At 32.5% G+C, this 115,343-nt stretch carries 101 protein-coding genes and 1 tRNA gene (1 of these 102 running past the window's edge); 53 read left to right on the top strand and 49 right to left on the bottom strand.

Features of this window, described 5'->3' with window-relative positions; all coding sequences use genetic code 11:
• On the bottom strand, window positions 1–540 hold the start of the coding sequence (locus tag BT107_RS14940; protein ID WP_072304640.1) for an MFS transporter. The gene continues 858 nt to the left of window position 1, outside the view; only the first 540 of its 1,398 coding nucleotides appear in the window; its start codon is at window positions 538–540; its stop codon lies off the left edge, out of view.
• Window positions 541–830: 290 nt separating this feature from the next.
• Window positions 831–1,604: a uroporphyrinogen-III C-methyltransferase gene (gene cobA, locus BT107_RS14935; RefSeq protein ID WP_072304639.1), complete on the bottom strand. Its 774-nt coding sequence runs from the start codon at window positions 1,602–1,604 to the stop codon at window positions 831–833.
• Between the two features lie 127 nt (window positions 1,605–1,731).
• Here cobA and nirB point away from each other — a divergent pair, with 127 nt between their 5' ends.
• From nirB to BT107_RS14910, 5 genes are read left to right on the top strand one after another with little or no spacing between them, the layout of a single operon-like run.
• Window positions 1,732–4,245, top strand: coding sequence for a nitrite reductase large subunit NirB (gene nirB / locus BT107_RS14930; protein ID WP_072304638.1), 2,514 nt, complete (start codon window positions 1,732–1,734; stop codon window positions 4,243–4,245).
• A gap of 33 nt (window positions 4,246–4,278) precedes the next feature.
• Window positions 4,279–4,659, top strand: a complete 381-nt coding sequence (gene nirD, locus BT107_RS14925; protein WP_170854746.1) for a nitrite reductase small subunit NirD — start codon at window positions 4,279–4,281, stop codon at window positions 4,657–4,659.
• A 23-nt stretch (window positions 4,660–4,682) separates the two neighbouring features.
• Entirely contained in the window at window positions 4,683–5,270 is a 588-nt protein-coding gene (locus BT107_RS14920) for a DUF4202 domain-containing protein (protein WP_072304721.1), read from the top strand.
• A 33-nt stretch (window positions 5,271–5,303) separates the two neighbouring features.
• A complete protein-coding gene (locus tag BT107_RS14915) occupies window positions 5,304–7,130 on the top strand; it encodes a PAS domain-containing sensor histidine kinase (RefSeq protein WP_072304637.1) in 1,827 nt (608 codons plus the stop codon).
• Window positions 7,131–7,146: 16 nt separating this feature from the next.
• Window positions 7,147–7,509, top strand: coding sequence for a DUF7009 family protein (locus BT107_RS14910; protein ID WP_072304636.1), 363 nt, complete (start codon window positions 7,147–7,149; stop codon window positions 7,507–7,509).
• Window positions 7,510–7,573: 64 nt separating this feature from the next.
• On the opposite strand, the gene BT107_RS14905 is transcribed toward BT107_RS14910, so the two are convergent.
• Both BT107_RS14905 and BT107_RS14900 read right to left on the bottom strand, forming a co-directional pair.
• Window positions 7,574–8,389 (bottom strand): N-acetylmuramic acid 6-phosphate etherase, encoded by an 816-nt coding sequence (locus BT107_RS14905; RefSeq protein ID WP_072304635.1) that lies wholly within the window; start codon window positions 8,387–8,389, stop codon window positions 7,574–7,576.
• A 76-nt stretch (window positions 8,390–8,465) separates the two neighbouring features.
• On the bottom strand, window positions 8,466–9,215 hold the full coding sequence (locus BT107_RS14900; protein ID WP_072304634.1) for a DeoR/GlpR family DNA-binding transcription regulator: 750 nt from the start codon (window positions 9,213–9,215) through the stop codon (window positions 8,466–8,468).
• Between the two features lie 277 nt (window positions 9,216–9,492).
• Between BT107_RS14900 and BT107_RS14895 the strand changes: the two genes are divergently transcribed.
• From BT107_RS14895 to BT107_RS14875, 5 genes are all read left to right on the top strand, one after another.
• Window positions 9,493–12,717: a SusC/RagA family TonB-linked outer membrane protein gene (locus BT107_RS14895; protein WP_072304633.1), complete on the top strand. Its 3,225-nt coding sequence runs from the start codon at window positions 9,493–9,495 to the stop codon at window positions 12,715–12,717.
• A gap of 17 nt (window positions 12,718–12,734) precedes the next feature.
• The gene (locus BT107_RS14890; protein WP_072304632.1) at window positions 12,735–14,447 is read left to right on the top strand and encodes a RagB/SusD family nutrient uptake outer membrane protein; all 1,713 of its coding nucleotides are present in this window, start codon (window positions 12,735–12,737) and stop codon (window positions 14,445–14,447) included.
• Window positions 14,448–14,563: 116 nt separating this feature from the next.
• On the top strand, window positions 14,564–16,114 hold the full coding sequence (locus BT107_RS14885) for a glycoside hydrolase family 10-like protein (RefSeq protein WP_072304720.1): 1,551 nt from the start codon (window positions 14,564–14,566) through the stop codon (window positions 16,112–16,114).
• Between the two features lie 9 nt (window positions 16,115–16,123).
• The gene (locus BT107_RS14880; RefSeq protein ID WP_072304631.1) at window positions 16,124–17,590 is read left to right on the top strand and encodes a sodium:solute symporter; all 1,467 of its coding nucleotides are present in this window, start codon (window positions 16,124–16,126) and stop codon (window positions 17,588–17,590) included.
• Window positions 17,587–20,526 (top strand): serine hydrolase domain-containing protein, encoded by a 2,940-nt coding sequence (locus tag BT107_RS14875; RefSeq protein WP_072304630.1) that lies wholly within the window; start codon window positions 17,587–17,589, stop codon window positions 20,524–20,526. The genes BT107_RS14880 and BT107_RS14875 overlap by 4 nt, the downstream gene beginning before the upstream one ends.
• A gap of 68 nt (window positions 20,527–20,594) precedes the next feature.
• Here BT107_RS14875 and BT107_RS14870 read toward each other — a convergent pair whose 3' ends face one another.
• Window positions 20,595–21,479, bottom strand: a complete 885-nt coding sequence (locus BT107_RS14870; protein WP_072304629.1) for a leucine-rich repeat domain-containing protein — start codon at window positions 21,477–21,479, stop codon at window positions 20,595–20,597.
• Window positions 21,480–21,634: 155 nt separating this feature from the next.
• On the bottom strand, window positions 21,635–23,545 hold the full coding sequence (locus tag BT107_RS14865) for an ABC-F family ATP-binding cassette domain-containing protein (RefSeq protein ID WP_072304628.1): 1,911 nt from the start codon (window positions 23,543–23,545) through the stop codon (window positions 21,635–21,637).
• A 65-nt stretch (window positions 23,546–23,610) separates the two neighbouring features.
• Here BT107_RS14865 and BT107_RS14860 point away from each other — a divergent pair, with 65 nt between their 5' ends.
• On the top strand, window positions 23,611–24,009 hold the full coding sequence (locus BT107_RS14860) for a DUF983 domain-containing protein (protein WP_072304627.1): 399 nt from the start codon (window positions 23,611–23,613) through the stop codon (window positions 24,007–24,009).
• Here the strand turns inward: BT107_RS14860 and BT107_RS14855 are convergent.
• From BT107_RS14855 to BT107_RS14815, 9 genes are all read right to left on the bottom strand, one after another.
• Window positions 23,993–25,054: an NAD(P)/FAD-dependent oxidoreductase gene (locus tag BT107_RS14855; RefSeq protein ID WP_072304626.1), complete on the bottom strand. Its 1,062-nt coding sequence runs from the start codon at window positions 25,052–25,054 to the stop codon at window positions 23,993–23,995. The two genes, BT107_RS14860 and BT107_RS14855, sit on opposite strands and share 17 nt — an antisense overlap.
• 107 nt (window positions 25,055–25,161) lie before the next feature.
• Window positions 25,162–26,061: a type IX secretion system ring subunit PorN/GldN gene (porN, locus tag BT107_RS14850; RefSeq protein ID WP_072304625.1), complete on the bottom strand. Its 900-nt coding sequence runs from the start codon at window positions 26,059–26,061 to the stop codon at window positions 25,162–25,164.
• Window positions 26,062–26,139: 78 nt separating this feature from the next.
• A complete protein-coding gene (porM, locus tag BT107_RS14845; protein ID WP_072304624.1) occupies window positions 26,140–27,699 on the bottom strand; it encodes a type IX secretion system motor protein PorM/GldM in 1,560 nt (519 codons plus the stop codon).
• A 55-nt stretch (window positions 27,700–27,754) separates the two neighbouring features.
• Window positions 27,755–28,408, bottom strand: a complete 654-nt coding sequence (porL, locus tag BT107_RS14840) for a type IX secretion system motor protein PorL/GldL (RefSeq protein WP_072304623.1) — start codon at window positions 28,406–28,408, stop codon at window positions 27,755–27,757.
• A gap of 62 nt (window positions 28,409–28,470) precedes the next feature.
• On the bottom strand, window positions 28,471–29,829 hold the full coding sequence (porK, locus tag BT107_RS14835; RefSeq protein WP_072304622.1) for a T9SS ring complex lipoprotein PorK/GldK: 1,359 nt from the start codon (window positions 29,827–29,829) through the stop codon (window positions 28,471–28,473).
• A gap of 115 nt (window positions 29,830–29,944) precedes the next feature.
• Window positions 29,945–31,102: a formimidoylglutamase gene (locus BT107_RS14830; RefSeq protein ID WP_072304621.1), complete on the bottom strand. Its 1,158-nt coding sequence runs from the start codon at window positions 31,100–31,102 to the stop codon at window positions 29,945–29,947.
• A gap of 6 nt (window positions 31,103–31,108) precedes the next feature.
• Entirely contained in the window at window positions 31,109–33,631 is a 2,523-nt protein-coding gene (gene topA / locus BT107_RS14825; protein WP_072304620.1) for a type I DNA topoisomerase, read from the bottom strand.
• A gap of 118 nt (window positions 33,632–33,749) precedes the next feature.
• A complete protein-coding gene (locus tag BT107_RS14820) occupies window positions 33,750–34,982 on the bottom strand; it encodes an LVIVD repeat-containing protein (RefSeq protein ID WP_072304619.1) in 1,233 nt (410 codons plus the stop codon).
• Window positions 34,983–35,041: 59 nt separating this feature from the next.
• Window positions 35,042–35,806 carry a hypothetical protein gene (locus tag BT107_RS14815; protein WP_072304618.1) on the bottom strand — a complete coding sequence of 255 codons (765 nt, stop codon included), beginning with the start codon at window positions 35,804–35,806 and terminating at the stop codon, window positions 35,042–35,044.
• A gap of 138 nt (window positions 35,807–35,944) precedes the next feature.
• Between BT107_RS14815 and miaB the strand changes: the two genes are divergently transcribed.
• From miaB to groL, 7 genes are all read left to right on the top strand, one after another.
• The gene (miaB, locus tag BT107_RS14810) at window positions 35,945–37,384 is read left to right on the top strand and encodes a tRNA (N6-isopentenyl adenosine(37)-C2)-methylthiotransferase MiaB (protein WP_072304617.1); all 1,440 of its coding nucleotides are present in this window, start codon (window positions 35,945–35,947) and stop codon (window positions 37,382–37,384) included.
• Between the two features lie 5 nt (window positions 37,385–37,389).
• Window positions 37,390–38,670: a sigma-54 interaction domain-containing protein gene (locus tag BT107_RS14805; protein WP_072304616.1), complete on the top strand. Its 1,281-nt coding sequence runs from the start codon at window positions 37,390–37,392 to the stop codon at window positions 38,668–38,670.
• 3 nt (window positions 38,671–38,673) lie between these two features.
• Window positions 38,674–39,204: an LptE family protein gene (locus BT107_RS14800; protein ID WP_072304615.1), complete on the top strand. Its 531-nt coding sequence runs from the start codon at window positions 38,674–38,676 to the stop codon at window positions 39,202–39,204.
• 4 nt (window positions 39,205–39,208) lie between these two features.
• Complete coding sequence (locus tag BT107_RS14795) at window positions 39,209–40,153, top strand: hypothetical protein (RefSeq protein WP_072304614.1); 945 nt, start codon at window positions 39,209–39,211, stop codon at window positions 40,151–40,153.
• A 3-nt stretch (window positions 40,154–40,156) separates the two neighbouring features.
• The gene (gene secG / locus BT107_RS14790; RefSeq protein WP_072304613.1) at window positions 40,157–40,504 is read left to right on the top strand and encodes a preprotein translocase subunit SecG; all 348 of its coding nucleotides are present in this window, start codon (window positions 40,157–40,159) and stop codon (window positions 40,502–40,504) included.
• Between the two features lie 142 nt (window positions 40,505–40,646).
• On the top strand, window positions 40,647–40,925 hold the full coding sequence (locus tag BT107_RS14785; RefSeq protein WP_072304612.1) for a co-chaperone GroES: 279 nt from the start codon (window positions 40,647–40,649) through the stop codon (window positions 40,923–40,925).
• A gap of 106 nt (window positions 40,926–41,031) precedes the next feature.
• Window positions 41,032–42,663: a chaperonin GroEL gene (gene groL / locus BT107_RS14780; protein ID WP_072304611.1), complete on the top strand. Its 1,632-nt coding sequence runs from the start codon at window positions 41,032–41,034 to the stop codon at window positions 42,661–42,663.
• Window positions 42,664–42,741: 78 nt separating this feature from the next.
• On the opposite strand, the gene BT107_RS14775 is transcribed toward groL, so the two are convergent.
• The 3 genes from BT107_RS14775 to BT107_RS14765 form a co-directional block, all read right to left on the bottom strand.
• Window positions 42,742–43,095, bottom strand: a complete 354-nt coding sequence (locus tag BT107_RS14775; RefSeq protein ID WP_072304610.1) for a heavy-metal-associated domain-containing protein — start codon at window positions 43,093–43,095, stop codon at window positions 42,742–42,744.
• Window positions 43,096–43,106: 11 nt separating this feature from the next.
• The gene (locus tag BT107_RS14770) at window positions 43,107–45,356 is read right to left on the bottom strand and encodes a TonB-dependent receptor (protein WP_072304609.1); all 2,250 of its coding nucleotides are present in this window, start codon (window positions 45,354–45,356) and stop codon (window positions 43,107–43,109) included.
• Between the two features lie 114 nt (window positions 45,357–45,470).
• Window positions 45,471–45,881, bottom strand: a complete 411-nt coding sequence (locus BT107_RS14765) for an HYC_CC_PP family protein (protein WP_072304608.1) — start codon at window positions 45,879–45,881, stop codon at window positions 45,471–45,473.
• Window positions 45,882–46,053: 172 nt separating this feature from the next.
• Between BT107_RS14765 and BT107_RS14760 the strand changes: the two genes are divergently transcribed.
• The 7 genes from BT107_RS14760 (at window position 46,054) to rodA (ending at window position 53,799) form a co-directional block, all read left to right on the top strand.
• Entirely contained in the window at window positions 46,054–46,506 is a 453-nt protein-coding gene (locus tag BT107_RS14760) for a GAF domain-containing protein (protein ID WP_072304607.1), read from the top strand.
• A gap of 95 nt (window positions 46,507–46,601) precedes the next feature.
• Complete coding sequence (gene purH / locus BT107_RS14755; protein ID WP_072304606.1) at window positions 46,602–48,134, top strand: bifunctional phosphoribosylaminoimidazolecarboxamide formyltransferase/IMP cyclohydrolase; 1,533 nt, start codon at window positions 46,602–46,604, stop codon at window positions 48,132–48,134.
• A 56-nt stretch (window positions 48,135–48,190) separates the two neighbouring features.
• Window positions 48,191–49,219: a rod shape-determining protein gene (locus BT107_RS14750; protein WP_013620356.1), complete on the top strand. Its 1,029-nt coding sequence runs from the start codon at window positions 48,191–48,193 to the stop codon at window positions 49,217–49,219.
• A gap of 55 nt (window positions 49,220–49,274) precedes the next feature.
• Window positions 49,275–50,087 (top strand): rod shape-determining protein MreC, encoded by an 813-nt coding sequence (mreC, locus tag BT107_RS14745; protein ID WP_072304605.1) that lies wholly within the window; start codon window positions 49,275–49,277, stop codon window positions 50,085–50,087.
• Window positions 50,087–50,596 carry a rod shape-determining protein MreD gene (mreD, locus tag BT107_RS14740; RefSeq protein ID WP_072304604.1) on the top strand — a complete coding sequence of 170 codons (510 nt, stop codon included), beginning with the start codon at window positions 50,087–50,089 and terminating at the stop codon, window positions 50,594–50,596. Before mreC ends, mreD begins: the two co-directional genes overlap by 1 nt.
• Entirely contained in the window at window positions 50,593–52,473 is a 1,881-nt protein-coding gene (locus tag BT107_RS14735) for a peptidoglycan D,D-transpeptidase FtsI family protein (RefSeq protein ID WP_072304603.1), read from the top strand. The genes mreD and BT107_RS14735 overlap by 4 nt, the downstream gene beginning before the upstream one ends.
• A gap of 42 nt (window positions 52,474–52,515) precedes the next feature.
• Entirely contained in the window at window positions 52,516–53,799 is a 1,284-nt protein-coding gene (rodA, locus tag BT107_RS14730; protein ID WP_072304602.1) for a rod shape-determining protein RodA, read from the top strand.
• Here rodA and BT107_RS14725 read toward each other — a convergent pair.
• From BT107_RS14725 to BT107_RS14715, 3 genes are all read right to left on the bottom strand, one after another.
• The gene (locus tag BT107_RS14725; protein ID WP_072304601.1) at window positions 53,796–54,602 is read right to left on the bottom strand and encodes a DNA/RNA non-specific endonuclease; all 807 of its coding nucleotides are present in this window, start codon (window positions 54,600–54,602) and stop codon (window positions 53,796–53,798) included. The two genes, rodA and BT107_RS14725, sit on opposite strands and share 4 nt — an antisense overlap.
• 96 nt (window positions 54,603–54,698) lie before the next feature.
• A complete protein-coding gene (locus BT107_RS14720; protein WP_072304600.1) occupies window positions 54,699–55,058 on the bottom strand; it encodes a hypothetical protein in 360 nt (119 codons plus the stop codon).
• 115 nt (window positions 55,059–55,173) lie between these two features.
• The gene (locus BT107_RS14715; RefSeq protein WP_072304599.1) at window positions 55,174–57,300 is read right to left on the bottom strand and encodes a carboxy terminal-processing peptidase; all 2,127 of its coding nucleotides are present in this window, start codon (window positions 57,298–57,300) and stop codon (window positions 55,174–55,176) included.
• 217 nt (window positions 57,301–57,517) lie between these two features.
• On the opposite strand from BT107_RS14715, the gene surE reads away from it, so the two are divergent.
• The 5 genes from surE to BT107_RS14690 are packed head-to-tail and all read left to right on the top strand — an operon-like array spanning window position 57,518 to window position 62,339.
• Window positions 57,518–58,300, top strand: coding sequence for a 5'/3'-nucleotidase SurE (gene surE / locus BT107_RS14710; RefSeq protein ID WP_072304598.1), 783 nt, complete (start codon window positions 57,518–57,520; stop codon window positions 58,298–58,300).
• Window positions 58,290–58,574, top strand: a complete 285-nt coding sequence (locus tag BT107_RS14705) for a hypothetical protein (protein WP_072304597.1) — start codon at window positions 58,290–58,292, stop codon at window positions 58,572–58,574. Before surE ends, BT107_RS14705 begins: the two co-directional genes overlap by 11 nt.
• An 18-nt stretch (window positions 58,575–58,592) precedes the next feature.
• Window positions 58,593–59,717, top strand: coding sequence for a lipid-A-disaccharide synthase (gene lpxB, locus BT107_RS14700; protein ID WP_072304596.1), 1,125 nt, complete (start codon window positions 58,593–58,595; stop codon window positions 59,715–59,717).
• A gap of 57 nt (window positions 59,718–59,774) precedes the next feature.
• Complete coding sequence (locus BT107_RS14695; RefSeq protein WP_072304595.1) at window positions 59,775–60,332, top strand: C40 family peptidase; 558 nt, start codon at window positions 59,775–59,777, stop codon at window positions 60,330–60,332.
• Window positions 60,333–60,335: 3 nt separating this feature from the next.
• Window positions 60,336–62,339, top strand: coding sequence for a ComEC/Rec2 family competence protein (locus BT107_RS14690; protein WP_072304594.1), 2,004 nt, complete (start codon window positions 60,336–60,338; stop codon window positions 62,337–62,339).
• A gap of 11 nt (window positions 62,340–62,350) precedes the next feature.
• Here the strand turns inward: BT107_RS14690 and BT107_RS14685 are convergent, their stop codons facing one another.
• Entirely contained in the window at window positions 62,351–64,396 is a 2,046-nt protein-coding gene (locus BT107_RS14685; protein WP_072304593.1) for a peptide MFS transporter, read from the bottom strand.
• A 265-nt stretch (window positions 64,397–64,661) separates the two neighbouring features.
• Between BT107_RS14685 and BT107_RS14680 the strand changes: the two genes are divergently transcribed.
• Together BT107_RS14680 and BT107_RS14675 are read left to right on the top strand one after the other, a co-directional pair.
• On the top strand, window positions 64,662–65,981 hold the full coding sequence (locus BT107_RS14680; protein ID WP_072304592.1) for a hydroxymethylglutaryl-CoA reductase, degradative: 1,320 nt from the start codon (window positions 64,662–64,664) through the stop codon (window positions 65,979–65,981).
• Window positions 65,974–66,897: a GYDIA family GHMP kinase gene (locus BT107_RS14675; RefSeq protein ID WP_072304591.1), complete on the top strand. Its 924-nt coding sequence runs from the start codon at window positions 65,974–65,976 to the stop codon at window positions 66,895–66,897. The genes BT107_RS14680 and BT107_RS14675 overlap by 8 nt, the downstream gene beginning before the upstream one ends.
• A 49-nt stretch (window positions 66,898–66,946) precedes the next feature.
• Here the strand turns inward: BT107_RS14675 and BT107_RS14670 are convergent, their stop codons facing one another.
• The 7 genes from BT107_RS14670 to BT107_RS14640 form a co-directional block, all read right to left on the bottom strand.
• Window positions 66,947–69,049: a peptidylprolyl isomerase gene (locus BT107_RS14670; protein ID WP_072304590.1), complete on the bottom strand. Its 2,103-nt coding sequence runs from the start codon at window positions 69,047–69,049 to the stop codon at window positions 66,947–66,949.
• Window positions 69,050–69,139: 90 nt separating this feature from the next.
• Window positions 69,140–70,429 carry a hemolysin family protein gene (locus tag BT107_RS14665; RefSeq protein ID WP_072304589.1) on the bottom strand — a complete coding sequence of 430 codons (1,290 nt, stop codon included), beginning with the start codon at window positions 70,427–70,429 and terminating at the stop codon, window positions 69,140–69,142.
• A gap of 2 nt (window positions 70,430–70,431) precedes the next feature.
• Window positions 70,432–70,635, bottom strand: a complete 204-nt coding sequence (locus BT107_RS14660; protein WP_072304588.1) for a hypothetical protein — start codon at window positions 70,633–70,635, stop codon at window positions 70,432–70,434.
• Window positions 70,632–71,183: an LPS export ABC transporter periplasmic protein LptC gene (gene lptC, locus BT107_RS14655; RefSeq protein ID WP_084639246.1), complete on the bottom strand. Its 552-nt coding sequence runs from the start codon at window positions 71,181–71,183 to the stop codon at window positions 70,632–70,634. The genes BT107_RS14660 and lptC overlap by 4 nt, the downstream gene beginning before the upstream one ends.
• A gap of 55 nt (window positions 71,184–71,238) precedes the next feature.
• The gene (locus BT107_RS14650; protein ID WP_072304586.1) at window positions 71,239–72,627 is read right to left on the bottom strand and encodes a hypothetical protein; all 1,389 of its coding nucleotides are present in this window, start codon (window positions 72,625–72,627) and stop codon (window positions 71,239–71,241) included.
• A gap of 35 nt (window positions 72,628–72,662) precedes the next feature.
• Window positions 72,663–73,940, bottom strand: a complete 1,278-nt coding sequence (bamG, locus tag BT107_RS14645; protein WP_072304585.1) for a BamG family beta-barrel-assembly machinery protein — start codon at window positions 73,938–73,940, stop codon at window positions 72,663–72,665.
• Window positions 73,941–74,669: a type III pantothenate kinase gene (locus BT107_RS14640; protein WP_072304584.1), complete on the bottom strand. Its 729-nt coding sequence runs from the start codon at window positions 74,667–74,669 to the stop codon at window positions 73,941–73,943.
• A gap of 99 nt (window positions 74,670–74,768) precedes the next feature.
• Here BT107_RS14640 and BT107_RS14635 point away from each other — a divergent pair.
• From BT107_RS14635 to BT107_RS14610, 6 genes are all read left to right on the top strand, one after another.
• Window positions 74,769–74,841 (top strand) — tRNA-Phe (locus tag BT107_RS14635).
• Between the two features lie 242 nt (window positions 74,842–75,083).
• Window positions 75,084–75,581, top strand: a complete 498-nt coding sequence (locus BT107_RS14630; RefSeq protein ID WP_342039459.1) for a rhodanese-like domain-containing protein — start codon at window positions 75,084–75,086, stop codon at window positions 75,579–75,581.
• Between the two features lie 4 nt (window positions 75,582–75,585).
• The gene (locus tag BT107_RS14625) at window positions 75,586–76,215 is read left to right on the top strand and encodes a TIGR04282 family arsenosugar biosynthesis glycosyltransferase (RefSeq protein ID WP_072304583.1); all 630 of its coding nucleotides are present in this window, start codon (window positions 75,586–75,588) and stop codon (window positions 76,213–76,215) included.
• Complete coding sequence (locus BT107_RS14620; RefSeq protein WP_072304582.1) at window positions 76,208–77,023, top strand: purine-nucleoside phosphorylase; 816 nt, start codon at window positions 76,208–76,210, stop codon at window positions 77,021–77,023. The genes BT107_RS14625 and BT107_RS14620 overlap by 8 nt, the downstream gene beginning before the upstream one ends.
• 44 nt (window positions 77,024–77,067) lie before the next feature.
• On the top strand, window positions 77,068–77,814 hold the full coding sequence (locus tag BT107_RS14615; protein WP_072304581.1) for a DUF547 domain-containing protein: 747 nt from the start codon (window positions 77,068–77,070) through the stop codon (window positions 77,812–77,814).
• Window positions 77,801–78,499 carry a TIGR04283 family arsenosugar biosynthesis glycosyltransferase gene (locus BT107_RS14610; protein WP_072304580.1) on the top strand — a complete coding sequence of 233 codons (699 nt, stop codon included), beginning with the start codon at window positions 77,801–77,803 and terminating at the stop codon, window positions 78,497–78,499. The genes BT107_RS14615 and BT107_RS14610 overlap by 14 nt, the downstream gene beginning before the upstream one ends.
• On the opposite strand, the gene BT107_RS14605 is transcribed toward BT107_RS14610, so the two are convergent.
• From BT107_RS14605 to BT107_RS14580, 6 genes are read right to left on the bottom strand one after another with little or no spacing between them, the layout of a single operon-like run.
• Window positions 78,496–79,512, bottom strand: a complete 1,017-nt coding sequence (locus BT107_RS14605) for an N-acetylmuramoyl-L-alanine amidase family protein (protein WP_072304579.1) — start codon at window positions 79,510–79,512, stop codon at window positions 78,496–78,498. The two genes, BT107_RS14610 and BT107_RS14605, sit on opposite strands and share 4 nt — an antisense overlap.
• Window positions 79,513–79,537: 25 nt before the next feature.
• Complete coding sequence (locus BT107_RS14600; RefSeq protein ID WP_072304578.1) at window positions 79,538–80,800, bottom strand: BamA/TamA family outer membrane protein; 1,263 nt, start codon at window positions 80,798–80,800, stop codon at window positions 79,538–79,540.
• Between the two features lie 2 nt (window positions 80,801–80,802).
• The gene (locus BT107_RS14595) at window positions 80,803–81,537 is read right to left on the bottom strand and encodes a hypothetical protein (RefSeq protein ID WP_072304577.1); all 735 of its coding nucleotides are present in this window, start codon (window positions 81,535–81,537) and stop codon (window positions 80,803–80,805) included.
• The gene (locus tag BT107_RS14590) at window positions 81,524–82,525 is read right to left on the bottom strand and encodes a glycoside hydrolase family 113 (RefSeq protein WP_072304576.1); all 1,002 of its coding nucleotides are present in this window, start codon (window positions 82,523–82,525) and stop codon (window positions 81,524–81,526) included. The genes BT107_RS14595 and BT107_RS14590 overlap by 14 nt, the downstream gene beginning before the upstream one ends.
• A gap of 47 nt (window positions 82,526–82,572) precedes the next feature.
• Complete coding sequence (locus BT107_RS14585) at window positions 82,573–83,448, bottom strand: transporter family protein (protein ID WP_072304575.1); 876 nt, start codon at window positions 83,446–83,448, stop codon at window positions 82,573–82,575.
• A gap of 40 nt (window positions 83,449–83,488) precedes the next feature.
• A complete protein-coding gene (locus tag BT107_RS14580) occupies window positions 83,489–84,208 on the bottom strand; it encodes a DUF547 domain-containing protein (protein WP_072304574.1) in 720 nt (239 codons plus the stop codon).
• 215 nt (window positions 84,209–84,423) lie between these two features.
• On the opposite strand from BT107_RS14580, the gene BT107_RS14575 reads away from it, so the two are divergent.
• From BT107_RS14575 to argH, 15 genes are all read left to right on the top strand, one after another.
• Window positions 84,424–85,767, top strand: a complete 1,344-nt coding sequence (locus BT107_RS14575) for an NAD(P)/FAD-dependent oxidoreductase (RefSeq protein ID WP_072304573.1) — start codon at window positions 84,424–84,426, stop codon at window positions 85,765–85,767.
• A gap of 11 nt (window positions 85,768–85,778) precedes the next feature.
• Window positions 85,779–87,359: a 4Fe-4S binding protein gene (locus BT107_RS14570; RefSeq protein ID WP_072304572.1), complete on the top strand. Its 1,581-nt coding sequence runs from the start codon at window positions 85,779–85,781 to the stop codon at window positions 87,357–87,359.
• Between the two features lie 4 nt (window positions 87,360–87,363).
• On the top strand, window positions 87,364–87,843 hold the full coding sequence (locus BT107_RS14565; RefSeq protein WP_072304571.1) for a toxin-antitoxin system YwqK family antitoxin: 480 nt from the start codon (window positions 87,364–87,366) through the stop codon (window positions 87,841–87,843).
• Window positions 87,843–88,532 carry a glycosyltransferase family 2 protein gene (locus BT107_RS14560; protein ID WP_072304570.1) on the top strand — a complete coding sequence of 230 codons (690 nt, stop codon included), beginning with the start codon at window positions 87,843–87,845 and terminating at the stop codon, window positions 88,530–88,532. Before BT107_RS14565 ends, BT107_RS14560 begins: the two co-directional genes overlap by 1 nt.
• 2 nt (window positions 88,533–88,534) lie before the next feature.
• Window positions 88,535–90,019 (top strand): cellulose synthase family protein, encoded by a 1,485-nt coding sequence (locus BT107_RS14555; RefSeq protein WP_072304569.1) that lies wholly within the window; start codon window positions 88,535–88,537, stop codon window positions 90,017–90,019.
• Window positions 90,020–90,104: 85 nt separating this feature from the next.
• Window positions 90,105–91,478 (top strand): polyprenol phosphomannose-dependent alpha 1,6 mannosyltransferase MptB, encoded by a 1,374-nt coding sequence (mptB, locus tag BT107_RS14550; protein ID WP_072304568.1) that lies wholly within the window; start codon window positions 90,105–90,107, stop codon window positions 91,476–91,478.
• 209 nt (window positions 91,479–91,687) lie between these two features.
• On the top strand, window positions 91,688–92,314 hold the full coding sequence (locus tag BT107_RS14545) for a GNAT family N-acetyltransferase (RefSeq protein ID WP_072304567.1): 627 nt from the start codon (window positions 91,688–91,690) through the stop codon (window positions 92,312–92,314).
• A complete protein-coding gene (locus tag BT107_RS14540; RefSeq protein WP_072304566.1) occupies window positions 92,307–93,503 on the top strand; it encodes an argininosuccinate synthase in 1,197 nt (398 codons plus the stop codon). Before BT107_RS14545 ends, BT107_RS14540 begins: the two co-directional genes overlap by 8 nt.
• Complete coding sequence (gene argC, locus BT107_RS14535; RefSeq protein WP_072304565.1) at window positions 93,496–94,470, top strand: N-acetyl-gamma-glutamyl-phosphate reductase; 975 nt, start codon at window positions 93,496–93,498, stop codon at window positions 94,468–94,470. The genes BT107_RS14540 and argC overlap by 8 nt, the downstream gene beginning before the upstream one ends.
• Window positions 94,471–94,497: 27 nt before the next feature.
• On the top strand, window positions 94,498–95,295 hold the full coding sequence (gene proC, locus BT107_RS14530; RefSeq protein ID WP_072304564.1) for a pyrroline-5-carboxylate reductase: 798 nt from the start codon (window positions 94,498–94,500) through the stop codon (window positions 95,293–95,295).
• A 2-nt stretch (window positions 95,296–95,297) separates the two neighbouring features.
• Window positions 95,298–96,431 carry an aspartate aminotransferase family protein gene (locus BT107_RS14525; protein ID WP_072304563.1) on the top strand — a complete coding sequence of 378 codons (1,134 nt, stop codon included), beginning with the start codon at window positions 95,298–95,300 and terminating at the stop codon, window positions 96,429–96,431.
• Window positions 96,431–97,369, top strand: a complete 939-nt coding sequence (locus BT107_RS14520; RefSeq protein WP_072304562.1) for a Rossmann-fold NAD(P)-binding domain-containing protein — start codon at window positions 96,431–96,433, stop codon at window positions 97,367–97,369. The genes BT107_RS14525 and BT107_RS14520 overlap by 1 nt, the downstream gene beginning before the upstream one ends.
• A gap of 2 nt (window positions 97,370–97,371) precedes the next feature.
• The gene (gene argB, locus BT107_RS14515; RefSeq protein WP_072304561.1) at window positions 97,372–98,151 is read left to right on the top strand and encodes an acetylglutamate kinase; all 780 of its coding nucleotides are present in this window, start codon (window positions 97,372–97,374) and stop codon (window positions 98,149–98,151) included.
• Window position 98,152: 1 nt separating this feature from the next.
• Window positions 98,153–99,229 (top strand): M20 family metallo-hydrolase, encoded by a 1,077-nt coding sequence (locus BT107_RS14510; RefSeq protein WP_072304560.1) that lies wholly within the window; start codon window positions 98,153–98,155, stop codon window positions 99,227–99,229.
• Between the two features lie 15 nt (window positions 99,230–99,244).
• On the top strand, window positions 99,245–100,519 hold the full coding sequence (gene argH, locus BT107_RS14505) for an argininosuccinate lyase (RefSeq protein WP_072304559.1): 1,275 nt from the start codon (window positions 99,245–99,247) through the stop codon (window positions 100,517–100,519).
• 233 nt (window positions 100,520–100,752) lie between these two features.
• On the opposite strand, the gene BT107_RS14500 is transcribed toward argH, so the two are convergent.
• The 14 genes from BT107_RS14500 to BT107_RS17565 all read right to left on the bottom strand — a co-directional run.
• Window positions 100,753–101,589 carry a pseudouridine synthase gene (locus BT107_RS14500; RefSeq protein WP_072304558.1) on the bottom strand — a complete coding sequence of 279 codons (837 nt, stop codon included), beginning with the start codon at window positions 101,587–101,589 and terminating at the stop codon, window positions 100,753–100,755.
• 189 nt (window positions 101,590–101,778) lie between these two features.
• The gene (locus BT107_RS14495) at window positions 101,779–102,798 is read right to left on the bottom strand and encodes a PQQ-binding-like beta-propeller repeat protein (protein WP_072304557.1); all 1,020 of its coding nucleotides are present in this window, start codon (window positions 102,796–102,798) and stop codon (window positions 101,779–101,781) included.
• Window positions 102,799–103,028: 230 nt separating this feature from the next.
• On the bottom strand, window positions 103,029–103,493 hold the full coding sequence (locus BT107_RS14490) for a hypothetical protein (protein ID WP_072304556.1): 465 nt from the start codon (window positions 103,491–103,493) through the stop codon (window positions 103,029–103,031).
• Between the two features lie 172 nt (window positions 103,494–103,665).
• Window positions 103,666–104,616, bottom strand: a complete 951-nt coding sequence (locus BT107_RS14485) for a carbon-nitrogen hydrolase family protein (RefSeq protein WP_072304555.1) — start codon at window positions 104,614–104,616, stop codon at window positions 103,666–103,668.
• The gene (locus BT107_RS14480; RefSeq protein ID WP_072304554.1) at window positions 104,616–105,521 is read right to left on the bottom strand and encodes a geranylgeranylglycerol-phosphate geranylgeranyltransferase; all 906 of its coding nucleotides are present in this window, start codon (window positions 105,519–105,521) and stop codon (window positions 104,616–104,618) included. The genes BT107_RS14485 and BT107_RS14480 overlap by 1 nt, the downstream gene beginning before the upstream one ends.
• Before the next feature lie 17 nt (window positions 105,522–105,538).
• On the bottom strand, window positions 105,539–106,474 hold the full coding sequence (locus BT107_RS14475) for a mevalonate kinase family protein (RefSeq protein WP_072304553.1): 936 nt from the start codon (window positions 106,472–106,474) through the stop codon (window positions 105,539–105,541).
• A gap of 22 nt (window positions 106,475–106,496) precedes the next feature.
• Entirely contained in the window at window positions 106,497–107,579 is a 1,083-nt protein-coding gene (gene mvaD / locus BT107_RS14470; RefSeq protein WP_072304552.1) for a diphosphomevalonate decarboxylase, read from the bottom strand.
• Between the two features lie 84 nt (window positions 107,580–107,663).
• Complete coding sequence (locus tag BT107_RS14465) at window positions 107,664–108,200, bottom strand: DUF1697 domain-containing protein (protein WP_072304551.1); 537 nt, start codon at window positions 108,198–108,200, stop codon at window positions 107,664–107,666.
• On the bottom strand, window positions 108,197–109,477 hold the full coding sequence (locus BT107_RS14460) for a BaiN/RdsA family NAD(P)/FAD-dependent oxidoreductase (protein ID WP_072304550.1): 1,281 nt from the start codon (window positions 109,475–109,477) through the stop codon (window positions 108,197–108,199). The genes BT107_RS14465 and BT107_RS14460 overlap by 4 nt, the downstream gene beginning before the upstream one ends.
• Window positions 109,477–110,169, bottom strand: a complete 693-nt coding sequence (locus BT107_RS14455; RefSeq protein ID WP_072304549.1) for a glycerophosphodiester phosphodiesterase — start codon at window positions 110,167–110,169, stop codon at window positions 109,477–109,479. The genes BT107_RS14460 and BT107_RS14455 overlap by 1 nt, the downstream gene beginning before the upstream one ends.
• Window positions 110,170–110,275: 106 nt before the next feature.
• Window positions 110,276–111,301 carry a LacI family DNA-binding transcriptional regulator gene (locus BT107_RS14450; protein ID WP_072304548.1) on the bottom strand — a complete coding sequence of 342 codons (1,026 nt, stop codon included), beginning with the start codon at window positions 111,299–111,301 and terminating at the stop codon, window positions 110,276–110,278.
• Between the two features lie 125 nt (window positions 111,302–111,426).
• Complete coding sequence (locus BT107_RS14445) at window positions 111,427–112,584, bottom strand: tetratricopeptide repeat protein (RefSeq protein WP_072304547.1); 1,158 nt, start codon at window positions 112,582–112,584, stop codon at window positions 111,427–111,429.
• The gene (locus tag BT107_RS14440) at window positions 112,577–114,310 is read right to left on the bottom strand and encodes a M56 family metallopeptidase (protein WP_072304546.1); all 1,734 of its coding nucleotides are present in this window, start codon (window positions 114,308–114,310) and stop codon (window positions 112,577–112,579) included. Before BT107_RS14440 ends, BT107_RS14445 begins: the two co-directional genes overlap by 8 nt.
• Window positions 114,311–114,327: 17 nt before the next feature.
• Window positions 114,328–115,343 (bottom strand): M56 family metallopeptidase (locus BT107_RS17565; protein WP_072304545.1); only part of this gene is annotated, 1,016 nt, incomplete at its 5' end.

Raw genomic sequence — 115,343 nt, 5'->3', positions numbered from 1 at the left:
ATCTGCAACACCAAAACTGACAACCGCTGCTGCAATTAAAGGCATTCCTAAACGGTTTGCACCTCCTCCTAGATTACCCCAACCAGCCGAAGTAGCGTTAGCTGTACCCACAATGTTTGGTGCAAACATTATAGAGGTATGAAACTGTGTTATTACAAATGATGCCCCTATAAAACCTATAAACAATCTACACACTAAAAATTGCAAAGGTGTTTGCACAAATCCTAACAATATTACAGGAATTGCACCCAAGACCAATAAGTACGTATAACACAAACGAGGACCATACTTATCGCATAATTTACCAATTGCCAAACGGGCAAATACTGTTCCCGAAACTGCTAATATAATAGAGTTCCATTTTTGAGAAGGCGTTAAGCCTAAATCTTTAACTACATCTGGCATAAAAGGAACTATACCAAACCAAGCAAAAAAGCACAGAAAAAAAGCTAACGATGTTATCCAAAAAGTTCTCATTTGAATACTTTTAAAATCTCGTAAATTTAATTTTGTAGCCTTGTTAGATGTTTTACTTTTCATATCATATCAATTTAGAAGGTTAAATAATGAACTATTAACATTTCAAAAATAAGTATTAATACGTATAAGTACTTAGTTTAAAGTAAAAACAGAAGCTTAAATACGTATTTTTGTTAAAATGATAGAATTAAGCTTTGAAAAAAATCAAACTGAAAAAAAAGAAAAGTAGAAATATAGAATTTCATATTATTTGAAGAATACAAACAAAAATCAACAAGCTTAAAATAAGATAATTAGATACAAAAAAGTTCTATTCACTTCTACAATACGTAGACAAATAGGTAACCACCTTACAAACTTGAGTTAAGCACACGCTGCAATTCTTCCTCAAAAAAAGAAGGATGCTCTGCAACAACATCACCAATAACTATAATACCAGGAAGACTAGTATTTATTGTTTTCCGAACCGTTTTATAATTAGAAAGAGTACCAGTTACGCAGGTTTCCTTAGCTAAAGTTCCGTTTTGAATTACAGCAAAAGGAGTTAATTTATTCCTATATTTTGCAATTTCATTCGCAATCTCTTCAAACTTACGAACACCCATTAATAAAACTAACGTAGCTGATGATTTTGCTGCCAACATAAGGTCTTCAGAAAATGAACCATCTTTTTTTGTAGCTGTCATAACCCAAAAGCTACTACTAACTCCCCTGCGAGTAACGGGTATGCCTTGACTAGCTGGTACTGCAATAGCACTAGTAACACCTGGAATAACAGTAACCGGAATACCAAAAGATTCTACATACTCTATTTCTTCACTTGCTCTACCAAAAACAAAAGGATCTCCGCCTTTTAAACGTACTACGTGTCCATACTTATATGCACTTTCTACAATAAGTTTATTAATATCTTCTTGCACTAAAGAATGTTTGCCACAACGTTTACCTACGTATATTTTTGGTATCTCACTATCTATTTCATTTAATAATTCACTACTAACTAAAGCATCATACAAAATTACAGATGCATCTTGCAAAACTCTAAAACCTCTACGTGTTATAAGATCACTACTTCCAGGACCTGCACCAACTAAACTAACTTTTGGGGTACTTATTAATATCATAATACGTAATTATTAAAGTGATAAATTATTAATACGATAACAAAACTACGTATTTATTTCGATAAAAACAGATAAAATATACGTAATTATACTTAGTTTTGCCTTGTAACCTGATAAATACGTACGTATGAAAACCGTAATAGTAATAGGAAATGGAATGGTTGGGTATAAATTTTGTGAGAAATTTGTAGCTAAAGAAACAAATGAAGATTATAAACTTATTGTTTTTGGTGACGAACCAAGACCTGCCTACGACCGTGTTCATTTGAGTGAATTTTTCGAAAATCAAGATGCTAAAGCTCTAGAAATGGCTTCCGCAGAATGGTATGCAGAAAACGGTATAAAACTTATGATAAACGAACGTGTTACAGATATTAACCGTGAAGAAAAAACAATTACAACTGCAAATAATCAAAATTTCTCATATGATTACCTTGTTTTAGCAACAGGTTCTTCAGCTTTTGTACCTCCTATTAAAGGAGTAGAGAAAAAAGGAGTCTTTGTATATCGTACTATTGAAGACTTAGAAGGCATGCTCTCTTACGCAGCAGCCTTAAAAACAAAAAACCCTAATGCCAAAGCTGCCGTCTTAGGAGGCGGACTTTTAGGATTAGAAGCAGGGAAAGCGGTAATGGATATGGGTCTAGAGCCCCATATTGTAGAATTTGCACCTAAATTAATGCCAAGGCAGTTAGATTCTAGAAGTAGTCAAGTGTTACAACTAAAGTTAGAATCTATAGGTTTACACATTCATTTGAGTAAAGCAACCAATCAAATACTAGGAGACGATGCCATTGTAGGAATGGAATTTGGCGAGGATGATGTCTTGGATGTAGAAATGCTCGTAATTTCTGCTGGTATTCGTCCTAGAGATGAACTTGGGAAATCTAGTGGCTTAAAAATGGGAGTTCGTGGCGGCATTGTGGTAGATCATAAAATGCAAACTTCTGACCAAAGCATATATGCCATTGGAGAAATTGCCCTTTACAATCAAATGATATATGGTTTAGTAGCTCCTGGATATGAAATGGCAACAGTTGCTGTAGACCAAATTACGGGCAAAACTGATAATATCATGGCTGCAGAGATTGACATGTCTACCAAACTAAAATTAATAGGAGTTGATGTCGCTAGTTTTGGCGAGCCTTTTATGCCCGCAGCTAAAGGGCATTCTATAATTTTTGAAAATAAAACGCAGCACTTATACAAAAGAATAAATGTGAGCCTTGATGGCCAAAGATTATTAGGAGGTATTTTAGTTGGGGATGCTTCTGATTACAGCATGCTACATCAAATTTACCTGAATAGTATGCCTATTCCTTCAGATCCATCACAATTAATACTCCCTGCTGGTGATGGTGCTGCATCTTTTGGTAGCGCTATGGACTTACCAGATACTGCTGTTGTTTGTTCTTGTGAAGCGGTGACTAAAGGGCAAGTTTGCTGCTCTGTAAAAGATGATGGTAATGAAACCGTTAAAGCTATTGCTAAAGCTACCAAAGCAACTACTGGTTGTGGTGGTTGCAAACCCATGGTAACAGATCTTGTAAATGAAACTTTAAAATCTTTAGGTAAGGTTGTAAAAGAACGTATCTGTGAGCATTTTGATTATTCACGTCAAGAATTGTATGACATCGTAAAAATGAAAAATATTCAAGATTACGATGAATTATTAGACACCCATGGAAAAGGAAATGGTTGCGAAACCTGCAAACCTTTAGCAGCTTCACTATTTGCAAGTATATTTAATGAAACAGCAAATAAGCAAGATACTATACAAGATACCAATGATAGATATTTAGCGAACATTCAACGAAACGGCACCTACTCTGTAGTACCCCGTGTTGCGGGTGGTGAGATTTCTCCAAAGCAAATGATTGCTATGGGTAGAATTGCACAAAAATATGATTTGTATACCAAAATTACAGGCGGACAAAGAATAGATATGTTCGGCGCCAAACTGCATGAATTACCATTGATTTGGGAAGAGCTTATTGCAGAAGGTTTTGAAACCGGACAAGCCTATGGAAAATCGTTACGTACCGTAAAAAGTTGCGTAGGCTCTACTTGGTGTAGGTATGGTATGGATGAAAGCGTAAGTTTTGCTATAGAAATAGAAAACAGATATAAAGGTATTCGTTCTCCACATAAATTTAAAGGTGGTGTTTCTGGTTGTATCCGTGAATGTGCGGAAGCACGTGGTAAAGATTTTGGATTTATAGCTGTAGAAGGAGGCTGGAATATTTATATCGGTGGTAACGGTGGTGCAACTCCTAAACACGCATTGTTATTGGCAGAGAAAGTAGATAAAGAAACTGCCATAAAATATGTAGATCGTTTTTTAATGTATTACATACAAACTGCACAACCTTTAATGCGTACCGCCGCCTGGTTAGATAAACTAGAAGGAGGTATTGATTATGTAAAAGATGTTGTAATTAATGATTGCCTGGGTATTGTAAATCAGCTAGATACAGAAATGCAACATTTGGCAGATACCTATAAATGTGAGTGGAAAGAAGCGGTTGAAAATCCTGAAATTAGAGCAAAATACACACACTTTGTAAACTCTACTGAAGAAGATGAAAACATTGAATTTGTGTCATTAAGAGAACAAAAAATGCCAGCACCTTGGGCTTAGTAGAATAAATATTGAATTAAAAAATTAAAAAACATGATAGATTCTATTTTAAAAGAATACTCTGTAACAACACTTGAAGAAGTTACTATTTGGTATAAGGCTGCTGCAGTTACAAAATTTCCGAAAAATGGCGGTGCTTGTGTAAAGTATAATGAGAAACAAATAGCAGTTTTTAATTTTACTCGCGAAAACAAATGGTATGCTTGCCAAAATTTATGTCCGCATAAAATGGAAATGGTACTTTCTCGCGGAATGATTGGTGAAGATATGGGCACTCCAAAAGTAGCTTGTCCTCTGCATAAAAATACTTTTTCACTAGAAACAGGTGAAAATTTAAATGGCACATTAGACGCTATTGCAACATATCCTGTAAAAATTGAAGATGGTTTTGTGTATATTGGGTTTTCTAAATAGTTTTGGAACTAACCTTACCACATATGGCAATAGTAAATAAATTAGAGCAAGCTTTTATACTTTTTGATAAAGCAAATGAGCAAGATCCAAATAAAGAAATTTTTGAAGGTAAAGAATATGCTAAAGAAGTGCTCTACGCAATGCGTATGACAGAGAAATTAAACTCTTTTGCCCCTAATGCATCAGAAGTATTACAACTTACGGCACGATGCCAACATATTTGCCGTTGGGAAATTGCCCGTGATTCTTATGAAATGAACAGAACGGGCTACCTCACATGGCGTCAGGACCTAAAGAAGTTTCATGCTAAAAAAGCTGGCGAACTGCTAGAAAGCATTGGTTATGATCAGGAAACCATTCATAATGTTGCTTTTCTATTAGAAAAAAAGCAACTTAAAAAGAATGAAGAAACCCAAACTTTGGAAGATGTAATCTGCTTGGTGTTTCTTGAATATTACTTTGAACCTTTTGCCCAGAAATATTCAGAAGAGAAACTGATTGATATTTTACAAAAAACATGGCGTAAGATGTCTAAAGAAGGTCAAGAAGCCGCTTTAAAACTACCTTTATCTAAAACGTCTTTAGAGCTTGTTAGCAAAGCATTATCTTAATTTTATTTGCTTCTATAGAAAGATGCACTACTTATGAATAATAATAAATTTGAAAAATCTTTAGACAACACTACTTTTTTAAGAGTTAGAAAGTGGTACTTATTAGCTTTATTAGCTATTGCTTTTTCAATTGTATTTTCTCAAATTTTAATTCAGGTTCATTTAAACTCTCAGTTAAATGATTCTAGAGTCATTAATGTTGCGGGGAGGCAACGTGCTTACAGTCAGAAATTAGTAAAAGATATTTTACTATTAAATAGAATTAGCTCTAAAGAAGATAAAGAACAAATTTTACTTCATACTAAAAAAACGCTAGACGTCTGGAGCTTATCACATAAAGCGCTTCAGTTTGGTAATGACTCTATGGGCATACCCAAAGAGGATAATAAGGATATTTTAACGCTTTTAAAAAAAATTACACCGCATCACACAGCAATGGTAAATGCTGCTAACAATACAATTCAACTTAAATCAGAAGATACTGCTAACCAAGAAGAGAATATTGATGTTCTATTAAAAAATGAACCTATATTTTTAAATATGATGGATACTATTGTAAACAAATATGATAGTATTAGTAAAACACAACTTCAAAAACTAAAGCAAAAAGAGTATTTATTAGTTGCTTTTTCTTTGTTAATTCTTCTGTTAGAAATTCTATTTATTTTTAGACCATTATCTATACAGATACGAAACACTATAGCTAAGCTTTTAAAAAGCAAGATTGAGTCTGAAGAAAACATCTCTAAAATAGAGCAACTATATCAAGAAAAAGAACACTCGCTACAAGAACTACAAGAGCTAAATTTTGTTATAGATAATGCAGCATTGTTTGCTAGCATTAAGAATAATGAAAGTGTTGTTTTTATTAGTAAAAAATTTCAAGACCTTTTAGGGTGTAGTACTCAAGACTTGTCTAAACCGTTATCTGAAATACTTACCATTAACGATGGACAGCAACAGTATTTAAAAGAAGTATTAAGGAATAGCAGAAAAAATATTAGAACTGAAGAAATAAAAATTAGAACTAAAAAGGGGCAAGATATTTGGTTAGATATGTCTATAATTCCGCTTCATCAATCTTCTACAAAACAAAGTATTTTGATTTTATGTTCTGATATTACAGAACGCATAGAAAATCAGCAAAAATTAGAACAATTAACCAAGCAAAATTTTGAAGACAAAATACTTCAAAGAAAATTACAAGCGAGTCAGATTGTAGAAGGACAAGAAGAAGAACGCAAGCGTATTGCTAAAGATATACACGACGGAATAGGACAAATGCTTACTGCTCTTAAGTTTAACATAGAGTCTATAAATCTAGATAATAAAGATAAAACAGAAGAAAAAATAGCATACTTAAAAACGCTTTGCTCAGACCTTATAAAAGGAGTGCGCACAGCTACATTTAACCTTACACCTCCTGAACTTAAAGATCATGGTCTTTTTTCTGCTTTGCAAAAAATGACCGTAGAATTATCTAAACTAACAGGGAAAAATATTCTTTTTGAGAATAAGATAGATAAAAACATTCGTTTTAATTCTCTAGCCGAAACCAATATTTATAGAGTTGCTCAAGAAGCAATAAATAACGCAATAAAATATGCCAATTCTAATTACATTTTACTTAGCATAAACTATAACCAAGGTATACTAAGTGTTTTAATAGATGATGATGGCAAAGGGTTTGATGATACTATTTTACACAAAACACCTAAAAACAATAGCGAAGGTGGTATGGGTCTTTTTTATATGAAAGAACGCATAAATTACATTAACGGACGCTTATTTATAAACTCTACAAAGGATAAAGGAACTAGAGTTACCATAAATTACAAACCAGAAAACACTGCTAAATAACCATAAAACTATTGTTATGAAAATAAGAATTAGAGGAAATTCTATTAGATACAGACTTACCAAAAGCGAAGTAATATCATTTTGTAAAACGGGTTCTTTTGCAGAAAAAACCGAATTTAGTTCCACCCTGTTTTCTTATGAAATACAAACAAAAAAAGGCATTACCAACCTAGAGACCGATTATGACAATAATAAAATAATTATTTTTGTTCCTCAGAGCTACATAAAAGATTGGGCTACAAATACGATTGTTGGTTTTAACAATAACTTTTTAACCAAGGAAGGTAAAGAAATATTTATTTTAGTTGAAAAAGACTTTGTTTGCATGGATGAAACCGTAGAAGACCAGTCTGACAATTACCCAAATCCTAATGCTTAAACAAAATATTTTAAACAAAAAAAGAGTGCCTTACAGCACTCTTTTTTACTAACCAACTAGATACTTAAACCTTCTTAAACACCTCTATTGCTTTTTTTACAGATCCATATTTTTCTAGCATCTGTTTAGCATCATCATAATTAATATGCAACTCTTGCACTAAATAACGCGTACCTCTATCTACAAGTTTTACGTTACTTAATTGCATATTAACCATTTTATTGTCTTCTACTCTGCCAACTTTTATCATTAATGCTGTAGAAATCATATTTAATACAATTTTTTGCGAAGTCCCACTTTTCATCCTTGTACTACCAGTAACAAACTCTGGTCCAACATTTATTTCTAAAGGTATAGAAACCACTTTGGTTAATGGAGAACCTGGATTGTTGGTTACACAAGTTGTTAACAACCCTTTTTCTTTAGCCATAGTAACACCTCCAATGACATAAGGGGTTGTACCAGATGCTGCAATTCCGACAACAACATCGTTGGTTGTAATATTAAATTCTTCCAAGTCTTTCCAAGCTTGATCTAAATTATCTTCTGCATTTTCTACTGCATTTCTTATGGCTTTATCTCCGCCTGCAATAATACCTATTACCCTGTCTTGAATGCCAAAAGTTGGTGGAATTTCCGAGGCATCTAAAATACCCAACCTACCACTTGTACCTGCTCCTATATAAAATAATCTTCCTCCTTTTTTGTAACGATCTGTTATTTTATCTACAAGTTCTGTTATAGACGGAATAATAGCTTTTACAGCATCTGCTATTTTTTGATCTTCATTATTTATACCAACTAAAAGATCGTTGGTATTCATTTTTTCTAATCCGTTGTAATTAGATGGTTGCTCTGTAATTTTAATGTAATTTAACATAAATACCTCTTAATTAATTATGTGTTAATAAAGCTGTAGAATTACATTTATTGCATTACAAAAAACACATTAAAAACTACAACACTTCAATATTTTTACTTCTAAACTCTATTAGTTTATCATCATTAGCGTCTAATTCTGTAATAAGCATATCTATATGCTGAATATCACATATCCTATAACGCTGTTTGGTATTCAATTTTTCAGAAATAACAGGTGCAATTACTTTTCTTGAAGCTTGCATCATCGCTTTTTTCATTTGAACAATCTCCCAATCAAACTCCGTTAAGCCTTCATCTAAATCAATAGAATGTGTTCCTAAAAAACAGATATCAACCTTTATACTATTTAATATATTAACAGCCGCTGCTCCCATTGCTATTTGGGCATCCTTAGCTATTTTTCCTCCAACAAAAATAACCTCTACATTAGGTTTAGACATTAATTGGTTAGCTACAGGCAAACTTGGCGTAAAACAAGTTAAAGTCAAATTGGTAGGTAACATTCTCGCCAACTCCATATTAGTTGTACCACCTGTTAACAATAATACTTGTCCGTTGCGTAAAAGACTTATGCATTTAACTGCTATTTTAGATTTCTTTTCTAGAGAATATACCTCATTAAACTGAAAACTATAGTTATTAAAACCTAAAGAGATTGCACCTCCGTGAACCTTTTTAAGCTTTTTTTCTTTGTGTAATTCCTTTATATCTCTTCTAATAGTATCCATAGATACTTTTAAAAGATCTGCCATATCTGTTAAGAGCACCCTATTGTGCACCCTTACTTCGTTTAAAATAAACTGTTGTCTTTCTTCTTTTAACATATGCAGCAAATATATACAATTAAAAACATTGCTTAAAACTGCAATATAAAAACAATATAACTCACAAAACAGCATAAAATTGCAAAAAATATTGCACATAACGCAATTATTTGCATTTTTTTGCATAAGTTTGAAAAGATTAACAATGAGTTAACTTAATTGACAAGCGTATTAAACAAAGATTTTATATGGCTTTTAAAAGAGTTAAAACAGATTACATAACCCAGAATGCAACCTACTAACTAAAACCAAAAACAATTTAAAACAAACTCTAATTATGAAAAAAGGATTCAAAAAATCAATCTTATTTTTTCTGTTTTTATGTTCCATACAAATGTTTGGACAGACAAAAACAGTTACGGGTGAAGTAGTTGACCCTGATGGAGTACCTCTTCCTGGTGTAAGTATTTTTGTTAAAAACACCAGTAACGGAACTGAATCTGATTTTGATGGAAAATTTTCCATTCAAACTCCAGAAAATGAAAATGCAATTCTTGTTTTCTCTTATTTAGGATATGCAAAACAAGAAATATCTTTAGCTAACAAAAACTTTATTAAAATTACATTACAAGCAGATATTCAAGGTCTGGATGAGGTTGTTCTTGTTGGTTATGGTAATCAAAAGAAAAGAACCGTAACTGGTTCTGTTGCATCTATTAATACAGATGTATTGGCATCTAGACCAATTACAGATGTTGCTAGAGGTTTACAAGGTGTTACACCTGGTTTAACTATTACAACCCCTAGCGGACAAATAGGTACTAACCCAATTATTAAGTTAAGAGGTAATGTTGGCACTTTAGGCACTGGTGGTGGTGCACAACCTCTAATTCTTGTAGACAACGTAGAAATTCCCAGTTTACAATCTATAAACCCAGAAGATATAGATGAGATATCTGTTTTAAAAGATGCTGCTTCTACATCTATATATGGAGCTAGAGGTGCTTGGGGTGTAATATTAATTACAACTAAAAAAGGAAAAAGAAACAAGGCTCCGTCCATAAGTTATTCTAATAACTTTTCTTGGGCTACACCTACCAACACTCCTGAAGTTGCTGGTGCTGCAGATGGTGCAGAAATGGCATTTGCTGCTGTAAACAGAAGAATACCTTCTTTACAATCTTATGGTGTTGTTGGTATGCGTATAGACCAACTTGCTATTGAAAAAATGAGAGAATGGGAACAACTTTACGGAGGCCAAAATCTTGGAAACGAAATGGTAGAAGGTCGCGATTATGAAGTAAGAGATGGTAGTTTGTTCTTTTACAGATCTTGGGACCCAAGAGAGCAGTTTGTTGAAAAATGGGCACCACAACAAAAACACGATTTTTCTTTAACTGGTGGTAGCGAAAAAACAAACTATTACTTAGGGCTAGGATATTTAGATCAAGGCGGTGTTTACAAAACAAACCCAGATAAATACCAACGTTACAACCTAAACCTTAGTGTAAACTCTACAATTAATGACTGGGTAGATGTTAGAGCTAAAGTATTACATAGTAACTCTACAACAACTGAACCTTTTAAATATGGTTCTGCTACATATGATGCTTGGTTTTACACAAGTAGATGGCCTGCTTTTTACCCTTATGGCACAGTAGACGGCAAACCTTTTAGAAATCATATTTCTGAGGTAGAACAAGCTAATATGAACGAAACTAACTATTCTTTATCTAGAATTAACTTAGGTACAACTTTAAAGCCTATTAAAGATTTAGCTATTAATTTTGATTTTACACACGATAGAGTTGAAGAACACGAAAAACAAGTTGGCGGTACACTTTACGCATATAACTTTTGGGGACAAGGAGCAGATTTTTCTTATGTACCATACAGTAGCTCTGCTTATGACCGTGTACAATATAACTCTGATTGGAGCAGAAGAAACACTGCTAAAGCATACCTAAATTATGATAAAGAATTTAACGACCATAAGTTTAAATTCACTTTTGGTGGTGATATGGAAGATTATGAATATTGGTTTCATTACTCGCAAAGAAGAGAATTACTTAACCCGGACCAAGGTGAATTAGCTTTAGCTACAGGAGACCAATTTGTTGGTGGAGATAGAGACAAATGGACTACTTTAGGTTTCTTTGGACGTGTTAACTACTCTTATAAAGATAAACTACTCTTAGAAGTTAATGCTCGTTATGATGGCTCTTCTAGATTATCATCAGATAAAAAATGGGGCTACTTCCCTTCTGTTTCTGCTGGTTATGTTTTAACTGAAGAAGATTTTATGCAGAAATTAGATCCAACTTTATCATTCTTAAAGTTTAGAGGTTCTTATGGTTCTGTTGGTAACCAAAACACATATTTATCTAGTATTTACAGAATTATGTCTTCTACATCTTCTAGCTGGTTAATAGACGGGCAAAATCAGCTTACAGTAGGTACTCCCGGTGCTTTACCATCTTCATTAACATGGGAAACTATTACAACCTTAGATTTTGGTTTAGACGCAAAATTCTTCAACAATAAATTAGGATTAACTTTTGACTGGTACAAGAGAACGGTTAGCGATATGCATAGCTCTGGTGTAACATTACCAAGTACTTTTGGTACATCTTCACCAAGAAGAAATTTTGGAGAAATGCAAACTAACGGTTGGGAACTAGCATTAGATTACAACCATCAATTTGATAATGACTTACGTATAAACGCAACAGCAACCTTATCAGACTTTACAGAGAAAATAACAAAATACTCTAACACAACTAAAAGCATTTACTCTAACTACGAAGGAAAAGTTTTAGGTGAAATTTGGGGGTACGAAACGGATAGATTCTTTACTGAAGATGACTTTAATGCTGATGGATCTTATGTTGCTGGCGTACCTAATCAAGACATTTACGAAACAAACGGATGGTTTAAATACGGTCCTGGAGATATTAAATATAAAGATACTAATGGTGATGGTGTTATTGACTATGGTTCTAATACTGTAGGAGATTCGGGAGATATGAAGGTGATTGGTAACACCACTCCAAGGTATCAATACAGCATACAATTAGGAGCAGACTGGAAAGGGTTTGATTTAAATATGTTTATGCAAGGTGTTGGTAAAAGAGATTTTTGGGCAAACGGACCTGTGTTTATTCCTGGATATAGGTATGCAGAAGCTTGGTATGATCATCAGTTAGATTACTGGACACCAGAAAACACAAATGCATATTACCCTAGACCAAATGACCAACAACAGAGTAACTCGCAAATGAACTTTTTACCACAAACCAAGTACTTATTAAATATGTCTTATTTACGTATGAAGAACATAACACTTGGATACTCTTTTCCTGAATCTGTTATAAAAAAGATGAGATTAAACAGGCTAAGATTATATGTAAGTGGAGAAAACTTATTTGAAATTAGCGGAGTACAAATTCCTGTAGATCCTGAGGTAGATTATACTAATGCAGGAACTAATGATACATCTACTTTTGGTAGAGTATATCCTTTTAGAAGAAGCTATTCACTTGGACTTCAAATATCTCTATAAATTTTAAAACTAAAAAAATGAAAGTAACAAATAAATTAATACTGCTTTTTCTTTGCATTATTGCGTTTGTAGGGTGTGAAGATGATTTTCTAGATGTTCCGCCACAAGATTTACTTGTAGATGAAACATATTGGACTAGTGAAGGAAATGTAAAAGCTTTTGCTTTTGGATTTTACAATGGATACTTTAAAGGGTATGGCTCTAGCTATACTTGGGGTGACTATTTTTCTGGACAATCTTTAAATGATGATTTTGCTTCTACAAACCCTGCTCGTTTTACACAACAAGTACCAACTTCTGGTGGCGGCTGGGGATTTGGATGGGTACGTAAGGCAAATATTTTTATAGACAGAGTGCAAACAGTGCCTATGGAACAAGAAGCTATAAATCACTGGACAGGTATTGGTCGCTTTTTTAGAGCACTAGAATACCACGACTTAACTAGTCGTTTTGGAGATGTACAATACTACGATAAAGAAGTATCTGAAAATGATAACGAACAACTTTACAAGAAAAGAGACGAGCGTACATTTGTAATGGATAAAGTTCTTGAAGACTTACAATATGCTGCAGATAACGTTAGATCTTCTGTAGACGATAATGGCTTAGAAGTGAATAAGAATGTTGTTTTGGCTTTTATGTCGCGTATTATGTTGTATGAAGGTACTTGGCAAAAATACCACGAAAACAATGATGCTAAAGCTTTAGAATATTTAACAGCTTCAAAATGGGCTGCTAATGAAGTAATAAGCTCTGGCGCATATAGTTTAGGTAATTATAGAGAAGTTTTTAACTCTTTAAGTTTATCTGGCAATCCAGAGGTTATTCTTTATAAAGAATACCAAGAAGGCTTAATTACACACGCACTAAACAGCTATAATAATAAAGAACCACAAACAGGTGTTTCTAGAAATGCTATTAATACTTACTTAGCTAATGACGGATTACCAATAGGTATCTCTACTGTTTATGAAGGCGACCAAGGAATTGATAAGATTATGGCAAACAGAGATCCAAGAATTTATGAAACTTTTGTGTCTTCTGAACTACGTATAAACGGTATTGCATCTAACCATTCTTCTTCTGGTTTTGCTACACATAAATTTTTAAACGAAGCTATTAAAGATGATCCTATTGGGAGCTCTAACTTAAACCCAACAGATGCACCTATTATTCGCTATGGAGAAGTTTTAGTAAACTACGCAGAAGCTGCTGCAGAAATTGGTACTCTTGGTGGGGCTGCATTATCACAAGCAGATTTAGACAAGTCTATTAACGTATTAAGAGATCGTCCAGGAATTGCTATTCCACATTTAGAAGTAAATGGAGATTCTCCTGCGGTTGCTGGTGTTACTTACGATGATCCAAACAGAGATTCTAGCGTACCTTCTTTACTTTGGGAAATTAGAAGAGAAAGAAGAACGGAATTAATGATGGAAGGTTTTAGATTAGATGATCTAAAAAGATGGAAAAAATTAGAATATGTAGATATGGTTAACAATCCTGAAATTAATCAAGGTGCCTACATAGTAAAAGCAGATTACCCAGGTGCAGATCTAGCTGAAATTACACTAACAAACGGAGATGAAGGATACATTGTACCTGCTTCTGCTGCTGCATCTTTACGTGTTTTTGACGACCCTAAAGTTTATCTTAGTCCACTTCCTTTAGATCAAATAACTTTATACCAAGATCAAGGAGTAGAATTAGAGCAAAACCCAGGTTGGTAAATAAATAATTATAGTGTTTTTAGTTTTTCAAAAAAAGTTCTTCAGGTTTACTTCTGGAGGACTTTTTTAATACCCAATATATGTTTTACAAACAAACCAATAAACCTTCAAAAATTATGCATCATCTTTTACGTTGCTTTTTTATCTTATCAATTACATCATTTTTTATAAGTTGTAAATCAAACCAAAATTTAGCCATTTACAATAAAACACCATTAGGCAAAAACAATAAAGCTGTTAAATGGGATGCAAAAACACCTTATAATATTGAAGAGTTTAGAGCTGCTTGGGTTGCTACTGTAGCTAATATTAACTGGCCAAGCAAACCAGGTTTATCAATTTACGAACAACAAAAAGAAGCTTTAGCTCTTTTAGATTACCTAAAAGATCATAATTTTAATGCTGTAGTTTTCCAGGTAAGACCACAAGCAGACGCTCTTTACAAAAGTAATATAGAACCTTGGTCTTATTACCTTACAGGAGAACAAGGCAAAGCACCAGAGCCTTTTTACGATCCTCTGCAATTTTGGATTTACGCAGCTCACGAAAGAGGCTTAGAGTTGCACGCTTGGCTAAACCCATACAGAGCACACCATACACAAGGCGGAGATATTACAAAAACATCTGTAGTTAAAACAGATCCTAATTTAGTTGTGGAATTAGAGAATGGTATGTATTGGATGGATCCATCACTAAAAGAAACTCAAGACAGATCTTTAGCTGTTGTCATGGATATTGTAAATAGGTATGAAGTAGATGGAATACATTTTGATGATTATTTTTATCCGTACGATTCTTATAATAATGGCAAAGATTTTCCTGATTCTAAAAGCTGGAACATATACACCAAAAATGGCGGAAAACTATCTAAGTCTGATTGGAGAAGGCAAAGCGTAAATACCTTTATTAAAAATGTATATACGGGAATTAAAAAAAGTAAGCCGCACGTAAAATTTGGTTTAAGTCCGTTTGGTATTTGGAGACCTGGATACCCAGAGTCTGTCGTTGGTTATGATCAATATGAAAAACTGTATGCAGATGCTAAACTTTGGATTAATGAAGGATGGGTAGATTACTTTACACCTCAACTATACTGGACAACCAATAAAATAGGACAAAGTTTTCCTGAGTTGTTAGGTTGGTGGCAAACAGAGAATACCAAACAATTACATTTATGGCCTGGCATAAAAGTTGATTTGGGTGGCACTAAAGAAAATTTAGACGAAGTTTTTAATCAGATTATGATTACTAGGGGTATGCTACCAAAAAGCAAAGGCACAGTACACTGGAGCATTGGACCACTTATTAAATATGACACATTATCTAAAGGTCTCTTGGCCAATCCTTACAAAAACAAAACACTTGTTCCTGCATCTCCTTGGCTAGACAACACACCTCCCTTACAACCCATAGTTACAACTAAAAAACAGCAAAACTCATTAAATATTAGCTGGACACACAATAGCAATACAGACGTATTTAGATGGGTGCTATACTATAAAAGAAGTGGCAAAAAATGGGAGCATACTATCTTAAATAGAAGAGCTACAAATTACAAATTGCCTTTGTTTTTAAAAGACACTGAAAATCCTATTTCAAAAATTGGATTAACCGCTGTAGATAGAACCGGAAATCAAAGTGAATTTTTTGAAATTAATATTGATTAAAAAAAAGATATGACTCCTTTAATAGTTTTTAGCGTAATTACAGGGTATTTTGGATTGTTAATGCTTATTAGTTATTTAACTTCTAGGAAATCTGATAACGATACATTTTTTACAGGAAATAGACAGTCACCCTGGTACTTAGTTGCCTATGGTATGGTTGGCGCATCTTTATCTGGTGTAACATTTATTTCTGTTCCGGGAGAGGTTTCTAATCTTGGGTGGACATATCTTCAGTTTGTACTAGGTAATATTGTTGGCTATGTTGTAATTGCTTTTGTACTAATCCCTTTATTTTACAGGTTAAATCTTATTTCAATCTATGAATATTTAAAAGATCGTTTTGGTTTAAAGTCATACAGAACAGGAGCTTCATTTTTTTTAATATCACAAACAATAGGTGCTTCGTTTAGGTTATTTTTAGCAGCTATTGTTTTACAAATTGCTTTTTTTAACTCTTTCGGAATTCCTTTTTGGGTAACGGTCCTTGTAACAATTTCTCTAATATGGTTATATACATTTAGAGGAGGTATTAAAACAATTGTATGGACAGACACTATACAAACTACTTTTTTATTACTAGCAGTAACCATTAGCATTTTTGTTATCCTTAGTCAACTAGACTTAAGTATTAACGATACATTTAAACTAGTTAGTTCTAGTCCTAAATCTAATTTATTTGAATGGAATTGGCTATCTGACAGAAATTTCTTTAAAACCTTTACTGCTGGTGTTTTTATCACCATTGCTATGAACGGCTTAGACCAAAATGTAATGCAAAAAAACCTTACTTGTAAAAGTATAAAAGACGCACAAAAGAACATACTTTGGTTTTCTGTTACATTTTTACTTTCTACTATTTTGTTCTTAATTTTAGGTGTTTTATTGTATCAATATGCTACAGCAAATAATATAGCAATTCCAGAACGCACAGATGATCTTTACCCATTACTTGCTTTAAATTATTTTGGCTTATTAGCAGGCATTGTTTTTCTACTAGGTATTATAGCTGCTGCTTTCTCTAGTGCAGATTCTGCCCTTACCGCACTAACAACTTCTTTTTGCATAGATATATTAAGTCCTAAAAAAACCAAAACTGTAAAAAAGAGAACAAGACTATATGTACACATTGGTTTTACATTACTAATGTTTTTAGTTATTATTATTTTTAATGCGTTTAATGACACTAGTGTTGTTAGCGCTGTTTTTAAAGTTGCTGGCTTTACTTATGGTCCTATTTTAGGCCTATATGCTTTTGGCTTAATAACAAAGAAAAAAGTAAAAGACAAACTTGTACCTTTAGTATGTATTATTGCCCCAATACTATCTATAATATTAAACTATAATTCAGAAAAATGGTTTAACGGTTTTAAGTTTGGTTTTGAAATTTTACTCGTAAATGCATTCTTAACTATGCTAGGCTTATTCATTATTTCCAAAAAAACTATTCTGCCTTTACATATAATACACAAAAAATGAAAATAAAAATTATAACAACAGTATTGCTTTTACTAGGTCTAAGCACACTGGTAAGAGCTCAAGAAAAAACTACATCTCCAGAGTTTTTAAAATACACCAATAGTAAATGGGTAGACTCTGTAATGAAAAGTTTAACTCCTAAAGAAAAAATTGGACAGCTTATGTTTGTAGCTGCTTATTCTAATAAAGGAAAAGAACATGAGATAGAAATTTTAGACTTAATAAAAAAATGGAACATAGGTGGCTTAGTGTTTTTTCAGGGAGACCCTGTTACTCAAGTAAGACAAATGAATATGTACCAGAAGCAAGCAAAAACACCTCTTCTTGGAGCTATAGATGCAGAATGGGGTTTAGGTATGCGTTTAGATAGTACTATTAGCTATCCCTACCAAATGGCATTAGGTGCCATAGAAGATAATACGCTAATTTACAATCTAGGTGTTGAGGTTGCTAGGCAAATAAAGAGTACTGGTCTACACTTAAACTTTGCTCCTGTTGCAGATGTAAATAACAATCCTGAAAATCCTGTTATTAACTATCGTTCTTTTGGAGAAAACAAATACAAAGTTGCTCAAAAAAGTGTTGCTTATATGCAAGGTATGCAAGACGCTGGTCTATTAACAACAGCAAAGCATTTTCCTGGTCACGGGGATACTAACACAGATTCTCACTATAATTTACCTCAAATAAATCATTCTTTAGAACGATTAAATAACTTAGAATTATACCCGTTTAAGGAACTTATAAACGCAGGTATAAATGGTATTATGGTTGCACATTTAAATATTCCTGCTTTGGATGCTTCTGGAAAACCCTCTACATTATCTAAAGCTATTGTTACAGATTTACTACAAGACAGACTTGGCTTTAAGGGCTTAATTATTACCGACGCAATGCGTATGAAAGGGGTTACCAACAACAATAAGCCTGGTATTGTAGACAAGGAAGCTGTGTTAGCGGGTAACGATGTTTTAGAGTTAACACAGGATGTTGCTAAAGCTATATTAGAAATTGAAAATGCCGTAAAAAAGAAAGTAATTTCTCAGGTAGATATAGATAATAGGGTTCGAAAAATATTAGCAGCTAAACAATGGGCAAAACTTAACCACTACAGCTCTACTCCTAGCAAAGAATTAATTAAAGATTTAAATAGTCCAAAAGCAAACCTACTAAAAAGGCAGCTTGTAGAAGCTTCTTTAACAGTCATTAAAAATGATGATACTATTATCCCTCTAAAAAAATTAGACACCTTAAATATTATGTCTATCTCTATAGGTGATACAACAAAAACTGTTTTTCAAAAAAGTTTAAGCCTGTATACTAAAATAAACCATTTTAACTTAGGTAATAATGCTGATGCCGCAATAATTAGCACGCTAAAAAAAGAAATTGAAAAGCATAATTTATTAATAGTAGGCATACACGACTCTAGTGCTTTTCCAAAAAATAAAATAGAATTTTCTAAAGCATTAACTGAGTTTGTAGAAAATTTACCTTCTAGAAAAACAATAGTATCATATTTTAAAAATCCATATTCAATTTCTAAAATTAAAAACATTGAAGAGGTTAAAGGCATTGTTCTAACGTATCAAGACAATAACATTACACAAGATATTGCAGCACAGTTAATATTTGGTGGAGTTTCTGCAAATGGAAAATTACCAATTAGTATTGGCTCTAAATTTAAATCTGGAGACGGCATAACTACTTCTAAAAAAATAAGATTTAAATACACATTACCAGAAGATGCAGGTCTAAATTCTAAAATATTAAACTCTAGAATAGACTCTTTAGTACAACAGGCTATCGCTAACAAAGCAATTCCAGGCGCACAAGTACTTGTTGCAAAAAACGGTAAAGTTGTTTTACACAAGGCCTACGGAACTCACATATATAGTGACACTACAAAAGTAAACCTTTCTAATATTTATGATATAGCTTCAGTAACTAAGATCTCTTCTGCATTGCCAGCTCTTATGCAATTACAAGATCTAAATAAATTTGATGTAGAAAATACTATTGATGACTACTTACCTTATTTTAAAGGTTCTAACAAAGCGGATATTTCTCTAAAACAGATACTAACACACCAAGCTGGTTTTTCTCCTTGGATACCATATTGGCAAAAGACTTTGCGTAAAAACGGAAGCTACAAATGGAATACTATAAAAAAAGATTCCTCTGCACGTTTTCCTTTAAAAATTACCTACAATATGTGGTTGCACCATAACTACAAAAAGAAAATCTTTAAAGCGATAAAAAAATCACCTGTTAGTGATGTAAAAAAATACAAATATTCTGGATTGCTATTTTACCTACTTCCTACTATGGTTGAAAAAATAACCAATACAAATTTTGTAGATTATGTAAATGCTAATTTTTATAATAAACTAGGAGCTACAACGCTAACCTACACACCGTCCAAAAAGTTTAATAACAGTTCTATTATACCTACAGAGAACGACTATTTATTTAGACACAACCCTATACATGGAACAGTACATGACGAAGGCGCTGCTATGATGGGCGGCATATCTGCAAATGCAGGCCTATTTTCTAATGCTAATGACTTAGCCAAGTTAATGCAGATGTATTTAAATATGGGCACATATGGTAATGAAGAATACATTTCTTCAAAAACATTAAAACAATATACTAGCGTTCAGTTCCCTGAAAACAATAACCATAGAGGAATTGGTTTTGACAAGCCTTATTTGACTTATAAAGGAGAAAACAGCAATACTGCTAAAGATGCAAGTAAAGAAAGTTTTGGGCATACAGGGTTTACTGGTACAATGGTCTGGATGGATCCAATTAATGATGTTCTTTTTATTTTCTTATCAAATAGGGTAACACCAACTAGAGATAATAGAAAGTTATATACATTAAATACAAGAACCAATATACAGCAAGTTATTTATGACGCTATGCAATAAGTATTAAACAAAAAAAAGAGTGCCTTACAGCACTCTTTTTTACTAACCAACTAGATACTTAAAATTAACTAATTTTCTTTATCTTCTTCAAACTCTGTTTCTGCAACACCAGTTTTAGTAGTATTTATATCTCTAAACTTTAAGCTAGGTTTTTTGCCATCAAAATCAAAAACTAAGATTTCTTTAGATTGCATAAACTCTAAGCTATTAAAACTATTAAATTTATTATTTTGTAATTGTAATACTTGTAAGTTTACCAACTGTCCAAATTCCTGAGGAATATCTCCCATTAATTGGTTATTAGCAATAACAAGTTCTTTTAATTCTACTAGGTTGCCTAATTCTTTAGGTACAAAACCTACTAATGTATTTTCAAAAAGCCCCAGACTTTCTAACTTAGATAAACTTCCTAATTCATCTGGAATTATACCTGTTAATTTATTGCTAGACACATTAAGCGCTTTTAGCTTACTTAACTTACCTACACTTTTAGGAATTTCGCCATCTATAAGGTTATTAAAAAGAACCAAGGTTTCTAAGTTTTCTAAATCACCTAATTTCTCTGGCAATTTACCCGTTAACCTATTCATTTCTAAATGCAAGTTCTTTAACTGCTTTAGCTTTGTAATTGTAGAAGGTATTTCTCCGTTTATTTTGTTAAAAGCTAAATTTAAATCTTGTAAACTTTTAAGTTTATTTATAGTTTTAGGTAAGCTTCCTTCTAAATTATTTCTAAATAAGTTAATACCCACAATGTGGTTATCTTCAACTTTTACACCTTTCCATGTAGAAACTGGTTTATCTAGATCCCATTTAATTGTCCACTCATTACCATTAGTAGCGTTATACAAATCTACTAATACTTCTTTTTCCTTAGGTGCCACTTGTCCGGATACTGTCTGGACCGCAATGGCTATAAATGCTACAAATGTGTAAGTAAAATTCCTTTTCATGTCTATACTGGTTAGCTTATATTATGACACAAAGAGAAGCTAATTATAGACCATTGGCAAAATTATTAGATGAACTACAGACAGTTAACCGGTTTTTGTTGTGAAAGTCGCTTTTCTTGTGGTTTAGCTAATTCACTTACATACATTAATTTGTCTTACAAATCTTCTAAGTTTAAAGTTAAGTCTTCCCAAGAAGCCATTAGTTCTTTTAATTTCTTCTTTTTAGCTTCGTATTTGCTAAAGAAATCTGGCTGAGCAATGGTTGCTTCATACTCTAATAAAAGGCCTTGATCTATTTTTTTAATTTCACTTTCTAATGAAGAAATTTCACTCTCTACATTACTAAGTTTATTTTTTAAAGATTTTATTTTTTTCTGATCTTTATAATCAACCTTCTTATCTTCTTCTTTCTTAACTTCTTTTTTAACTTTTGTTTTTTTCTCTATTGCTCTAAAGTTTTCTGCCTTACGTTGGTTTAAGTAATAATCTATATCACCTAAATACTCTCTAATTTTTTGATCTTTAAACTCATATACCTTATTGGTTAAACCTTGTAAAAAGTCTCTATCATGAGATACAAGAATTAATGTACCTTCAAAATTTTGCAATGCTTGCTTTAAAACATTTTTAGATTTTATATCTAAGTGGTTGGTTGGCTCATCCATTACCAACACATTTAAAGGCTGTAATAACATTTTAGCTAACGCCAAACGGTTACGCTCACCACCAGATAATACTCTTACGTATTTATCTACATCGTCTCCTCTAAACAAAAAAGAGCCTAATATATCTCTAACCTTACTTCTGTTTGTTTCATTAGCAGCATCTATCATAGTATCTAAAATGGTTTTTGTACCATCTAAATACTCTGCTTGGTTTTGCGCAAAATATCCTATTTGTACATTATGCCCTAATTTAAGGTGACCTGTATATTCTATATCACCCACCATTATTTTGGCTAAGGTAGATTTACCTTGACCGTTTTGACCAACAAAAGCTGTTTTACTATCGCGCTCAATTAATAAATCTATATTATTTAAGACTTTTTTATCGCCGTAATTTTTAGATAAGCCTTCAATCTCAGCAATTATTTTACCTGGTGTTATAGAGATAGGAAAACGTAGATTCATAACACTATTGTCATCTTCATCTACTTCTATCCTGTCTATTTTATCTAGTTTTTTAATTAGAGATTGCGCCATAGTTGCTTTAGATGCTTTTGCTCTAAACTTTTCTATTAACTTCTCTGTTTGTTGTATTTGTTTTTCTTGGTTCTTCTGTGCGCTTAACTGCTGTGTTTTTAACTCGTTACGCTGCACCAAGTATTCTGAGTACGGTTTGTTGTAATCATAGATTCGACCTAAAGAAATTTCTATTGTTCTATTGGTTACATTATCTAAAAACATTTTATCATGCGATACTATAACAACAGCTCCGGTATAACCTTTTAAAAATTGCTCTAACCATATAATAGATTCTATATCTAAGTGGTTAGTAGGCTCATCTAACAATAATACATCGTTAGTTTGCAATAGAAGCTTAGCTAGTTCTATACGCATACGCCATCCTCCAGAGAAAGTCTCTGTCTTTTTATCAAAATCTTCTCTGCTAAAACCTAAACCTTGTAAAACCTTTTCTGTTTCACCTTGGTAATTGTAACCTCCTAAAATTTCGTAATGATGTGTTATATCATTTAAATCTATAATAAGCTGACTGTAACTTTCACTTTCGTAATCTGTACGTTCTGCTAATTGATGATTTATTTCGTCTAACTTTTGCTCCAACGCTTTAATTTCTTCAAACGCTTGGTAAGACTCTTCTAAAACAGACCTACCTTCTACAAAGTCTATATCTTGTTTTAAAAAACCAATCTTTACATCTTTATCTGCTGCAATTGTGCCGCTATCTATTGGCATTTCTTTAGATAGTAATTTTAATAGTGTAGATTTTCCTGCACCATTTTTTCCTATCAGTCCAACACGATTTCCTGGATTAAGTCTAAAAGAAATTTCTTCGAACAAAAATTCACCTCCAAAAGAGACAGATAGATTATGAATATTTAGCATATTTTATGACAATTGTTAGCTTATAAGATGTATCAAAATGATAACTTTACAAAAAGTTTTTGCAAATGTTAAAAAAAGGAAACAAACTCTACAGTATTTTAACAGGAAGTTGTCCAAAATGCCACTTAGAAAGCATGTATAAGGATAAAAACCCATACAGAATGGCGAATATCTTTGATATGCACGAGCGTTGTTCTCATTGCAACACTAAATATAAAATGGAACCTTCCTTTTTTTATGGCGCAATGTACGTTAGTTATGGCGTTGGAATAGCATTTGCCGTAGCTGCTTTTTTTATTTCCTTTATTTTTATAGAAACTAGCCTTTTAGTTACCTTTATTTGCATTGTTGTTACTTTAATTGGCTTTATGCCTGTAATAATGAGGCTATCTCGTAATATATGGATTAATATGTTTATGCATTATGATAAAGATGCTGCTACAAAATTTAAGAAACAGATTTAAGATACCTTTTTATAAAACGTTTACAATCTATTTCTGACCTCAGCGGTTCCTTATTTTCTATAAAATTATACAATTGTTGGGCTGCATATGGCCCAGCCATAACCCCTCTAGATCCAAAACCATTTAAAACATACAAGTTTTTATGTTTAGGATGTTCACCTACCAATGGTTTACGATCTGCAACTGTTGGCCTAACACCAGCCTTATGATCTACAACTTCATAACTACACTTTAAAAAAGTATTTAATTTGGTCAACAACTCTTCTTTAGCTGTTTCAGATACGTTGTTTGTTTTGTCGTCCCGGTTATAAGTAGCTCCTACCCTATATAAATGGTTACCCATTGGTATTATAAAGACTGATGATTTTACAACACTGTTCTCTTTTAAATCTGGTGCTTTTATAGTTAAAAGCTCACCCTTAGTACCATTTAATGGCAAATAATTAAAAAACGGATTACTTTTTAAACCAAAACCAGTAGCAAAAACTATTTTTTCCGCTTTAATGCCTTTGTATGTTACTCCATTTTTTTCAATTTGCAGAGCATCAAAATCAAACGTTTCTTGTAGTATAGCTTCTTTATTAATTAGGTAATTTTTATAGGCTAATAAAAGCTCCTTTGTATCTATTCTACCTGTATCTAAAACTTCTCCGTATCCAAAAGGTGCATCTATGTTAGCGTTATTATTTTGAAGAATTTTTTGAGACAAAAAATAATGAAGATTAGGTTTATCTAAAGCTTCAAACCACATATTTTGTTCTTCTACAGATGCAAACCTGCGCACTACAGGTATTTTATAATCTAATTGTACTTGCAGTTTTTCTTCTAACCTTTTGTAGAATGGCAAAGCTAGGTCTAATTGCTCTTTAGCGTTCCAAGCTAGTGTAAATCGTTTTAAAATAACAGGGTTATATAATCCGCCAGCAACTACAGAAGATGTCTGTGAGTTATCTGCAACCACCTTAAAACTCTTACTGTTCTGCTCTAGAGTTTCACAAAAAGAAATACCAGCCAAACCAAGACCTATAACTAAATAATTTACCATATGGCAAAAGTAGATAAAGTAGCTTAATTTATGACATAAAAAAACTCCCTAGGATAAAAATCCTAGGGAGTCTGCTTATATTATTGAATTGGAATTCTAAAGCATATTTAATAGCTCCACATATCTTGTTCTCTGTCTCTAATAACCTCTTTAATTCTTTTAGATTCTAGTAACTGAAACAATGCATTATCCGAGATGTAATCTTTAATTTTACGATCTCCGTGTACATTTTCTTCTTTATAAATTGTTGCCTGAAATCTTCTAGAATTCAACAACATATCAAAAGAAATTGGACTTGCAGAATTTCTTTGGTTAAAAACTTTTGCTGTGTGTAAAATTTCTCTAGCATCTGGATACCATACCCAGAAAAGAGGAATTTTGTTACCATCCATCTCTACAGAATCATCATCTATAAAGTTAACATCTGGTGCTACTGGAGCAATACCTAACAAACGGTATTTTAATTCACCTTGTCTTTTATCAAAATACCACATTCCTTTAATTAGGTATTCTTCTAAATCCGCAGCTACTAAATCTCTTTTGTTAATATACTCTTCTGATACTGTTTCACCAGCGTTGTATTGATCGTAACCGTAATCTGTAGTATCTATTTTTTGCATAGACGCTTTAAGATCACTTAACTTTCTTTTTTCTGTGAAATAAGAATCTGCATAAACTTCTAAATCACCACTCTTAATAGCTTTCATTAAAACATGGTATAAAGATCTTCTGTCTTTACCTATGTCTATAGTATCTATTGGGTAATATAAAGGAAAGTTTACACGTTCATCTAAATCTATAACTTCCCATATAGTAGTAGACCATAAAACATCTCTGTCGTCTACATAACCATATCTTAATGGTCCGTCATTGTCTTTTTTAATTTGTGCTTCGGTTTTTACTCCGATTTCATCAGGGTTTTTAGCATTCAATACATTTGATTGTGCCATAGCAGATAATGAAGACACTGCCATAAATCCTACTACTAAAATGTTTTTCCAATTCATCATTTAAATAATTTTATTTTGAAGCTATAAGTAAGTTGCCATTTTGCAACAGCAACTTACTGTTTAGTTTCATTTATCCTAGTTTGTAATTTCTACAAGTACACTAGAAACTTTCTTTAATCTGTAACTCTTGTTATTTGTAATATAAGCTTGGATATTAAATATCTGAACCATATCACCTCTTTTTGCTCTTTTTAATGCAGATTTAGCTCTTGCGTCTAATTTTCTACCATTAACTCTTATTGTTGGTTGCCCAGGAACTTTAAAGCTGAATCCGCTAACTCCAATGTTTAAATCGAAATCGAAATCATCTAATATTGCACCTATTGTAGACACTTCTAAGTTTGCACGTGGCATTTTAACGCTACCAGTTTCTCCTCTAATAGAACCTGTTGGACTTGGAATATCTTTAATTCTGAAGTCAGAAGAAGAACTAACTGGCTTACCATCAGGCAATGTACCAGAAGCTGTAATCTTAACTGTTCTACCAGAACCTGGCGTCATAACATACTTACTACCACTTACCGACTTTAAACCTGGAGCAGAAGCTCTTACTTTATTGTTTGGTATACCTGGTATAGATATTGTCATTGGGTTTGCAACACCACGATAAACAACGTTCATCTTATCTGCTGCAATTAAAGCTGCACTTGGCTTAGATATAGTTGCAAAAGAATTTTTAACCTCTACAGGAACTTCTTCACCATCTTGCTTAAAGAAAAGTGTACCTGCTATTTCATGATCTCCTGGATTACCAGCACCAATTAACATTTTTACACCTCCAGCTTCAAGCTCATAATCTGTACCTTCTTTTAATTTTCTACCATCTAATGTTAATTCTGCTCTTTCTGGAGTAGAAGAATCATCAGTTTTGCTGATAATAATTTTACCATCGTACTTTTCACCTGCATAGAATGCTGATTTAGATCCAAAAAGTGATGTTTTAAATTTCTTTAAAGAAACTTGATCTGTTAAATTACCTTCTAACATTGCTTTTAAAGCATCTTCTTCAGTAGACTTAATATCAGACTGTAAAGCAGTAATTTTAGTTAAAGAAGCTATTAAAGGAAAACCTTCATAATGGTAGTTAATCCAATCTTGCTTAGTTTTATCTTTTTTCTCTACTTTACCATTAGCATCACCAGTTTCAAACCTAGCAACAACTGCTCCTTTTAATCTTTCTGGTACTAATTTAGATATCTGAGAACGGTAATCATTAATTCTTTTCATGAATTCTTTACCACCTTCTGCTAAGTTTTCACCACTAAAGAATTTTTGATCTAAATAATCTGACTTATCCATTACCTGGTAGTCTGTAGGATCTTCAACTCCTTTAGTCATCTCTGCTTTAAGACCTTCTAAATAGTCATAATACTCTTGAGATATTTTTTGTACCTGTTGTGCTTTTTTGTAATCTTCAGCATACTTTGCTGCATTCTCTTCTGCCTTTGTTCCAAGACCTTCTAAGAAAGCTACATTGTTTTCTGTTGATTTTTTGTTAGAAGCTTCCATCTTTACATTCATTAAGCCGAATGCAGCTAGAACTTCTTTACTCATATTTAACGCCAGCATACAAATGAACACTAAGTACATTAAGTTTACCATTTTCTGACGTGGTGACTGTTTTCCTCCTGCCATGTTTTCTACTAAATTTTAGTTAATAATTAGATTTGGGGTTATTAGTATTAACTAATTAGTTTTTGCTCATTGCAGATAACATACCTCCGTAAACTCCGTTTAACGAAGATAAATTTGTCGCTAAAGATTCCATTTGATCTTTTAATGCTGAAGAGTTTTGTACTACTTCTTCATTAATAGATGCCTGTCTACTAGCACTTTCTAATTGTACTTTGTATAAGCTATTTAAAGATTCCATTTGTGAAGCAGCTTGTACCATTTCATCAGAATACTTTCTTGTAGATTCCATTGCATCAACTGTTGGTGCAATTCCTTTTGCAGCTCCTTCAAAGTTCTTAATGCTACTACCTAAGCTTCCCATTAATTCTGCATCTACACCAGCTTCTTTTAACATAGAATCTAATTTCTTAGATAAAGATGCTTCTGCTTCTTTTACTTCTAAACTATCATTTTTCTTTTTAACTGATGTTTCACCACCTGCTAATTCTGGATATACTAGAGACCAGTCTAATTCGTCATCTAAAGGCTCAAATGCGCTAATTGCAAAAATAAGTGCCTCTGTAATAAGACCAATTGCAAGTAAAACACCACCGTTTAAAGGTCCAAGTTCCCAGTGAAGAATTTTGAATAACGCTCCAATAATAACGATTGACGCTCCTAGGCCATAGGCCATATTAAATAATTTCTTTGTTGATTTTGATTGTGCCATAATTTAAATTTTAATTTGGGTTTATTAATTATAAGTATTTAGGGTTAAATTTATTCGGTTAATTAATCGGTAGAATCTTCTTCTCCCATATAATCTTGTACAGTTCTAAAGCCAATATAACTACGAGCTGAATCTCTGTATTCATAATCTCTTGTAGATACTTGTAAGAAGTAAGCAACATCTTTCCAAGAACCACCACGTATTACTCTTCTTGCATTACCACTATCTCCTCCGTTAGGATTCATTGTAGAAACAAAATCGTAAGTACTTGGATCGTAGCTAGAGCTTGTCCATTCAGACACGTTACCAGCCATATTATACAAGTTAAAGTCGTTAGGCTCATAAGATTTAGCCTCTACTGTATATAATGCTGCATCTGCAGCGTAATCTCCTCTTTGTGGTTTAAAGTTTGCCATATAGCAACCTGTATCACTAATTACATAAGGACCACCCCAAGGATACATACCACTTTCGATACCACCTCTTGCAGCATACTCCCATTCTGCTTCTGTTGGTAATCTAAATTTGTTTACTGGTTGTTTTCCTCTACTCTTTTGGTCATCGTTCTTTAATTTTGTTCTCCAGTTACAGAAAGCTGTTGCTTGGTCCCAAGTTACACCTACTACAGGGTACTCGCTATAAGCATCATGCCAAAAATAATCGTTGTGCATTGGCTCGTTGTAAGAGTATTCAAAATCTTTAATCCAAACAGTAGTATCTGGATATATAGGCAATTCTGTTTGCTTAATAAAGTCTTTTCTACTTCCTGTCTTAGATCTAGCAGCTGCGTCTATATCCATCCAGCTGTACTTATATTTAAGTTGCGTAACATCTATAGTACGTTGTCCATTGTATGCTTCCTCTTCAGGAATATATAATTTATCCATAACTTCTACATAGTACTCATCTGGATATTCAGAAGTGTCCCAAATAAGATCTTCATCTTTATTTAGAGCTCTACCTTCGTATCCTAATGGCCCACCACCTCCGTAGTTATCCATCATATATTTATCGTACTCAGACATTTTAGTTGTATCTGCATCTTTAAATGCATACTCACCAATACCACCATCTTCAGGGCTTAAACCTAACTCATCTGCTAATATTGCCAATTTGGTTCTTGTAATAGAATCTTTAACCCATTCTACAAACTGACGATACTCACTATTTGTTATTTCAGTATCATCCATATAAAAAGAAGTTACTGTAACTGTTTTAGTAGGCGCGTTTAAAACCTGCGCTTGGTCTTCTTCTGACTTACCCATGATAAAAGACCCTCTAGGGATCAATTCCATTCCGTAAGGTTTTTCCGGATACCATTTTTTTCCTTGGGCTCCTACCAATTCTCCTTTTGTTCCTGACTTACCGCAACTGCCAAGTAAAAGAACAAATCCCATGGACATTAACAATAGTTTCTTCATAATTATAGGTTAAATTTCGATTTAAGATATTTAGTTCTTAATCACATATATTCATTCATTAAAACTGCGTTTTAAATGAAATATTGTATTAAGACACGTTATTTACAGTAATTTTTTAATTAAGTCCTTTTTTAAAAGCTTTAAACCACCTTTCTGGTATGTTTTGGTTTGTAGCCTCTACATAATCCGCCTTGGTGCAGGGTAATAACGCAGGCATTTCGTTTTTATTATATGAATTTAAAATAGATGGTACTTCTACCCACCATCTTTCAGTTAAATTACTTTTATAAAAAACTAGTTCTTCTAAGTCTGAAGGAACTATATACTTTGTAAATGCTTCTTTATTTAAATAAGGTAATTCTTGTACTCTAAAGTTGTAGCCTTCTATAAAGTACCATATTATCTGGGCTAGCAGCTGAAAAGACTGGTTAGAGTTCTCACTTTCGAACACACCAAAAACAGCTAATTTCTCACTTATCCCAGCATACCTGGCAATAGCACAAATTTCTCTTCCAGTAAATCCGTTTGGCGAAAAATTATTTAACATCCCCATTTCACTAGCTCGTATGGCACGTGCATCTAAACTAACAATATGTGCATTTCGTAGAAGTGGCTCTACTAATGTAATGTCTGATGTTACTTCCCCTAACCTGTATGCATCAAAAAAAAGACGCTGCATTAAGTCTATTTCTTCTTGAGAGTTAAAATAGCTTTGATACCCAATGTTTGAAAAATTAAATAAGTTATTTGGTTGGTCTGTTATAATCTTACTCATATAAGAGTTAGATGATATAAGCTCTTCTTGGTCTCCAAAATCAAAACGATTATCTATGTTTACTAGATTAATCATATTTCTGAGTCCGTCAAAGGCTCTATAACAAGGATAAGTTAAATCTTGTGTTGGACCAATTACTATAGGTAGTATATCTTCTTCTATAAGTGAAGCAACAACTTCTTTTACTACAAAATAAGTATCACTAACGCTTTCTCCTGGCTCTACATCTCCTAAATCTAAAATGGTAGAGTTCCAATTACCTACCATTAACTTATAAAGCTCTAGTCTAACTCCAGAGATATCTAAAGCTTCTGCTTTTTTCTCGTAAGCATTTCTCGCTTCGTTAACACCGATAATAGCTATGGAAGCCATAGCTAATACCGGTAAACCATCTTTTTTTGTATGCTTGTGTATTTTTTTTCCTAATGATTGCGACGGTAGAAGCTCACAATGAGCTATTACTTTATCTGCCACTGGAACCAAAAAATCGAACGCCATATTTATTTACTTCTTTGTCTTTGGTTTTGCTTTCGTTTTCGCTTTTGCCTTAGGTTTGGCTTTTGCCTTTGCTTTTTTCTTTGGGGTTTTCTTCTCTATCATAGCTTGTGCTTCTTCTAGAGTAATTTTAGTAGCATCTACTGTTTTAGCTAATTCTACTTTTATTTTTCCTTTTAAGACATTGTGCCTTCCCCATCTAGCTTTTTCTATACGTATACCTTCTTCTGGCCACTCTTGTATAAGCTTATCTATTTCTTTTTGCTTTTTAGCTTCTATTAGTTCTACAATATCTTCAAAAGAAAGCGTATCAAAGTCGTACTTTTTATTTACGTTTATAAACATTCCGTTCCATTTAATAAATGGTCCAAAACGCCCAACACCTTTAGTTACTTCTAAATCTTCATAAGAAGCTACTGGCGCATCTGCTATTTGCTTTTCTTTTATTAACTCTATTGCTCTTTCTTTGGTTATATCTAAAGCGCTTTCGCCCTTTTCCATAGAAATAAACTTTTTACCAAACTTTACATAAGGTCCAAATCTACCTACGTTTGCAGATACTTCTTCTCCTTCGTATTCTCCTAAATCTCTTGGCAATTTAAAGAGTTCCATTGCCTCTTCAAAAGTTATAGTACCTAAAGAATGTTCTGGTAATAAACTTGCAAATTCTGGTTTTTCTTCCTCTTCTGCTGTTCCTATTTGTACCATTGGTCCAAACCTACCTAAACGCACAGAAACTTGTCTTCCAGATTTTGGATCTGTTCCTAATATACGTTCTCCACTTGCTCTGTCTGCATTTTGCTCTACGTCTTCTACCTTTGGGTGAAAATCTTTGTAGAAATCTTTCATTACTTTACTCCAATCCTCATCACCAGCAGCAATTTCATCAAAGTCTTCTTCTACTTTAGCAGTAAAATTATAATCTAATATGGTTTCAAAATGACTTACTAAAAAATCTGTCACAATCATCCCAATATCTGTAGGTACCATTTTACCTTTATCTGAACCAACTGTTTCTGTTAATCCTTTTTCTTGTACGCTACCAGCTTCTAAAACTAATTGAGTGTATTTTCTTTCTACTCCTTCTATAGTTCCTTTTTCTACATACCCTCTATTTTGTATTGTAGAAATTGTTGGCGCATAGGTAGACGGTCTTCCTATTCCTAATTCTTCTAATTTCTTAACTAAAGATGCTTCAGTAAATCTGTAAGGTGCTCTAGAAAAACGCTCTGTTGCTGTAATAAAGTTGTTGTTTAATGTTTCTCCAACTTTCATTGCAGGCAACATACCTTCTTGCTCCTCTGTATCTTCATCATCATGCCCTTCTAAATAAACCTTTAAAAAACCATCAAACTTAATAACCTCACCATTTGCAGTAAACTCTTCTTTATGTTTATCTGCTTGTATTTTTACATTGGTACGTTCTAATTGCGCATCACTCATTTGCGATGCCAATGTACGTTTCCAAATAAGCTCGTATAACCTAGCTTGGTCTCTCTCTAAAGAAGGAGACTGCTTTTTCATCTCTGTAGGTCTAATTGCTTCGTGAGCTTCTTGAGCTCCTTTTGTTTTTCCCACAAAACTACGAACCTCACTATATTCTTTTCCGTAATTTTCTACAATAGCTTCTTTTGCTGCATCTAATGCTTCTTTAGACAAGTTTACACTATCTGTTCTCATATAGGTAATTAAACCTGCCTCGTACAAACGTTGTGCAACTTGCATTGTTCTACCAACAGAAAAGTACAATTTACGTGCTGCTTCTTGTTGTAAGGTAGATGTTGTAAAAGGTGCTGCTGGAGATTTCTTTGCTGGCTTTTTATCTAAGTTAGCAATAGAAAAATTAGCTCCTATATTTTTGTTTAAAAAATCTTCTGCTGTTTTTTTGCTAGAAAATGTTTTATTAATTTTTGCTGAAAAACTACTACCTGAGGCAGTTTTAAATTCTGCAACTACTCTAAATGATGCTTCTGGCGTAAAAGCTTCTATAGATCTTTCTCTCTCTACAATTAACCTTACCGCTACAGATTGTACACGACCTGCAGATAAGCCTGGCTTTATCTTTTTCCAAAGAACTGGCGATAACTCGTAACCAACCAACCTATCTAAAACTCTACGTGCCTGCTGTGCATTTACTAAGTTGTAATTAATTTCTCTTGGATTCTCTATTGCCTTTTGTATAGCAGATTTTGTAATAGAGTTAAAAACAATTCTTCTTGTTTTAGATTTATCTAATTTTAATTCTTCAGCCAAATGCCAAGAAATAGCCTCACCCTCGCGATCCTCATCACTTGCAAGCCATATAATCTCTGCTTTATCTGCTAAATCTTTAAGTTTTTTTACAAGTTTTTTCTTTTCGCTATCTACTATATATTTAGGTGTAAAGTTGTTTTCTACATCTACCCCTAATTCTTTAGATGGCAAATCTGCTATGTGTCCAAAGCTCGATTCTACCTTGTAATCTTTTCCTAAAAACTTCTCTATTGTTTTTGCTTTTGCAGGTGACTCTACAATTACTAAATTCTTCGCCATTTTATGGTTTTTGGTTGTACAAAAGTATAGCAATTTTTTTATTTAATACGTTATAAGGTAGAAACCAACAAAAAAAGACCGCTTTTTAGAGCGATCTTTAGTACATTTTGGCAACAAATTAATCTAGATTTAAGCTACTTAACAAGCTTATATTATTTTCTAAATATTTATATTGATACAATACATTATCGCCAACCATTAGTAAATTTTCTTCTAGTGGTATTACATCAAAAGTTACTATATCTTTAAAATGATTAATTTCTTTTAAATTATTTACATCTGTTTTATCGTAGACTTTTAAACCAGAATTACCATCGCATACAAAAAGCGTATTATCCTTTATTCCAAGCCCATAAGGACCATCTAAAGCGTATTGTTTTACTAAAATAGGATTCGTAATTGTACTAATATCTATAATAAACAATCCACTTTCTGTTGCCCCACAAGTATTACCTCCTCGTAAAGTTACGTAAGCATAGTCGCCATCTACAACAACAGGATCACAAGCTGTACCGTGCTGAAATTCTGAAACAAATGTTGGTGTTTGTGGTGTAGAAATGTCATAAATATACATTCCGCTTTTACTTCCTAAAAATAAATAATTGTCTTTATTAAAAATAGTCTCTATATCAAACCCAGCATATACATCTTCTAAATCTTTAGGATTTTCTAAATCTTCTATATTAAATACATTAATTGAGTGGTTATCTACCGCGTATAAGTAATCTTCTACAATTTTAAAACGAGCTAAAGATCCTCCTTGACCAACATTACCACCATCTGCAGTATTATTTAAAGCCACATTTTCTAGCCAAATGTTTGTTTCTTCTTTTAATCTACGCTCGGTAACTACCTCCCAACCTACTAAAACCTCGTCTTGTGTAGTTGCGTTTTCCCATTCATAAATATCGGCCATTGGCCAAACAATATTATCTTGCAATACATTTTTTAGCCTATTTACAAGTTTAATATTATCCTTATTAGCAATATTAAAAACCAATAGGTCTTTTAAACTATCTGCATACAGGTAATTATCTTTAACAGAAATATCTACATTTCCGGCAATTTTAATAAAAGCTATTTTTACTGGGTTTTCTGGGTTTTTATTATCAATTACGTGTATCCCTTTATATTTATCGTTTATAAAAACATAGTTATTATATGCATATATCTTACCTGATTCTTCAATAGGTTTTGGCGCAATAACTTCGCCTCCACTCTCAAACTCAGACAAACTAATTTTAAGTGGTTTTGCCACTAAATAATCTGCATACTTACTATCATCCACATCATCTGTACAGCCAACAAGTGTTGCCACAAATGCAAATATTAAAAGAAATTGCTTTTTCATTCTTATTATAGTTTAGTTGTTATAAACTAGATACACAATAAAAACAAAGGTTGCGTAGGTTATTCAAAATCAGACATAAGAGATTTTAGCCTATCTTCTGTTTTATCCGTAAAGCCAACTCCATCTTTATAAGCATAATAAATTGAAACTCTAGAAAGCATTGCTGTAAAAAAGATCCCTACAAAACAAAGCAGCACTCCTAGTTGTGCTATAAAACCCAAAACAAGCAACAAACCAAATAATACCAACCAATTTTTGTTTCCTAAAGCAAAACTTGCCTTTACTATTTCTATCGCAGATAATTCTTCATCAAAAGCCAAAAACACGGGGAATAACGCTAGAGGAACTCCTAAATAAATTAAACCAAAACCACAAGTTAACATACCTGCAATGACTAACCCAATTGTTATTAATGACAATATAAAAGCCTTACGTATGTATTCTTTTTTAAAATAAAAAAAATGTCCTTCTGCTGCTGTTAACTTCTCATCTTTAATTTTACATACTCTATAAAAACCAGCCATAAGCAATAAAGAAACAGCGCTAATACACAAAAATATTATAGGCATTAACAACATCACAAACAAAGGATACATAGTAGGCGGGTCCTGACTCTCAAATGCTACAGGATCTATTAAACCAAGCGCTATTAGAGGGATATACAAAATAACCAAAAGCACTAACGCTGATAACGCATTAAATAACAATGTTATAAAGCCTTGCATCCAAACTAGCTTAAACAACTCTATTGTTTTACTAAAAAGATTCCCGAAATCTAAAGGTGCTCTTAATTTTATTTTCTCTTCTACGCCGTGAAAATCCATTTCTGTTTATTTTGAAGCACAAAAATAAACTTAAGCTTGATTATATTACTAAAAAACTATTAAAATTAACTGTCATATTGTCACTTCTTTATATTTAGTACTATCTTTGCCCTTTATTAGTTAGCAGTAGATTTAGATATGGCAGAAGAGAAAGTTATAGACGAAGCAGTACAAGGAAATTCTTTAGCACTAGAGAACAAGAAAGATAACACACGTAAGCTTTATATAGAAAGTTATGGGTGTGCTATGAATTTTTCTGATAGTGAAATTGTAGCTTCTATTTTAGCTAAAGAAGGTTTTAACACCACACAAGTGCTAGAAGACGCAGACCTTGTATTGGTTAACACTTGCTCTATTAGAGAAAAAGCAGAACTTACTATTCGTAAACGTTTAGAAAAATTTAATGCAGTAAAAAGAACTAGACCACACTTAAAAGTTGGTGTTCTAGGCTGTATGGCAGAACGTTTAAAAAGTCAGTTTTTAGAAGAAGAAAAAATTGTAGATATGGTTGTAGGTCCAGATGCCTACAAAGATTTGCCAAACCTTATAAAAGAAATAGATGAAGGCCGTAACGCTATAAACGTTATCTTATCTAAAGAAGAAACTTACGGAGATGTTTCTCCTGTACGTTTAAACACAAATGGTATATCTGCATACGTATCTATTACTCGTGGTTGCGATAATATGTGTACATTTTGTGTAGTACCATTTACTCGTGGTAGAGAACGTAGTAGAGAACCACAATCTATATTGGAAGAGGTTAACGATCTTTGGAACAGAGGTTACAAAGAAATTACCCTTTTAGGACAAAATGTAGATAGTTATTTATGGTATGGTGGCGGCTTAAAAAAGGATTTTGTTGATGCTACCGAAATGCAAAAAGCAACTGCTGTTAACTTTGCTGCTCTATTAGAAATGACAGCTATTGCACAGCCTAAAATGAGAATTCGTTTTTCTACTTCTAATCCACAAGATTTAACTTTAGACGTAGTTAAAACTATGGCCAAGTACAATAATATTTGCAACCATATACATTTACCCGTACAAAGTGGAAGCAATAGAATTTTAAAAGCGATGAACCGCTTACACACTAGAGAAGAATACTTTACATTAATAGATAATATTAGAAAAATTATTCCAGATTGTGCAATTTCTCAGGATATGATTGCTGGTTTTCCAACAGAGACCGAAGAAGACCACAAAGACACCTTATCTTTATTAGAATACGTAAAATACGATTTTGGTTATATGTATTCTTACTCCGAAAGACCAGGAACAATGGCTGCTCGTAAATTAGAAGACGATGTACCTGAAGCCGACAAAAAAAGAAGACTTGCAGAAATAATAGCTGCTCAAAGAGAACATTCTGGCTATAGATTACAACAACGTTTAGGTAAAATTGATGAAGTTTTAATTGAAGGAGAATCTAAAAGATCTGCAGAACACTGGAGAGGTAGAAATTCGCAAAATGCCGTAATTGTTTTTCCAAAAGAAGACAGCCAAATAGGCCAATTTGTACAAGTAAAAGTTGAAGACTGTACCACAGGAACCCTTTTAGGTAGTATTGTAAAAAATTAAACAAAATGGAATCTATACAAGCAATTAAGCAACGATTTGAGATTATCGGTAACGATACACAACTTAATAGAGCCATAGAAAAAGCAATACAAGTTGCCCCTACAGACATATCTGTGTTGGTAACTGGTGAAAGTGGTGTTGGTAAAGAAGCTATACCTAAAATTATACACTCTTTATCTCACCGAAAGCACGCAAAATACATTGCTGTTAACTGTGGGGCAATACCAGAAGGCACAATAGACAGTGAGCTTTTTGGCCACGAAAAAGGAGCCTTTACAGGAGCCACAACTACAAGAAAAGGTTATTTTGAAGTTGCAGATGGTGGTACTATTTTTTTAGATGAAGTTGGCGAACTGCCACTTACAACACAAGTACGCTTATTACGCGTATTAGAAAATGGAGAATTTTTAAAAGTAGGATCTTCACAACCACAAAAAACCAATGTACGTATAGTTGCTGCAACTAACGTACATATGTTTGAGGCTATTCAAAAAAACAGATTTAGAGAGGATTTGTATTACAGATTAAGTACTGTAGAAATAAATCTTCCGCCTTTACGCGAACGCTTAGATGATATTCATTTATTATTCAGAAAATTTGCATCAGACTTTAGTCAAAAATATAAAATGCCAACTATACGCTTGTCTGAAGAAGCTGTGCAATTACTACAAAAATATCGTTGGGCAGGTAATATAAGACAATTGCGTAACGTAGCAGAACAAATATCTGTACTAGAATCTGAACGCAATATATCTGCAACAACACTACACTCCTACTTACCAAATGGCGGTAACAAAAACTTACCAGCTGTTGTAAATAAAGAAAAGAAAGAGGGCGATTTTAGTAACGAAAGAGAAATTTTATACAAAGTTCTTTTTGATATGAAAGGAGACCTTAACGACCTTAAAAAGTTGACACTAGAATTAATGAAAAATAATGATAGTGAAAAGGTCCAGGAAGAAAATGAGCATCTAATTCAAAAAATATATGGAGACGATGACGACGAAGATTTTGAAGAAGCAGAAAGTGCTGCTTCAGAAATTCTGCATTTACCAAACCCTAACAGAGAACGAGAAGAAATTATTTCTACAACTGCGCCACTAGATGATAAATATCATTTTGCAGAAGAAATAGAAGAGGAAGAAACCCTATCTTTACAAGACAAGGAAATAGAACTTATAAAAAAATCTCTAGAAAGAAACAGAGGAAAAAGAAAGGCTGCAGCTGCAGAATTAGGAATTTCTGAACGTACTTTATATAGAAAAATAAAACAGTTTGACTTATAGCAGATGAATAATATTAAAAGGATAACGGTACTATTTATTACTATTTTATCTGTGCAAGCGTGCGGATTAAAAAGTGTTGGATACAACTTTACAGGCGGTAGCACAGGAGATGCAAAATCTTTTCAGGTAAACTTTTTTCAGAACTATGCCTCGCAAAGTGCAGGTTCTACAGTAGAGCCAGGTTTAGACAGAGATTTTACAAATGCACTGCAAGACTTACTTGGTAGCCAGACTAGCCTTAGTTTAACAACATCTAACGGCGATTTAGTATACGAAGGCGAAATTGTAGAATACAGAATTTCCCCTATGACAGCAACTGCCGCACAGACTGCTGCACAGAACAGATTAACTATGGCTGTTAATGTTAGATTTTATAACAAAACAAAAGAGGACTCGGATTTTGAACAGCGTTTTTCATTTTTTTATGATTACCCAGCAAACTCTTTATTGGCTTCTGTAAAATCTGAAGCTCACGCAGAGCTTTTTGAGCGTATTACACAAGATATTTTTAGCAAATCTTTAGCAGACTGGTAGATTTATGAAAGTAACAGATTTTACATATTTATTACAAAAACCAGAAAGCATTAGCTCTGTAGCACAAATAAATCAGTTAGAAGAGATTATTACAGACTACCCATATTTTCAGGCTGCACACGCCGTTCACTTAAAAGGTTTAAAAAACACAAATAGCTTTAAATACAATAATGCTTTAAAAGTTACTGCTGCACATACTGCAAACAGAGATGTTTTATTTGATTTTATAACCTCTCCAGAATTTCTAGACAACTCTAATAAAGTTACTGCAATAACAGAACTTGCTAAGCTTAAAGAGATGAATGTAACGTCTGAAGAAGTAGCATCTCCGCCAAATATGTTAGAAGAAAGTATAGACAAACCTTTACCGCAAAATTTAGATGACGCTGAAAAGATTTTAAATGATGACCTCTTTGAAACAAAAGAACCTGTTATTTTAGAAAAGGCAGAAGATAACGAAGATGAAATTGAGGAAGAAGATGAAGAAGAAAAACCGGCTGAAGATAAAACTGAAAGCGAGAAACTAAATATTGGTGAACCTTTACATTTTACAAAAAAAGAAAAACACTCTTTTGCGCAATGGCTAGAGCTTGCAACCCCTAAACCAGAGGAAGAACCTGAAGAATTTAAAAAAGAAGAGCCTAAAAAAATCGAAGAAAAAAAGCCTAAAAAAAATACAAAGTTCGACCTTATAGATAAGTTTATAAAAAACAATCCTAAGATTTCGCCAGCTAAAAATATAGAAAAGAAAGTAGACATTTCTAACTCTGTAAAGCTAAACAAAGACGAACTAATGACCGAAACGCTTGCTAAGGTTTATTTAGAACAAAAAAAATATAAAAAAGCAATACAAGCTTATAGGATTTTAAGTTTGAAATATCCAGAAAAAAGTAGTTTCTTTGCAGACCGAATAAAATCGGTACAAAAAATTCAAAAAGAAAACATATAACAGATGAGTACGTTTACAATATTTTTAGTTCTTATTATTATAGTATCACTTTTACTAATGTTAGTAATTATGGTACAGAACCCTAAAGGTGGTGGATTATCTTCTTCTTTTGGTGGCGGTGGTAGCCAAGTAGTTGGTGGTGTTAAAAAGACTGGAGATTTCCTAGACAAGAGTACTTGGACGTTAGCAGCCTTATTAGTAATACTAATTTTAATGTCTAACATAGCTTTACCAGGAAAATCTGGAAACGGAGACTCTAAATTATTACAAGAAACAAATACTGAAGCTCCTGTTACAACAAACACAGAAGCTCCTGCTGCAGACACTAACTTAATGGATAGCATTAAGTAGTAGAAACACACACAACATACAGATTAAAAATGCCAGCTTATGACAAGCTGGCATTTTTTGTTTTACAAATTGTCAGTTTTGTGCTGTGGCACAATTTCTGCCTATATAACACCAGAAAATTAATATTAAAAAATAATAAAATATGGCTAAAGTTAACATTAAACCATTGGCAGACAGAGTGCTAATTGAACCGATGGCAGCAGAAACTAAAACAGCTTCTGGATTAATAATTCCAGACACTGCTAAAGAAAAACCTCAACAAGGTAAAGTAGTTGCTGTTGGCCCAGGAACTAAGGACGAAAAAATAACTGTTTCTATTGGTGATACTGTACTTTACGGAAAGTACGCAGGTACCGAGTTAAAGTTAGAAGGTTCTGACTATTTAATGATGAGAGAGAGTGACATTTTAGCAATTATCTAAAAAAGTTATTTGCTATTAGTCCTTTGACTTTTAGATCTAAAAAATAATCAAACTTACGCCCTTAGTTTATAAACTAAAGGCAAAACTTAAAAAACACATATTAAAGATGGCAAAAGATATTAAATTTGACATTGAAGCAAGAGACGGCCTTAAAAGAGGTGTAGATGCTTTAGCAAACGCAGTAAAAGTAACATTAGGCCCAAAAGGTAGAAACGTAATTATTAGTAGATCTTTTGGTGCGCCAACAGTAACTAAAGATGGTGTTTCTGTTGCTAAAGAAATAGAACTTGCAGATCCTCTAGAAAATATGGGGGCGCAAATGGTTAAAGAAGTTGCTTCTAAAACTAATGATTTAGCTGGTGATGGTACTACAACTGCTACTGTTTTAGCACAAGCAATAGTAAAAGAAGGACTTAAAAACGTTGCAGCTGGCGCTAACCCAATGGACTTAAAAAGAGGTATAGACAAAGCTGTTGAAGCAATTGTTGAAGATCTTGCTAAGCAAACTAAAAAAGTTGGTGATTCTTCTGATGAAATTAAACAAGTTGCATCTATCTCTGCTAACAACGACGAAACTATTGGCGAGTTAATAGCACAAGCTTTTGGTAAAGTTGGCAAAGAAGGTGTTATTACTGTAGAAGAAGCTAAAGGTACAGATACATACGTAGACGTTGTAGAAGGTATGCAATTTGATAGAGGCTACCTATCTCCTTACTTTGTAACAGACTCTGAAAAGATGGTTGCAGAATTAGAAAACCCATACATTTTATTGTTTGATAAAAAGATATCTGCAATGAAAGATCTTTTACCTGTATTAGAGCCAGTAGCTCAATCTGGTAAGCCTTTATTAATTATCTCTGAAGATGTAGATGGTGAAGCGTTAGCTACTTTAGTAGTTAATAAATTACGTGGTTCTTTAAAAATTGCTGCTGTTAAAGCTCCAGGTTTTGGAGACAGACGTAAAGCAATGTTAGAGGATATTGCAATCTTAACTGGTGGTACAGTTATTTCTGAAGAAAGAGGTTTCTCTCTAGAAAGCGCAACTTTAGATATGCTAGGTACTTGTGAAAAAGTTTCTATAGATAAAGACAACACAACTATTGTTAATGGATCTGGAGATGCTAAAATTATTAGCACAAGAGTTAATCAGATTAAATCTCAAATAGAGACTACTACTTCTGATTATGACAAAGAAAAACTTCAAGAACGTTTAGCTAAATTAGCTGGTGGTGTTGCTGTACTTTATGTAGGTGCTGCTTCTGAAGTAGAAATGAAAGAGAAAAAAGATAGAGTTGATGATGCATTACACGCTACAAGAGCTGCAGTAGAAGAAGGTATTGTTGCTGGTGGTGGTGTTGCTTTAGTTAGAGCTAAATCTGTTTTAGCTAACGTTAAAGTAGAGAACGCAGATGAAGAAACTGGTTTACAAATTGTTGCAAGAGCTATTGAAGCTCCATTACGCACAATTGTAGAAAATGCTGGTGGAGAAGGTTCTGTTGTTGTTGCTAAAGTTATAGAAGGCAAAGGTCATTTTGGTTACGATGCTAAATCTGAAACTTACACAGATATGCTTAAAGCAGGTATTATAGATCCTAAGAAAGTAACTAGAGTAGCTTTAGAAAACGCTGCTTCTGTTGCAGGTATGATCTTAACTACAGAATGTGCTTTAATAGACATTAGAGAAGACGCTCCTGCTGCTGGCCCACAAATGGGTGGCGGTATGCCAGGTATGATGTAATCTTTAAACTTAAGAATACTAAAAAAGCGCTTCAGAAAATATTTTCTGAAGCGCTTTTGTTTTTAATAGTTTTTACAACTACTCTTTATGATCTTCTTGTACTTCTGTATCTCTGTACAAACAACAAGTATGCAAGCTATTATAAGCTTCATCTTTAGCCTTTAAAGTTTTAGTATCATGACCTACCGCAACCACACTATTCTGAATGCTATCTAAATTAGTTTTACGCTCGTCATAAATAACTTTAAGCTCGTGTGTTTTTACATTCCAAATAGCACTCTTAACACCTTTTGTTTTTATACACGCTTTTTCAATTCGTTCTTTACACATTAAGCAAACTCCATCTACCTCTATAGATGCTTTTGCATTTTTATTTTGCCCAAAAGACACATAAGCAAACAACATCACAATAATAACTACTAATTTTTTCATCGTTTTATATTTTAATTTTTAAACTTATTTATTTTAAATCGCAATCCTGCATAATACATACTTCCAAAAATTGGGCCGTACACAAAAGTAGTATCAAAATTAGAACCAAAAGGGTTATCTGCACCAATTATAGGCATATTTTGCCTCACATTAGTTATATTTTCACCTCCAAAATAAACCTCGAACTTAGAAGAGAACACTTTAGTTACTTGCGCATTTAAAGTTGCAACTTCTGGTGTATACTCAGATAACCTATACTGCTCCGGACTAGCTGCGGTAGACGAGAAACGTTGAGTTCCCAACCAATTAAATGTAGCATCAAATTTCCACTTTTTAATAAATCCGTGTCCTTTAGTTTGATAAAAAGCATTTGCAAAAAATCGATGTTTAGGAGTTAAAGGACGTTCTAACTTACTAGATTTATACTGTGTTTTAATATCGTATAATTTATACGCCAAACGCAAATCGAAATTAGTAAACACATTATAACTTAGTTCTGCCTGAAAACTATTAGCGTAACTATCTCCTTCTAAATTATAAAAACTTATTTCTTGCGGATTCTCCCAGTCTACTACAATCTGATTTTTAAAATCGGTCTTATAAAAATCTACCGCTACATCTCCTTTTTTACCCAATAAATTAAACCCTTGTAAAAACGAAACACCATAATTCCAAGCAATTTCTGGGTCTAAACCATAAACATTACCACCATCATCATTAATTTTAATGGTTCTAGCAGTTGCAAACATTCCCTGGTTTTCTGCAAAAATATTAGCACTACGTTTTCCGCGACCAAAAGAACCTCTTAATGCAGATTTTTCCCAAGGAGAATATCTTATATGAAATCTTGGAGTTACAAAAAAGCCTAATCTATTGTGGTTATCTACACGTACACCAGCTGTTAAATTTAGTTTTTCTAAGTTATCATAAGCATATTCAAAAAAAGCACCAACAGAATTATCTATACGCGCATAAGAATTTGCTAATACAAGTTCATCATACTTATCATATGTAAAGTTAACTCCAGTTTTTACCTTGTTTCTAGAATCGCCTATTATAGAACTGTAATTTACATTAGAGTATACACTACTGTGTTCAATATCGTAAATATTTAACCCAAAATAAGAATCTTGCTTATGGTTACTAACAGCAAATTGTGCCCCTAGATTTTGCCAAGGTAACTCTGGGTTAACATATCCAAATTTTGCAGAAAAATCAAAACGCTCTGTATTAATTTCACTACCCCAAGCATTTCTTGTTAACTTGTCTGTATCTGGATCAAAATTTAACTCACCCGTCTGTTTTTTATCATTTAAATATCTAAAATTAAAAAAAGTAGCAAAGCCTTTTTCCATATCTAGATATTGCCACCTGTTCATAATATTAATTTGATTATACAGTGGCATATCCATAAAACCATCATTATTAACATCGTGTTTTTTATTATGCCTGTTACCATGCACATACAAACCTGTGCTCCACCTATCACTTACCTTAGTATTAAAATGGGTGTTCACCTCTAAACGCTCGCTACTTGCTCCATATAAATTAACAAATAGGGCATCATCCGTAATTGGTTTTTTAAGTTCTGCATTTATTTGCCCCGCAATACTCTCGTATCCATTAACAACACTCCCCATACCTTTGGTAATCTGTATGCTCTCTACCCAAGTACCAGGTATAAAACTTAAACCGTAAGCTTGTGACGCTCCCCGTACAGAAGGTATGTTTTCTGTAGCAATTAAAATATATGGACTTGTTAAGCCTAACATTTTAATTTGTCTAGTTCCAGAAACAGCATCTGCAAAATTTACATCTATAGACGGGTTTGTCTCAAAGCTTTCGGATAAGTTACAGCAAGCTGCCTTTAACAGCTCATCACTACTAACCACCATTGTATTTTCTGCCTTTAAGTACAATTTTGTTGTAGCTTGTTTATTTGCTGTTATTGTAACCTCGTCCAAAGTGCTTGTAGACTCTAATTTATGTGTGATTTTTCTTGGTCCAGTTATGGTTAACGTATCTGTTTTATAACCAACATAACTAATTACTAATTTAGAATACTCGCTTTTATAAGGAATAGTAAAGACTCCATTATTATCTGTAATTACACCTACGCTTGTATTTAACCAATAAACATTAGCGCCAGCCAAAGGAACCGTTTTACCATTAGCTACCTCTTCTATTATTTTTCCCTCTACTCTACCTTGAGCAATTAAAAGCAACGGAAACATAAAAAGAATTAAACCTATTTTTTGCATTATTTTTTAGTTTGATTTTTTTTTCTTGAATACCTTTTTTATATCTGAAACATACAGACAACTGAGCAACACCTTAAATGAAGGCGAAGCACTATATGTGTTACTTAAAAAAAATCAAATTATATAAACCTGATGCTGTATTTGAGCATCTTGCACTAAGAGAGGCGGTACATATTTTTTAGTTATTGTATTTTTATATTGTTTTAAATATAAACTACCAGAAACAACATAAATATTAGAAACAACAAAATACTGTGTAACAACTTTAGCGTACTTTACAGTAGATGTTGTTATTTTATCTTGACCTTTTACAGCTTCTAAAATTCCCGTACAGCAACTATCTTGCGCAATATTTGTGACTGCCAAAACATCATTAGCCTCACAATTGTAGTCTTTAGGATAAACAGACATAGCTACCAACTCACCACAACAAAAGTGTTTTTCTACAGCAAAAGAAACCGTAGAAATTAGCACTAAAAAAACAAGTGCTATGGCCGTTATTCTATATAGTATTTGTTTTATCACTTTATCAAAAGTATGTAAAATAAAATTATTTTTAATTGTGTTCTAAATTTAAACATCATTCTAAAAAAAATAGTACAAGTTAGCTTTGCCATTTTAACCCGACTTTATAAAACAATTACAATGTAAATCTAAAAATTAGATTTATTTTTGCGTAAAATTTTCAATTACAACTATGTTACAAGATCTTAGACCATTAGTTTTAAACATCATAGAAAAAAATAGCACAGATAAAGACAAGTGTCTTCTAGCTATTTGCGAGTTATTAGAAGAAAACGTACCCTATTATAATTGGGTTGGCTTTTATTTTAAAAACGGAGATAAAAACGAATTGAAACTAGGACCTTACGTTGGTGAACCTACAGACCACGTAATTATTCCTTTTGGAAAAGGTATTTGTGGGCAAGTTGCTGTATCTAATAAAAACTTTGTTGTGCCAGATGTACAAGCACAGGATAATTATATTGCTTGTAGTATATCTGTTAAAGCAGAAATAGTAATTCCTATTTTTGTAAACGGAGAAAATGTTGGCCAAATAGACATAGATTCTGGCACTCCAGATCCATTTTCTAAAGAAGATGAAGATTTTTTAGAGTTTATATGTGCAGAAGTAGCTAAAATTCTTTAAAACTTTGTGTTTTTGTTGATAAACCATTGCCGTTCTTAAAATCAAAAAAATTACTTTTGTGTCCTTATTCAATCTTTTAACAATAAGCACATAAAATGAGTACCACAAAAAAAGCTACATCGGCATTAATTTCTGTTTTTCACAAAGACGGTCTAGAACCTTTAGTAAAAAAGTTTAACGAACTAGGAATAACAATTTATTCTACTGGAGGCACAGAAAAATTTATCAAAGAATTAGGAATTAACGTTATACCTGTAGAGGATGTAACTAGCTACCCTTCTATTTTAGGTGGTCGTGTTAAAACACTTCACCCAAAGGTTTTTGGTGGTATATTAAACAGACAAGATAACGAGAATGACCAAGCACAGTTAGCTGAGTTTGAAATTCCTCAGTTAGATATTGTAATTGTAGATTTATATCCTTTTGAAAAAACAGTTGCAAGTGGTGCACTTGAACAAGATATTATTGAAAAAATTGACATAGGTGGAATTTCTTTAATTAGAGCTGCTGCTAAAAACTTTAAAGATGTTCTTTGTGTTTCTTCTATGGAAGATTACAACGAAGTTTTAGATATTATTACTACTGGTAACGGTACAACTACATTAGAAGATCGCAAGCGTTTTGCTGCTAAATCTTTTAATGTATCTTCTCATTACGACACAGCTATTTTTAACTACTTTAATAAAGAGCAGCAAGAAACTGTTTTTAAAATTAGCGAAACTAATGGTAAGGCTTTACGTTATGGAGAAAATCCACACCAAAAAGGATTCTTTTTTGGCGATTTTGAAGCAATGTTTAACAAACTACACGGTAAAGAACTAAGTTACAACAACTTACTAGATGTAGATGCTGCTGTTAATTTAATGAACGAGTTTAAGAATGATGAGCCAACGTTTGCCATTTTAAAACACAACAATGCTTGTGGTCTATCTTCTAGAGCAACATTACACCAAGCTTACGTAGATGCTTTAGCTGGTGATCCTGTTTCTGCTTTTGGAGGTGTTTTAATTAGCAATAAAGAAATAGACTTAGCTACTGCAGAAGAAATACATAAATTATTTTGCGAGGTAGTAATAGCTCCTAGTTATGCTACAGACGCCTTAGAAGTATTAAAAGGAAAGAAAAATAGAATTATTTTAGTACAGAATGATGTTGCATTACCAGAAACATCTGTAAGAACTTGTTTAAATGGTATTCTTGTACAAGATAAAGATCATAAAACAGATACAGTTGCAGACCTAACAAATGCAACAGAAACAAAACCTACTGCAGAAGAAATTGAAGATTTAATATTTGCTTCTAAATTATGTAAGCACACAAAATCTAACACAATTGTTCTTGCAAAAGGAAAACAATTATGCGCTAGCGGAACAGGACAAACCTCTAGAGTAGATGCTTTAAACCAAGCAATACATAAAGCTAAATCTTTTAATTTTGATTTAAATGGTGCCGTATTAGCAAGTGATGCTTTTTTCCCATTTCCAGATTGTGTAGAAATTGCAGGTAATAATGGTATTACAAGTGTAATACAGCCAGGAGGGTCTATAAAAGACCAATTAAGCGTAGATTATTGCAATGAAAACAAAATTTCTATGGTAATGACTGGCACACGTCATTTTAAACATTAATTTTGTTACATTCATCGATTAAACTTACATTTAGTCCAGAAACCAATTTATAATACATGGGATTTTTTGATTTTTTTACGGAAGAGATAGCTATAGATCTTGGAACAGCCAATACGCTAATAATACATTTAGACAAAGTTGTTGTAGATAGCCCTTCTATTGTTGCTAGAGATAGAATTAGCGGAAAAATAATTGCAGTTGGTAAAGATGCCAATATGATGCAAGGTAAAACCCATGAAAATATAAAAACAATTAGACCACTTAAAGATGGTGTAATTGCAGATTTTGATGCCTCTGAAAAGATGATAAATATGTTTATTAAAAACATACCTGCATTAAAAAAGAAATGGTTTCCACCTGCATTACGTATGGTTGTTTGTATCCCTTCTGGTATTACAGAAGTAGAAATGCGAGCAGTAAAAGAATCTTGTGAACGTGTAAACGGTAAAGAGGTTTATCTAATTCATGAACCAATGGCAGCTGCTATCGGTATTGGTTTAGACATTATGCAGCCTAAAGGTAACATGATTGTGGATATAGGTGGTGGTACAACAGAAATTGCTGTTATTGCTTTGGGTGGTATTGTTTGTGATAAATCTGTAAAAATTGCAGGTGATGTATTTACAAACGATATTATTTATTATATGCGTACACAACACAACCTATATGTAGGTGAAAGTACAGCAGAAAACATAAAAATAACAATAGGGTCTGCCACAGAAGACTTGCAAGAGCCGCCAGAAGAAATGTCTGTACAGGGTAGAGATTTATTAACTGGTAAACCTAAGCAAGTATCTATTTCTTATAGAGAAATTGCAAAGGCATTAGACAAATCTATCTTAAGAATAGAAGATGCGGTAATGGAAACGTTATCACAGACTCCGCCAGAATTAGCTGCAGATATCTACAACACAGGTATTTACCTGGCAGGTGGCGGTTCTATGCTAAGAGGATTAGACCGTAGGTTATCCCAAAAGACAGATTTACCCGTATATATAGCAGAAGATCCTCTACGCGCAGTTGTTAGAGGAACAGGTATTGCTCTTAAAAACTTAGAACGTTATAAAAATATCCTAATTAAATAATTAGGATATTTTATAACTTTTAGATTGAGTTTATACCGCCAAATATGTAAAATGAATGCAGCAAATTATCAACTTTTTAATAAGAAACAAAAACGGACTTTTATATGTTTTTTTATTACTAATTGCATTAGGTTTTACAGTACAATCAAACTCATACCATCAATCTAAATTCTTAAATTCTTCCAATTGGCTTACTGGTAATATTTACCAAACATCTACCAATGTGTCTACATATTTTTCTCTTCAAGATGAAAACAATGTATTATTAGAAGAAAATAAAAGGTTACGTAATTTACTTTTTAACAAGGGTATTGCTCGTCCAGATAGTGTTGCTATTGACACCACATCGCCTTATGATGTAATTACAGCTAACATTATAAAAAACAGCTATTCTTTAAATAAAAACTACCCAACCATAAACGCAGGAGAAAATCAGGGTATTAAAGAAGATATGGGTGTTATAACATCTAATGGCATATTAGGAATTATAGACCACACTTCTTCTAAATTTGCTATAGTACAAAGTATTTTAAATACAAAATCTACCATAAATGCTAAGCTAAAGAATTCTAATTATTTTGGATCTCTTGTTTGGGATACCAAAGACTTTAACACTGTACAATTAACAGACATCCCTAGATTGGTAAATATAAAAATAGGGGATACAGTTGTTACCGGTGCAATGTCTAGTATTTTCCCAGAAAACATTCCTATAGGTATTATTAAAGATTATAGTCTAAACAAGACAGAAAACTCGTATCACATTAATATAAGTCTATTTCAAGATATGTCTAATGTTAAAAATGTATACATTATAAAAAATAAAAATATAGTTGAGATTAAAGAATTAGAAAAGAAAGTAGAATAATGGTAAATAATAAATTAGTACTACATATCATTAGGTTCTTTTTTCTTGTCTTAGCACAAGTACTAGTTTTTAACAACCTAAATTTTTTAGGATATATAAACCCAATGGTTTATATCTTATTTTTTTATTGGTACCCAGTAAAAGAAAACAAAGCTATTTTACTTATTGCTAGTTTTTTTCTAGGACTAACCATAGATATGTTCTCTGATACAATGGCAATACATACAGCTGCCTGCGTAACAATAGCATATTTAAGATCCGGAATTATGCGTTTTTGTTTTGGAGTTAACTACGATTTTCAAAATTTTAAAATGTCTTCTACAACCACATTGCAGCAAGTAACTTTCTTAGCCCTACTAATTTTATTTCATCATTTAATTTTCTTTTCGCTAGAAATTTTCAGTTTCAGTAATTTGTTACTAATTTTAAAGAAAGTTTTAATTGTTGGCAGCGCAACTTTACTTCTTTGCTTGCTAATTAAGTCATTGTTTAGTACCCAGAAAAAATGAAAAAAGTACTATTATCATCCATCATTATCTTAATAGGGTTAACCTTTTTAGGACGATTATCTTATTTGCAAATTTTTAGTTTTTCTCCTAATCAAATTTTAGAAGATGCAGCTATAAAGGCTATTTATGATTATCCTGAACGTGGTTATATCTACGATCGAAATGGCAAGTTACTTGTAGCAAACCAAGCGGCTTATGATGTAATGGTTATACCTAGAGAAGTTAAACCTCTAGATACAATAGAATTCTGCAATTTAGTTGGGATTGACAAAAGTACTTTCATTAAAAATATTAAAACTGCTAAAATACGCTCACCAAGGTTGCCTTATGTAATGGTATCGCAATTATCTAAAGAAGATTATGCTAGGCTACAAGAAAAAATGCGTAAGTATGAAGGCTTTTATATTCAAAAACGCTCTCTACGTTATTACGATACTAAAAGTGCCGCAAACGCCTTAGGATACATTAGCCAGGTTACACCTGCAGATTTAAAAGCACACCCATACTATACGCAAGGAGAACTTAGAGGAAAAACTGGTATAGAAAAACAATATGAAGATATTTTACGTGGTCGAAAAGGTGTTAAATACATTCAAAAAGATAGATTTAACAGGGATATTGGTCCATATAAAAATGGAGCTTTGGATACCTTACCGGAACCTGGCAAAGAAATACAACTAACCATAGACAAGGACTTACAAGAATACGGAGAAAGGTTAATGGTTGGTAAGCACGGTGGTATTGTAGCCCTAGATCCTAGTTCAGGAGAAATTTTATCTCTAATCTCTGGTCCTACTTACGACCCCTCTCTATTAGTTGGTCGAAAGCGTTCTGCTAACTACAGTAAACTGTATTATGATAGTATTGCAAAGCCTACTTGGGACAGAAGCTTACTAGCTCAAGAATCTCCTGGCTCTCCCTTTAAAGTAATTAATGCACTTATTGCCTTGCAAGAAAACGTTATGACACCAGATGACAAAATACGTTGCTATAACGGTTTTTATGTTGGCAAAAATAGAACTAAAAGAGGATGTCATTGTGGTGGTGGCTTAAGAGATATGAATAGCGGTATATACAAATCATGTAACGCCTATTTCGCTGGTACTTTTAAACAAATTTTCGACAATTTTGACACCACTGACGAAGCAATGGATGTTTGGCAAAAACACGTTAAAAGCTTTGGTTTAGGCGAATATCTTGGAACAGATTTACCTACTGGAAGTCGAGGTAGAATTCCTGGAAAAGAATATTACGATAAAGTTTATGGAGATAACAGGTGGTCTTGGTCTTATATAGTTTCTCTTTCTTTTGGACAAGGAGAAGTTGCCGTAACACCTATACAGCTTGCAAATATGACTGCCGCTATAGGTAACAAAGGGTATTATTATACACCTCATATTCTTAAAAAAATAGAAGGTGAACCAATTACAGATCCTATGTATACACAAAGAAAGTATACAACAATAGATAAAGAAAATTTTGACCCTGTTATTAAAGGTATGGAAGCTGTGTACAAAACACCAGGCGGTACTGCACACTGGTTACAAGTACCAGGTATAGACATTGCAGGCAAAACAGGCACTGTAGAAAACTACACTAGAATAAACGGAGTAAGAACACAATTAACAGATCACTCTATATTTGTTGCTTTTGCCCCTGTACAAAATCCTAAAATTGCAATAGCCATTTTTATAGAACATGGTTATTTTGGAGGTAGATACGCAGGACATATTGCCTCTTTAATGATAGAAAAATATTTAAAAGGAGAAATTACCAGAAAAGATTTAGAGAAGAAAATGCTTGAAAAAACTTTAGAAAAAGAATATGCAAAACCTTATAGCGGCGAACCGTTTATTATAAACGAAAGAAGCTGGTAAGCTTTTGTAATTAAGCATTAAACACAAGAAGAAAACTCCTTTATGGCTGGAAAAAATTTTTTAAAAAGAATAGATTGGCTTTCTGTTTTTATATATTTTGCTCTAACAGCTATTGGCTGGCTAAGTATCTATTCTAGTACTTTTACAGAAAGTAACCCGTCTCTTTTTGATTTTAGTACATTTTACGGAAAACAGTTTTTCTTTATTTGTGTTAGCGTAATTGCTATTGTTTTTGTCTTTGCTACAGAAGCTAACTTATTTGAGCGCTTTTCCGGAATTATATATACTATTGGAATAGTACTCTTATTAGGCTTATTCCCTTTTGGAAAAACCATAGCTGGCGCCACTTCTTGGTACAACCTTGGCTTTTTTAACCTACAGCCATCTGAAATTGCCAAAGTAGCAACAACACTTGCAATGGCAAAGTATTTAAGTGATATACAAACAGATCTAAGACGACAAAAAGATAAATTATATGCTTTTGGAATATTAGTTATACCTGCAATACTTATTGTTTTACAACCAGATCCCGGTAGTGGCGTAGTATTCTTTGCCTTAACTTTTGTGCTATTTAGAGAAGGTTTGCCTCTTTATTATATGGCTATAGGACTTGTTGTATTATTAATATTTGTAGCTACACTTAAATTCGGTACCATTTGGGTTATTATTGGCGTAAGTATTTTAATTGCGCTATTTTACTTAACAAAAAGAGAAAGAGTCAAAATATCACCTCTTCCTATTATTTTGTTTTTTGTTGTTTCCGTTTCAATTTCCTTTTCAGTAAGGTTTGTGTTCGATTCTGTTTTTGAACAACACCACAGAGATCGTTTTAACTTATGGTTACGCTTAGAAAAAGACCCTAAAAAACTAGAACAAATACGCAAAACTATTGGCTACAATACATATCAATCTGAAAAAGCAATAGAGTCTGGTGGTTTTACTGGTAAAGGGTTTTTACAAGGAACAAGAACAAAAGGTGACTTTGTACCAGAACAACATTCAGATTACATTTTTACAACCATAGGAGAAGAATGGGGATTTGTTGGTACAGCTACCGTTGTATTATTATTTTCAATTTTACTGTTGCGACTAGTATACATTGCAGAACGGCAGAAAAATGCTTTTAGCAGAATATACGGTTACGGAGTAATATCTATTTTATTTGTGCACTACCTTATTAATATTGGTATGGTAATAGGCTTAGTGCCAACTATAGGTATTCCTTTACCATTTATGAGCTATGGTGGCTCTGGCTTACTAGGATTTACACTACTATTGTTTATCTTTTTAAAGCTAGATGCAAACAGATTAAAAGAGTGGGATTAAAAAACCCAACCAGATCTATTAATTCCTTTTTCTAGCTTATCCTCTATTTCGTTTGGTAAGGCTTCAAAAAAATTAATACCAGTTTCCTTTTCTATTTTATCTACTGACACCAGAAAAGAAGTTAATGGTTTTCTACTCTCTTTATGTGGTAACAAAAATGCAATTACTTTTAAGTTGTCTTTTTTTCCTTTTGCTATTATTTTATAAAAGTAATTAGGCACTGCAACATCTTCATCACCTATTACATCCATATCACCTTTTAAAACACCTCCTGTAACAACGTAAACCTCTTTATCCTTTTTTGCCCAGATACGCACCATTTTTTCTAAATCGCCCCAAATACCAGCATTAAAATCATTTTTTTGCGGCGTTATATTACTTGTATAAAAAGTTTCGTTGTGTGCGTATACAGAGAATTTACGATCACCTGCCGGACAAAGATGCCCCCTATCATACCCAGAACGTTTATAATTACGCCAATCTGCTGATTTTGTCTCTACTTTTGGGTCTTCAATAAAATAGGGCCTTTTTCTTTTGTCTTTAGTCAAGTCTTCTCTCTTTAGAGAGTAGGCAACCCATTCTGCTTGCTCATATTTTTCATTATAAGATAGCGTGTAATAATTATGCCTTACAATATCACCCGTAGTAGATAATGGCTGTAAATAATATAGGTCTTCAACCTCTACATCAGTAACACTAACATTTTTATCTGTGTACGTATCTGGAGTATAGAAGTTATTAAACAACCAAAAACCAACAGTACAAATAAACATCAAGACTACATATGTCGTTTTTTTATTCATACTAAATCAATTATAGTTTACTCAAATATTTGTTCAAAAATAAAGCTTCCAAGACTAATCTTAGAAGCTTTTCTTTATTTTATTAAAACACTGTTTTTACTCTTTAATAGCAACTGTATAGCCTTCAGAATCTTCTAAAGATTTTTTTCCAAGTATTTTACCAATAGTAAAAGACTCATTAGACTTAACTTCTGTATATTCTACAAAAAACTCATCTCCGTCTTGTGACCACAAAAAAGTAGTATCAAAATCTAAGTCTCCGTTATCAAACTCTTTATAAGTTCCCATTCCATCAGATGAAAATTTCCATTCATCTCTATATGTTTGCTCTGGTTGATTTTCAAAAGTAATAGAATAATCATTTGCCCAAGTACCAACAATAGAAGAAGAATCGTCATCTTTAGAACAACTTACTGCTAATGTAACAGCAAATAAAATAAGTAATAATTTTTTCAAAATAAATAAGTTAAGGTTAATTATAAAATCTAAACGAATTTAATTCTATAAAAGTATTTTAAATAAAAAATGCCCAACGTAAACATTGGGCATTCTAAAATATGATAATAAAAAACTAGCCTTTAATTGCTGCTAATTTTGTATTGTTTTTAATATTATTCATTTTTAAATCTTTAAGCACACTAATAGCTTCTTCTACATATACATCTCTAGAAAGATCGTTATGCCATCTTTCTCTTTTTTCTTTTAAAACAGTATCTTTTACAAAAAGGTCTTTCTCATATCTTAAAGATTCAAAAGTTAAATCTGTTTTATAATTGTAAATATCTTTAAAGTGTTTAGACTTTTCTAATACTACTTCTTTCTCTTTTTTATAATCGCTATAACTTAATGAAACAACATTTTCATCTTGCTGTTCTTTTAGCCACTTTGCATTTTCCTCAATTAACTTTAACTGAGAATTAGCCTCCATACGTTTAGTACTATTGGCAATTGTTTGCTTGTAATCTATATAACCATTCCAAGGCTTATAATCTGCTGGACTAATTTTATCCCAAGCTAAAGGATTTTGTTGATCTCTTTCTCCTAAATCTATGTAGCTATATTTGTCTGGCACAACTACATCACTCTTAACACCTTCTAACTGTGTAGAGCCACCGTTTATTCTGTAAAACTTCTGCGTTGTTACTTTTAAGGCTCCTAAATCACCGTGCTCGTTACTACGTACTATGTCTGATAGAGACCATACATTTTGCACAGTACCCTTACCAAAAGTCTGCTTACTACCAATTACAACAGCTCTTTTATAATCTTGCATTGCTGCTGCTAAAATTTCTGATGCAGAAGCAGATAATTCATTCACCAACAATACTAATGGTCCATCCCACTGTATACGTTCATCTTTATCTTCATGCACAACTTTTTCTTCTGTACCTGCAGAAGATTTTACTTGCACTACTGGTCCGTCTTTAATAAACAAACCTGCCATTTCTACAACAGTACGTAAAGATCCACCGCCATTATCTCTTAAATCTAAAACCAAACCTTCCATTCCGGCTTCTTTTAGTCTTTCTATTTCCTTAGCAACATCAGAAGCTGCATTACGGTTGTTATAATCTTTAAAGTCAATATAAAATTTTGGTAAATTTATAATTCCGTATTTATGATCTTCTTTTTCTACAGTAGCAGACTTGGCATAAGACTCTTCCATCTCTACTAAATCTCTAGTGATTTTTACAACCTGTACAGAACCATCTACTTTTTTAACTGTTAAGTACACATTAGTTCCTTTAGGACCTTTCATTAACTTAATAGCATCGTTTAATTGCATTCCTGTAACATCTACAGGTTCTTCATCTGGTTTTTGACCAACTTTTACAATTTCATCTCCAACTTCTATATTTTGATCTCTCCAAATTGGACCACCAGATATAACTTCTACTATTTTTATTTCGTCTTTCTTCTTTTGCAATCTAGCTCCAATTCCTTCAAACTTACCAGACATACTAACATCAAACTTGTCTTTATCTTCTGGAGCAAAGTAATATGTATGTGGATCAAAACCTTCTACAATGGTATTAATGTACTGCCCAAACCAGTCTTCACGATCGTACTCATTATTTACAAAATCAAAAAAATCATCTAACGTAGTTTTAGTTAATTCTCTTGCTGCTTTTTCTGCTTCCGTTTTAGACAATGGCTTATCCTTATCTGTTAATTTACTATCAAAAGTACTAATGGTAGCATATTTTAATTGCTTTCTCCATCTTTCTCTTAATTCTTTTTTACTAGCTACAAATGTTTGATCTTCATAATCTATATCTATAGTTTCTTTAGCATCAAAATTAAAAGGCTTGCTCAAAATATCTTTATATATATCTGATGCCTCGTCCATACGCTTCATTAGTCTTTTATGAACTAAATTAAAAAAGCTTATGTCTGTATTTTTTATTTGGTCATCTATCTGAAACTTATATTTTTCAAACTCTTTTATATCGCTCTCTATAAAATATCTTTTTGTAGGATCTAAAACATCTATAAATTCTTCAAAAACCGACACAGAGAAATCATCATTAATGTCTTTAGGCTCGTAATGACCTTTTTCTAACATATATGCAATTATCTCTATCAGTAATTTATCTTTATCACTGTCATTAACAGTATCTAAAGACTTATTTGTAAAACTGCAAGACGCTACAGCAAATAGCATTCCTAGCAACACAACAATTAAATTCTTTTTCATCTATTATTATTTTAACTTTTAGTAGAATTTGGATTCATTAAAAATCATATTATACTATATAATTCCTAATTATTTTACCAAGATACAGAAAAAACTATGCCAGTATAAAGTTTGTAACAGTTTTTTAACCAATTTATGAATTTTTAAGATAGATTTTTTAAAAGCATTCTTGTAAACATATTAAAAACGTATTTTTACGGTATAAATTATAATCTTGATGCAAAAACCTTTAATATTAGTTACTAATGATGACGGAATTACAGCTCCCGGACTAAGATCATTAATAAAATTTATGAAAGAAATAGGCGATGTTATCGTGGTTGCCCCAGATAGTCCGCAATCTGGAATGGGACATGCAATAACCATTAACAACACACTACATGCAAATCTTATTGTTGTAGATGATGTAGATGGCGCAGAACAAGAATACAGCTGTAGCGGAACACCTGCAGACTGTGTAAAAATGGGCCTTCAGGAACTTTTAGATCGCAAACCCGACTTGTGTGTTAGTGGTATTAATCACGGATCTAACTCCTCTATAAATGTAATTTACTCTGGTACTATGAGTGCAGCCATAGAAGCAGGCATAGAAGGCATACCTGCAATTGGTTTTTCTTTATGCAACTTTTCTTTAGATGCCAATTTTGAAGAAGCAAAACCATACATACAAAAAATTGTAAAACAAGCACTTGCAAACGGAATTCCTAAAGGAGTTGTCTTAAATGTAAATATTCCTGATGTTGAAAACGAACCTTTAAAAGGTATAAAAATTTGCAGACAAGCGCGTGCCAACTGGAAAGAAAAATTTGACAAACGTACAAATCCAATGGGAAAAGATTACTATTGGCTTACAGGTGAGTTTGAATTACTAGATAAAGGTGAAGACACTGATGAGTTTGCCTTAGCCAACAACTATATTTCTGTGGTACCAACACAGTTTGATTTAACCGCACACCACACCATACAACAATTAAATAACTGGAACTTAAATGAACACTAAAAAAGAAGTTATTATAGGGTTTCTTGTAGGCCTTCTTGCAAATACAGCAGGAACACTTTTATACATTGTTTTATTTTCTAAACTTAGTATTGAGGAAACATTTATTGCCGCTATAGAAAACGGACACATTGGTAGTATTTTAGCGTTAGGGGCTATTTTAAATTTAGCTGCTTTTTTTCTTTTCTTAAAAATGAAAAGAGACTACAGAGCTAGAGGTGTTTTAATTGCTACTCTATTAACTGCTCTTGCTATTTTATACTATAAGATTTTTTAAAAAATACAATAGATTTAAATGAAATATTACATTATTGCCGGTGAAGCTTCAGGCGATTTACACGGATCTAACCTAATAAAAGCTATAAAAGCTACAGATACTAAAGCCAATATTAGATGTTGGGGTGGCGATCTTATGCAGCAAGCTGGCGCAGAACTAGTAAAGCATTATAAAAGTATGGCTTTTATGGGCTTTATAGAGGTTTTAAGTAATATTACTACCATATCTAAAAACTTAAAATTTTGTAAGTCTGATATTGATGCTTTTAAACCAGATGCAATAATTTTTATAGATTATTCTGGATTTAACTTACGTATTGCTAAATGGGCAAAAGAAAATAACTACAGAACAAACTACTATATATCTCCTCAAATATGGGCCTCTAGAGAAGGTAGAATTTCTAAAATAAAACGAGATATAGATGCAATGCATGTTATTCTTCCGTTTGAAAAAGATTTTTACGAGAAAAAACACAATTACCCAGTACACTTTGTTGGCCACCCACTTTTAGATGCCATTAGTCAGCAAAAATTACCTAATGAAACTGATTTTAGAGCTACCAATAATTTAGACCCAAACAAACCCATTATAGCACTATTACCAGGCAGTAGAAAACAAGAAGTACAAAAAATGTTAGATGTTATGCTCTCCGTAACACCTTCTTTTCCAGAATACCAATTTGTTATTGCTGGGGCACCTAGCCTAGATCTTGATTTTTATGCTCCATTTTTAAAAAATCCTCAAGTTAATTTTGTTGCCAATCAAACCTATAATTTATTAGCATTATCAACAGCTGCATTGGTTACAAGTGGTACCGCTACATTAGAAACAGCTTTATTTAAAGTACCACAAGTAGTTTGCTATAAAGCACATTGGTTATCTTACTACATTGCTAAAAAAATTATTACTCTAAAATATATTTCTTTAGTGAATTTAATAATGGATAAAGAAGTTATTAAAGAGCTAATACAAGACGATTTAACCACAAAAAATCTTAGCTCTGAATTACATAAAATATTATCTAAAAACACAAGAGAAAAATTGTTTGAAGAGTACTATGCTTTAGAGAAAAAACTTGGAGGTACAGGCGCTAGTAAAAAAGCAGCTGAGTTAATTGTTGCCAGCACAAACCCTAATAAATAAAAAAACTCAATAAAATTTACTAAATTTGGTAACCAAGAGTCCTAAATTTTTCTTGGAATGATCCGTAAAGCAACTATTCTTCTTTTAATACTAGCGCTAAGCAGCTGTGTATCTAAAAAGAAAACCACCTACAGTAATGACCGCAAAGTTAGTGTTGCGCCATCTAAAGTTATTATAGAACGTAATTCTTCTCCTAGAGCAGAAAGAAAAGCAGAAGAAGCTTTAGTAGAACTAAAAGCCGATAAAATTATAAACTCCGCTTTAAATTTTTCTGGAACTCCCTACAAGTATGGGGGCACAACAAAAAGAGGTATGGATTGCTCCGGCCTTTTGTATGTTGCTTTCTCTGAACACGACATATCTTTACCACGCGTTTCTTACGTTATGGCAGATGAAGGCAAAGAAGTTCGTGTAAAAGATGTAGAAAAAGGCGATTTGCTATTTTTTAGAACTTCTAAAAAGAAAAAAAGAATTAACCACGTTGGTTTGGTTGTTGCCACAGACAATGACGAAATTAAATTTATACACGCAAGCACTTCTAGAGGTGTTATTGTTTCATCTTTACGAGAAGGCTATTGGAATTATGCCTTTGTAAAAGCTACAAGAGTGCTATAATCTATGAAACCGTTTCAGTTTATTTCGGTAAAATTAGCACTATGTCTAATTACTGGAATACTCTTGCAACAACTATTTAACACAAGTGTAACCGTCTCTTTTTGTATTCTATTATCACTTATTATAACACTAGGGTTTCTTTATCTTACATCTAAAAAAAAAGCTTTACGTTTTGGTATTATTGCAGCCTTAGCAACTATTGCATTGGGTATATTTACCAGCAGTACATCTAACCCTAAAAACAATAAATTACATTATACAAACAAAGAATACTCTTCTATTCCTTTATGGCATTTAAAGATTGATGAAACTTTAAAACCCAACCTTTATACTAAAAGATACATTGCAACCATTAAAAGTATAAACAATGAAAAATCGTATGGCAAAATTTTACTCAATATCCCTATAGACTCCACTTCTACTAGCTTCAACGTAGATAATGAATTAAACATTATTGGTGACGTAGCCAATATAAACAAACCACTAAATCCACATCAATTTAATTATGCTTCTTATTTAGAGGATTTAGGAATATATCATCAACTAGAAGTAAAACAAAATTACCAACTAACACATTCGCCCTCTAAAACACTTAAAGGATTAGCTGTTATAGCAAGAGAAAATATTATAGAAAAACTTAACGCAGCTAACTTTAGCAAACAAGAATTAAGCATAATTAAAGCGCTTCTTTTAGGCGAACGCAACAATATAGATCCAGATACATTAACTGCATATAAAAATGCAGGAGCAATACATATTTTAGCACTGTCTGGATTACATATAGGTATTCTTTTGTTGGTTCTTCAGTTTATATTATCACCTTTAGAATATTTACCAAAAGGAAAAATAATAAAGCTTATTACAATCGTTTTTCTCCTATGGGGTTTTGCCATACTTGCAGGTTTATCTAGCTCACTTATTAGAGCCGTAACTATGTTTACTTTTGTTGCATATGCGTTGTACTTAAATAGACCTACAAGTTCTTTTAACATTTTAGCTTTGTCACTTTTCTTTATATTATTAATACAGCCTAATTTATTGTTTTCTGTAGGCTTACAAATGAGCTATGCTGCCGTGTTTTCTATTGTTCTTTTTAATCCTATTTTTCAAAAAGTATGGGAACCTAAATATTGGTTAACTTCTAAAATATGGCAATTAACAACGGTTAGTTTTGCTGCTCAACTTGGTGTTTTACCTATCAGCTTATATTATTTTCATCAATTTCCAAGCTTATTTTTTATAACCAACTTAGCTATTATTCCTTTTTTAGGAATTATTCTAGGCTTAGGAATTGTTGTTATAGCATTAGCTTTATGTAATATGTTGCCTGCATTTTTAGTGCAGATTTACAATAACATTATTTTGGCAATGAATACTGCTGTAAAATGGGTTGCCACACAAGATGCTTTTTTAATTAAAGATATTTCTTTTAACAAACCACAAGTATTATTAAGCTATGCTACATTAGTGCTACTTTTAATGGTTATAGCTAAAAATAATTTTAAAAAAACAGCTTTATTACTTTCTAGCATTATCCTTTTTCAAGGGGTTATTATTTTTTATAACTACAAAGCTAATACCCAAGAACAGTTATACGTATTACACAAAAGCAGGCATACAATTTTAATGCATCAAACTGGGAAAACATTAAAAATAGTATCTTCTGACTCACTAAAAAACAATCAAACATTTAACGCTATACGTATTGCAGAACGCATAGACTCGACATCTAACTTAAAACTTAAAAACAGCTACAATTACAAGAGCCATACTGTTATTGTTGTTGATAGTTTAGGTGTTTACCCTATTACTAAAAACAATACTATTTTACTAACACAGTCTGCGAAGCTAAATTTAGATCGTTTAATTACAGAAGTAAATCCAAAACAAATAATAGCGGATGGCAGTAATTATAAAAGCACCGTTGAACTTTGGAGAAAAACTTGTCTAAAAAGAAAAATCCCTTTTCACTATACCGGTGAAAAGGGATTTTATATTTTTGATTAGCAATGGTATTTTTACTTTATACCATGCATCATTTTCTTTATTTTACCATTTAATAATAACATAATAACTCCGGCCCCTGCAGGAATTAAGGTGAATATTAAAAAGAAAGTAGATAAACCATATTCTTCAGAAATTGGATCAATAAAACTTCCGGTCCAACCACCAATTACACCTGCCAAGAAATTAGATATAAACCAAATTCCGAACATAATACCTACAAACTTTACTGGTGCTAACTTACTCACATAAGACAGACCTACTGGCGACACACATAATTCTCCTAATGTATGAAAAAGATACGCTAAGACTAGCCAGACCATACTTACAGATGCTGTTTTAGCTCCTTCTGGAATTCCAGAAGAACCATAAGCCAATGCCGCAAAACCAACACCAACCAATATTAAACCTAAAGCAAATTTAACAGGGCCAGATGGGTTGTATTTAGACTGCCAAATTTTAGAAAATAAAGAAGCAAACACAATAATAAACAATGAATTTAACACAGAGAACCAAGATGCCGAAACTTCTACTTGTGAACTTTTAACCTCAGTTACTTTTGCTGTAACAGTATCTTCTGTAGCCTCACTAACATAACCTAAATCCTGTGTAAGTTTTAATTGTACTGTAGTACCCGCAACAAAAGTAGTATCTTTAGACAAAGCTAATCTTTGTTGTAAAGCTTCATTTTTTTGGTTTTCAAAAACTAAAGAAGCGTATGTATTATCTTTCCAAAATAAACCTTTAGCTGGTTCTTCTTTTAAGTCTGTTATTTTAGCATTAAAAAAGTAACCAATAGCATGTTTATCTTCATTTAACAAGTTACCTTCTTTAACTGTATTACGTAAATTTAAACTATCAGCAGGGTTATAAAACTCGTATTTGTTATTCACTTTTACATTCACAACATCGCCTACAGCTAAAGGATCACTAGTTCTAACCTCTTTAATTTGTTCTACATTGTTCACATCTGTGTAAGCTACTGCGTAAGATGTAGTCTTATAATCGTTTTGTAACATCCAAAGTACCAAAACCCAAACAATAACAAAACTAGATGCTAGCACAATATTGGCAGTAGAAAATTTAGAGAATGTCTTTTTAAACAATAAGCTTAATACATATGTAATAATACCTAAAGGAATAATAACAATAATACTGTTTATTATTTTAAATGCGGTCGCCGAAGATCCCTCTAAAACTCTTTGTGTATAATCGCCTGCAAAAATGGTCATAGAACCACCTGCTTGCTCAAAAGCCCACCAAAAAAATGTTGTAAATATGGCAAAAATACCAATCACTATCATTCTATCAGATACTACTCTAGATTTAGAAACTCCACCTACAAGCTCTTCTACCGTTTCTTCTAATTTTTCAGCATCATCCTCAATTGTATCTTCTATACTCTTATTTGTATTTGGTTTTAGACCAATTTTTCCAAATATTTTCTGTGCCAAATAGAACTGTACCATTCCAATAAACATAAAAACACCAGCTAAACCAAAACCATAATGCCAACCTATTTTCTCTCCTAAATAACCACATAAAAGAATACCTAAAAAAGAACCTGCATTAATACCCATATAGAAAATGGTATAACCTGCATCTTTTTCCTCTCCTTGAGTTTTGTATAACTGACCAACGATTGAGGAAATATTTGGCTTAAACAAACCATTACCAATAATTAGTAATGTAAGTCCGGCATAAAAAAACCAGTGTGTAGCTCCTTCTAAAGCCATAGAAGCATGACCCAAGGTCATTATAAAAGCACCTAATATTACAGCATTTCTAAATCCTAAAAATTTATCTGCAATGTACCCGCCAATAATTGGCGTTAAATACACCAAACCTATATACCAACCATATAATATAGTTGCGTCTGCTCTCTCCCAACCCCATCCTTCATTTAATAAAGATGATGTTAAAAAAAGCACCAATAACGCACGCATTCCGTAATAACTAAAACGCTCCCACATTTCAGTAAAAAACAACACAAAAAGCCCCGATGGGTGCCCTAATACTGTCTTCTGATTAGTTTCAGATCCTCCGTATTTAAATTCCATATATAATTAGTTAGTTTATAAATTTGATTTCATCAAAAATAACAGATTTAAAGCATATTTTCATCAATCTTAAAACAAGAATAATTCGCCTTAAATTATTAAATTCATAAAATGCTTTTAAGAAAGACCAAGTTTACTAATAATTTTAATAAATAGTAAACTTTTTATCTTAAATATTGTAATTAGACAGGTAAAACTGACACATATATCTGCAAAAGAAAATTAATACATTATGTTTATCTTTGACACCTGAAAAAAACCAACTATGATTACCCCTATTCAAGGATTTTCTAAACTTACCAAAGAAGAAAAAATAAACTGGATTGCAGAAAATTACACTAAAAATTCTGAGCATACCAAAGAAGTTTTAAAAGTATACTGGAACTCTGACACTAAGTTGCAAAAACTACATGATGAGTTTATAGAAAATACCATTTCTAATTACTATTTACCTCTTGGTATTGCTCCAAACTTTTTAATTAACAACAAACTCTACGCTGTACCAATGGCTATAGAAGAGAGTTCTGTTGTTGCAGCAGCAAGTAAAGCAGCTAAATTTTGGCTTTCTCGTGGCGGATTTAAAACTACAATTTTAGGTACAGAAAAAGTAGGGCAAGTACATTTTATATTTAAGGGTGATGCTCAAAAATTAGAATCTTTTTTTAATAGCGTTAAACCGTTACTTATTAGTGACTCTAACAACCTTACTACCAGTATGAAAAAACGTGGTGGGGGAATTTCTAAAATTGAACTACGCAATAAAACAACAGATTTAGCTAATTACTACCAACTACACTGCACTTTTGAAACATTAGATGCAATGGGTGCTAATTTTATAAATTCTTGCTTAGAGCAATTTGCTACAACACTAAAAAGAGAAGCTTTACTTTATTCTAATTTTTCTGATACCGAAAAGAATATAGAAGTTGTAATGAGCATCTTATCTAACTACGTACCCAATTGCATAGTAAGAGCAGAAGTAAGTTGTAAGGTTGAAGAATTGAATGAAGATGCAAATATAAAATCGTCTCAACTTGCAGAAAAATTAGTACAAGCAGTAACCATAGCTAAAGTAGAACCATACAGAGCTGTTACCCACAACAAAGGTATTATGAACGGAATTGACTCTGTTATACTTGCCACAGGCAATGACTTTAGAGCCATTGAAGCCGGAATACACGCTTACGCAAGTAGAAATGGAACATACAGCAGCCTTACAGACGCAAGCATAGAAAACGGCATATTTAGATTTTGGATTGATATTCCACTTGCTTTAGGCACTGTCGGCGGGTTAACAAATTTACACCCATTGGTAAAAGTTGCTTTAGAGATTTTACAAAAACCAACCGCTAAAGAGTTAATGCAAATAGTTGCTGCAACTGGTTTAGCCCAGAATTTTGCAGCACTACGTTCTTTAGTAACTACCGGCATACAAGAGGGACATATGAAAATGCACTTATTAAATATCCTGAATCAGCTTGGTGCAACAGACAAAGAAAAACAACTACTTACAACTCATTTTAAAACTAATACTGTAACGCATAGCGCTGTAGTTACAGCATACAACAATTTAAAAAATGACTAAAGAGTTTTATAGTAATGGTAAATTATTACTTACGGGAGAATATGTTGTTTTAGACGGCGCACTTAGTTTAGCAGTACCAACTATTTACGGTCAAAACTTAGTAGTTACCAATACAGAAGAAAACCATATTAGTTGGAAAAGTTTTGATGTAAATAACATGATTTGGTTTAGCGCTAATTTTAGCAGTAGTGACTTAACTATTTTAAATACAGATAAAAAAGATGAGATTTGGAATAACACAGCCAAAACGCTTCAATCTATTTTAAAAGAAGCACAAATCTTAAATCCTAACTTTTTAAAAGACTGCAAAGGTTTAGCTGTTAAAACAAAATTAGATTTTCCTAGAGATTGGGGTTTAGGCTCTTCTTCTACTCTTATTAATAATATTGCAAGTTGGGCAAGCGTAAATGCTTTTGATTTATTAGAAAACACTATGGGTGGCAGCGGTTACGATATTGCTTGCGCACAGAACAATACTCCTATTTTTTATCAGAAAACAACAAATAAACCAACAACGACTTCTTTAAATTTTAACCCTTCTTTTATAGAACATATCTACTTTATACACCTTAATAAAAAACAAAACAGTAGAGATGCAATTTCTAAATACAAGGAAAGCACATTTAACAAAGAAGAATTAATTAAAAACATTAATCAAATAACTAAAGAGATAAGCTCTACAACATCATTAGCTATTTTTAATACACTTATAACCAAACACGAAGTATTACTTTCTAAAGCCTTAAAAACACCTACAGTGAAGGAATTATTGTTTGCTAATTATAATGGCGCAATAAAAAGCTTAGGCGCATGGGGAGGAGATTTTATACTTGCAACAGGAGATGAGGACACTCTTACTTATTTTAAGCAAAAGGGATATAATACTATTTTTAAATATACAGATTTAATAAAATAAAAAAGCCTCCAAATTTGGAGGCTTTTTTATGATTTTATGCGAAGTTCTACTAGTAGAACATTCCTCTATTATCTTCTATTGTTGCAGATTTCTTTAATGCATTGTACACAGCAGAATTTGCTCTCTGCATAGCTGTTGTCTGTACCATATTAGAATAAGTACTATAGTTATCTAACTTAGGAGCTTCTTCCTTTTTAGTTACAGTTACCATAAATACTCCTGTTTCACCTTGCAATAAACCAGATGTTTCACCTTGTTTAAGACCAAAAGCATTACCAACAACAAAAGGCTCTCTACCTGCACCAGGAATAGTTGGCGACTTCATAGTTAAAGCTGAAGCAGTAGAAGCAGATACATTATTATCTTTTGCAATAGCATCTAAGCTCTTACCCTTATTAGCTGCAATAATCTGTGCTGCTTTCTTCTCTTTTCTTAATTTAGGTAATACAATAAAAGATGCATCTTCTGCAGACATTAAGCCTTCTTCGTATGTACCTGTTAACTGAACAACAGCGTAACCATTGTTTACAGGAAAACGTTTAATATCACCTACTTCAGAATCTTCGTTAAAAGCCCATTGTACAATTGCTCTCTGTGCAGATAAACCTGGAAGATTTTCGTCCATAGCTTTTATCTTATTTACAGGTCTTGCAATATATTTTTTCTCTTTTGATAATTCTAAAAATGTTTTATCACTAGATTTAGCATCACTCTCGAACTGAGTAGCTGCAGTGAACAACTCATTAATTGTAGCTGTAGAAGCTTCTATATTTCTAGCTAAAGTTGCTACACGTACTAAATCTTGTTTATCATCTACCTTTACAATATGGTAACCAAATTCAGTTTCCACTATACCTACATGACCTACATTATTACCAAAAGCAAAGTCGTTAAACTTAGGTGTCATTCTACCTTCTTGAAAATAACCTAAATCTCCACCTCTAGAAGCAGAAGGACCATCTGAATTATCACGAGCCAAAACTGAAAACTCAACATCTCCCTTTTTTGCATCTTTTAATAAATCGTCTGCTCTTTTCTTAGCTTCTTCTTTTGTTCTTTTTACTTCTGGATTTGCTCTTTCTGCACCTTCCCAAGCAACAAGTATGTGACTAGCTTTAACGTTACCTTCTTTTTTCTTCTCTATCATTCTAGTAACCTTAAAAGAGTTACCATCACGATAAGGTCCGTATAGATCACCAACATTTAAAGCCATTAATGTATCTGCAAATTTTGGAGAAAGAACATTTTTAGTTTTAAATATAGTATCGTATTTTAAATCTGAATTACGATCTAAAAATTCTTCAACATTTTTAGTGTTTTTAAAACCTAAAATTGTGTCATTGTATTCAACTTTGTCATTAAGCAAAGTAAGAATTTCTTCTTTAACTGCTTTTTCATCTTCTAAAGATGGCTTCTCTTCAAAATAAACAAACTGAAAATCTCTTGCTTTTTCTTGTTTAAAATCATCTTTATGTTCTTTTATATAAGAAGATATTTCGGATTTGCTAACTGCTACAGAACTATCTGATATAGATGTATAAGGTACTCTTACATATTTTACATCTATTTTATCATTTGCTAATTTATAGTCTAACTCTCCTTCTTTTAAAGTAGCTCCTAAACCAGCTTTAACTAAGTTAAAATAAGTTTGTTCTTTTGCTGCTTGCATAATAGCTACCTCTTGTTGTAACCATAACTGGTATTGCGCAGGACTTTCTTCTTTTAACGTAGAAATAAATTCTTTAAAAATATACTCATCAAAAACACCATTCTCATCTTGATACTGTGGATTTTGAGTAAAACCAGGATTAGATGCAATAAAGTTTATAATTTGATCTTGTTCTATATCTATTCCTAAATCATCAAACTCATCGCTTAAAATAGCATTTCTTACTTCTTGATCCCAAACTGAGTTTACAACCTGCATAGAGGTTGCACCAGCTCCAAAACGATTAGAAGCAGACTCTACCTCTCTTCTAAATTTATCAATAGAAATATCTTTTCCATTAACTTCTGCTACAGTTGTTCCAGTTTTTTCACCAGACATACCATTAGCACTAAAAATACCAGAGATAACAAACGCAAATAAAGCCAAACCTATAATTAGGATTAATACCGTAGTTCTCTTTCTTATGTTCTCTAAAATCGCCATTTTATAAAATGTTTAAAATCAGTGCGCAAAAATACCATTTCTTTTTGGGTTTAAAAATTTAATTTTTATCAAATTTTTAACACAAAAACCCTACTCTTTTTCAAGTATATGAAGGGTTACCAAATCTATTTTGGTATTTGACACCTCTATTATTTTAAAATTGAAGTTTTCAACTTTTATTTCTGAGTCTTTTTCTGGTATCTCTCCAGTTTCATTTACTATTAAACCACCAAGTGTTTCGTACTCATCACTTTCTGGAAGTTCTAGTTTATAATTTTCATTTACATAGTCTACATCTAGCCTTGCAGAAAATTTATATGTTACTTCATCTATTTGTTCTTCTACTAAATCTGTAGAATCGTGCTCATCTTCTATCTCTCCAAAAAGTTCTTCTACAATATCTTCTACAGTCATTATCCCAGATGTACCACCATACTCATCTAACACCACTGCAACACTTTTTCTTTTCTTTGTTAACGAATCTAAAATATCACTAACCAACATTGTTTCTGGCACAAACTCTATTGGCAAAAGTATTGTCTTTATTGTTTTTGGTTTCTTAAACAACTCAAAAGAATGCACGTAACCTATAATATTATCTATAGTTTCTTTGTATACCATTATTTTAGAAAAACCGGTCTCTGTAAATAATTTAGTTAAGTTTTTAGGCGAATCGTGTAGTTCTACCGCAACTATTTCTGTTCGCGGAACCATTACTTCTCTTGCCTTAACTGCCGCAAATTCTAATGCATTCTGAAAAATTTGAATCTCAGAATCTACATCGTCTTCTATTGTAACTGTTTCTAACTGTTCTGTAATATAATCCCCTAATTCTACTTTACTAAAAGCAAGCTGACTATGGTCTCCGCCCGTCTTAAAAAAGACTCTTAAAATAAAGTCTGATACTTTTATGACAAAATTAGATATCCAAGAAAAAAATATGTAGAAAAAATAAGCAGGTATTGCTAATATTTTAAGCAGCAAATTAGCATAAATCTGAAAAAGCACTTTAGGCAAAAACTCTGCAGTAATTAAAATAACCAAAGTAGATATTATGGTTTGTGACAACAATCCAAAATCTATTAATACGGCATCAAAAAAACCGCTACCAGTAGGCAACATACTTACAAACCAAGCCATAAGCAAATCTCCCATATACATACCGTATACCACTAAAGAGATATTATTACCTATTAACATTGTTGCAATAAACTTAGAGGGTTTTGCTGTTAATTTAGATAAAACAGTAGACAAAAAACCATCTTGTTTTTTCTCTATTTCTAAATGTATTCTATTGGCAGATATAAAAGCAATCTCCATTCCTGAGAAAAATGCAGAAAGTAATAATGATACAACAATAATTAAAATTGAAGTTCCCAAGATTATGATTTAGTATTATCTTCTTTTCTTTTTTCGAATTTTTTACGATAATGTCTACGAAAAAAGAACATACCTAAAGAAACTACAGCAAAAAAAGCAAATAAATAAAACTCTTGACCTGCACTCCATAATGTATACACTTTATAAATGGATAGTAAAAAAACTCCCAAATACAGAACTTCTGTATACTTTAATATTTTCATCATATTTCCTCGTCTTTTATTATTTTTAAACCTGTTGTTTTGTGCGCATTTACTTGTTTTAAATCCTTATCAGAATCAAAACCTTGACCATACATTACAGATTCATCCTCAGGATTTATAAACTCAAATTTTTCTTGAGTAAAGATCCATTTATTAGTCTGGTCATAATACAATTGTGGTGTCTTAAACTGTTTTCCGTCGTGCGTATTAATAACCACATTACCTTGTAAACTTATTAATTTTGTAGTAGAATAACTAATACCGTAATCTGCTGTTATGGTACTTTTTTGATTTTTATCATCAAAAAACTCAACTTCTAACCCTTTTGGAAAAACTTCTCTAGGAAAGCTAAGATTATTAAAATCCTCTCTAACAGGAGCTGTAAGTACTGCCAAAACTTTTGACGTTACCTCTTTTTCGTTTTTTACCGGATCTGTAGTTTCTGTATAAGTAAAAACTAAATTATTAGCGACACCTTGTGGGTAGACTGCTTTTTTAGCCTCTACACCAACACGCTCGTAATTATCATTACACGAAAAAAGCATTGCCATAAAACAAATTATGGCAATGCTCTTAAAAAAATTATATGTATTTATTTTGATCATCTTATAGGTTAGGCACCTTTACACTACCACCAACCCAACAGTTAAAGGTAACAGTTTTACCCTGCATGTTGTTAGAAAAAATATCTGTTTTAGTAGGAGCTCTTTGAGAGTAACTACTAGCTGCAGATGCAGAAGCAGACTTTAAAGAAGGATCTACTCTACCTGCTTTTCTTGCTAATTCAGCAGCTTTCCAGTTTACAGCCAATTTCTCGAATCTTGTAGAACCACAATCGTTAGCACTACTAGAAACCAATCTAGCCATTAACAAGTAAGCTCTACCGTTAGATGGGTTTGCCTCTAAAGACTTACCTGCATATCTATAAGACGTAGACTTACTAATTCTACTGTAACTGTTAGCAATTTTATATAAAATATTTGCTTTCTTGTAAGGATCTGTTTCTAACTCACTAGCTTTTGTAAAATCTGCTAATGCACCTTTACTATCACCTGACTTTAATTTTAAAGATGCAGAGTATAAATAAGCGTTTGCAGATGGCTCCATAGCCAATTGTTTTTCAAACAACTTCTTAAACATTGGAGAATCTAAACATTCTTTAGAGTACATTCTACTTACTGCTCTTTTTACCCACGTAAGATCGTTTTGTTTTTCCTCAAAATTCTTCTCGTATAATGGAATTAAGTTTTCACAGTTTGCCAAGTCACCTAATTTAGAATCTACACTACTAGCAATTTTACCATAGTTTTCTGAGTTAGCACTTGAAACTCTTAAAAGTTGCTTTTCCTTTTTAGTTAAAGTACCAGCATCTTCTTTAGGCAATAACTTTGTAATAGTTGCAACCAACTCTTTATTCTCTTCTTCTATTTTCTCTGTTACGTCATCGTAAACATCAAAAACAGTTTGCAACTCTTCTTTACCAGCTTTGTGTAAATCTACCAAACTAGAAAAATAAAGATATAATGCCTTTGCATTTTTAAAATGTTCTTTGTCTTCTGTAAAAGCAATATGTAAAGCAGCATAGTCTTCTGCATCTGTAGACATTTTTTCATCATACTTTAACAATTGCTTGTCAATAAGAATTTCTGCCTTAGATGTTTTAGTTGGGAAATACTTTAGGTAGTTATCATAAACTCCTAATAACATATTTACAAACTCAGTTTTTTCTGCACCTGTAGCCTTATCTATTTTATGCTTTAATATACGTTCGCCGTATGCATAGTTTGCATAATGATAATCTGGACAAGCTTCATACACCTTTTTCCAAGGCCCATAAGCAGCGTCATAATTTTTAACTTTTGCATCTTGCGCATACAACTGAAAGTTATTTGCACATTCTGATTTGTCTACTGTTGCCGCAGCCGTTTCTTGAGCATAGCTTACACCCATAACGCTTATAAAAGCAATCGCTATAAAGTAAAGTTTCTTTTTCATCTTAAATTGGTTTTTATTAATGGTTATAAACTTTTTTAATTTATTGTTCTCTTATTAAACCACTTAGAGTTTAATGATATCCCTAGATTAATTTTAAAATAGTTTTCTTGTATTAAGTCCGCACTAGTTGTTCCTCTTTTACCTATTTCAAATCCTATATTGATATTAGAGAAAGGATCATTAATTGCGTCCAATGGTAATCCTACTCCAAAAGTTATGCCAAAGTCCGTAATATCTTCATTATTAACCACCATTCCAGAGTTAATATACTTAACCCCAGCTCTGTATGTTATTCTCTTGTAATAATCCGTAAAAGAAGTATAGTCTGGCGTATAAAAACCTCCAATAGCAAACCTTGAAGAATTTTCATAAGTTAAATTGTCTACTGTAAAAAATGGAGCTGTATAATCTTCTAGTTTCTGCGCACTGTATTCTGTACCAACAAACCATTTTCTATCTTGACCAAAACCTAAACCAATTGTTGTAGTTGTTGGTATTGTTATTCCTCTACTAGCAAGACCCAAACGATCTAAATCTACATCTATAGTTTCTATTTGCTGTCCTGTACTAGAAGAAAAAGAACCTATTGTTTTTGTATTATCAGATGATAAATTATTCTGAGTCTCGACGCCAAAATAAGTATTCATTCTAATCTTATCTGTAAGCATTGGTGTATAGTTTGCAGATATTTTAAAATTAGCACTATTTACTTTAGATTCCCTAAAATCGAATGTACCAAACTGCACGTTTTCTACATCTTGTACTCTATTAGTTTCTATAGAACCAAAATTAAAATTGGTAGTTACACCAACCGTCAAATCTTGCAAAATTCTTCCCCCTACAGAAAAGAACACTGTATTAACACCACCTTCTCCTGTGTATTTATTTGTTACAAGGCCTGCATCTGGATCTGTAAAACTTGACTCCACTTCATAACCAACAGAACTAAAAGGTTTAATACCAAAACCAATACCAACTTTGTTATCTATTATAGGAAACCCTATCGCCAAATAATCTAAACTTGTTACACTAGAGTTTTGTTTCGAATCTGCCCCTTTTAAAGTTGACTCTCTTCTAGATAATGAAGCCGTATAAGCAGTCTGCCTTAAATTAGCATAAGCCGCTGGGTTGTTTAGGTTTATGTGTATACTATCTGCATACATACTAATACCCCCCATCATTTGATTTTCTACAGAACCTATTGATCTTAAATCTCCTAATCCAAAGTAAGAATATGGAGAAACTGTACCGTTTTGAGCGTAAATAGTACCTGCCATACAGCATACTATTGCAATAATTATTTTTCTTATCATTTAGTTTTTGTTGTATTCCAGCAAATAATTAAGTCCGTCTAGGAGAAAATTGGAATGCGCAAATATGGTATTTTTTAATCGTTTTGACAAAAAATGAGCGTCGCCACCTGTTAAAATAACTGTTAAATCTGCAAATCTAATCTTATATTCGCTAATTACACCATCAATTTCTAAACAAATTCCATTAACAACTCCACTTTTCATACTTGCAGTTGTAGAATCTCCAATTAGCTTAATTTCACCATCTTTCTCTAGCAACGGCAAATTAGCAGTCTGGTTATGCATTGCCTTAAAACGCATAGCAACACCCGGAGAAATTGCCCCCCCAAGATACTCTCCATTACCATTTATAAAATCGTACGTAACACAACTTCCTGCATCTATAACCAATGTATTCTTATTCGTATATTGATAAAAAGCTGCTGTAGCCAAAGCAATACGATCTACACCTAAAGTTTTTGGAGTACCGTATAAATTTTTAAAAGGTATTTTGGTTGATGCACTTAACGTTTGCACATTACAATAGACGGCTAGCTTTGTTATTTCTTTAGATCCTAACGCCCCTACTGTAGATACAATGGCATTTTTAATATCTGGAAACTCCAGAAAAACCTGTTTTACTTCTTTTAAAAAAAATTGCAACTCAAAAGATTTAGAAGTCAAAAACTCTTTTCCCTTATAAACCGCCAATTTTACTGAGGTATTACCTGCATCTACAATTAAATTCATCTTGCAAATATTATAAAATTAAAAAAAATAAAATCTTTTTTTTGTTTTTTGTTTGGATATACGAAAATAGCAATTATATTTGCACCCGCTTAACGGCATGGTGCCTTAGCTCAGTTGGTAGAGCAATGGACTGAAAATCCATGTGTCCCTGGTTCGATTCCTGGAGGCACCACTTTAAAAACCCGATCAGAAATGTTCGGGTTTTCTCTTTTCTACACCCTAAGCAACAGTATTTTATCCATTTTCTTTCTAGTAAAAATATCAATAGATTTTAGTCTAAAAAAAATTACAACCTTAAAAATAGGTTAAAAAAGTACTTTCTATTTTAATTTTATCGGCATAAAACAATATTTTAATATTTCTAGTTTTAAAAGAATCTACAAAAACTTATCTTTACCTAAAACAAAAAATCTTGTGATTAAAAAACCTACACTTCTTTTTTACGTATTTCTTTTTCTATCGTTTCAAGGTTTTACGCAGTCTTCTATAAAAAAGCTATTAAAAAAACACAACACAGAGAGCATACCCTATATCTCTATAGACTCTTTATTAACCAAAACAAATGTTGTTTTATTAGACACAAGAGAAGAAGTAGAATTTAAGACAAGCCATATAAAAGGAGCTACATGTGTTGGGTACGATTTTTTTAATCTAGACACGGTAACTACCCAGATAAAAGATAAAAGCACAGAAATAATTGTCTACTGCTCTATTGGCATACGCTCAGAAGATATTGGAGAAAAACTAACAGCTGCTGGCTACACCAATGTAAAAAATTTATATGGAGGTATTTTTGAATGGAAAAACAAAAACAACCCTGTTTACACTACAGACAATATAGAAACAAATAATATACATACACACAGTAAGTATTGGTCTAAATTAGTGACCAAAGCCGTGAAAATTTATTAATTATATTTTGAAGAATTTAAACAAAAACTTACTGTTAATTTTTACACGAAACCCTGAATTAGGAAAATGTAAAACTCGTTTAGCAGCCAAAACAGGAGACCAAGTCGCTCTAGATATTTACAAATTTTTATTAGCACACACAGTTTCTATTACCCAGAACTTAAAGGCAGACAAACAAGTACATTACTCTGTTGCAATTAGGGATAATGACATTTGGGACGCTAACATCTACAATAAAAAACTACAAGACGGTGACGATCTTGGCATGCGTATGCTAAACGCCTTTAAACAAGGTTTTGCAGATGGCTACAAAAACATCATTATTATTGGTAGTGATATGTTTGATATTACAACAGCAGACTTAGATAACGCATTTAAGCAATTAGACCAACATAATTTTGTTATTGGTCCTGCCACAGATGGCGGATACTATTTGTTAGGAATGAAAAAAATAAATACAGCTATTTTTTCTAATAAAGAATGGGGAAAAGAAACTGTATTAAAAGATACTTTAGGTAATTTAAAAGACGAAAACATAAAGTTATTAGAAGCCAAAAATGATGTTGACTATTACGAAGACATCAAAGACATTGAAGCTTTTAAACCTTTTTTAAAACATATAAAAAATGATTAAACAAGAAATTGAAGATTCTATAGCATATTTAATAAACAAAGGTTTTGATTCTCCTGAAATAGGAATTGTATTAGGCACAGGATTAGGTAGCTTAGCTAATGAAATAGAAAATCCAATTGAGGCTCATTACAACAACATTCCATTTTTTCCACTAGCAACCGTAGAGTTTCATACTGGAAAATTAATTTACGGCACACTAGAAGGTAAAAAAGTAGTAGTAATGCAAGGTAGGTTTCATATGTACGAGGGCTATGATTTGCAAGACGTAACATACCCAATACGTATAATGCACAGGCTTGGCATTAAAAAACTTTTTATTTCTAATGCTGCTGGCGCAATAAACTTAGACTTTAAAAAAGGAGATATTATGTTACTAGAAGACCACATAAATCTTTTAGGAGGCTCTCCGCTTGCTTTTAAAGGTGTTTCTCAGTTTGGTGAGCGCTTTGTAGATATGGGCGAACCATATGATGTAGAAATGCGTAAAACACTACAAGGTATTGCAAAAAAAGAAAACATTACTATGCGCTCTGGCGTATACGCATCTGTATTGGGTCCACAATTAGAAACCAGAGCCGAATACCGAATGCTTAAAATTATTGGCGCAGATGCAGTTGGTATGAGTACTGTACCAGAGGTTATAGTTGCCAATCACTTAAAGCTACCTATCGTTGCCGTATCTGTATTAACAGACGAATGTGATCCTGACAATTTAGAACCTGCTAACATTAAAGAAATTATTAGAATAGCCGGAGAAACAGAACCACAAATGATAAAGCTTTTTAGAGGCCTGCTTAAGACAATGTAAGTTTTTCTGATTTAAAAAGACAAACTAAGAAAATACAATTGAAAATGGTTTATAAAATATCTGCACTAGTAATTGCCATAGCAACGCTTGGTTACTTTTACTTTAGCCCTTCTAAAACTATCGAAGAGACTTTATTTAATGAAGTACCTAGTCACGAAAAATGGAGTGCTTTACTTCAGAAAAACGTAAATGCTAATGGCGATGTAAACTACAAAGCTTTTCTACAAGACAAGGCTGCTTTAGAAGAGTACCTTACTCTTTTACAAAAAAACTCTCCTGCTAAAAATTGGTCTAAAAATCAGAAATTAGCATATTACATAAACCTTTACAACGCTGGCACTGTAAAATTAATAGTAGACAATTACCCAACAAAAAGTATAAAAGACATAAAATCTCCTTGGGATAAAGATGTTGTTGCTATTGGAGATAAAATGTATTCTTTAGGCTATATAGAACATAAGGTTTTACGTAAAATGAATGAGCCTCGAATACATTTTGCAATAAATTGCGCATCTTACTCTTGTCCTAAACTAGTAAACAAAGCTTTCTTAGCCAACACTATGGATGCACAATTAGAAACCGCCGCCAAAGATTTTATAGCTGATAAAAAAAGAAATAAAATAAGCGCTAATGATATTCAGTTATCTGAAATATTTAAGTGGTTTAAAAGCGATTTTACAGAGAGCACATCTTTAATAGGTTTTATAAACAAATATGCTACAGTAAAAATAGCAGAAGATGCTAGGGTAAAATATATAGATTATAACTGGAGCCTTAATGAAGCAAAATAAGTTAAGTATTATAATCCCTGTTTACAACGAAGAGGCCACTATTGCAAAACTAATTACCGCAATAAAACAGCGTAGCACTTTTAAACAAATAGCAGAAATAATTGTAGTCGATGGCGGTAGTATAGACAATACTATTGCCATTGCGTCTACTCTTAACGTTACCGTAATTTCTTCAGACAAAGGACGTGCCAAGCAAATGAATGCTGGTGCAAAGGCCGCTAAAGGAGATATTCTCTACTTTTTACACGCGGATACTATTCCTCCATATCAATTTGATTGTAAAATATTAAAAACTACCACAAAAGATAAAGCTGCTGGCAGTTTTAGAATGCAGTTTGACAGTAAAAGTTTTTTCTTAAAATTCTTTGCCTGGTTTACTCGTATAAATCATAAAGTATGCAGAGGTGGTGACCAATCGCTCTTTATTACCAAAGATTTATTCTTTAATCTGAACGGTTTTAACGAAGAATATATAATCTATGAAGACGGAGAACTTATAGAACGCTTATACAAATCTACCAAATTCGCCATTATTCAAGACAAAGTAACTACATCTGCTAGAAAATACCAGCAAAAAGGAATGATTACACTTCAGTATCATTTTGGTGTTATCCACTTAAAGAAAACATTAGGAAAAAGCCCCGAAGAACTTCACAATTACTACAAAAAAAATATTGCGAGTTAATTGTTCTTTTTATGATCTAGCAAAACACCTTCACTAATCCACTTTGCAAGAGCTTGTCTATTTTCTGGAACCAATATACGTTTTTGGTCTTTTTTATTCTTAATATTTCCTATTTCTATATACGCCATAGCGGGCATTGTATTTTTAACCAAATACAAACCACTTCTGTCTAAAAAAGTACCGGTATAATCTCTGTTTGGTTGATATTCTCTATACTTATCATCAAACGTTTTGTGTATACTTTCTGCTAAACGTTTACCATTACTACTCTTTTCATGATGGTAAAAGAAAACATCTATATTTTGCCCCACACTTCTGCTATCTATATGTGTAACTATTAATCTTTGATACTTACCCTTGTTTTGCATGTACAAATCGTTTACAGCGTCTACTCTTTGCTTTAAACGCTCTACTTGGTTTAATGGTATTACTTTATTTGGGTAACACACCTCATCATAATCTACCGTTAGCAATTTTTCATCACGTATTCCATCATTTTCATCTCTAATAATAATATAAACCAAAGCTCCGTGAGATATTAATTCTCTTCCTAAACGCAAGGTAATATCGTATGCATATTCGTCTTCAGAAATTAGCTTTTTCCCGTACTTTGTAACAGCTCCTGGATCTGGACCACCGTGACCAGAAATTAAATAATAAACAGCACCTTTAAGTTTTGTGCTTTTTTGTTCTACTGTTGCGTATTTTTTTCCAAAAATAGGATACCCATTAACTATTGCAGGTAATGCCTCTTTACCATCAACCTTAATAAGTCTATCTGGAATTATATATGTTCTACCCTCGTATAAATGTTTTCCGTTTCTAAGGTTGTCTTTGTTTAAAGCTATAAAATCTGAGTAATATTTAGACGGACTCATATCAAACTTACGAAGTAACGTATAAATACCTTCTCCTTTTTGAGCTACAACCGTTTTTTCTTTATCTTGAGAATAGAGATGAGTACACGATAAAAAAAACGCAACACTAACTATTACAAACTTCTTAATTATCATTTAGAGGACTTTTACGCAAATATTATCAAAAATACTGCCCAATTCCAAAAACTAATCCTTTTGATGCATTTTTTGTTACTCCATAGCCGTAATCTATCCTAAATATGGCATTAAAAATCTTCTTATGCATAAATCGAAATCCAACTCCCGGATAAACTCTAATATTATCAGGTTCTAAAAAATCTTGAAACTCTCCTCCTGGATTACGCCAAGTACCCGCATCTACAAATGTATTTCCCTGTAATACAAACCAACTTTTATCTACCAAGGTATATCTATACTCTGTATTTAAAACCAAAGCGCCAGTACCTCTATCTATAATATTACCAACCCCTCTTATATTTATATTGTTATCCACAGAAAAAGGCGCAAAAGGTGTTTCATCATTAGTAGCCAAACCAACTCGCAATCTATTAGCCCAGTTGCCACGCTCACCTACTCTTTTGTAGTAAACAAAGTCATTAAAGGCTACTACAAAATTATCTAGTTCTTTTGTAGAACTATGCACGTACTGAAAATTTAAAGAGCTCTTAAAGCCATCTAAATATTGGTAATGGTATTGTATGTTACTGTATTTATAAATTGCTTTATAAGAAAACTTATTTACATCCAATGCTTGCGGCACTGTTTCGTTAGTAGCACCACGTATGTAATTGTATTTTTCAGTGAAAAAATTAAGCCCTAAATCTATGCTGTGGTTTTGGTTAAATTGATACAAACCAAGAACCTCTATAGAAGAATTGTGATATTTATAATCTGCCGAAGATCCATCAAAAAAAATAGGCTCTTGTGTTTTTAAATTATTGTAACTAACCGCTAAACCCGCTTTTGCACTAAACAGATACGGAGCTCTAAGCAAAACACCATAAGAGTTAAATATGTCTTTCTGATAAAAACCACCTACTGTAATATTTCGACCAGTAAAATTAAACTCCTGTAAACCAACCCTAAAAGCAAAATCGTCGTTAGAAGATGTATACAAATTTGCAAACGGTATAATAGTAAAATTCTCTTCTACTGTAAAAACTAAGTTATAACTAGCATCTACAGTGTTTTGCTTCAATTGAAAAGTAGCATTTGCAATAGATGGTAATTTTTTAAGCTGATTTACAGCAATAAGTATAGCCGTAGAATCTGTTGCCATTCCTTTTTCTATTGTTACAATACTTTTTAAGAAAGATACTTTGGTTTTTTTAGCACCAACAAAACTAATGTCTGCTATTTTTAGTTCTTGCGAAAAACCCGTTACAGAAAAAAGAAATAGAAATAAGAGCAGTAGTTTTTTCATAATTATGGAGAAAAGTTGGTTTCTACAAGCAAGTTAACCCAATTGTCTTCGCTAACTGCCATTAATGTAAAACCGTAGTTTTTGGTTTGAATTAAGTTTGGTGGTGATTTTTTAGTAATATTTAAAACAACATTATCTAAATTATAATACTGAAACATTTTTTCAAAAGTATACGTTCCTGACAAAAAATTAGAATTAACATCTGTTATTACCTGAAAATATATAGCAGAATCTGTATATAGACCATCTTGCCAAGTAAAAATAGGCATAATGGGATTAGCAGAATCTATGTTTACCGTATTTAGCCTTTCTGTAGGCTTTGTAATATGTTTTAATTGTATTGGGTTAGATATATGTGTACTACCTGCTTCTGTAAAAGAAACAATTACCCATTTTTCTTTAGATGTCTCAACAGAAAATCGTTTTAACTTGCCATTAAAAACATCTAGTACATCTGGAGCTTTCTCTATGTAAGCTTCAAAATTATTTTTATCAACCTCTATATCTTCAGTTTCAAAACACCTAAAGTTTGTAGCTCCTTCTCTTGGGTAAAAAAATACATTTACAAAACCCTCTTTATCTGCACTAGCTGCGCAAGCAATTACATTGTCTTTAACTACAGTCTCGCCATTTAATACTACATCCAAAGAAGATAAAGCTGTAAAGCTATCTTCTGAGCAGCCGTAAACCATCAAAATAAAAAAAAGAGAATAGTATTTTAATTTACTTAAAGCCATAATATTGTTTTAAAACCAATTCCGCTGGTTTATTTTGCGGTGTAAATCTATTGTTTTCTGACCCTCCAACATTATCATGATCTATAAACCATTTCCAAACATAACCACCAGCAAACCAGTCTTCGGTCCAAAACATTTCTAAAATAGCTTTAGTTGCATTAGATTGCGCTTCTAAATTTACATTAGTTTGGTTACGATCTACCAGCCACGGTCTTTCTCCTGTAAAATCCATACTTCTATATCCGTATTCTGTAAACAAGATTGGCTTACTAATAGAGTCAGACATTTGTTTTAATGCTTTTTTATGTGGCTGCCAACCTGTTTTTAACTGCGCTACAGTTGGGTGTTGCTCTTTGGATAATGGAAAATAAGCATCTACACCTACGTAATCTATTTTCTCCCAAAAAGGCACCTTAGGATACTCGTCCCAATTTGCAGCATAGGTTAATTTACCTTTATATACTTTTTTAACTTCTAGTATTAGCTTGCTCCAGTAATCTGGTCGTTGCAATACAAATTTTTTCAACTCTGTACCAATACAAAAAACATCTACTTTTACTTCTTGCGCTAGAGTCGCATAACTCAAAATAAAATCTGAATACGATTTTTCAAGCGTTTGCCAATGCTCTTCAGAATTCATTTCTAAAGTACCAGTAAATTTGCCATCTCTTATCCATATCTGCGGTTTTAGCATTACACTAATTCCGTTTTTATGTAATATTTCTACATAATGCTTTATGCCATCACTTCTCTCCCCAAACCATTGCCTGTCCGAATTAAAAATTAACTCTGGTTCATTTATATCTCTAATAAAACCAAATGGCATAACAGATGCCGCATTTGCATTTATAGCTAAAATAGGAGCTATATTTTTCTGAGTAACTTTATCTCTTGAAGAAACAAAACTTACTCCGTTTATTTTTTTTTCAACTTGACTATTACAAGAGAATTGCAAGCAACATAATATAAGGAGACCTAACTTTTTCACAAACTATAATTTTAAGCCTCCTAAAATACGTTATTTAATAATAGCTACTAGAAAATTGCTCTAAGTCCTAAGTTAAATGTTTCTCCAAGTCCTGTATTATCTCCTCCAACAAAGTTAGTATACAACAATTCTAAGTTAAGTGCATTTGTAAGCTGGTACTTTGCACCACCACCTAAGGCTGTGTAATTCTGACTAAAATTGTTACCTAAATCTATACGTTGTGAGTGTTGTGCTAAAGCTAAAACTGTAAACTTATTTGCCGGAAAATAACTTAGAAAAACACCTGGCGTTAACCCTAAACTGTTATTCGCAAAACTTTTTTCTTTGTCGCCAAAATTAAGCTCTGTATTTAACTCTGTGAACAGCTGCCACTTATCTCCTGGAAAAGTATAATCATAGAAAAATCTGTTTTGCCAAATAAATCCGTTTTGATCTAGAAAAACACCATTCTCAGTTTCATTATCTACCAAAGGGATATATAAAGAACTCTGTATTGAAAAATTACCAACGGACTCAAAAGGCACAAACTTTACAGAGGGTGCAAAAGATGTTAAGCCTGCTCTAGAAATACCATCTTCGCTCTTAAATTTTAAAGCATCTAAAGTTTCAGTACCATTTATGGTATTAGAACGTATTTTAAGTATTACACCAACATTCCATCTATTGTTTTCTCCAACACCGGTATACCCTTCTAAAGTAGATGTAAAAAATGTTTGTCTTGGCTGCTCACCACTTGTAAATGTACTTCTTGTTTCTGTGTAAATATTATTAAACCATTTAATATCAAACTGTCCCTTCCCTATTAATTTGGATGGTGTGTACTGTTGTATATTACTCTTTTGATCATCATCTTCTTCCTGTGAATATCCTGAAAACGCAGTTAGCAAACCTAATACTAAGGCTATTGTTTTTATTTGTTTCATAATTGTATTGTTGTTGATTGTTATTTGTTTTTTAATGTAATTACTGCTTGTTTAATGTCCAATCGTATGGATAATAAGACACTTTTGCTTTAGCATCTATTTTTTCTTTTCTATATAGGTTTATAAAATCTACCAATGATTTACCGTCTTGTGTAAAATCTCCTTTGTACCACTCAAAAATCTGAGAAAGCTTTACCTTGTTCTTGTTTACCATTATAAAATTTGGATTATTAATCGCTATTTGGGTTTGTATCTGTAGTTGATCTTCTAACATATTAGGCATATAGGCCTCGTTAATAATAGGAGGGCAACCTAAGCCCGCACAAACCAGTACAAAATGAAAACGCGGCTCTTTAGGAAAAACAGCACGTAACATCTTATGTTCCATATCATTTAAAGTTAAATTCTTACCAGCTACTGTATGCTTTATTTTATCAAAAAAACCAGCTTTATCTAGCGGAGATTTTAGAGGATAGTTATCTACTACATTTTTAATTACCGATATATTGTAAGCATTAATCCAAAAGGCTTGGTATTCTGCCGACTTACTTTTTGTTACCTGTATAGATACAATTTCTGTAACCAGTTCGTTTAATAATGCTGGGTTTGTCTTTATATCCTTATATGCTACTTTACCATTAGCCACATAAGTATTAAAAAAAGTATTAGCTTTAGTGAAAAACTGATTTGTATCCTGAGAATGAATAGATGTAATACTTAAAAAGAAGAGTATTACCATTATTTTAATAGTATTTTTCATAATATGATTGATGTTATTTAATAAGTATGTCGATCTGTTTTAACAAAACATACATCATTATCTTTATTTTATCTGAAGCAAAGAAACTGGTTAAGTATCACATTTTCATAACAGAAAGAAATCAAGTTTATTCTTATTTAGAAAACATATAAATAACCTACTCTCAGTTAAGTTTAGCTATTTAAGCACGACAGAGACACTATTATTTTAAATCTATGGAACACATTGTTATTATTGGAAATGGTATTGCTGGCGTAACAGCTGCAAGACACATTCGTAAATTATCTGACAAAAAAATTACAATTATTTCTGCCGAATCCGAGTACTTCTTTTCTAGAACTGCGCTTATGTATGTTTATATGGGACATATGAAATTTGAGCATACGCAGCCTTATGAAAATTGGTTCTGGAAAAAAAACAGAATAGATCTTGTGAAAGGATATGTTAGCAATGTAGACCACGCAAATAAAAAAGTAGACTTAGAAAACTCTTCTATTTCTTATGATAAATTAATTATTGCAACTGGCTCAAAACCAAACAAATTTGGATGGCCTGGACAAGATTTAAAAGGCGTTCAAGGCCTATACTCTAAACAAGATTTAGAACAATTACAAGAAAATGCTCCTGACAACAAAACTTGTAAAAGAGCTGTAATAGTAGGTGGCGGATTAATTGGTATAGAAATGGCTGAAATGCTCCGCAGTCGCAAAATACCAGTTACTTTTTTAGTTAGAGAGAATAGTTTTTGGAATGGCGTTTTACCTAAGGGTGAATCTGAACTTATTAACGAGCACATTCTAGAACACCATATAGATTTACGCCTAAACACCAATTTAGTAGAAATTATTTCTGATGAAAACGGTAGGGTAAAAGCCATTACTACAGATAAAGGAGAAACTATAGAATGTAGCGTTGTTGGCCTTACAGCAGGTGTATCTCCAAACGTAGAGTTTTTAAAAGAATCTGGTATAGAATTAGGTAGAGGCGTAAAAGTAAACAGACTTTTAGAAACCAATATTAAAGACATTTATGCTATTGGAGATTGCGCAGAGCAACACCAAGGCATAGACAACAGAAGACCAATTGAAGCAGTTTGGTATACAGGAAGAATGATGGGAGAAACTCTTGCACAAACTATTTGTGGTAACCAAACAGAATACAAACCAGGACACTGGTTTAACTCAGCTAAATTTTTAGATGTAGAATACCAAACCTACGGATGGGTATTTAGTGAACGTAGCAAACAAGATCACGAAGCTCATTTTCACTGGAGACATTCTAAAGAAAAAATATGTATTACAATTGCTTACCATAAAGACACTAAAGAATTCTTAGGCATAAACACATTTGGTATTCGCATGAGGCACGAAGTTTTTAACAAGTGGCTTACCCAGAAAAAGGAAGTAGAATATGTGCTTCAATATTTAAAAGATGCCAATTTTGACCCAGAATTTTATAAGCAATACGAAACAGAAATTTTAGCAAAATACAATGCTGAATTTAACACTAGCTTATCAGTAAAAAAGAAAAGTTTAAAAAGAATATTCAACATCGCTTAATCAATAAAAAAATGAAGACAATTAAATATTTAGGCCTTGTTATATTCTTAGTAGGATTAGGCATTTTTGCAGCAACACCTTTTTTAGGGAATTTTAAAGTAGACCAAAAAGGTTTTGATGAAATTATTACGAGTCAAGGTATTAAAAGTGATATCTTAATTAAAGACCTTAGCTCTAAAATAATAAACAAAGATTTTTCTAGCTCAACGTTTTTAGCTCCTGTATTAGAAGACGCAATAGAAAGTGCCAATGCTATACACATAAAAAACAAAGAGTGGGGCAAAAAGGTTTACGCAAGCGGTGATAATATGGCTGCTGCAATTAGAAAATCTTCTAGTTATGGTTTTATTCCAGAAAACAAAGGCACTATGTGGTTTTTAACCTTTGGACTAGGTATAATTGGCGCACTACTTTTTATACTTCCCAACATTGTTTTACTTGGTAAAAAAGGAATAAAGAATGATGGTATTTACCTACAAAGTGCTACAAATCGCGGCTTAGTTGCCTGGCTTGTTTTTTTCTTTCTAGTAAGCTTTTATATTATACTTTATTTCTTTTCTGAATATGCTGTAAACTGGACATTTTTAGTAGACCCTATTAGTGAAGCCCTTAGTGGAAACCCTGCAGGTCATTGGTTTGTTTACGGATTTATGTACTGTGTTGTTATGGCTGTTATGGCTGTGCGTATGTACATTAAATACAGACACAATATGTACCAAATATTCCGTACAACATCTGTATTGTTTTTTCAGATTGTATTTGCATTCTTAATTCCTGAAATTATGGTGCGCTTACAAATGCCGTATTATGATTTTAAAAATGCGTTTCCGCTAGATTATGATTTCTTTTTTCAATGGAATTTAAAAGATCTTATAGCAAATGGCGGAATAGGAATATTTATTCTTGTTTGGGGTATAGTACTAACCCTTGTAATTGTACCTGTAATGGTTTATTTCTTTGGTAAAAGATGGTACTGTTCTTGGGTTTGTGGTTGTGGTGGTTTAGCCGAGACATTAGGAGATCCATACAGACAACACTCTAGCAAATCTTTATTTTCTTGGAAAGTAGAACGTTGGTTAATACACGCCGTACTTGTTTTTGCAGTTGGTATGACGCTTATGACACTTTACAGTTTCTTTGCAGAATCTAGTACCGTATTAGGCATAAAAACACAAACAGTACAAAACGTATACAGCCTTTTAATAGGTGCAATTTTCGCAGGTGTTATTGGTACAGGATTCTACCCAATTTTTGGAAACAGAGTATGGTGTAGATTTGGCTGTCCTTTAGCGGCTTATTTAGGTTTTGTACAGCGTTTTAAATCTAGATTTAGAATTACAACAAACGGTGGCCAATGTATTTCTTGTGGTAACTGTTCTACATATTGTGAGCAAGGTATAGATGTACGTGCTTATGCGCAAAAAGGAGAAAACATTGTACGTTCTAGTTGTGTTGGTTGTGGTGTATGTTCTGCTGTTTGCCCTCGTGGAGTTTTAAAATTAGAAAACGGACCAGAAGAGGGACGTATTAACCCTACAGAAGTTTTATTAGGTAACGATGTTGACTTAATGGATTTGGTAAATAAAAAATAGAAGTATGTTTTTCCGTTTAATCCTAGTTTCTGTATTATTAACAGTAGTTACAAGTACAGGTTCTAAAAAATACAACAAAGAGTTTTACCCATCTGGAGCAATAAAAGCTGAGGGATGGACACAAAATAATGTAAAAGAAGGTTTTTGGAAATTCTATTACGAAGACAAATCATTAGCCAAACAAGGACATTACAAAGACAACAGAAAAGAAAAGTATTGGTACTTTTACTCTCCAGAAGGAAAACTAGAAAAAGAAGGTCGTTTTAAAAATGACCAAAAAACAGGTTGGTGGCAGTTTTATACAAGCAATGGCAAAATAAATCATAAGTGCCAATTAGCATATGATGTTAAAAATGGATACTGCTTAAAGTATAAAAATGAAAAGTTATCCTCTGCAGAAAAATATGAAAATGGTAAAAAGATCAAAGAATGGTTTAGTTTTGCCGGTTTTAAAAAGGAAAATAACTTATCCGATTTAAGGTAATGACAAAAATAAACGTAATTATTCCGGCTTATAATGAAGCCGATTCTATTGGTAAAGTTATAAAAGAATTACCTTCCTCTGTTTCTGAAATTATTGTAGTTAATAATAATTCTACAGACGATACCGTTATAAATGCAGAAAAAGCAGGTGCTACCGTGCTTACAGAAACTAGAAAAGGTTACGGTTATGCCTGTTTAAAAGGTATGGATTATATAGCCAAAAAGTCTAACAAGCCAGATATCATCGTATTTATTGACGGAGACTATTCAGATTATCCTGAAGAATTAACAAAAATAGTAGAACCTATACTAAAAAATAATTTAGATTTTGTAGTAGGCGCACGCACCAGAAAATTAAGAGAAAAAGGAAGTATGACACCCCAGCAAGTTTTTGGAAATAAACTTGCCACAGTGTTAATGAAAATCTTCTTTAGGGCTAATTTTACTGACCTTGGACCATTTAGAGCTATTAAATACAATACCCTGTTAGCCTTAGATATGCAAGACAAAACTTATGGGTGGACGGTTGAAATGCAACTTAAAATTCTAAAGAAAAAGTTAAAATATATAGAGGTTCCTGTACGTTATAAAAAAAGAATTGGCGTATCAAAGGTCTCAGGCACAGTAAAAGGTACTATATTTGCCGGTGTAAAGATCCTTGGATGGATATTTAAATACAGCTTTAAATAAATATGGAAATTGCAATTACATACATAATTATTGGTATCTACAGTTTAGCTCTTTTGTTGATTTTTTTCTACAGCTTAGCACAACTTAATCTGCTAGTCAATTATTTAGGTTACAAAAGAAGAAATAAAGATGCCCCTAAATTTAACTTTTTAGATGCCAAAGAAATTCCTTTAGTGACTATACAACTTCCTATTTATAATGAAGAATATGTAGTTGAAAGACTATTAGAGAATATAGCAAAAATAGAATATCCAACTAGTAAATTAGAAATTCAGGTTTTAGACGACTCTACAGATGATTCTGTTATAGATACGGCTAAACAAATTGAAGAGCTTCAAAAAACTGGTTTAGATATACAACATATTAGAAGAACCAACAGACAAGGTTATAAGGCTGGCGCTCTAAAAGAAGGTTTAATTACTGCAAAAGGTGATTTTATTGCCATTTTTGATGCCGATTTCTTACCTGATTCTGACTGGCTAAAGAAAACTGTTATTTACTTTAAAGATGAAGAAATAGGAGTTGTACAAACTAGATGGGGACACATAAACAGAGATTATTCTGTTTTAACAAGAATACAAGCCTTTGCTTTAGATGCTCACTTTACATTAGAACAAGTTGGTAGAAACGCTAAAGGACACTTTATAAACTTTAATGGTACTGCTGGTATTTGGAGAAAGACCTGTATTATAGATGCTGGTAACTGGGAAGGCGATACCCTAACTGAAGATTTAGACTTAAGTTACCGTGCACAATTAAAAAACTGGAAATTTAAATATTTAGAAGACGTAGAAACACCTGCAGAATTACCTGTTGTTATTTCTGCTGCTCGTTCTCAACAATTTAGATGGAATAAAGGTGGTGCAGAAAACTTTAGAAAATCTGTAGTTAGCGTTGTTACTGCTAAAAACATATCTTTTAAAACTAAATTCCACGGTGTAATGCACTTATTAAACAGCTCAATGTTTTTATGTGTATTTCTAGTTGCTCTTTTAAGCATACCAATGCTTTACATAAAAAACAGAAACGAATCTTTAGGATGGGTTTTTGAAGTAACTAGCTTCTTTATTTTAAGTACTGTAATTTTATTTGTTTGCTACTGGTTTACATTTAAAAGTATACAAGGTAGTAGCTTTAGTAAATTTATAGATTACATAAGGCTTTTCTTTACATTCTTTTCTATTGCTCTAGGCTTTTCTTTGCACAATACACTTGCTGTCTTAGAAGGTCACAGAGGTAAAAGAAGTGAATTTGTACGTACTCCTAAATTTAATATTAATAACATATCTGATAGTTGGAAAGGCAACAAATACCTTGCTAAAAAATTATCTCCAAATATGATTTTAGAATTTGGTTTAATGTTATATTTCTTATTTGGCATGTACTCTGCAATTCCTCTTAACGATTTTGGATTGTTCCCATTCCACTTTATGTTGTTCTTAGGATTTGGTTACGTTTTCTTTAATTCACTTACAGCTAAAGCTTAATTTGCAGTTTATATTATCGTAAAAATAGCTACTGCTTTGCTTTGTTTTATTTTTCCGATATTCGGTGTAAATTATAATTTTAGTAATGCTAGTAAAAATTTTATCATACTATAGGCTACATAAAATACCTATACTGTTACTTGTTGCTAGTCTACTTTTTTATTACACTTTTGCTTATTACTTAGATCGTACAGACTTTCCAAAACTTATTACGCTTGCTGCAGCTCTATTTTTTCTTTGTTACAAGCTTATTCAGTTTGAAAAATGGAATTTTAAACTACTGCTAACTGCAGGTATACTGTTTAGATTTGTTTTTTTGTTTGTAACACCAATGCTCTCTCAAGATTTTCATAGATTTATCTGGGACGGAGAATTAGTTTTACAAGGCATAAACCCCTATTTACAGACCCCAAACACTATAATAGAAGAAGGCACTATTCTCATAGAAAATGCTGCACAGATGTATGCTAGCATGGGAGAAATTAGCGCAAAAAACTTTAGCAACTACCCTCCTTTAAATCAACTGTTATTTGCTTTAGCAGCTTTGTTTTCTGGCAAAAGTGCCATTGGCGGCATTGTTACAATGCGCTTAATTATTATTTTAGCAGATATTGGCATTGTATACTTTGGAAGAAAATTACTTTTAAAATTAAATTTATCATCACACTTAATATTTTGGTACTTTTTAAACCCATTAGTAATTATAGAACTTACAGGGAATCTTCATTTTGAAGGTGTAATGCTATTTTTCTTTATCTGGAGTATGTATCTCATCAGTCTAAAAAAATATATTTTAGCAGCTCCCATCCTAGCCTTTTCTATCGCTGTAAAGTTAGTGCCGCTTATATTTTTACCTCTATTTTTAAGACATTTAGGATTTAAAAAAGCTATTCAGTTTTATACAATAATAGGCATTACAATACTTGCTTTACTACTTCCTTTCTATTCATCAGAATTTATAAATAACTACGCCACTACAATAGGACTCTGGTTTAGTAATTTTGAGTTTAATGCCAGTATTTATAATATCATAAAAAAAATAGCCGAGTTTAATGGTAATAAAAACTGGGAAACCATAAGAGCATTTGGTAAAATATCGCCCTATATAACCATTACTGTTGTTTTACTTTTCTCCTTTTTAAAGAGCAACAAAACAGTAACTAGCTTATTCACTAGTATGCTTTGGGTACTTACCATTTATTACTTTATCTCTACAACAGTGCATCCTTGGTACATTATTTCTTTAGTAATACTTAGTCTATTTACTAGGTTTAGATATGCTATTTTATGGTCTGCTGCTGTATTTCTAAGCTATTGGGCATACTCTAATCCAGATTTTACAGAGCATTTAGGAATACTAACAATTGAGTATACCTTAATTTTAGGCTACATATTATACGAAATACTTAGGCTAAACAAACAAAAACTACTTTTTTCGAAAAATAAAACAGTAAATTAGGTCAGCTCAATATAATTTGTAAATTTGATCTTGTAATGAGCAAGAACACAAACATATTATTTACCAGCAGGGTTTCTACACCCCTAGCTATGCTTGTTCCTACACGTCGCCGCCCGTAAGGGTATATACTTCTTTTGGAATTAGGTGAGTCCAGTTCCGTTTTTTCAAGACATTAAATTTTAAAATATTAACATAAAAAGCAACAGTCAATGAGAATTGTAATTGCTAATGCATCGCATATTAAATATGCGCAGATAATTTCTGATACTATAACAGATTCTGCTAAGGTTCGCGGCACAGGTATTGCTAAGCGTACGCCAGAGTATATCCAAAAAAGATTGCAAAACGGTAATGCCGTTATTGCCTTAGACGGAGAGACATTTGCAGGTTTCTGCTACATAGAGGTTTGGGGACACAATAAGTTTGTTGCCAACTCTGGTCTTATTGTACACCCAGATTTCAGAAATTTAGGGCTAGCCAAGCAAATTAAAGAACACATTTTTAAACTCTCTAGAGAAAAATTTCCTGAAGCTAAAATATTCGGAATAACTACAGGTTTAGCGGTTATGAAAATGAATTACGAGCTTGGTTACAAACCTGTTACATTTTCTGAACTTACAGACGATCCTGAATTCTGGAAAGGATGTCAAACTTGTAAAAATTTTGACGTTCTAACCAGAACAGAACAAAAAATGTGTTTGTGTACAGGTATGTTATATGATCCTGCTGCAAAGGCAAAAGCTACCGATAAAAAAGAAGTAGACGGCAAAGTATTTAAAAGATTAAAAAGTATTAAAGAACATTTGTTCTTAAAAAAGAAAAATAAAGATGAGTAAATTAGTTTTAGCATATAGTGGTGGTTTAGATACGTCTTACTGCGCAAAATATTTATCAAAAGACAAAGGTTTTGAGGTACACGCTGTTAGTGTAAACACCGGCGGATTCTCTAAAGAAGAAATAGCCAACATAAAAAAGAAAGCGATAGAATTAGGTGCAACAAGCTATACTTCTATAGATGCTGTACAAACATTTTACAAAAAGGTTGTAAAATATCTAATTTTTGGGAATGTTTTAAAAAACAACACCTACCCATTATCTGTTAGTGCAGAACGTATTGTACAAGCTATAGAAATTGTAAACTACGCTAAAAAAGTAGGTGCAAAATATATTGCTCACGGCAGTACTGGTGCAGGTAACGATCAAGTAAGGTTTGATATGATCTTCCAAATCATTGCTCCAGAAATTGAAATTATTACTCCTATTAGAGATAATCAGTTGTCTAGAGAGGTAGAAATTGCATACTTAAAAGAAAATGGTGTAGATTATCCATGGGAAAAAGCAAAATACTCTATTAACAAAGGGCTTTGGGGAACTTCTGTTGGTGGCGAAGAAACGCTCACATCTCACTCTCCTTTGCCAGACACAGCATATCCTAGTCAGCTTGAAGAAAGAAACCCTATAGATGTAAAATTAACCTTTACAAAAGGAGAGTTAACGGCTATTAATGGTGAAGAAGACAAACCAATTAACAACATTACAAAATTAAATACAGTTGCTTCTTTGTTTGCTATTGGTAGAGACATACACGTTGGCGATACTATTATTGGTATTAAAGGTAGAGTTGGTTTTGAGGCTGCTGCATCTTTAATAATTATAAAAGCGCACCATTTATTAGAAAAACACACACTAACAAAGTGGCAACAATACCAAAAAGAGCAACAAGGTAATTTTTACGGCATGCTATTGCATGAAGGTAATTACCTAGATGAAGTTATGCGTAACATAGAAGTATTTTTAGCAGACACGCAAAAAAATGTTTCTGGTGATGTTTTTGTTACACTACAACCATACAGATTTGAGCTTAACGGAATAGCATCTAAACACGACCTTATGAATGCTTCTTTTGGTAGTTATGGTGAAATGAACAAAGGATGGACAGCAGATGACGCTAAAGGATTTATAAAAATATTAGCTAACGCTGGTAAAATATATAATCACGTAAATAAAAATCTAAAAGATGATTAATATTGGTATTATAGGTGGCTCTGGTTATACGGGAGGCGAGTTAATAAGGTTACTTTTAAATCACCCAGAAGCTAACATAGATTTTATTTACAGCACAACAAGAGCTGGAAAAAAAATAGCATCGGCTCATCAAGACTTATTAGGACAAACAAATTTAGAGTTTACAGGAAATGTAAATCTAAACGTAGATCTTGTTTTTCTATGTCTTGGGCACGGTAACTCGACTTCATTTTTAAAAGAAAATTTGTTTTCTAACAATACTAAAATAATAGATTTAAGTAACGATTTTAGATTACATACTGATGCTATTCTAGGCGGAAAAGAATTTATCTACGGTTTACCTGAAACAAATATTGAAAAAATAAAATCTGCAAATTTTATTGCAAACCCAGGATGTTTCGCTACAGCAATTCAGCTTGCATTATTGCCTTTAGCAAAAGCAAATATTTTGCATAATGATGTACATATAAATGCTGTAACAGGTAGTACTGGTGCAGGTGTAAAACCATCTGACTCTACCCATTTTAGCTGGCGTAACAATAATGTGTCTTGGTACAAACCATTTACACACCAGCATTTGGGTGAAATAGGAGAAAGTTTACATTCTTATAAAAATGAAATTGGCGAATTATTGTTTCTTCCGCAAAGAGGAAATTTTGCCAGGGGTATTTTTGCTACTGCATATACAAAATACAAAGGCAGCTTAGAAGATGCTTATGCATTATACAATAACTTTTATGCCAATGCAAAATTTACACACGTATCTGACACAGAAATACACTTAAAACAAGTTGTAAACACCAACCAATGTCACTTGCATTTACATATACACAATGGCAATTTATTAATTACATCTGCTATAGACAATTTACTAAAAGGTGCATCTGGACAAGCGGTACAGAATATGAATTTAATGTTTGGGTTTAAAGAAACTGAAGGGTTAAACTTAAAAGCTTCTGCATTTTAACATCAATCTAAAAAATAAAAAACCATTATGAAACTAGCTATTATAGGTGCAGGAAACTTAGGACTGTCTATTGCCAAAGGTATTTTAAACTCTAACGGTGCTACTACTATGTATTTAACAAAAAGAAATACAGATAGTATTAAAGAGTTTGAGAATTATGGAAATGTTACAGTTACAGCTAACAACAGAGAAGCTGTACAAAACTCTGATATTTTAATATTTGCTGTACAACCAGATCATTTTGAAGGTATTTTAAATGATGCAAAAGATTTGCTTACAGAAAAGCACATTGTTATATCTACCATAACTGGTTTTAGCATAAAAAAGATTGAAGCTGTAGTTGGCAAAGAAACTTATATTATTAGGAGTATGCCTAATACGGCTATTTCTGTTGGCCAATCTATGACTTGTATTTGCAGTAATACTATGGGTAAAAAACGTATAGATTTAGCCAAAGCTATTTTTAATAGAATGGGACATTCTTTAGAAATTCCAGAGAGTCAAATGCAAGCAGCAACTGTTATTTGCGCAAGCGGAATTGCCTTTTGGATGCGTTTAATACGCGCTACCACACAAGGAGCAATACAACTGGGCTTTGATGCTAAAGAAGCACAAGAATTAGCTATGTATACGTGTAATGGTGCTGCTAGTCTACTAATAGAATCTGGCAACCATCCAGAACAAGAAATAGATCGTGTTACCACACCAATGGGCTGTACAATTAAAGGCTTAAATGAGATGGAACACCAAGGACTTAGCTCTTCTTTAATTAGAGGAATTGTAGCGTCTTTTGATAAAATTAGTGAGTTTAAAGTAAAAAATTAAGGATGAATTTATTTGACGTATACCCTTTATACAATGTAACTCCTGTTTCTGCAAAAGGCAGCCAGGTTGTAGATGATAAAGGTCAAGAATATTTAGATTTTTATGGTGGCCATGCGGTTATTTCTATAGGACATTCTCATCCGCATTATGTACGCAGAATAAAAGAACAATTAGACCAAATTGCCTTTTATAGCAACGCTGTTCAAAATCCTTTACAGGGAGAATTAGCAGAGAAATTAGTGCAATTATCTAACTGTACAGATTATAATTTATTTTTATGTAATTCTGGTGCAGAGGCAAATGAAAATGCATTAAAACTAGCATCATTCTACACTAACAAGTCTAGAGTTATTGCTTTTAAAAACGGATTTCACGGTAGAACTTCTGCAGCTGTAGCCGCTACAGATAACGCTGCTATAAATGCACCTATTAACAAACAACAAAAGGTTACTTTTTTAGAGTTTGATGACATAAATGGATTTACATCAGAAATTGAAAAAGATGACGTTTGTGCTGTTATTTTAGAGGCCGTACAAGGTGTTGGCGGTTTAGACGAACCTACAACAGAATTTTATCAAAAAATTGAAGCTTTATGCAAAAAGCATAATGTTGTTTTAATTGCAGACGAGGTACAATCTGGTTATGGTAGAACGGGTAAATTCTTTGCTTTTCAGCACCACAACATACAACCAGATATTATTACAATAGCAAAAGGTATGGGTAATGGTTTTCCTGTTGGTGGCGTTCTAATTCAAGAAAAAATTAAAGCATCTCACGGTTTATTAGGAACTACTTTTGGTGGTAACCATTTAGCGTGTGCCGCTTCTTTAGCTGTATTAGAAGTTATTGAGCAAGAAGATTTAATACGTAATGCTACTAAAATGCACGCGTACTTTTTAGAAAAAGCTGCTGCAATACCACAAATTAAAAAAGTGAAAGGTCGCGGATTAATGCTAGGGCTTCAGTTTGATTTTGAAGTTGGTGATCTTAGAAAAAAACTAATATACAATCAGTTTGTATTTACTGGCGGAGCTAAAGACAAAACCTTATTACGTATTCTGCCTGCACTAAACATAACAACAGCTTTAATAGATGTATTTTTTGACGCTTTACAAGCCGAATTAAAAGAATTATAATGAAAAACTACCTATCTGTAACAGACATAGACTCACTTCCATCTTGGGTTGATGAGGCCATAGAACTAAAGAAACACCCTAAAGCACATAAAGGTTTAGGAGAAAACAAAACTATTGTTTTATTATTCTTTAATAACAGCTTAAGAACACGACTAAGCACACAAAAGGCTGCCCTAAACTTAGGTATGGAAGTTATTGTTATGAATTTTGGTTCTGAAGGATGGACACTAGAATTTACAGATGGTACTGTTATGGACCAAGGAAAATCTGAACACGTAAAAGAAGCTGCGCAAGTGGTTTCTCAGTACTGCGATGTTATTGGTATTAGAGCTTTTGCTAATTTACAAGACAAGGAAGCAGATGAAGCAGAATTGGTTATAAACGGATTTAAAAAACACGCTACTGTTCCTATTTTAAATATGGAAAGCTCTGTTGGACATCCGCTACAGGCTTTAGCAGATGCTATCACTTTAGCAGAAAACAATAATAAATCTAAGCCAAAAGTAGTGCTTTCTTGGGCGCCACATCCTAAAGCTTTACCACACGCAGTTGCCAATTCTTTTGTAGAGATGATGCATTTACAAGATGTAGATTTTGTAATTACTCACCCTAAAGGATACGAGTTAAATTCTAAAATTACAAAAGGAGCAACCATAGAACATGACCAAAATAAGGCCTTAGAAAATGCCGATTTTGTTTATGTTAAAAACTGGAGTAGCTATCAAATTTATGGACAAATTTTGCATCAAGATAAAAACTGGACAATGACTTTAGACAAATTAGGCACTGCTAAATTTATGCATTGTTTGCCTGTACGTAGAAATGTAATTGTTGCAGATGCTGTTTTAGATAGCAACCAGTCTCTGGTTATAGAACAAGCAAACAACAGAACTTTTGCAGCACAAATAGCTTTAAAAAAAATACTAGAAAACCTTTAACTATGGCACAAAAAGTATCTATTGTAAAAATTGGCGGTAACGTAATAGAAAACAAAGAAGAACTCTCTAAATTCTTAATTGCTTTTTCTAAAATTAATGGTCCAAAAATACTAGTACACGGTGGCGGAAAACTAGCTACAGAATTAGGAGAAAAAATAGGCATAACCTCAAAACTTGTAAACGGAAGACGTATTACAGATCATCAAAGTTTAGATTTAATTACAATGGTTTACGGAGGTTTAGTCAACAAACAAATTGTTGCAGCACTACAAGCCCTAAACTGTAATGCAATTGGTCTTAGCGGTGCAGATGCTAATATTATACAAGCTGTAAAGCGCCCTGTAAAAGATATAGATTATGGTTTTGCTGGCGATATTACTACCGTAAATGCCAACGCTATAGATGCAATGTTAAAAAACAATTGGACACCTGTTTTTTGTGCACTTACACACAATAAAGCCGGACAATTATTAAATACCAACGCAGATACTATAGCGTCTGAAATTGCCATTGCAATGAGCAGCCTATATGAAACTACATTGTATTATTGTTTTGAGAAAAAAGGGGTTTTACTAGATATTACAAATGAAAAATCTGTAGTTAAAAAATTAAACACAGAAACCTACAAAGAACTTTTAGACAGTAAAATTATTGCTGACGGTATGTTGCCAAAGCTTGAAAATTGTTTTAACGCGCTACATAAAAAAGTAACAACAGTATGCATAGGAGATGTTTCTATGTTGCAAGAAAACGAAACACTATACACTAGCATAACATTATAAAATGGAACAAAAGCAACTTACAGAAAAGGCATTAGACTTATTAAAAGAACTAATCTCCATACAATCGTTCTCTTCTGAAGAAGACAAAACAGCAGACGCAATAGAAAACTGGTTTACAAGTTTCAACATTCCGTTTACTAGAGACAATAACAATGTTTATGCAAAAAACAAACATTGGGACAGTAACAAACCAACATTACTTTTAAACTCGCATCATGACACCGTAAAACCAAACTCTGCTTACACTAAAGACCCTTTTAATCCACATATAGAAGATGGTAAATTATATGGTCTTGGAAGTAATGATGCTGGTGGTTGTTTGGTGTCTTTATTGGCTACATTTTCTCATTTTTACAATGCAGAAAACTTAAATCATAATATACTTATGGTTGCTTCTATGGAAGAAGAATCTGCCGGACCAAATAGCTTAAGAGGTTTATTACCTAAGTTGCCAAAAATAGATGTTGCCATTGTTGGCGAGCCTACTTTAATGCAATTGGCTATTGCAGAAAAAGGGCTTATTGTTTTTGATGCCGAGGTAAAAGGAACTCCGTCTCATGCAGCACACCCAAACAACGACAACTCAATTTACAATACTATAAAAGTTTTAGAATGGTTTAAAAACTATTCTTTCTCTAAGGTTTCTAATGTTTTAGGCGAAGTAAAACTTACAGTAACACAAATTAATGCAGGTAAACAACACAACGTTGTACCAGCAAAAGTAGACTTGGTTATAGATGTTAGGGTAAATGACAAATACACCAATAAAGAGGTTGCAGAGATGTTACAAAAAGAAGCTCCTTGTAAACTTACTCCTCGTGGTTTAAAGTTAAATTCTTCAGCAATAAACGAAAATCACCCATTAGTACAAGCTGGTATTGCTTTAGGAAGACAAACATACGGCTCTCCTACATTATCAGATCAAGCTGCATTAACTTGTCAATCTTTAAAATTAGGACCAGGAGACAGCACTAGATCGCATTCTGCAGACGAGTTTATTTATGTAAATGAGATTGAAGAAGGTATAGATTTATACATTAAAATATTAAACGGGTTTCTGCAAAAAGCAATCAACTAAAAAAACGAAAAGATTATGAAACTTTGGGATAAAGGATTCAGTACCGATAAAAAAATAGATCATTTTACTGTTGGTAACGACAGAGAATTAGATTTACTACTTGCTAAATATGATGTTGTTGCTTCTAAAGCACACGCAAAAATGCTAGGTAAAATAGGTCTTATTACAGCACAAGAAGCAGACAATCTAATTAAAGAGCTTGATGCTATTGCACAAACCATAGAAAAAGGAACTTTTGTCATTGAAGATTCTTTTGAGGATATGCACTCTAAAATAGAGTTTATATTAACCAAAAAATTAGGTGACACCGGAAAAAAAATACACACTGCTCGTTCTAGAAATGATCAGGTTTTAGTAGCAATGCACTTGTATTTAAAAGATGAATTGTCTGAAATTAAAAATGAAGTAAAAGTTTTATTTAATCTACTTTTAAATCTTGCTGATAAGCATAAAAATGTATTATTACCAGGTTATACACATTTGCAAATTGCTATGCCATCTTCCTTTGGTCTTTGGTTTTCTGCTTATGCAGAAAGCTTAATAGACGATTTGTATTTTGTTGATGCTGCCTACAAAATAGCAGATCAGAATCCGCTTGGTAGTGCTGCTGGCTACGGCAGTTCTTTTCCTATAGACAGAGATTTTACCACTAAAGAAATGGGCTTTGCTACACAAAAATACAATGTTGTTGCAGCACAAATGGGGCGTGGTAAAGTAGAAAAAGCTGCTGCCTTTGGCATTAGCAATGTAGCCGCTACCCTATCTAAAATGGCTATGGATATTTGTTTGTATATGAGTCAGAATTTTAATTTTATTTCTTTTCCGGACGAACTTACAACAGGCTCTAGCATTATGCCGCACAAGAAAAACCCAGATGTGTTTGAGCTTATACGTGGTAAATGCAATAAATTACAATCTATACCAAACCAGTTAATTTTAATAACAAACAATTTACCTAGTGGGTATCATAGAGATTTACAATTGGTAAAAGAGGTTATTATACCTGCTATACAAGATGTAAAAGCCTGTTTAGAGATTTTAACTTTTAGCTTAAAAGAAATACGCATAAATGAAACTATTTTAGAAGACCCTAAGTACGATTATTTGTTTAGCGTAGATACGTTAAACGAATTAGTTTTAGGCGGAATGCCATTTAGAGATGCTTATAAAAAAATGGGCAAAGAAATTAACGAAGGTACTTTTTCTCCTAAAAAGGATATTAAACATACACACCAAGGTAGCTTAGGTAATTTATGCTTACAAGAAATTAGAAATAAATTGATTGATTAAACTTTTAAATCTTTTTCCCTAAAACAAAATAAGCCCCCTGATATCAGGGGGTTTATTTTGGCTATAAATCAGCTAAAAAACATCTATTGCAATTTCTAATTTTACATTATCTTAAAAATGTAAAAAATGAAATCTATTCTAGTTTATATTATTCTTTTAATTGTTGCTGTTTTAAGTGTTACTACTTATTAAGTATAAAAAAAGCCGTGTTATAAAACACAGCTTTTAAATAATTAGTTAACCATTCCTAAATTAACAACTTCTTGTTTTGTTAGGTAACGCCAATGTCCTCTTGGCAAGTCTTTTTTGGTTAAACCACCATATATTACTCTGTCTAATTTAGAAACTTCGTAATCTAGGTGTTCAAATATTTTAGTAACAATATTACTTCTGCTGCTAAAAAGCTCTATACCTACTTGGTTTTTAGGAGCATTATCTACATAGCTAATATCGTGAACGTTTACTACTTTTTCATCTATAGCAATACCGTCTTGAATTCTTTTTAAATCTACAGAACGCAAAGGCTTATTAAGTTCTACGTGGTATATTTTACGCAAACCATTTTTAGGATTTACCAAACGTCTTGTTAATTCCATATCATTAGTAAATAACAATAAACCTGTAGAGGCTTTTGCCATTCTATCTACTGGTAAAAGAGTAGATTTAGAAGCACTAGAAATTAATCCAGCTACATTTCTTTTACCGTGTTCGTTTCTAACAGTTGTGCTAAAATCTTTTGGCTTATTTAATAAAACGTATTCTCTTTTTTCAGGATTTAAATGTCTACCATCAAACTTAACAACGTCGTCTAGTTTAACTTTATATCCCATTTCTGATATTACTTTACCATTTACAGTAACACTACCAGCCGCAATAAAAACATCTGCTTCTCTTCTAGAGCATACTCCAGAATTAGCAACGTATTTATTTAATCTTATAGAGTTAGGATCTAATGGCTTTGGAGGATTCTTTGCTTTTGGAGCACCTGAACCAGTAAAATTCCTCTTTCTTGCGCCTCCATTATCCTTTCCTGAAGATTTTCTGTCCTTATTATAGTCAGATTTACTCATTGTATTATATTTTTTGCAAAGGTAGCAAAGGAATTTGAATAACTATATAATAGTTTAACTAATTAATCTTTAAACGTAACAGTGCTTTGTCGTTCTCTATTTACTTGTAAATTAGTAACATCTGAGTTGGAATACAATTTTAGTTTACTCAATTTTACAACGCTCCTACTACACTTTAGTTAAGCTAATTTATTGACTAATTATTTCTTCTTTTTCAAAAATATAAAGAGTTCCTTCTCCATCTAACTGATAAACTTTATTTTGATGAACTTGCGGTATATTGTCTATAGGTATTTTTTCTTTTAGGTTTGGTAATTTAGCGTAATCTTCAACTATTGCGGTTTTATGGTTTATTACTAAAATTTCACCTGTTTTGGTAGCAGTGAGTGCTATATACGTATCATTAATAAAGCGTTTGGTAAAAAATGTATTTTCTTTAAGAACTGGGTGTGTAATTTCTACCTCACGTTCTAGTTTGCCAGTTGCTAAATCATATACTTGTAGCATATTTTTAACATCAACACCAGTAATAATATGATATAGTTTATCATTTAATTGTACTGGTCTAGATATGAATAAAAACAGTGGTTTTTGCCATAACACATCTCCTTTAGCGCTATCAACACCAATAATAGTATCATTACGCAATAGCGCTACTAATATAGCATTGTAAGTGTATAGTTCATGTACAATACCAACACGTAATTCTTCGTGTTCTGTACCTTTTAAATGTAGATACTCTCCTAATTTAGAAACATCTAACTTCCATAGTTCCTCTGCATTTTCTAACTGATGGCAACTTAGATTGTTTTCTTTTGTTGAAAGAAAAGTATTATTATCAAGTACATTGTTAATTAAGTTTAAGTCGAATTTATTATTTATAATTTCACTATTTTTTTTTATTACTCTTATTATATTCCATTTATTGTTTTCATTAGATAAGAAAATTCCATTCGTATCATTTAATAAAATTAAAACATAATCTAAATTTTCTATTTTATTGTTTATTGCATTAATCAAGATTGTTTTAAAGTTATTTTCATCTAGTAATGCAATTTTATTTTTAATTGAATAAGAAATGCTGTAATTCCCCTTTAAGAAGATTTCTCCATCAACACAAAAATTATTTTCATCGTCGATATAAAATATTTTATCTTCAATTAGTATTAATTGACTGGATATTTTTCTAATGTTTGCTTTATAAATCATCGAAATATTGAATTAAAATTGCTAGGTATATCTAAATTAAAAATTAAATCTTCGACAAGTTGTGCTTTTGTAGATGTTTGAATTTTAATATTATTGTAATTTAATAATTGTCCAAGTTTAGTTTTATCTAATTCTTCCAAAGCCTTTCTGCCTTCGTCAGATTTCAGCATTTTCATAAAGTTACCTTTTAAATAGGCTCTACCACCGCTAGCGTAAGCATATTGCTTGTGTTATTTAAAAAATCGTTTTTTATTTTTGATTAAACACACTAAAGAGGGGATCCAAAGTAACCATACAAATATTATTATTATAGCGTGAATAAATTGATAAAACTTTGGTGGTATATTATTTTTCCTTTTAAAAACACTAGTTGTTATTGGTGTAGTCCAAACTGGAAAGCTACCATCTAAAGTTATATACTTTTCTATTGTATTTTCATCTCCAAAAATTCTTGCTGATCCACCGCCTTTCTTTAATACTCCAAAATAATAATATAAATTTGTGCCTCCTCTACCTGCATTAGGTGTTTTTTTATGAATAATTAATTCATTCTTGATTATTTGATCTTTTGAAAATATAGAAATGTAAAGCCACTTCTGGCTATTAAAGTTATTAGCAATTCCATCTATTAAACTAGATATTCCTAATATAATAATTGCAATTAGTATTACTTTTTTTATTTTTTTATGCAACATATAGTTTTATAAAACATTCTCATCATATAATTACACCGGTAGCGTAAGCATATTGCTTGTGTTGCTACTGCTTATTTTTACTGTTAATTTATCTTTATACTGTTACGGCACGAGCACCCTGCTAGCGCAAGCATCTTGTTTGTGCCGTTAAATAAATATTTAAACTAAAAAATTAATCTTTAAACCTAACAGTGCTTTGTCGCTCTCTATTCACCTGTAAATTAGTAACATCTGGTCTTGAGTAATGCCCTACGGAATCAAAATTTTGTCGTTCTTCATACACCCTATTAAAGTCTATTTTTTGACATATTACTCCTTCTTTATGTAAAATAGGTGCTACTACCCACTCACCATCTGGACCAGCAATACAAGAGCCTCCATTTGCTAAAACATCTGGAGCATTTTCTAAAATTTTATTTAAGTGTGGTGTGTTACTAGGGAAGTCTTCTTTTTTCATTAAAGACGATACAGAAATAACAAAACTACGAGATTCACGTGCTATAAAACGTGTAATATCTTTTGTGTTGTGCTCGCTACCAGGCCAAACTGCTATATGCAAATTCTCTCCTAAACCGTACAATGCTGCTCTTGGTAAAGGCATCCAATTCTCCCAACAATTTAAACCGCCAACCGTAAATTCTTTTAAAGGGTGTACCTGTAAACCATTGCCGTCTCCTGGCGCCCAAGTTAAGCGCTCATCATACGTTGGTTGTAATTTTCTGTGTACAGATTTTATTTCGCCTTTTTCATTTATGTATACTAAAGAACAATATATGCTATGTCCGCCTCTGTCTTTAGCACGTTCCATAATACCCAAATAAATGGCCATTTTATAGGTCTTAGCTAATGCACATATGCTGTTTAACTCTCCTGCTTCTATTTGTATGGAGTTACGCACGTAGTGCGCGTGTATTTCTTTATTTACTTTTAAATCCCATGAAGCACCATTGGTGTGCGCCAACCAAAAAGGATAACCAGGTAACAATGCTTCTCCAAAAACTAAAAGCTCTGTGTTTTGTTCTGCAGCTGCAACAATTGTAGCTTCAATTTTCTTTATGGTTGCTTCTTTGTCTAGCCAAACCGGAGAAATTTGAGCCAAACCAACTTTTAAAATGTTGTTCATTATAAAATTCTGTTTAGGACGAGATTTATATCAATCAACAAAATACTAAAAACGCCGCTTATAATAACAAACTTTAAGATATTATGTAGCGTGTTGTATTGCTTTTTAGTTTGTGATTTCCATAATAGTGCTAAAAAAATAACCAACAACAAAACCACTAGTTTAAAGTAGTAGTGCATATGGCCAACATCAAAATTATAAATAAGTAACAAAGATGGCACAAGACTAGATGCAATTAAAATAGTAATTGCAATTTTAGAAGTTCGCGCCCCATAAATAACAGGAATTGTTTTGTAATTCTGTGCCAAATCGCCTGCTATGTTTTCTAAATCTTTAATCATTTCTCTTGCTAAAATGAGTAAAAACAAGAATATAGCGTGCACAAAAATTACTGTTTCAAAGTTTTTATAGTATACAAAAACAACAAAAAAAGGTGTTATTGCTAGTGTTGCAGATACAAAATTACCTAAAAGTGGTATCTTTTTTAATTTGTGTGAATAGTACCAGATTCCAAAAATATAAGAGGAGAAAAAAAGTACTGCTTTAAAAGATACATAGCTGGCTAAAAATACAGCCAAAAAGTTTAAAACAAAATACGTCGTTAGTTTGGTACGCTGACTTACCAAACGATCTAACATACTTTTTTTAGGTTTATTGATAAGGTCTTTTTCTGAATCGTAAAAATTATTAATGATATAGCCAGATGCTATTACCATAGCAGATACCAATACAATAATAAAAAGATTAAGATCTAGAACTACTTTACGCAACGGAAGATGTGGCGCTAAAATGTATATTGATGCCAAATACTGAGCCAGAGCAATTACTAATATATTGTAACCTCTTACTACTGAAAACAGACTTAAGAACTTTAAAACTATAAGTTTGTTCTTTCTGTTAAGCATAAAATAAAAATGAGAATTTAGAAATTATAAACTACCTCTAAGTTATAATCTTTTAGCTCCTTACGTGCGCCGTCTATATCTTCTGTAAAACCTAAGATATAACCACCACCACCAGAACCACAAAGTTTTAAATAGTACTTATTTGTATCTATACCGTGTTTCCAAATCTTATGAAACTGAGACGGAATCATTGGTTTAAAATGATCTAATACTACGTGAGATAATTGTTTAATATTACCAAAAAGCGATTTTACGTTACCGTTAATAAAATCTTCTACACAAGCATCTGTATGTTTTATAAACTGATCTTTTAGCATATGCCTAAAACCATCTTCTTTCATACGTTCCATAAATATTTGTACCATTGGCGCAGTTTCGCCAATTATACCACTATCTAATAAAAATACTGCTCCCGTACCTTGGTTGTTTTGAGACGGTATACTTGTAGACTCTATATTGTCTCTAGAATTTATTAAAATTGGCAAGCTTAAATAACTGTTTAAAGGATCTAAGCCAGAGGATTTACCGTGGAAAAAAGATTCCATTTTACTAAAAACTCCTTTTAGCGTAAGTAGTTTATCTTTAGTTAAGTTCTCTAAAACTGTAATTTTATTGTGTGCATATTTGTGGTAAATAGCTGCAACAAGTGCACCACTACTACCTACTCCATATCCTTGCGGTATAGAACTATCAAAATACATACCTTCTTCTACATCTTTTTTAAGTGCCTCTATATCAAAAGAAAAACTAGCGTCTTCTTTAGAAACCTTTTCTAAATATGTAGCAAACCTTTGTAAACTCTCGTTAGATTTTTTTGATTCATCAGATAATTCTTCAGAAGATTTTAATGCTCCTTTAAAGAAATTATAAGGTATAGAAAGCCCCTTAGAATCTTTTATGATTCCGTACTCTCCAAATAATAGAATTTTTGAGTAAAATAAAGGTCCTTTCATTTTTAAATATCTAATTACTAATTTACAATTGTTTAGCGCCTAAACCAATTCTATCACAAAGATACTGCTCGTTTTCACAATATGCAACAAGCTCATCTTTAATAAACTGGTATACTTGCTCTTTCTCGCTCTCTGGGTACAAAACGTGCACATTGGCGCCAGCATCTAAGGTAAAACAAATATTTGACTTATTTATTGCCCTAAATTCCCATATCTTATTGATTATCTGCAGTGTATTTGGCTTCATTAAAATAAAATACGGCATACTTGTCATCATCATTGCGTGCAGCGTTAACGCCTCACTCTCAACAATTTCTACAAAACGTTTTAAATTCCCCTCTTTAAAAACAGTTTGTAAATCGTCTAAATTTGTATGTGCTTGTGCAAAACGTTCTTTAGCAAATGGATGATCATGCATTAAATTATGACCAACTGTGCTACTTACTTGTTTTTGCCCTTTATCTACCAGTAAAATAGTATCGTGGTAGTTTTTAAAAACCGAATGTACATCGTTTGGGTATTTTATACCAAACAAATCTGTACTGCCTTCTGTATTTGCGTGGTTTCCCCATTGTACCAACGGGCCTTCTATACTACGACAAGCACTACCAGAGCCTAGACGTGCTAAAAAAGATGCCTTATCATTAAAAAACACTGTTGTTAAAGACGGATTTAGTTCTTTCTCCAAACTCATTAAACACAACGCCAAAGCAGACATACCACTAGCAGATGATGCTATACCACTACTATGCGGAAAAGAGTTTGAAGTTTCAATTTTAAAGTGATACTCCTTTAAAAACGGAAGATATTCTTCAATTCTAGCTAAAAAAGTTTCAATTTTTGGTTTAAAATCTTCTTTAGGTTTTCCTTCAAAAAATAAATCAAAAGAAAAGCTAGTTCCTTTTTTATCTAACTTTTTGTAGGTTACAGAGGTTGTTGTTGCACAGGCATCTAACGTAAAACTAATAGATGGATTTGCAGGAATCTGATTCTCTTTTTTACCCCAATACTTTACCAAAGCAATATTACTGGGCGATTTCCATTTTACAGTTCCTTCTAAAACAGTATTTGTATAGGCCTTAGGCACAAACTCCTCTTGGGTCATATTTTAAATTTTAGCAAATATAAAAAAGAAAAGTCCACCAGAATTGAGGTACAGCCAATAAAGAGTAATCTTAGCTATTTAAACCTATAAAGTTTCACTAATTTCTATAAGCTTTACCATTGTTTTGTAGTTTCTGGTTGTAGCTTGTACTTTTAATTTACGCTCAAAAAAATTATTGTTGCATTTTGCTTTACCTGCACCATTTAAGCAACGTAAATAGATACAGCTATTAGTTATTACAAATTTCTCTGTTGCATAAGTTCCTTTGTTTACTTCTGAAATAAGCACTGTATCTGGGGCTGATTTTAGCAACACAAAATAGGTTTCTTTTTCTTCTTCAGCTGTAAACGGATTATTCTTAAAAATTGTTTGCAAGGCTGATGCTGCTAATACCAATACAGGAACATCTAACCCAAATACTTTAAAAATTTCTTTCTTTATTTTTTCTGACAAAACAGGAACATCAACCTCATCAGTTGTAAAAACAACATTACCACTTTGTATGTATGTTGTTACGTTAGTTAGTTTTAATTTTAGTAGCATCTGTTTTAAATCTGCCATTAAAATTTTATTCTTACCACTAACATTTATACCTCTTAAAAGTGCTATGTATGTTATCATAATTTAGATATTGCTTGTGCTGCTATATAACCACCTGTCCACGCATTCTGAAAATTAAAACCTCCCGTAATTGCATCTACGTTTATAATTTCACCAGCAAAAAAAAGATTTTTTGCTACTTTACTCTCGTAAGTTTTAAAATTCACCTCTTTTAAATCTATACCACCAGCGGTTACAAACTCCTCTTTAAAGGTGCTTTTTCCGTTTACAGAAAACTCGCCCTCTGTTAACTGATCTACTAAATTTTGCAATTGTGTTTTTGTTGCTCCTGCCCATTTTACAGTTTCATCTATGTCTGATGCTTTTACCAAGTTTACCCACAAACGTCTAGGAATGTCTAGTATTTTGGTTCGTAAAATTGTTTTCTTAGGATCTGTTTCTTTTACCGAATACAAATAATCTAAAACAGCACCTGGAACCATATCTGGTAACCAATTAACCTGAATTGTAAACTGGTAATTTTTAGCGTGTAATAATGTAGCTCCCCAAGCAGATAATTTTAAAATTGCAGGACCACTCATTCCCCAATGTGTTATTAGCAAAGGACCCTCTGCCTCTAACAATGGTTTTTTACTAACGTTAGTAGATATTTTACTAGATAATTTAGTTGCATTATTTTTAGATGCAAAAACTGTAACTCTTGCTGTGGTACTTACTCCAGGAATAGCACTAATACGATCATCTTTTATATTAAACGTAAAAAGAGAAGGTACTGGCGGTACAATGGTATGTCCCAAACCTTCTAGCATATTCCATATTTTAGGATTACTACCTGTGGCTAATACTACGCTCTTAGCTTTAAATTCTTTTTTAGGAGTTTCTACTACAAAACCTATATCTGGATTGTCTTTATCTGCATAAGAAACATTAGAAACTGGGCAAAGTTTCATTACTTTAATGCCTAAGCGTTCTGTTTCACTAATAAAACAGTCTATAATACTTTGTGATGAGTCGCTCTCTGGAAAAATACGACCGTCTTCTTCTATTTTTAAAGGAACACCTCTTTCTTCAAAAAAAGCCATTGTATCTCCTGTACAGAATGTATGAAAAGGGCCTAAAAGTTCTTTTTCTCCACGCGGATAATTCAGCACTAAATCTGACGGATTAAACTCAGCGTGAGTTACATTACATCTTCCGCCACCAGATACTTTTACCTTAGCTAATACTGTTTTTCCTCTTTCTAAAATAGCAATTTTTAGGTCACTATTTTGTTCTGCAATTTGTATTGCTGTAAAAAAACCTGCGGCGCCACCGCCAATTATAATAACATCAAACATTAATAAATACGTTCTGGATAATTTGTAAATATACCATCTACAGGCATACCTTTTATTTTTATTATTTCTTGCGGATCATTTACGGTATACGTGTATATTTTAAATCCGGCTTTTTTAATAGCCATAACCACATTTAGATTTACATCTTTTACATCTGGATTAATACTTACAGCTTGTAACTCCTGGGCCATAGGTATTGCTTGCAACGGGTCTTCTTCTGTTAACACACCAATAGCAATTTTACCATTAACATTGCGCATAGCAGTTAACTCTTTCCAATTGAAACTAGAAATAAGAAACTGCTCTAATTTCCAATTTTTTATAGCTATATAATCTTTAATAATAGTATTTACATCTGTGGCTGTATTGCTCCCTTTTAATTCTATGTTTATAGGTACTTGTGCATTAATAGTATCTAAAACAGTTGTTAGTAGTGGTATTTTATGATTACCTACAAGTGTAAGCTCTTGCAATTGTTTCCACGTATAATCTTCAACCTTACCGGTACCATTTGTTAGTCTGTTTACTTCATCATCATGAAATACAATAATTTCTCCGCTCTTAATTTTAAAGACATCAATTTCTATCATATCTACATTAAAATCTATGGCTTTTTGTATAGATGCCAAAGTGTTTTCGGTCTCGTGCCCCATTGCTCCTCTGTGACCAATAACGAGTAACTTATTTTTCATACAAGTATAGCTTTGCAGTAAAAATACACAAAGTAAAATTGTAAAAAAACTGCACAAAAAAAGGACTAAAACTTAGCTTTAGTCCTTTGTAATCTATTTTAGATTTTTAATTTTTTGTAGACTCTCTTTCTACCAATGTAGATTGTAGCACCTCTGTAACATAAGTTTCCTCTTCTTCTTCTTTTTCGCTTTCTATTTTTTCTATTAGCATTTTAGAAGACATTTCTCCCATTTGCTCGCCATGTTGTGCAATTGCAGTAAGACTAGGATAAGCGTATTTAGACAAGTTACCATCTGTAAAGCCAATAAACTCTATATCTTCTGGCACTTTTAATCCTTTTTTAAGCGCAACACGCATACTATACATTGCAAATGTTTCGTGCACACACAAAACAGCATCTACCTCTTCTCTATCGTAAAAATCGCTTATTGCTTTTTCGTCCATTTTCATTTGAGGCATACTTAAAATTAAGTTTTCATTCACCTCTAAGCCGTGATCACGCAATGCATCACGATAGCCATCTGTACGTTGTTTACCAATACTTAGGTAATTATCTGTAGTTATTAATGCTATTTTTTTTCGTCCGTTTCCTATTAACTTTTTAACCGCCATATAAGCACCTTCTCTATCGTTAATAATAACTTTATCGCATTTAATTTCATCTGTAACCCTATCAAACATAACCAAAGGAATTCCTTGTTCTGTAATTTCTTTAAGGTGATTATAATCGTTTTTTAATTGTGTTCCTACAGACAAAGACATTATAAAACCGTCTATACTACCATTGGCTAGCATTTCCATATTTATAACTTCCTTATCAAAAGACTCATCAGACAAGCAAACAATAACGTTATACCCTTTAGAGTTAGCATAACTTTCTATACCACGAACAACCGTTGTAAAAAAATGATGCACAATATCTGGTATAATTACACCGATATTCTTTGTGCGTTTATTTTTTAAGCTAATCGCAATATTGTTAGGCCTATAATTGTAGAGTTTAGCGTAAGCTTGTATACGCTCTTTAGTATCTCTGCTAATTTCCTCGCTATTTTTAAGTGCTTTAGAAACAGTAGAAATAGATACTTCTAATTCTCTTGCAATATGTTTTAGGGTGATAACTTTTTTCAAAATGAGACTTTGTTTTTTGTAACTGATGAAAGTACACATAAAAAACAATATTTTAAAATATAACTAGCATATTGTATTTTAAAATTTGCTCTAGTTTGAGGAAATCTTTAATTATCTAGTAACATTTATCTGCCATTCGCAAAAATCTCACTCTTTAATTCGGAAATTCGTTTTTCTGCAAACTTCACAAAATACTGATTCTTAACCCCTTTGGATGCGGTTTTTTCTTTTAATTGCGTATAGTAATTAAGTTTTACTTTAGGGTCTTTATAAAACTTATCTGCATAAATACTAGCCTGGTATAAGTATGATGGATTCGTTGGGTCTTCATCAAAAGCCATATTATAATATTTAATAGCCGTTTTATAATCTTTCTTATCAACAGCAATACGTGCAGCAACTTGGTACTCTTCATCTAAAGAGTAAGAGTGTGCAGCTATGGCTTTGTGTATATAAACCGTTGCACTATCTAGCTCTTTGTCTTTTCTGTACACCTCACTAATTGTACGTAAGGTTTTTACATCTTCATCATCATAACTTAAAAGAAACTTATAGTTCTCTACAGATTTTTTATACTTCTCTAATTTATTGTATGCGTACCCTAACCTATTGTAAATCTGTTTTTCTATTTTCCCTAAGCTTAACAATTTCTCATACCACAGCGCAGATTCTTTAAAATTGTCTTTGTTAAATAACGCTAATGCCTTAACGTTTATAAGTACAGGATCGTTCTCAAAAATACGAAGTCCTTTATCTGCATATTTCACAACAGAATCGTTCTCATGCTCTGCTACATAATACACACTTAAACGCTGTAGCGCTCGTAAATGAGTACTATCTACCTCTAATGCTTTTTTATACCATAATACACTTGTAGTATCTTGTTTTATACCACTATAGGCTCTTGCTAAATTGTAACTAAATTCTGGATTAGCTTTAGAGATTTGTACAAGCTTACCAAACAATATGGTTGCTTGCTTATACTTGTTCGTTTTTAAATATAACTTGCCTAAGTTAAATCTAGCAACCAATAAACTTGTATCTTTTGTTACAACACTAGTGTATTGAGCAATAGCTTTGTCATAATTACCAATAGCATTATATGCTTTTGCAATTTGAAGATTTGCACTAGTATTATTTATTTTAGCATACTCGTTAATTGCAGCAGTATAACTACCCGTATTATACAAACTGTCTGCAATTTTAAAAGCCGAGGGTTGCGCCCCAGCTTTTAAAGTTAAAAACAGAACAATTAATTGTATTGCATAAAAAAATTTAGTCATTTTTTTTCTGCAGCTTAAATGTAATTGGCAATGAAAAAGGAACTTTTACGACTTTTCCTCTTTGCTTACCTGGTGTAACATTTGGTAATTTTTTTATAATATTCAACACAACTTCTTCTAACCTAACATCTGGTCCACGCATCTGAATTTTACCAATGCTACCGTCTTCCATCATTACAAAACGCACAGAAACTCTACCTTGTACTCCTTCTTTTTTTGCAGACTCTGGATAACTAAAATGTTTTCTAATATGTTCATTTATTTTATCATTAAAACAAGCTCTTTTATCTGTTGCATTTTCACAACCCGGAAAAACAGGAACTTCATCTATTACAGAAAAAGGAACTTCTTTTGCATCTTTATACAACCTGTCCTTTTCTTCTTGTTCTTTACGCAGCAATGCTGTTTTTACATCTTTAGTTAGTTTTTCTTTATCAGTCTCTGGCGTTAACCTAAATGTAATTGGTAATACAAAAGGAACTCTTACTGCTTTTCCCCTTTGCTTACCTGGTTTAAAATTTGGTAATAATTTTATAATACGTATTGCTTCTTCTTCGAGTATTACAGCTGGCCCACGAGTTTGCAACTCACCTATTTTGCCGTCTTCTTGTATAACAAAACGCGAAGAAACTCTACCTTCTATTCCTTTTTCTGCTGCTTCTTTTGGGTATGTAAAGTGTTTTCTTATGTGCTTGTTCATTTGCTCATTAAAACAAGCTCTTTTATCTGTTGCATCTTCACAACCTGGAAATACTGGTACATCTTCTATAACTGCAAAAGGCACATCTGCTATTACATCTTGTTTAACCGGAGCTTCTTTTACTTCTATAATGTCGTTTTCTTTATCTGTATCTTTTTCTTGACCTTTAGAGGATGTGTAAAAAAGGATACAAACTATGGTTGGTAACAATAACAAATACTTGCTTGCCCATATTTTTTCAGATTGATTTTTTTGTAACATTTTAATTCGTTTTTTAATTAATGATGATGAAAAAAAGTGATTTATAAATGAGATATTTTCTGTTTGAAAAACTTGAGACAACAATAACTCATACTGTTCTTTTCTATGAGTCTTAGCCACTTTTGCGTCTGCAATAAACTCGTGTACTTCTGATATTCTACTTTGATAAATATATACTAGTGGATTAAACCAAAAGGCAATACGCATTACTTCAAAAAACAATAAATCTAACGTATGCTTTTGTTTAATATGTACTAGCTCATGCGCAATAATATTAGGATACTCTTTAGTTTTTATTTTATCGCCCAGAAAAATGGTTTTAAAGAATGAAAAAGCGCTATTACTTTGTTTTAAAATAACCTCTGTAAAATCTGTATAAACTGTTTTTTCTCCTCTTTTACGTAGCTTGTAAAGCTGACGTATTTTAAATAAAAATAAAAAAAGTGCTACCACCACTCCAATACTAAAAAGAATACCATACCAAGGCATTGTTAATTGTTGTGCTACATTGGCATCATTTAAAAGAGCTGCATTTGTTTCTAAATCGTAATTAGAAAACATAAATGGTGTGTAAACGGCAACTGCATCTGGAACCTTACTTTTAAATATATCTAAAGCTATTAGTGGCAATAAAAACGATAGCACACACGTACCCAATAAATACAATCTGTTCCATTGAAAAAAGGTTTCTCTTCTCAAAAACACATCATAAATAATAAGGAATACTAACTGAAAGGCTAAGCATTCTAATACGTACTGCACCATCGTTTTTTATATTTTTATTACTGTAGTTTAAATGTAATTGGAACAACAAATGGAACTTTAACTGGCTTACCATTTTTCATACCAGGATTCATTTTAGGTAATTTACTAATAATTCTGACTGCCTCTGTTTTTAGAGACTCATCATCTCCAAAGGCTTCCAAATTTGTAATAGAACCATTTTCCTGTATCACAAACCCTACGTTTATTTTTCCTTGAACACTTCTTTTTTGTGCATCTTCTGGATACATGAAATACCTTCTTATGTGTTTATTTATAGCTTTATCAAAACTTTGTTTTCCATTTTCAGCATTTTCGTCTCCTGGAAAAGTAGGACTCACTTCTAAAGCCGAAAAAGCCACCAAATCCTTAGAGCTATATTTGCTATAATCAAACTTATCTTTTGAATCCTCTATAATCTCTTGTTCAGAAATTAAAGCTAATTTGTCAGGATCTGCAAGAGCAACTATTGTTGTTTCTTTTAATTCTTCAACTTTTACACTACTTTTTGCTTCTACGGCATCTATTTTTGCCTCATTTTCTGTTTCACAAGAGGTATAAAATAACATACCAGCAACTAATGGTACCAATGCTAAATATTTTAGCTTTAAAACTTTGCCCGATTTTGATTTTTGTAACATAACTATTCGTTTTTTAATTAATGATGATTTATAAAAATGGTTGATAAATGAGATATTTTTTGTCTCAAAAATTTGAGACAGCAGTAACTCATACTGTTCTTTTTTACTCGTTTTTTTCACTTTAGAGTCGGCTATAAACTCGTGTACTTCTGCTATTCTGTTTTGGTAGACATACACTAGTGGATTAAACCAAAGGGCAATGCGCATTACCTCAAAAAATAATAAATCTAAAGTGTGTTTTTGTTTCACATGTACTAACTCGTGCTCTAAAATTCCTTCTTCGTTTTCTTTTGTAACCGCATCGCCCATAAAAACAGTATTGTAAAATGAAAAGGCATTATTGCTTTTAGGGATTGTAACTTTTATATAGTCTGTGAATTTTTGCTTTTCTCCCG

Source organism: Cellulophaga fucicola, assembly GCF_900119145.1.
Taxonomy (GTDB): domain Bacteria; phylum Bacteroidota; class Bacteroidia; order Flavobacteriales; family Flavobacteriaceae; genus Cellulophaga; species Cellulophaga fucicola.
The sequence above is the reverse complement of the archived record's forward strand: the minus strand, read 5'-3'. Positions and strand labels throughout refer to the sequence as shown.

Excerpts from the sequence above, each read along its gene's own strand:
- groL (WP_072304611.1), top strand. The coding sequence starts at position 41,032 with ATGGCAAAAGATATTAAATTTGACATTGAAGCAAGAGACGGCCTTAAA.
- BT107_RS14670 (WP_072304590.1), bottom strand. The coding sequence starts at position 69,049 with ATGGCGATTTTAGAGAACATAAGAAAGAGAACTACGGTATTAATCCTA.
- BT107_RS14640 (WP_072304584.1), bottom strand. The coding sequence starts at position 74,669 with ATGAATTTAATTGTAGATGCAGGTAATACCTCAGTAAAATTGGCGGTT.
- BT107_RS14905 (WP_072304635.1), bottom strand. The coding sequence starts at position 8,389 with ATGTTAAATTACATTAAAATTACAGAGCAACCATCTAATTACAACGGA.
- BT107_RS14520 (WP_072304562.1), top strand. The coding sequence starts at position 96,431 with ATGAAAAACTACCTATCTGTAACAGACATAGACTCACTTCCATCTTGG.
- BT107_RS14545 (WP_072304567.1), top strand. The coding sequence starts at position 91,688 with ATGAGAATTGTAATTGCTAATGCATCGCATATTAAATATGCGCAGATA.
- BT107_RS14595 (WP_072304577.1), bottom strand. The coding sequence starts at position 81,537 with ATGGCTTTAAGTAAATTAAAATACTATTCTCTTTTTTTTATTTTGATG.
- BT107_RS14705 (WP_072304597.1), top strand. The coding sequence starts at position 58,290 with ATGAACACTAAAAAAGAAGTTATTATAGGGTTTCTTGTAGGCCTTCTT.
- BT107_RS14785 (WP_072304612.1), top strand. The coding sequence starts at position 40,647 with ATGGCTAAAGTTAACATTAAACCATTGGCAGACAGAGTGCTAATTGAA.
- BT107_RS14880 (WP_072304631.1), top strand. The coding sequence starts at position 16,124 with ATGACTCCTTTAATAGTTTTTAGCGTAATTACAGGGTATTTTGGATTG.
- surE (WP_072304598.1), top strand. The coding sequence starts at position 57,518 with ATGCAAAAACCTTTAATATTAGTTACTAATGATGACGGAATTACAGCT.
- BT107_RS14885 (WP_072304720.1), top strand. The coding sequence starts at position 14,564 with ATGCATCATCTTTTACGTTGCTTTTTTATCTTATCAATTACATCATTT.
- BT107_RS14815 (WP_072304618.1), bottom strand. The coding sequence starts at position 35,806 with ATGGATTTTCACGGCGTAGAAGAGAAAATAAAATTAAGAGCACCTTTA.
- BT107_RS14600 (WP_072304578.1), bottom strand. The coding sequence starts at position 80,800 with ATGAAAAAACTACTGCTCTTATTTCTATTTCTTTTTTCTGTAACGGGT.
- BT107_RS14830 (WP_072304621.1), bottom strand. The coding sequence starts at position 31,102 with ATGGCGTTCGATTTTTTGGTTCCAGTGGCAGATAAAGTAATAGCTCAT.
- BT107_RS14860 (WP_072304627.1), top strand. The coding sequence starts at position 23,611 with ATGTTAAAAAAAGGAAACAAACTCTACAGTATTTTAACAGGAAGTTGT.
- BT107_RS14585 (WP_072304575.1), bottom strand. The coding sequence starts at position 83,448 with ATGAAACAAATAAAAACAATAGCCTTAGTATTAGGTTTGCTAACTGCG.
- BT107_RS14870 (WP_072304629.1), bottom strand. The coding sequence starts at position 21,479 with ATGAAAAGGAATTTTACTTACACATTTGTAGCATTTATAGCCATTGCG.
- BT107_RS14475 (WP_072304553.1), bottom strand. The coding sequence starts at position 106,474 with ATGAAAGGACCTTTATTTTACTCAAAAATTCTATTATTTGGAGAGTAC.
- BT107_RS14855 (WP_072304626.1), bottom strand. The coding sequence starts at position 25,054 with ATGGTAAATTATTTAGTTATAGGTCTTGGTTTGGCTGGTATTTCTTTT.
- BT107_RS14865 (WP_072304628.1), bottom strand. The coding sequence starts at position 23,545 with ATGCTAAATATTCATAATCTATCTGTCTCTTTTGGAGGTGAATTTTTG.
- BT107_RS14875 (WP_072304630.1), top strand. The coding sequence starts at position 17,587 with ATGAAAATAAAAATTATAACAACAGTATTGCTTTTACTAGGTCTAAGC.
- porL (WP_072304623.1), bottom strand. The coding sequence starts at position 28,408 with ATGGCACAATCAAAATCAACAAAGAAATTATTTAATATGGCCTATGGC.
- rodA (WP_072304602.1), top strand. The coding sequence starts at position 52,516 with ATGGCTGGAAAAAATTTTTTAAAAAGAATAGATTGGCTTTCTGTTTTT.
- BT107_RS14770 (WP_072304609.1), bottom strand. The coding sequence starts at position 45,356 with ATGCAAAAAATAGGTTTAATTCTTTTTATGTTTCCGTTGCTTTTAATT.
- BT107_RS14560 (WP_072304570.1), top strand. The coding sequence starts at position 87,843 with ATGACAAAAATAAACGTAATTATTCCGGCTTATAATGAAGCCGATTCT.
- BT107_RS14610 (WP_072304580.1), top strand. The coding sequence starts at position 77,801 with ATGAAGCAAAATAAGTTAAGTATTATAATCCCTGTTTACAACGAAGAG.
- purH (WP_072304606.1), top strand. The coding sequence starts at position 46,602 with ATGAGTACCACAAAAAAAGCTACATCGGCATTAATTTCTGTTTTTCAC.
- mptB (WP_072304568.1), top strand. The coding sequence starts at position 90,105 with ATGCTAGTAAAAATTTTATCATACTATAGGCTACATAAAATACCTATA.
- proC (WP_072304564.1), top strand. The coding sequence starts at position 94,498 with ATGAAACTAGCTATTATAGGTGCAGGAAACTTAGGACTGTCTATTGCC.
- BT107_RS14685 (WP_072304593.1), bottom strand. The coding sequence starts at position 64,396 with ATGGAATTTAAATACGGAGGATCTGAAACTAATCAGAAGACAGTATTA.
- BT107_RS14650 (WP_072304586.1), bottom strand. The coding sequence starts at position 72,627 with ATGAAAAAGAAACTTTACTTTATAGCGATTGCTTTTATAAGCGTTATG.
- BT107_RS14760 (WP_072304607.1), top strand. The coding sequence starts at position 46,054 with ATGTTACAAGATCTTAGACCATTAGTTTTAAACATCATAGAAAAAAAT.
- BT107_RS14540 (WP_072304566.1), top strand. The coding sequence starts at position 92,307 with ATGAGTAAATTAGTTTTAGCATATAGTGGTGGTTTAGATACGTCTTAC.
- BT107_RS14480 (WP_072304554.1), bottom strand. The coding sequence starts at position 105,521 with ATGCTTAACAGAAAGAACAAACTTATAGTTTTAAAGTTCTTAAGTCTG.
- porM (WP_072304624.1), bottom strand. The coding sequence starts at position 27,699 with ATGGCAGGAGGAAAACAGTCACCACGTCAGAAAATGGTAAACTTAATG.
- BT107_RS14500 (WP_072304558.1), bottom strand. The coding sequence starts at position 101,589 with ATGAGTAAATCTGACTATAATAAGGACAGAAAATCTTCAGGAAAGGAT.
- BT107_RS14495 (WP_072304557.1), bottom strand. The coding sequence starts at position 102,798 with ATGATTTATAAAGCAAACATTAGAAAAATATCCAGTCAATTAATACTA.
- BT107_RS14490 (WP_072304556.1), bottom strand. The coding sequence starts at position 103,493 with ATGTTGCATAAAAAAATAAAAAAAGTAATACTAATTGCAATTATTATA.
- BT107_RS14750 (WP_013620356.1), top strand. The coding sequence starts at position 48,191 with ATGGGATTTTTTGATTTTTTTACGGAAGAGATAGCTATAGATCTTGGA.
- BT107_RS14605 (WP_072304579.1), bottom strand. The coding sequence starts at position 79,512 with ATGATAATTAAGAAGTTTGTAATAGTTAGTGTTGCGTTTTTTTTATCG.
- BT107_RS14615 (WP_072304581.1), top strand. The coding sequence starts at position 77,068 with ATGGTTTATAAAATATCTGCACTAGTAATTGCCATAGCAACGCTTGGT.
- BT107_RS14775 (WP_072304610.1), bottom strand. The coding sequence starts at position 43,095 with ATGAAAAAATTAGTAGTTATTATTGTGATGTTGTTTGCTTATGTGTCT.
- argH (WP_072304559.1), top strand. The coding sequence starts at position 99,245 with ATGAAACTTTGGGATAAAGGATTCAGTACCGATAAAAAAATAGATCAT.
- BT107_RS14620 (WP_072304582.1), top strand. The coding sequence starts at position 76,208 with ATGATTAAACAAGAAATTGAAGATTCTATAGCATATTTAATAAACAAA.
- BT107_RS14445 (WP_072304547.1), bottom strand. The coding sequence starts at position 112,584 with ATGACTAAATTTTTTTATGCAATACAATTAATTGTTCTGTTTTTAACT.
- BT107_RS14900 (WP_072304634.1), bottom strand. The coding sequence starts at position 9,215 with ATGTTAAAAGAAGAAAGACAACAGTTTATTTTAAACGAAGTAAGGGTG.
- BT107_RS14695 (WP_072304595.1), top strand. The coding sequence starts at position 59,775 with ATGATCCGTAAAGCAACTATTCTTCTTTTAATACTAGCGCTAAGCAGC.
- cobA (WP_072304639.1), bottom strand. The coding sequence starts at position 1,604 with ATGATATTAATAAGTACCCCAAAAGTTAGTTTAGTTGGTGCAGGTCCT.
- BT107_RS14715 (WP_072304599.1), bottom strand. The coding sequence starts at position 57,300 with ATGAAAAAGAATTTAATTGTTGTGTTGCTAGGAATGCTATTTGCTGTA.
- porK (WP_072304622.1), bottom strand. The coding sequence starts at position 29,829 with ATGAAGAAACTATTGTTAATGTCCATGGGATTTGTTCTTTTACTTGGC.
- argC (WP_072304565.1), top strand. The coding sequence starts at position 93,496 with ATGATTAATATTGGTATTATAGGTGGCTCTGGTTATACGGGAGGCGAG.
- nirB (WP_072304638.1), top strand. The coding sequence starts at position 1,732 with ATGAAAACCGTAATAGTAATAGGAAATGGAATGGTTGGGTATAAATTT.
- nirD (WP_170854746.1), top strand. The coding sequence starts at position 4,279 with ATGATAGATTCTATTTTAAAAGAATACTCTGTAACAACACTTGAAGAA.
- BT107_RS14800 (WP_072304615.1), top strand. The coding sequence starts at position 38,674 with ATGAATAATATTAAAAGGATAACGGTACTATTTATTACTATTTTATCT.
- BT107_RS14440 (WP_072304546.1), bottom strand. The coding sequence starts at position 114,310 with ATGGTGCAGTACGTATTAGAATGCTTAGCCTTTCAGTTAGTATTCCTT.
- lpxB (WP_072304596.1), top strand. The coding sequence starts at position 58,593 with ATGAAATATTACATTATTGCCGGTGAAGCTTCAGGCGATTTACACGGA.
- BT107_RS14485 (WP_072304555.1), bottom strand. The coding sequence starts at position 104,616 with ATGAACAACATTTTAAAAGTTGGTTTGGCTCAAATTTCTCCGGTTTGG.
- BT107_RS14820 (WP_072304619.1), bottom strand. The coding sequence starts at position 34,982 with ATGAAAAAGCAATTTCTTTTAATATTTGCATTTGTGGCAACACTTGTT.
- BT107_RS14805 (WP_072304616.1), top strand. The coding sequence starts at position 37,390 with ATGGAATCTATACAAGCAATTAAGCAACGATTTGAGATTATCGGTAAC.
- porN (WP_072304625.1), bottom strand. The coding sequence starts at position 26,061 with ATGAATTGGAAAAACATTTTAGTAGTAGGATTTATGGCAGTGTCTTCA.
- BT107_RS14565 (WP_072304571.1), top strand. The coding sequence starts at position 87,364 with ATGTTTTTCCGTTTAATCCTAGTTTCTGTATTATTAACAGTAGTTACA.
- argB (WP_072304561.1), top strand. The coding sequence starts at position 97,372 with ATGGCACAAAAAGTATCTATTGTAAAAATTGGCGGTAACGTAATAGAA.
- BT107_RS14795 (WP_072304614.1), top strand. The coding sequence starts at position 39,209 with ATGAAAGTAACAGATTTTACATATTTATTACAAAAACCAGAAAGCATT.
- miaB (WP_072304617.1), top strand. The coding sequence starts at position 35,945 with ATGGCAGAAGAGAAAGTTATAGACGAAGCAGTACAAGGAAATTCTTTA.
- mvaD (WP_072304552.1), bottom strand. The coding sequence starts at position 107,579 with ATGACCCAAGAGGAGTTTGTGCCTAAGGCCTATACAAATACTGTTTTA.
- BT107_RS14510 (WP_072304560.1), top strand. The coding sequence starts at position 98,153 with ATGGAACAAAAGCAACTTACAGAAAAGGCATTAGACTTATTAAAAGAA.
- BT107_RS14920 (WP_072304721.1), top strand. The coding sequence starts at position 4,683 with ATGGCAATAGTAAATAAATTAGAGCAAGCTTTTATACTTTTTGATAAA.
- BT107_RS14455 (WP_072304549.1), bottom strand. The coding sequence starts at position 110,169 with ATGAAAAATAAGTTACTCGTTATTGGTCACAGAGGAGCAATGGGGCAC.
- BT107_RS14680 (WP_072304592.1), top strand. The coding sequence starts at position 64,662 with ATGATTACCCCTATTCAAGGATTTTCTAAACTTACCAAAGAAGAAAAA.
- BT107_RS14525 (WP_072304563.1), top strand. The coding sequence starts at position 95,298 with ATGAATTTATTTGACGTATACCCTTTATACAATGTAACTCCTGTTTCT.
- BT107_RS14570 (WP_072304572.1), top strand. The coding sequence starts at position 85,779 with ATGAAGACAATTAAATATTTAGGCCTTGTTATATTCTTAGTAGGATTA.
- BT107_RS14465 (WP_072304551.1), bottom strand. The coding sequence starts at position 108,200 with ATGATAACATACATAGCACTTTTAAGAGGTATAAATGTTAGTGGTAAG.
- BT107_RS14725 (WP_072304601.1), bottom strand. The coding sequence starts at position 54,602 with ATGAATAAAAAAACGACATATGTAGTCTTGATGTTTATTTGTACTGTT.
- BT107_RS14915 (WP_072304637.1), top strand. The coding sequence starts at position 5,304 with ATGAATAATAATAAATTTGAAAAATCTTTAGACAACACTACTTTTTTA.
- lptC (WP_084639246.1), bottom strand. The coding sequence starts at position 71,183 with ATGGCAATGCTTTTTTCGTGTAATGATAATTACGAGCGTGTTGGTGTA.
- BT107_RS14660 (WP_072304588.1), bottom strand. The coding sequence starts at position 70,635 with ATGATGAAAATATTAAAGTATACAGAAGTTCTGTATTTGGGAGTTTTT.
- BT107_RS14735 (WP_072304603.1), top strand. The coding sequence starts at position 50,593 with ATGAAAAAAGTACTATTATCATCCATCATTATCTTAATAGGGTTAACC.
- BT107_RS14580 (WP_072304574.1), bottom strand. The coding sequence starts at position 84,208 with ATGAAAAATACTATTAAAATAATGGTAATACTCTTCTTTTTAAGTATT.
- BT107_RS14555 (WP_072304569.1), top strand. The coding sequence starts at position 88,535 with ATGGAAATTGCAATTACATACATAATTATTGGTATCTACAGTTTAGCT.
- BT107_RS14690 (WP_072304594.1), top strand. The coding sequence starts at position 60,336 with ATGAAACCGTTTCAGTTTATTTCGGTAAAATTAGCACTATGTCTAATT.
- bamG (WP_072304585.1), bottom strand. The coding sequence starts at position 73,940 with ATGATAAGAAAAATAATTATTGCAATAGTATGCTGTATGGCAGGTACT.
- topA (WP_072304620.1), bottom strand. The coding sequence starts at position 33,631 with ATGGCGAAGAATTTAGTAATTGTAGAGTCACCTGCAAAAGCAAAAACA.
- BT107_RS14895 (WP_072304633.1), top strand. The coding sequence starts at position 9,493 with ATGAAAAAAGGATTCAAAAAATCAATCTTATTTTTTCTGTTTTTATGT.
- BT107_RS14460 (WP_072304550.1), bottom strand. The coding sequence starts at position 109,477 with ATGTTTGATGTTATTATAATTGGCGGTGGCGCCGCAGGTTTTTTTACA.
- BT107_RS14675 (WP_072304591.1), top strand. The coding sequence starts at position 65,974 with ATGACTAAAGAGTTTTATAGTAATGGTAAATTATTACTTACGGGAGAA.
- mreD (WP_072304604.1), top strand. The coding sequence starts at position 50,087 with ATGGTAAATAATAAATTAGTACTACATATCATTAGGTTCTTTTTTCTT.
- BT107_RS14575 (WP_072304573.1), top strand. The coding sequence starts at position 84,424 with ATGGAACACATTGTTATTATTGGAAATGGTATTGCTGGCGTAACAGCT.
- BT107_RS14890 (WP_072304632.1), top strand. The coding sequence starts at position 12,735 with ATGAAAGTAACAAATAAATTAATACTGCTTTTTCTTTGCATTATTGCG.
- BT107_RS14910 (WP_072304636.1), top strand. The coding sequence starts at position 7,147 with ATGAAAATAAGAATTAGAGGAAATTCTATTAGATACAGACTTACCAAA.
- mreC (WP_072304605.1), top strand. The coding sequence starts at position 49,275 with ATGCAGCAAATTATCAACTTTTTAATAAGAAACAAAAACGGACTTTTA.
- secG (WP_072304613.1), top strand. The coding sequence starts at position 40,157 with ATGAGTACGTTTACAATATTTTTAGTTCTTATTATTATAGTATCACTT.